The sequence below is a fragment of the Halapricum salinum genome, from assembly GCF_004799665.1.
Taxonomy (GTDB): Archaea; Halobacteriota; Halobacteria; order Halobacteriales; family Haloarculaceae; genus Halapricum; species Halapricum salinum.
Window position 1 is genome coordinate 2,479,177 of record NZ_CP031310.1, and the last position, 115,343, is coordinate 2,594,519.

General features: G+C 63.2%; 101 protein-coding genes, 5 tRNA genes and 2 pseudogenes (2 of these 108 only partly in view). 72 read left to right on the top strand and 36 right to left on the bottom strand.

Features of this window, described 5'->3' with window-relative positions; translation table 11 throughout:
* The 3 genes from DV733_RS12165 to DV733_RS12175 all read right to left on the bottom strand — a co-directional run.
* A protein-coding gene (locus tag DV733_RS12165) for an Lrp/AsnC family transcriptional regulator (protein ID WP_049994446.1) crosses the window boundary here: on the bottom strand, positions 1-414 show its 5' portion. Its footprint begins 57 nt before the window's first position; the window shows 414 of its 471 coding nt (coding positions 1-414); its start codon is at positions 412-414; its stop codon lies beyond the left edge, outside the window.
* Positions 415-498: 84 nt separating this feature from the next.
* Positions 499-972, bottom strand: coding sequence for a GNAT family N-acetyltransferase (locus DV733_RS12170; protein ID WP_049994445.1), 474 nt, complete (start codon positions 970-972; stop codon positions 499-501).
* Positions 969-1,541 (bottom strand): cysteine hydrolase family protein, encoded by a 573-nt coding sequence (locus DV733_RS12175; RefSeq protein WP_049994444.1) that lies wholly within the window; start codon positions 1,539-1,541, stop codon positions 969-971. Before DV733_RS12175 ends, DV733_RS12170 begins: the two co-directional genes overlap by 4 nt.
* 81 nt (positions 1,542-1,622) lie before the next feature.
* Here DV733_RS12175 and DV733_RS12180 point away from each other — a divergent pair, with 81 nt between their 5' ends.
* Together DV733_RS12180 and DV733_RS12185 are read left to right on the top strand one after the other, a co-directional pair.
* Positions 1,623-3,224 carry an Hvo_1808 family surface protein gene (locus DV733_RS12180; protein WP_079979480.1) on the top strand — a complete coding sequence of 534 codons (1,602 nt, stop codon included), beginning with the start codon at positions 1,623-1,625 and terminating at the stop codon, positions 3,222-3,224.
* 43 nt (positions 3,225-3,267) lie between these two features.
* Entirely contained in the window at positions 3,268-4,572 is a 1,305-nt protein-coding gene (locus DV733_RS12185) for an Hvo_1808 family surface protein (RefSeq protein ID WP_049994443.1), read from the top strand.
* A gap of 309 nt (positions 4,573-4,881) precedes the next feature.
* Here the strand turns inward: DV733_RS12185 and DV733_RS12190 are convergent, their stop codons facing one another.
* Positions 4,882-5,085, bottom strand: a complete 204-nt coding sequence (locus DV733_RS12190; protein ID WP_049994442.1) for a helix-turn-helix domain-containing protein — start codon at positions 5,083-5,085, stop codon at positions 4,882-4,884.
* A gap of 197 nt (positions 5,086-5,282) precedes the next feature.
* Here DV733_RS12190 and DV733_RS17885 point away from each other — a divergent pair.
* A pseudogene (locus DV733_RS17885) lies at positions 5,283-5,558 on the top strand (terminase gpP N-terminus-related DNA-binding protein); the annotation flags it as partial.
* Positions 5,559-5,942: 384 nt separating this feature from the next.
* Here the strand turns inward: DV733_RS17885 and DV733_RS17755 are convergent.
* Positions 5,943-6,110: a hypothetical protein gene (locus DV733_RS17755; protein ID WP_237560502.1), complete on the bottom strand. Its 168-nt coding sequence runs from the start codon at positions 6,108-6,110 to the stop codon at positions 5,943-5,945.
* On the opposite strand from DV733_RS17755, the pseudogene DV733_RS17890 reads away from it, so the two are divergent.
* A pseudogene (locus tag DV733_RS17890) lies at positions 6,105-6,296 on the top strand (hypothetical protein); the annotation flags it as partial. The gene DV733_RS17755 and the pseudogene DV733_RS17890 overlap by 6 nt on opposite strands.
* 31 nt (positions 6,297-6,327) lie before the next feature.
* On the opposite strand, the gene DV733_RS12200 reads toward DV733_RS17890, so the two are convergent.
* Positions 6,328-6,402, bottom strand: a tRNA-Val gene (locus DV733_RS12200).
* Positions 6,403-6,584: 182 nt separating this feature from the next.
* On the opposite strand from DV733_RS12200, the gene trpD reads away from it, so the two are divergent.
* The 6 genes from trpD (at position 6,585) to DV733_RS12230 (ending at position 16,978) form a co-directional block, all read left to right on the top strand.
* On the top strand, positions 6,585-7,586 hold the full coding sequence (trpD, locus tag DV733_RS12205; RefSeq protein ID WP_049994440.1) for an anthranilate phosphoribosyltransferase: 1,002 nt from the start codon (positions 6,585-6,587) through the stop codon (positions 7,584-7,586).
* Entirely contained in the window at positions 7,583-8,218 is a 636-nt protein-coding gene (locus tag DV733_RS12210; RefSeq protein ID WP_049994439.1) for a phosphoribosylanthranilate isomerase, read from the top strand. The genes trpD and DV733_RS12210 overlap by 4 nt, the downstream gene beginning before the upstream one ends.
* Positions 8,215-9,837, top strand: a complete 1,623-nt coding sequence (trpE, locus tag DV733_RS12215; protein WP_049994438.1) for an anthranilate synthase component I — start codon at positions 8,215-8,217, stop codon at positions 9,835-9,837. The genes DV733_RS12210 and trpE overlap by 4 nt, the downstream gene beginning before the upstream one ends.
* Positions 9,834-10,523 carry an anthranilate synthase component II gene (gene trpG, locus DV733_RS12220; protein WP_049994437.1) on the top strand — a complete coding sequence of 230 codons (690 nt, stop codon included), beginning with the start codon at positions 9,834-9,836 and terminating at the stop codon, positions 10,521-10,523. The genes trpE and trpG overlap by 4 nt, the downstream gene beginning before the upstream one ends.
* A 56-nt stretch (positions 10,524-10,579) precedes the next feature.
* Positions 10,580-12,322, top strand: coding sequence for an endo-1,3-alpha-glucanase family glycosylhydrolase (locus tag DV733_RS12225; RefSeq protein ID WP_049994436.1), 1,743 nt, complete (start codon positions 10,580-10,582; stop codon positions 12,320-12,322).
* Positions 12,323-12,739: 417 nt separating this feature from the next.
* On the top strand, positions 12,740-16,978 hold the full coding sequence (locus DV733_RS12230) for an intein-containing adenosylcobalamin-dependent ribonucleoside-diphosphate reductase (RefSeq protein WP_049994435.1): 4,239 nt from the start codon (positions 12,740-12,742) through the stop codon (positions 16,976-16,978).
* A gap of 25 nt (positions 16,979-17,003) precedes the next feature.
* Here DV733_RS12230 and DV733_RS12235 read toward each other — a convergent pair whose 3' ends face one another.
* The 3 genes from DV733_RS12235 to DV733_RS12245 form a co-directional block, all read right to left on the bottom strand.
* On the bottom strand, positions 17,004-17,306 hold the full coding sequence (locus DV733_RS12235; RefSeq protein ID WP_049994434.1) for a hypothetical protein: 303 nt from the start codon (positions 17,304-17,306) through the stop codon (positions 17,004-17,006).
* 6 nt (positions 17,307-17,312) lie between these two features.
* On the bottom strand, positions 17,313-17,588 hold the full coding sequence (locus tag DV733_RS12240) for a winged helix-turn-helix domain-containing protein (protein ID WP_049994433.1): 276 nt from the start codon (positions 17,586-17,588) through the stop codon (positions 17,313-17,315).
* Positions 17,589-17,652: 64 nt separating this feature from the next.
* Positions 17,653-19,173, bottom strand: coding sequence for a molybdopterin-dependent oxidoreductase (locus DV733_RS12245; RefSeq protein WP_049994432.1), 1,521 nt, complete (start codon positions 19,171-19,173; stop codon positions 17,653-17,655).
* Positions 19,174-19,292: 119 nt separating this feature from the next.
* Here DV733_RS12245 and DV733_RS17820 point away from each other — a divergent pair, with 119 nt between their 5' ends.
* Together DV733_RS17820 and DV733_RS12250 are read left to right on the top strand one after the other, a co-directional pair.
* Complete coding sequence (locus DV733_RS17820) at positions 19,293-19,412, top strand: HVO_2523 family zinc finger protein (RefSeq protein ID WP_336884736.1); 120 nt, start codon at positions 19,293-19,295, stop codon at positions 19,410-19,412.
* A gap of 57 nt (positions 19,413-19,469) precedes the next feature.
* Positions 19,470-21,968, top strand: coding sequence for a PAS domain S-box protein (locus DV733_RS12250; protein WP_049994431.1), 2,499 nt, complete (start codon positions 19,470-19,472; stop codon positions 21,966-21,968).
* Here DV733_RS12250 and DV733_RS12255 read toward each other — a convergent pair.
* Positions 21,958-22,632 carry a TVP38/TMEM64 family protein gene (locus DV733_RS12255; protein ID WP_049994430.1) on the bottom strand — a complete coding sequence of 225 codons (675 nt, stop codon included), beginning with the start codon at positions 22,630-22,632 and terminating at the stop codon, positions 21,958-21,960. The two genes, DV733_RS12250 and DV733_RS12255, sit on opposite strands and share 11 nt — an antisense overlap.
* 56 nt (positions 22,633-22,688) lie before the next feature.
* Here DV733_RS12255 and DV733_RS12260 point away from each other — a divergent pair, with 56 nt between their 5' ends.
* Positions 22,689-23,078 (top strand): DUF5830 family protein, encoded by a 390-nt coding sequence (locus DV733_RS12260; protein WP_079979478.1) that lies wholly within the window; start codon positions 22,689-22,691, stop codon positions 23,076-23,078.
* 6 nt (positions 23,079-23,084) lie between these two features.
* Here DV733_RS12260 and DV733_RS12265 read toward each other — a convergent pair whose 3' ends face one another.
* Positions 23,085-24,119, bottom strand: coding sequence for a DUF7115 domain-containing protein (locus DV733_RS12265; RefSeq protein WP_049994428.1), 1,035 nt, complete (start codon positions 24,117-24,119; stop codon positions 23,085-23,087).
* A gap of 123 nt (positions 24,120-24,242) precedes the next feature.
* Here DV733_RS12265 and DV733_RS12270 point away from each other — a divergent pair.
* Positions 24,243-24,387, top strand: a tRNA-Met gene (locus DV733_RS12270).
* A gap of 220 nt (positions 24,388-24,607) precedes the next feature.
* Here the strand turns inward: DV733_RS12270 and DV733_RS12275 are convergent.
* The 6 genes from DV733_RS12275 to DV733_RS12300 all read right to left on the bottom strand — a co-directional run bounded on the left by DV733_RS12275 (position 24,608) and on the right by DV733_RS12300 (position 32,136).
* On the bottom strand, positions 24,608-26,110 hold the full coding sequence (locus DV733_RS12275; RefSeq protein WP_136342344.1) for a hypothetical protein: 1,503 nt from the start codon (positions 26,108-26,110) through the stop codon (positions 24,608-24,610).
* Positions 26,111-26,277: 167 nt separating this feature from the next.
* Entirely contained in the window at positions 26,278-26,841 is a 564-nt protein-coding gene (locus tag DV733_RS12280; protein ID WP_161569355.1) for a thermonuclease family protein, read from the bottom strand.
* A gap of 268 nt (positions 26,842-27,109) precedes the next feature.
* Entirely contained in the window at positions 27,110-28,786 is a 1,677-nt protein-coding gene (locus DV733_RS12285; protein WP_170178704.1) for a transposase, read from the bottom strand.
* A 79-nt stretch (positions 28,787-28,865) separates the two neighbouring features.
* The gene (locus DV733_RS12290) at positions 28,866-30,506 is read right to left on the bottom strand and encodes a YegP family protein (RefSeq protein ID WP_202594299.1); all 1,641 of its coding nucleotides are present in this window, start codon (positions 30,504-30,506) and stop codon (positions 28,866-28,868) included.
* Positions 30,503-31,669, bottom strand: a complete 1,167-nt coding sequence (locus DV733_RS12295; RefSeq protein ID WP_049994424.1) for a poly-gamma-glutamate biosynthesis protein PgsC/CapC — start codon at positions 31,667-31,669, stop codon at positions 30,503-30,505. Before DV733_RS12295 ends, DV733_RS12290 begins: the two co-directional genes overlap by 4 nt.
* Positions 31,670-31,722: 53 nt before the next feature.
* Positions 31,723-32,136: a response regulator transcription factor gene (locus tag DV733_RS12300; protein WP_049994423.1), complete on the bottom strand. Its 414-nt coding sequence runs from the start codon at positions 32,134-32,136 to the stop codon at positions 31,723-31,725.
* A gap of 111 nt (positions 32,137-32,247) precedes the next feature.
* On the opposite strand from DV733_RS12300, the gene DV733_RS12305 reads away from it, so the two are divergent.
* From DV733_RS12305 to DV733_RS12320, 4 genes are all read left to right on the top strand, one after another.
* Positions 32,248-36,153, top strand: coding sequence for a PAS domain-containing protein (locus tag DV733_RS12305; protein ID WP_079979477.1), 3,906 nt, complete (start codon positions 32,248-32,250; stop codon positions 36,151-36,153).
* Positions 36,154-36,320: 167 nt separating this feature from the next.
* Positions 36,321-36,863 carry a winged helix-turn-helix transcriptional regulator gene (locus tag DV733_RS12310; RefSeq protein WP_049994422.1) on the top strand — a complete coding sequence of 181 codons (543 nt, stop codon included), beginning with the start codon at positions 36,321-36,323 and terminating at the stop codon, positions 36,861-36,863.
* Positions 36,864-36,963: 100 nt separating this feature from the next.
* Complete coding sequence (locus tag DV733_RS12315) at positions 36,964-37,992, top strand: iron transporter (RefSeq protein ID WP_049994421.1); 1,029 nt, start codon at positions 36,964-36,966, stop codon at positions 37,990-37,992.
* 58 nt (positions 37,993-38,050) lie between these two features.
* Positions 38,051-38,398: a DUF7471 family protein gene (locus DV733_RS12320; RefSeq protein WP_237560500.1), complete on the top strand. Its 348-nt coding sequence runs from the start codon at positions 38,051-38,053 to the stop codon at positions 38,396-38,398.
* Here the strand turns inward: DV733_RS12320 and DV733_RS12325 are convergent.
* The gene (locus tag DV733_RS12325) at positions 38,386-39,639 is read right to left on the bottom strand and encodes an outer membrane protein assembly factor BamB family protein (RefSeq protein ID WP_049994420.1); all 1,254 of its coding nucleotides are present in this window, start codon (positions 39,637-39,639) and stop codon (positions 38,386-38,388) included. The two genes, DV733_RS12320 and DV733_RS12325, sit on opposite strands and share 13 nt — an antisense overlap.
* A 102-nt stretch (positions 39,640-39,741) precedes the next feature.
* On the opposite strand from DV733_RS12325, the gene DV733_RS12330 reads away from it, so the two are divergent.
* Positions 39,742-41,136: a hypothetical protein gene (locus DV733_RS12330; protein WP_049994419.1), complete on the top strand. Its 1,395-nt coding sequence runs from the start codon at positions 39,742-39,744 to the stop codon at positions 41,134-41,136.
* An 80-nt stretch (positions 41,137-41,216) separates the two neighbouring features.
* Positions 41,217-44,114, top strand: a complete 2,898-nt coding sequence (locus DV733_RS12335; RefSeq protein WP_079979476.1) for an ABC transporter substrate-binding protein — start codon at positions 41,217-41,219, stop codon at positions 44,112-44,114.
* Between the two features lie 40 nt (positions 44,115-44,154).
* Here DV733_RS12335 and DV733_RS12340 read toward each other — a convergent pair whose 3' ends face one another.
* Together DV733_RS12340 and DV733_RS12345 are read right to left on the bottom strand one after the other, a co-directional pair.
* Positions 44,155-44,835 carry an SOUL family heme-binding protein gene (locus DV733_RS12340; protein WP_049994418.1) on the bottom strand — a complete coding sequence of 227 codons (681 nt, stop codon included), beginning with the start codon at positions 44,833-44,835 and terminating at the stop codon, positions 44,155-44,157.
* 55 nt (positions 44,836-44,890) lie between these two features.
* Positions 44,891-45,844 (bottom strand): M48 family metallopeptidase, encoded by a 954-nt coding sequence (locus DV733_RS12345; RefSeq protein ID WP_049994417.1) that lies wholly within the window; start codon positions 45,842-45,844, stop codon positions 44,891-44,893.
* Positions 45,845-45,967: 123 nt separating this feature from the next.
* On the opposite strand from DV733_RS12345, the gene DV733_RS12350 reads away from it, so the two are divergent.
* Entirely contained in the window at positions 45,968-46,186 is a 219-nt protein-coding gene (locus tag DV733_RS12350) for a hypothetical protein (RefSeq protein WP_049994416.1), read from the top strand.
* A 15-nt stretch (positions 46,187-46,201) separates the two neighbouring features.
* On the opposite strand, the gene DV733_RS12355 is transcribed toward DV733_RS12350, so the two are convergent.
* Together DV733_RS12355 and DV733_RS12360 are read right to left on the bottom strand one after the other, a co-directional pair.
* Positions 46,202-47,107 carry a DMT family transporter gene (locus tag DV733_RS12355; RefSeq protein WP_049994415.1) on the bottom strand — a complete coding sequence of 302 codons (906 nt, stop codon included), beginning with the start codon at positions 47,105-47,107 and terminating at the stop codon, positions 46,202-46,204.
* A gap of 21 nt (positions 47,108-47,128) precedes the next feature.
* Positions 47,129-47,623, bottom strand: coding sequence for a CBS domain-containing protein (locus DV733_RS12360; protein WP_049994414.1), 495 nt, complete (start codon positions 47,621-47,623; stop codon positions 47,129-47,131).
* Positions 47,624-47,737: 114 nt separating this feature from the next.
* Between DV733_RS12360 and DV733_RS12365 the strand changes: the two genes are divergently transcribed.
* The 3 genes from DV733_RS12365 to DV733_RS12375 all read left to right on the top strand — a co-directional run bounded on the left by DV733_RS12365 (position 47,738) and on the right by DV733_RS12375 (position 49,114).
* The gene (locus tag DV733_RS12365; RefSeq protein ID WP_049994413.1) at positions 47,738-48,370 is read left to right on the top strand and encodes a ribonuclease HI; all 633 of its coding nucleotides are present in this window, start codon (positions 47,738-47,740) and stop codon (positions 48,368-48,370) included.
* Between the two features lie 124 nt (positions 48,371-48,494).
* Positions 48,495-48,713: a DUF7557 family protein gene (locus DV733_RS12370; RefSeq protein WP_049994412.1), complete on the top strand. Its 219-nt coding sequence runs from the start codon at positions 48,495-48,497 to the stop codon at positions 48,711-48,713.
* Positions 48,710-49,114 carry a type II toxin-antitoxin system VapC family toxin gene (locus DV733_RS12375; RefSeq protein ID WP_049994411.1) on the top strand — a complete coding sequence of 135 codons (405 nt, stop codon included), beginning with the start codon at positions 48,710-48,712 and terminating at the stop codon, positions 49,112-49,114. Before DV733_RS12370 ends, DV733_RS12375 begins: the two co-directional genes overlap by 4 nt.
* Before the next feature lie 2 nt (positions 49,115-49,116).
* On the opposite strand, the gene DV733_RS12380 is transcribed toward DV733_RS12375, so the two are convergent.
* A complete protein-coding gene (locus DV733_RS12380) occupies positions 49,117-51,369 on the bottom strand; it encodes an NADP-dependent malic enzyme (protein WP_049994410.1) in 2,253 nt (750 codons plus the stop codon).
* Positions 51,370-51,531: 162 nt separating this feature from the next.
* Between DV733_RS12380 and DV733_RS12385 the strand changes: the two genes are divergently transcribed.
* Together DV733_RS12385 and DV733_RS12390 are read left to right on the top strand one after the other, a co-directional pair.
* Positions 51,532-53,253: a sensor histidine kinase gene (locus DV733_RS12385; protein ID WP_049994409.1), complete on the top strand. Its 1,722-nt coding sequence runs from the start codon at positions 51,532-51,534 to the stop codon at positions 53,251-53,253.
* 21 nt (positions 53,254-53,274) lie between these two features.
* On the top strand, positions 53,275-54,117 hold the full coding sequence (locus DV733_RS12390; RefSeq protein ID WP_049994408.1) for a COX15/CtaA family protein: 843 nt from the start codon (positions 53,275-53,277) through the stop codon (positions 54,115-54,117).
* Between the two features lie 11 nt (positions 54,118-54,128).
* Here the strand turns inward: DV733_RS12390 and DV733_RS12395 are convergent, their stop codons facing one another.
* A complete protein-coding gene (locus DV733_RS12395; RefSeq protein WP_049994407.1) occupies positions 54,129-54,374 on the bottom strand; it encodes a hypothetical protein in 246 nt (81 codons plus the stop codon).
* A 118-nt stretch (positions 54,375-54,492) separates the two neighbouring features.
* Between DV733_RS12395 and DV733_RS12400 the strand changes: the two genes are divergently transcribed.
* The 4 genes from DV733_RS12400 to gcvPB all read left to right on the top strand — a co-directional run bounded on the left by DV733_RS12400 (position 54,493) and on the right by gcvPB (position 59,505).
* Positions 54,493-55,239, top strand: coding sequence for a prephenate dehydrogenase/arogenate dehydrogenase family protein (locus tag DV733_RS12400; protein ID WP_049994406.1), 747 nt, complete (start codon positions 54,493-54,495; stop codon positions 55,237-55,239).
* The gene (locus tag DV733_RS12405; RefSeq protein ID WP_049994405.1) at positions 55,236-56,648 is read left to right on the top strand and encodes a small ribosomal subunit Rsm22 family protein; all 1,413 of its coding nucleotides are present in this window, start codon (positions 55,236-55,238) and stop codon (positions 56,646-56,648) included. The genes DV733_RS12400 and DV733_RS12405 overlap by 4 nt, the downstream gene beginning before the upstream one ends.
* Before the next feature lie 94 nt (positions 56,649-56,742).
* Positions 56,743-58,074: an aminomethyl-transferring glycine dehydrogenase subunit GcvPA gene (gene gcvPA, locus DV733_RS12410; protein ID WP_049994404.1), complete on the top strand. Its 1,332-nt coding sequence runs from the start codon at positions 56,743-56,745 to the stop codon at positions 58,072-58,074.
* Complete coding sequence (gcvPB, locus tag DV733_RS12415) at positions 58,075-59,505, top strand: aminomethyl-transferring glycine dehydrogenase subunit GcvPB (protein ID WP_049994403.1); 1,431 nt, start codon at positions 58,075-58,077, stop codon at positions 59,503-59,505.
* A gap of 9 nt (positions 59,506-59,514) precedes the next feature.
* On the opposite strand, the gene DV733_RS12420 is transcribed toward gcvPB, so the two are convergent.
* Both DV733_RS12420 and DV733_RS12425 read right to left on the bottom strand, forming a co-directional pair.
* A complete protein-coding gene (locus tag DV733_RS12420) occupies positions 59,515-60,753 on the bottom strand; it encodes a glycosyltransferase family 87 protein (protein WP_049994402.1) in 1,239 nt (412 codons plus the stop codon).
* 64 nt (positions 60,754-60,817) lie between these two features.
* On the bottom strand, positions 60,818-61,384 hold the full coding sequence (locus DV733_RS12425; RefSeq protein WP_049994401.1) for a fasciclin domain-containing protein: 567 nt from the start codon (positions 61,382-61,384) through the stop codon (positions 60,818-60,820).
* A gap of 176 nt (positions 61,385-61,560) precedes the next feature.
* On the opposite strand from DV733_RS12425, the gene DV733_RS12430 reads away from it, so the two are divergent.
* The 22 genes from DV733_RS12430 (at position 61,561) to rpsB (ending at position 76,960) form a co-directional block, all read left to right on the top strand.
* Entirely contained in the window at positions 61,561-62,466 is a 906-nt protein-coding gene (locus tag DV733_RS12430; RefSeq protein ID WP_049994400.1) for an MBL fold metallo-hydrolase, read from the top strand.
* A gap of 62 nt (positions 62,467-62,528) precedes the next feature.
* Positions 62,529-63,476, top strand: coding sequence for an MBL fold metallo-hydrolase (locus DV733_RS12435; RefSeq protein WP_049994399.1), 948 nt, complete (start codon positions 62,529-62,531; stop codon positions 63,474-63,476).
* Positions 63,477-63,627: 151 nt separating this feature from the next.
* Positions 63,628-64,281 carry a helix-turn-helix domain-containing protein gene (locus tag DV733_RS12440; protein WP_049994398.1) on the top strand — a complete coding sequence of 218 codons (654 nt, stop codon included), beginning with the start codon at positions 63,628-63,630 and terminating at the stop codon, positions 64,279-64,281.
* A 118-nt stretch (positions 64,282-64,399) separates the two neighbouring features.
* Positions 64,400-64,624, top strand: coding sequence for a 4Fe-4S ferredoxin N-terminal domain-containing protein (locus DV733_RS12445; RefSeq protein WP_049995311.1), 225 nt, complete (start codon positions 64,400-64,402; stop codon positions 64,622-64,624).
* A complete protein-coding gene (locus DV733_RS12450; RefSeq protein ID WP_049994397.1) occupies positions 64,617-67,088 on the top strand; it encodes a molybdopterin-dependent oxidoreductase in 2,472 nt (823 codons plus the stop codon). The genes DV733_RS12445 and DV733_RS12450 overlap by 8 nt, the downstream gene beginning before the upstream one ends.
* Positions 67,085-67,813, top strand: coding sequence for a sulfate reduction electron transfer complex DsrMKJOP subunit DsrO (gene dsrO, locus DV733_RS12455; RefSeq protein WP_049994396.1), 729 nt, complete (start codon positions 67,085-67,087; stop codon positions 67,811-67,813). Before DV733_RS12450 ends, dsrO begins: the two co-directional genes overlap by 4 nt.
* Positions 67,810-69,144, top strand: a complete 1,335-nt coding sequence (gene nrfD, locus DV733_RS12460) for an NrfD/PsrC family molybdoenzyme membrane anchor subunit (protein WP_079979472.1) — start codon at positions 67,810-67,812, stop codon at positions 69,142-69,144. The genes dsrO and nrfD overlap by 4 nt, the downstream gene beginning before the upstream one ends.
* A complete protein-coding gene (locus tag DV733_RS12465; RefSeq protein WP_049994395.1) occupies positions 69,137-69,679 on the top strand; it encodes a TorD/DmsD family molecular chaperone in 543 nt (180 codons plus the stop codon). The genes nrfD and DV733_RS12465 overlap by 8 nt, the downstream gene beginning before the upstream one ends.
* Before the next feature lie 20 nt (positions 69,680-69,699).
* Entirely contained in the window at positions 69,700-70,743 is a 1,044-nt protein-coding gene (locus tag DV733_RS12470; RefSeq protein ID WP_049994394.1) for an SPL family radical SAM protein, read from the top strand.
* Positions 70,744-70,909: 166 nt separating this feature from the next.
* Positions 70,910-70,992, top strand: a tRNA-Ser gene (locus tag DV733_RS12475).
* Between the two features lie 17 nt (positions 70,993-71,009).
* Positions 71,010-71,534: a 30S ribosomal protein S13 gene (locus tag DV733_RS12480; RefSeq protein WP_049994393.1), complete on the top strand. Its 525-nt coding sequence runs from the start codon at positions 71,010-71,012 to the stop codon at positions 71,532-71,534.
* Positions 71,534-72,046 (top strand): 30S ribosomal protein S4, encoded by a 513-nt coding sequence (locus DV733_RS12485; protein ID WP_049994392.1) that lies wholly within the window; start codon positions 71,534-71,536, stop codon positions 72,044-72,046. The genes DV733_RS12480 and DV733_RS12485 overlap by 1 nt, the downstream gene beginning before the upstream one ends.
* Position 72,047: 1 nt before the next feature.
* Positions 72,048-72,434, top strand: coding sequence for a 30S ribosomal protein S11 (locus tag DV733_RS12490; RefSeq protein WP_049994391.1), 387 nt, complete (start codon positions 72,048-72,050; stop codon positions 72,432-72,434).
* Positions 72,435-72,440: 6 nt separating this feature from the next.
* Positions 72,441-73,190: a DNA-directed RNA polymerase subunit D gene (locus tag DV733_RS12495; protein ID WP_049994390.1), complete on the top strand. Its 750-nt coding sequence runs from the start codon at positions 72,441-72,443 to the stop codon at positions 73,188-73,190.
* Positions 73,191-73,307: 117 nt separating this feature from the next.
* Positions 73,308-73,392, top strand: a tRNA-Leu gene (locus tag DV733_RS12500).
* 18 nt (positions 73,393-73,410) lie between these two features.
* Positions 73,411-73,761 carry a 50S ribosomal protein L18e gene (locus DV733_RS12505; RefSeq protein ID WP_049994389.1) on the top strand — a complete coding sequence of 117 codons (351 nt, stop codon included), beginning with the start codon at positions 73,411-73,413 and terminating at the stop codon, positions 73,759-73,761.
* Positions 73,758-74,195, top strand: a complete 438-nt coding sequence (locus DV733_RS12510; RefSeq protein WP_049994388.1) for a 50S ribosomal protein L13 — start codon at positions 73,758-73,760, stop codon at positions 74,193-74,195. Before DV733_RS12505 ends, DV733_RS12510 begins: the two co-directional genes overlap by 4 nt.
* The gene (locus DV733_RS12515) at positions 74,189-74,587 is read left to right on the top strand and encodes a 30S ribosomal protein S9 (RefSeq protein WP_049994387.1); all 399 of its coding nucleotides are present in this window, start codon (positions 74,189-74,191) and stop codon (positions 74,585-74,587) included. The genes DV733_RS12510 and DV733_RS12515 overlap by 7 nt, the downstream gene beginning before the upstream one ends.
* Positions 74,588-74,599: 12 nt before the next feature.
* Positions 74,600-74,794 (top strand): DNA-directed RNA polymerase subunit N, encoded by a 195-nt coding sequence (locus DV733_RS12520; RefSeq protein ID WP_049994386.1) that lies wholly within the window; start codon positions 74,600-74,602, stop codon positions 74,792-74,794.
* The gene (locus DV733_RS12525; RefSeq protein ID WP_049994385.1) at positions 74,791-74,973 is read left to right on the top strand and encodes a DNA-directed RNA polymerase subunit K; all 183 of its coding nucleotides are present in this window, start codon (positions 74,791-74,793) and stop codon (positions 74,971-74,973) included. Before DV733_RS12520 ends, DV733_RS12525 begins: the two co-directional genes overlap by 4 nt.
* Positions 74,970-76,169 (top strand): phosphopyruvate hydratase, encoded by a 1,200-nt coding sequence (eno, locus tag DV733_RS12530; protein WP_049994384.1) that lies wholly within the window; start codon positions 74,970-74,972, stop codon positions 76,167-76,169. Before DV733_RS12525 ends, eno begins: the two co-directional genes overlap by 4 nt.
* Complete coding sequence (rpsB, locus tag DV733_RS12535) at positions 76,166-76,960, top strand: 30S ribosomal protein S2 (RefSeq protein WP_049994383.1); 795 nt, start codon at positions 76,166-76,168, stop codon at positions 76,958-76,960. The genes eno and rpsB overlap by 4 nt, the downstream gene beginning before the upstream one ends.
* A gap of 69 nt (positions 76,961-77,029) precedes the next feature.
* Here rpsB and DV733_RS12540 read toward each other — a convergent pair whose 3' ends face one another.
* The 5 genes from DV733_RS12540 to DV733_RS12560 form a co-directional block, all read right to left on the bottom strand.
* Positions 77,030-77,620, bottom strand: coding sequence for a sulfite oxidase-like oxidoreductase (locus DV733_RS12540; protein ID WP_049994382.1), 591 nt, complete (start codon positions 77,618-77,620; stop codon positions 77,030-77,032).
* An 893-nt stretch (positions 77,621-78,513) separates the two neighbouring features.
* On the bottom strand, positions 78,514-79,851 hold the full coding sequence (locus tag DV733_RS12545) for a glutamate-5-semialdehyde dehydrogenase (RefSeq protein WP_049994381.1): 1,338 nt from the start codon (positions 79,849-79,851) through the stop codon (positions 78,514-78,516).
* Positions 79,844-80,698, bottom strand: a complete 855-nt coding sequence (gene proB, locus DV733_RS12550; protein ID WP_049994380.1) for a glutamate 5-kinase — start codon at positions 80,696-80,698, stop codon at positions 79,844-79,846. The genes DV733_RS12545 and proB overlap by 8 nt, the downstream gene beginning before the upstream one ends.
* Positions 80,691-81,467, bottom strand: coding sequence for a pyrroline-5-carboxylate reductase (proC, locus tag DV733_RS12555; protein WP_079979471.1), 777 nt, complete (start codon positions 81,465-81,467; stop codon positions 80,691-80,693). Before proC ends, proB begins: the two co-directional genes overlap by 8 nt.
* Positions 81,468-82,422: 955 nt before the next feature.
* Positions 82,423-85,056, bottom strand: coding sequence for a PAS domain S-box protein (locus DV733_RS12560; RefSeq protein WP_049994379.1), 2,634 nt, complete (start codon positions 85,054-85,056; stop codon positions 82,423-82,425).
* A 159-nt stretch (positions 85,057-85,215) separates the two neighbouring features.
* Here DV733_RS12560 and DV733_RS12565 point away from each other — a divergent pair, with 159 nt between their 5' ends.
* Together DV733_RS12565 and DV733_RS12570 are read left to right on the top strand one after the other, a co-directional pair.
* Positions 85,216-85,932, top strand: coding sequence for a hypothetical protein (locus tag DV733_RS12565; RefSeq protein WP_049994378.1), 717 nt, complete (start codon positions 85,216-85,218; stop codon positions 85,930-85,932).
* Positions 85,933-85,991: 59 nt separating this feature from the next.
* Positions 85,992-88,076: a DEAD/DEAH box helicase gene (locus tag DV733_RS12570; RefSeq protein ID WP_049994377.1), complete on the top strand. Its 2,085-nt coding sequence runs from the start codon at positions 85,992-85,994 to the stop codon at positions 88,074-88,076.
* Here DV733_RS12570 and DV733_RS12575 read toward each other — a convergent pair whose 3' ends face one another.
* Positions 88,077-88,910, bottom strand: coding sequence for a hypothetical protein (locus DV733_RS12575; RefSeq protein ID WP_049994376.1), 834 nt, complete (start codon positions 88,908-88,910; stop codon positions 88,077-88,079).
* Positions 88,911-89,004: 94 nt separating this feature from the next.
* Between DV733_RS12575 and DV733_RS12580 the strand changes: the two genes are divergently transcribed.
* The 7 genes from DV733_RS12580 (at position 89,005) to DV733_RS12610 (ending at position 99,881) form a co-directional block, all read left to right on the top strand.
* Positions 89,005-90,399 (top strand): ICP22 family protein, encoded by a 1,395-nt coding sequence (locus tag DV733_RS12580; protein WP_049994375.1) that lies wholly within the window; start codon positions 89,005-89,007, stop codon positions 90,397-90,399.
* 150 nt (positions 90,400-90,549) lie between these two features.
* Positions 90,550-95,313, top strand: coding sequence for a hypothetical protein (locus tag DV733_RS12585; protein ID WP_161569356.1), 4,764 nt, complete (start codon positions 90,550-90,552; stop codon positions 95,311-95,313).
* Between the two features lie 242 nt (positions 95,314-95,555).
* A complete protein-coding gene (locus DV733_RS12590) occupies positions 95,556-95,942 on the top strand; it encodes a hypothetical protein (RefSeq protein ID WP_136342346.1) in 387 nt (128 codons plus the stop codon).
* 52 nt (positions 95,943-95,994) lie between these two features.
* On the top strand, positions 95,995-96,480 hold the full coding sequence (locus DV733_RS12595) for a hypothetical protein (RefSeq protein ID WP_049994372.1): 486 nt from the start codon (positions 95,995-95,997) through the stop codon (positions 96,478-96,480).
* Entirely contained in the window at positions 96,425-97,126 is a 702-nt protein-coding gene (locus DV733_RS12600) for a hypothetical protein (RefSeq protein ID WP_161569357.1), read from the top strand. The genes DV733_RS12595 and DV733_RS12600 overlap by 56 nt, the downstream gene beginning before the upstream one ends.
* 255 nt (positions 97,127-97,381) lie before the next feature.
* Positions 97,382-97,861: a hypothetical protein gene (locus DV733_RS12605; protein ID WP_049994370.1), complete on the top strand. Its 480-nt coding sequence runs from the start codon at positions 97,382-97,384 to the stop codon at positions 97,859-97,861.
* A 112-nt stretch (positions 97,862-97,973) separates the two neighbouring features.
* A complete protein-coding gene (locus tag DV733_RS12610) occupies positions 97,974-99,881 on the top strand; it encodes an SLC13 family permease (RefSeq protein WP_049995309.1) in 1,908 nt (635 codons plus the stop codon).
* On the opposite strand, the gene DV733_RS12615 is transcribed toward DV733_RS12610, so the two are convergent.
* Positions 99,878-100,150: a pro-sigmaK processing inhibitor BofA family protein gene (locus DV733_RS12615; protein ID WP_049994369.1), complete on the bottom strand. Its 273-nt coding sequence runs from the start codon at positions 100,148-100,150 to the stop codon at positions 99,878-99,880. The two genes, DV733_RS12610 and DV733_RS12615, sit on opposite strands and share 4 nt — an antisense overlap.
* Positions 100,151-100,233: 83 nt before the next feature.
* Between DV733_RS12615 and DV733_RS12620 the strand changes: the two genes are divergently transcribed.
* The 5 genes from DV733_RS12620 to DV733_RS12640 all read left to right on the top strand — a co-directional run bounded on the left by DV733_RS12620 (position 100,234) and on the right by DV733_RS12640 (position 103,230).
* Positions 100,234-100,306: transfer RNA gene (locus tag DV733_RS12620), tRNA-Pro, on the top strand.
* Positions 100,307-100,527: 221 nt separating this feature from the next.
* Positions 100,528-101,325, top strand: coding sequence for a tRNA pseudouridine(38-40) synthase TruA (truA, locus tag DV733_RS12625; protein WP_049994368.1), 798 nt, complete (start codon positions 100,528-100,530; stop codon positions 101,323-101,325).
* A gap of 36 nt (positions 101,326-101,361) precedes the next feature.
* Positions 101,362-101,580 (top strand): hypothetical protein, encoded by a 219-nt coding sequence (locus tag DV733_RS12630; RefSeq protein ID WP_049994367.1) that lies wholly within the window; start codon positions 101,362-101,364, stop codon positions 101,578-101,580.
* A 29-nt stretch (positions 101,581-101,609) separates the two neighbouring features.
* Positions 101,610-101,894: a hypothetical protein gene (locus DV733_RS12635; RefSeq protein ID WP_049994366.1), complete on the top strand. Its 285-nt coding sequence runs from the start codon at positions 101,610-101,612 to the stop codon at positions 101,892-101,894.
* 61 nt (positions 101,895-101,955) lie between these two features.
* Positions 101,956-103,230 (top strand): DUF7405 family protein, encoded by a 1,275-nt coding sequence (locus DV733_RS12640; RefSeq protein WP_049994365.1) that lies wholly within the window; start codon positions 101,956-101,958, stop codon positions 103,228-103,230.
* Positions 103,231-103,249: 19 nt separating this feature from the next.
* Here the strand turns inward: DV733_RS12640 and DV733_RS12645 are convergent, their stop codons facing one another.
* Positions 103,250-104,035: a YihY/virulence factor BrkB family protein gene (locus tag DV733_RS12645; protein WP_049994364.1), complete on the bottom strand. Its 786-nt coding sequence runs from the start codon at positions 104,033-104,035 to the stop codon at positions 103,250-103,252.
* A gap of 102 nt (positions 104,036-104,137) precedes the next feature.
* On the opposite strand from DV733_RS12645, the gene DV733_RS12650 reads away from it, so the two are divergent.
* The 4 genes from DV733_RS12650 to DV733_RS12665 all read left to right on the top strand — a co-directional run bounded on the left by DV733_RS12650 (position 104,138) and on the right by DV733_RS12665 (position 110,440).
* Complete coding sequence (locus DV733_RS12650) at positions 104,138-105,172, top strand: iron transporter (RefSeq protein ID WP_049994363.1); 1,035 nt, start codon at positions 104,138-104,140, stop codon at positions 105,170-105,172.
* A 97-nt stretch (positions 105,173-105,269) separates the two neighbouring features.
* Positions 105,270-105,551: a DUF7518 family protein gene (locus tag DV733_RS12655; RefSeq protein WP_049994362.1), complete on the top strand. Its 282-nt coding sequence runs from the start codon at positions 105,270-105,272 to the stop codon at positions 105,549-105,551.
* A 44-nt stretch (positions 105,552-105,595) separates the two neighbouring features.
* Positions 105,596-109,168, top strand: a complete 3,573-nt coding sequence (gene smc, locus DV733_RS12660; RefSeq protein WP_049994361.1) for a chromosome segregation protein SMC — start codon at positions 105,596-105,598, stop codon at positions 109,166-109,168.
* A 312-nt stretch (positions 109,169-109,480) separates the two neighbouring features.
* Entirely contained in the window at positions 109,481-110,440 is a 960-nt protein-coding gene (locus tag DV733_RS12665) for a segregation and condensation protein A (RefSeq protein ID WP_049994360.1), read from the top strand.
* A gap of 176 nt (positions 110,441-110,616) precedes the next feature.
* On the opposite strand, the gene DV733_RS12670 is transcribed toward DV733_RS12665, so the two are convergent.
* The gene (locus tag DV733_RS12670) at positions 110,617-111,612 is read right to left on the bottom strand and encodes an AEC family transporter (RefSeq protein WP_237560497.1); all 996 of its coding nucleotides are present in this window, start codon (positions 111,610-111,612) and stop codon (positions 110,617-110,619) included.
* Between the two features lie 78 nt (positions 111,613-111,690).
* Here DV733_RS12670 and DV733_RS12675 point away from each other — a divergent pair, with 78 nt between their 5' ends.
* Positions 111,691-112,416 (top strand): nucleoside phosphorylase, encoded by a 726-nt coding sequence (locus DV733_RS12675; protein WP_049994359.1) that lies wholly within the window; start codon positions 111,691-111,693, stop codon positions 112,414-112,416.
* Positions 112,417-112,492: 76 nt separating this feature from the next.
* A complete protein-coding gene (locus DV733_RS12680; RefSeq protein WP_049995307.1) occupies positions 112,493-114,112 on the top strand; it encodes an HPP family protein in 1,620 nt (539 codons plus the stop codon).
* Here DV733_RS12680 and DV733_RS12685 read toward each other — a convergent pair.
* Positions 114,106-115,343, bottom strand: partial view of an NAD-binding protein gene (locus DV733_RS12685; RefSeq protein WP_079979469.1) — the 3' portion only. The gene runs 31 nt beyond the window's last position; 1,238 of the gene's 1,269 nt are visible here — the last part of the coding sequence; its start codon lies off the right edge, out of view; the stop codon is at positions 114,106-114,108. The genes DV733_RS12680 and DV733_RS12685 overlap by 7 nt on opposite strands.

Consider the following 115,343-nt stretch of genomic DNA (forward strand, 5'->3'; position numbering starts at 1 on the left):
GACCTCGTCGGCGACGGTCAGGTCCATGTCGAGTAGCTTCTGAGCGACAGGAGTGATGTCGCTGTCCGTCTCACCGACCGCGGTCACGAGCAGGTTCTGTTCGCCCGTGACCAGTTCCTGGACCGAGACGACGCCGTCGATTTCCAGAATGTCGGGGACGATCTCCCCGCGTTCGGGAATCGAGGCGGTGCAGAACAGTAACATGCGGAGCGGGTAGCCCGATCGCTGGTAATCGACTTCGGCACTGTACCCCTTGATCATGCCCTCGGACTCCAGGCGCTGGATCCGCTTGCGGACGGTGCTGTCGGAGGTCCCGGTTCGCTCGGCGATGTCTCCCGAGGACATGTTCCGGGCGTCCTCCTGCAAGGCGTACAGGATGGCTTTGTCTACGTCGTCGATGTCTTGCTCGCCCATGCCTGCACGTGCGCGGCACGGCCACTTTATGGTTGCACGTCGCTGCAGATCCACTTCCACCCGGCCAGGTCTGACTCCATGGCACTACAGTCGTTTCTCGAATTCGATCAGTTCGTAGTCCTCGAACGACCGACGGGACTGCTCTTCGAAGCCGTGTGCAGGATAGAATTTCGTCGCCGCTTGCTGTCTGATGGCCGTCTCGGCGACGAGACGTGTGACGCCGCGCTCGCGCGCGACTTCTTCCAGCCGCGCCACCAGCCGCGATCCCAATCCCTCCTGCTGGTGGTCGGGATCGACGCGCATCCGGAGGAGTTCTCCCTGGTCGCCTTCGACCGTCAATCCCCCCATCGCAACGACTTCGCCCTCGGCCACGGCGACGAGAAATTCCCCACCTGAGTCGAGGTACGTCTCCTCGACTCGATGGAGGTCCCCGATGTCTGGGATGTCTGCTGGATCTGTTCCCTCCCCTCGCATCGCCCGTTCGTTGAGCGCCAGCATCGCCTCGGTGTCTCCCGGTTCGAACTGACGGATCGTCGGTCGCGTTCGATCGCGGGTCACGCGAACTCGATCTCGCTCGTCGGTTCGACCTCACCGAACAGGAACGCAGCGTGTTCCAGGGCGTACTCACGGTGGCTCTCCTCGATACAGCCGACGGCGTCTTCGACCAGGACGGGCCGATAGTCACGGACGCCGGCGCTGGAGGCCGTCTCGAGGACACAGACGTTCGCGAGCGTCCCGCAGATCACGAGGTCGTCGATCCCGCGGGCGTTCAGCCACCCCTCCAGCTCGGTCTGGTAGAAGGCGTCGTAGGTGTGTTTCTCCACCACGAGGTCGGCCATCTCGGATTCCAGTGGGTCGGCCAGTTCGGCTTCCCAGGAGCCTTCGATGACGTGTTCGCCCCAGCGGTCGAACTCGTCGTAATAGTGAGCGTCTTCGAACTGTTCCGGTGGGTGGACGTCCCGGGTGAACACGACGGCTGCGCCCGCGTCGGTTGCCTGTTCGACCAGATCGAGACAGGGATCGAGGGCGTCCTCGCTGCCCGGCGCATAGAGGCTACCGTCGGGGTGACAGAAGCCGTTCTGCATGTCGACCACGACGACTGCGGTCGCGTCGGCGTCGAAGTTCATATTCTGGTTTTGGGCTGGCGGCCCGAAGATACTTGTGCCGTATCTGGAGCGTTTTTATATCCCCAGTCCGTCAGCCAAGGTATGCGCACGGCCATAGCCCTCCTCACCGCCCTGGTGATGGTCTGTAGTGTCGCGGTCCCCGCCGGAGTGGCGGCTGCGAACCCGTCGACAGACTCGGTGAATCAGACGACTGAAAACCACCCGCCCGACCCGCCGAGCGACCGCCTCGGCTGGGAAGACGGCTACTGGTACAACGAGAGTCTCTCGGTGACGGCCGAGGACGGTCTCAACGACACCGAACTCGATGCGGTCGTCGCCCGGTCGATGGCCCGCGTCGAGCGCGTCCGCGGGATCGAGTTCAACGGGTCGGTCCCGGTCGAGGTCATCTCTCGCGAGGAGTTCCGCGAGGAACAGGACGGCAGCAGTTCGAATACCTCGACGGCGAACCGTCTCCATCAGAACGTCAAGTGGGAGGCGATGCTTTCGATCGGCGAAGACGAGAACGCTCTCGAAACCTCCGAATCGACACGGTCGGCCACGGTCGGCGGCTACTACAGCCCGAGCGAGGAACGGATCGTGATCGTCTCCGAAAACACGACGACGCCCCAGATGGACGAGATCACTCTCTCCCAGGAACTGTTTCACGCCCTGCAGGATCAGAAACTCAGGGTGTCGTTCAACCGCTCGACACAGGAGGGGATCAACGCCCGCAACGGGATCGTCGAGGGTGACGGCAACCTCGTCGACCGGCTCTACGGCCAGCGCTGTGACGCGGAGTGGGACTGTGTGATCCCCGAATCCGACGGGAGCAACGGCGGTGGCGGCAACACCAGCGACATCAACTACGGGATCTACCTGACGCAGTTCCAGCCCTACAGCGACGGCCCGAAGTTCGTCCAGCAGATCCAGCGCGAAGGCGGCTGGGACGCCGTCGACGACGTCTACGAGAACCCGCCGACAAGTTCCGAACAGATCATCCATCCCGAGAAGTATCCCGACGAAGGACCAGTCAACATCACGTTCGAGGACACGAGCAGCGAAGCGTGGTCCGTTCCGGACATGGGTAACGGCAGCGTCGATTACGCCCGGTTCGGACAGGCGGGCCTGAGCGCGATGTTCATGCGCCCGGTGTTCGCCTCCGGTGGGACGGCTTCGCCCGTCGTCGGTCCGCGGGACTTCTACAACATCTCCAACGGGGGGATCAGCGACTTCGATCCGCTGAACTACAGTCTCGAGGTCACGAACGGCTGGGGCAACGACAAGCTCTACCCCTACGTCACGAACCAGTCTGCCGAGACTAACGAGACGGGCTACGTCTGGCAGACCGAGTGGGACACCGAGGCTGACGCCGAGGAGTTCGCCGACGCCTACGTCGACTTACTGGAGCACTACGGTGCGGAGTCCGTCGCCGGAAACCAGAGCACCTATCGCATCCCGGACAACCGGACGTTCGGTGACGCCTTCTACGTCGACGTCGACGGCTCGACGGTGACGCTGGTCAACGGCCCGAACGTCACCGCGCTCTCGGAGATTCGCGCCGGCGCGGCCCCGGCGGCCGAGCCGGATCCGACGACGACCTCCAGTGACGACACCGGCAGCGGGTTCGGTCCCGGCTTCGGTGCCGTCGCGGCACTGCTGGCGGTGATCGCGGCCGCGCTCGTCTCGATCCACCGCCGCGACTGACTCGTCGGAACCTCTTTTGCCGTCCAGTCCCCGTCTCCGTTCGATGCGACGCCTGCTGGTGATCGCCGTCCTCGGCCTGCTGCTGGCAGTAGCCGGCTGTGTCGCGCCGGCCGACGATCCCGGCGATCTCGGTGCGGAGAACGGCTATCGTTACGACGCCGACCTCTCGATCACGACCGCCGACGGACTCAACGCGAGCGAACGGGAGGCGCTGCTCGGTCGGACGATGGCTCGTGTCGAACGTCTCCGGGGGCTCGAGTTCACCGATTCGGTCGAGATGTCGGTGATCTCGCGGGCGACGTTCCGAAACCGTACGGGGGGCAATTTCGACGGGACGCTCTCGCCGCGCCAGCGCTGGAACGAACAGGTCTGGGAAGCGCTGCATATTATCGACGAGGACGCGACCTATCCCGAGTCCCGCTCGACCAACCGCGGATCCGCCGTCGTCGGCTACTACTCGCCCAGCAACGACTCGATCGTCCTCGTCAGCGACTCGCCGACGCCCCAGGTCGATCGGCGGACGCTGGCCCACGAACTCGTCCACGCCCTGCAGGACCAGCGGCTGAATCTCGGTGAGCGCCGCCAGCGTCAGGACGGCCAGCTTGCAGTGCTCGGCGTCGTCGAAGGCGACGCCAACTACGTCGAGGCACTGTACGAACGCCGCTGCCGCTCGGAGTGGGACTGCATCGACATCCCGCCGAGCGACCGGACGCGCCCGCAGTCGTTCAATCAGGGGCTGTTTCTGGTGAGTTTCCTGCCCTACGCCGAAGGGCCGAACTTCGTGAACGCCCTCCACTCGCGTGGCGGCTGGGACGCCGTCAACGATCGGTACGACAACTTCCCCGAGAGCACCGAACAGCTGATCCACCCCGAGTACTTCCCGACGCAGTCGCCAGTCGACGTCTCGGTTCCCGACCGCGCTCGCGGCGGCTGGGAGCGATTTTCGAACCTCAGCGAGCCCCGGACCGACACGGTCGGCGAGGGCTCGATCTACGCCATGTTCGTCGCCACCGACGTCATCGAGCGCACGGGGGCGGCCCAGTACAATTACGACCACCCGCTCTCGAACGGCTGGGCCGGCGACACGCTCGTCCCCTACCGGAACGACGGCGAGTACGGCTACGTCTGGCGTATCCGCTGGGATTCACGGGCAGACGCCCGGGAGTTCGTCAGGGGCTATCGCGACCTCCTCGATAGTCACGAGGCCGAAGCGGTCGGTGACGGTCGTTACGTCGTCTCTGATGGCGACTTTGCTGACGCCTTCCGACTCTCTCGCGACGGCCGGACGGTCACGATCGTCAACGCGCCGCGCGTGAGCGATCTGGAGCGGATTCACTCGTCGTCGTGAATTGTGGTGGTCTGCTGCGATTTACAGTCTCGCCGATTCGGGAAGGGTCTTGACGTTCACCGCCTCGTTCCGGTTCGTCGGTTCATCGAATGTGACTGTGATCCCGAGATGGCGCATGCGCTACGGAATCCGGTTAGCGTCTGCCGAGCAAATCACTCGGATGCGGGAGGAAAGACTATCACTCCTTCGTGGGTGTCCGAGCTCCGACAGAAAGACGACCCCGAGTACAGCAAACGACTCTGTGCAGGGTCTCTCTGCAAGGTCGGCGTGCTGCCCGGCTTCTACATCGATCGGGATCTGGGGGCCAGATCAGCGCGGGTCGTCTTCGAGTGCGTAGAGTGCGGTCGTATCGTGGATTTTCTTGACGTACTCGGCCGCTTGCAGGATGTTGAGCCGATTGTGGACGTGCTGGCGTGAGTAGTTCGTCTCGTCGGCCAGATACCCCACGGTACAGCGACCCACTGCTAGCATGTCGAGGATCGCGTGATCGGCGTCGGTGAGGTCGACCGTCATCGGTGGCCCCTTCTCTCCGACTCTAGTTTACTCTTCGGTATGTCGATACAAGTGAATATATTTAGTTTACGGACACTATAGTCATATCGTAAATTTCTTTGCCGAGGTTCTTGTACGATATCGACAGAAGCGCGGAATGTGTCACGAGAAAGTGGCCGCCTGCTAAGACAGGCGACCGCGCTTCTCGGGAGAGAAGCATGAGCAACCACGACAGCGACGTTAATACCAGTGGCGAACAGCACGAGAACCAGGATCGGTCGTATCGCGACCCCGAGTACCTGCGGGAGCGATACGTTGAGCAGCGGTGGAGCCAGCAAGATATAGCCGAGGAATGTGGTGTTGTCCAGAGAACGATTCAATATTGGATCGAGAAACACGGAATCGAACGGGAGCTTCTGTATAAGGACGAGGAGTGGTTACACAAGAAGTACGTCGATAACAGGTGGACGAGAGACGAAATTGCTGACGAATGTGGCGTCTCCGAATCGACGATCAGCAGATGGTTGACCATTCACGACATTGAGCGAGAGCCTCTGTATCAGAATGCCGAATGGTTACGGGAACAGTACGTTCACTGTCGGCGTGACCAGTCTGACATCGCTGCCGAGTGCAACGTTGCGAAGACGACCATCTGCCACTGGCTCGCTCGGCACGGCATTACGGAGGGTGAGTCAATGTCAACTTCGGAGTGTCGAGCATGTGGTGACGATCTCCGGTACTATCCGTCGGTGCGTGACGGGAAGTATTGCTCGAACGAATGTTCTAACGAGCAACGGAACAATCGGATTGGAATCGTCTGTGAAGGATGTGGAGAAACCTTCTATCGGCGTGCCTCACTCGGTGTAACGTACTGCTCGCTACCGTGTTGGGGAGAAGATTACCGAGTCGATACTGATTCCTATTACAACATTTACTGGAGGCAGATGCGAAATCAAGCTATCATTCGGGACGACCACCGTTGTGTCGTCTGTGGCATCGAGGACGAGGAGCATCGTCGTCGCTTCGGCCATGGCCTCGATGTTCATCACATCGTCCCCGTACGTCTCTTCGTGCAGTGGGACAAACCACCTGAAGACGCCCATTCTCTTCGGAATTTAGTCACTGTCTGTCGCACACATCATCCCGATTCACCGGGCAAAACCGTCGACTCTGACAAACAGTTCAGCCGATTCAGATGTCGACCACCATACACCGATATGGGTTGTGAGTGACACCCGAAATTTATGTCAGAAATACAAAATATGGGTTTGGGCGGATTTGAACCGCCGGCCTCCTCCATGTCAAGGAGGTGTCATAACCGGTCTAGACCACAAACCCTCGCTGATCGAACGCATTCTGGGATAGTTGGCACGGGTAATTGAAGGTTTCGAAATGGCCGTCGCGTCCGGTGGTTGTGGTCGTATCGCACGATCGGCCCGGCTGGGGCTTCGCACCCGACACGCTTAAATCGATGGACGAATTTGTACACTACAACACGAACTAGTCCACTGGTGTCCACCATGAAGGAATACATCGAACGCGTGACCGACGGCGAGAATCTGACAGTCGAAGAGGCACGGGCGGCGGCGACGGCCGTCTTCGAGGACGCGACGGAGGCCCAGATCGGTGCGTTGCTGGCGGCCCTCAGGTCGAAGGGCGAGACCGAAGCGGAGATCGCGGGCTTCGCACAGGGGATGCGCGAGGCCGCGCGGACGATCGACCCCGATCGCCGCTCGCTCGTGGATACGTGCGGCACGGGCGGGGACGACTACGACACGATCAACGTTTCGACGACCAGCGCTCTCGTCGCTGCCGGCGCGGGCGTCACGATCGCCAAGCACGGTAACTACTCCGTCTCCTCGAACTCGGGGAGTTCTGACGTCCTCGAAGAAACGGGCGTCACGCTCGAAAGCGATCCGGCGGCCGTCGAATCTCACGTCGAACAACTGGGGATCGGCTACATGCACGCGCCGGAGTTCCATCCCGCGATGAAGGCCGTCATCGGCCCGCGAAAGGAACTCGGCGTCGAGACGATATTCAACGTCCTCGGACCACTCACCAACCCCGCAGGTGCGAACGCGCAGGTGCTGGGCGTCTACGATCCCGATCTCGTCTCGACCATCGCGCAGGCACTCGCGCACATGTCCGTCGAACACGCACTGGTCGTCCACGGCGCGGGGATGGACGAGATCACCGTCCACGACGCGACGACCGTCGCCGAGGTCGAAGGCGAATCGATCACCGAGTACACGATCACGCCTGCCGATCTGGGCCTCGAACAGCACGACATCTCCGCGGTCGCTGGCGGGACGCCTGCCGAGAACGCTGCGGATCTGGAGGGGATCGTCGACGGCAGCGTCGACGGTGCGAAACGGGATATCATCCTCGCCAACGCCGGTGCGGCGGCCTACGTGGCTGGCGAGGCGTCCTCGCTCGCAGACGGCGTCGAACTGGCCGATCAGGCCATCGAGTCGGGCGATGCGGCCGCCAAGCTCGAAGACCTCCGCGAGGCCGGTGCATGACGCGGGTGAAGATCTGCGGTCTCACACGCGAGCGCGACCGCGACGTCGCGGTCGCGGCCGACGCGGACGCCATCGGTCTGATTGCCGGCGTCACCGTCGACACGCCCCGCGAGATCGATTTGGAGACGGCCGCTGACCTCGCGGACTCGACCCCACCGCTGGTCACGAGCGTCCTCGTGACGATGCCCGAGAGTGAGAGCGAGGCTCGCGAGCGGATCGCACAGGTGGGACCGGACGCGATTCAGTTGCACGCGGCCGACCCCGCCCTCGTCGCGGCGCTCGACGACGCACCCGCGAAAGTCGTCGTCGCCGTCGATCCGACCGACGAAGACCTCGCCGAATATGCCGAGGCGGCCGACGCGCTGCTCGTGGACTCCGTCGACGCCAAGGGTGGCGGTGGGACCGGCGAAACCCACGACTGGGAGCGTACGCGCCAGCTCGTTGCCGACCTCGACGTTCCCGTGATCCTCGCCGGCGGTCTCACCCCCGAGAACGTCGAGCGAGCGGTCGAGACGGTCGGTCCCTTCGCCGTCGACGTCGCCAGCGGTGTCGAGCGCGAAGGCGGGATCAAGGATCACGACGCTGTTCGAAGCTTCATCGAGCGGGCCACTCGCGCCCGGGTCGCGCCATGACGGGACTGGACACCGCCCGTGAGGCGTTCGTCGACCTCGCCAGCGGTGGCCGGCCCGCGGTCGTCCGGACCGAGGCTGAGCTCGACGTCGACGTCGACCCACTCGATGCGTATGCCGCGTTGACGGGCCGGACGACCGATCTCGCGGACGGCGAGTACACCTTTCTGCTGGAGAGCGCCGAGAAGGTCGCCTCCAGCGATCCCGACGGGGCGTTCGCCCCCGAACCGGACGACCGGCACGCCCGCTACTCGTTCGTCGGCTACGACCCAGTCGGCGTCGTCACCGTCGACGAGGAAGCGACGGTCGAGGTCTTCGACGACCGCTACGCCGACTTTTTCGAACCCAACGGTGGCGACGTTCTGGATTCGCTCCGGGCCTGCCTGCCGGACGCCGATCTGCGAGGCTTCTCGGATCACGACCGCCAGCTGCTGGAGGGCGGGCTCGTCGGCTTTCTCGCCTACGACGCGGTCTACGATCTCTGGCTCGACGAAGTGGGGCTGGACCGCCCCGGTTCGAGATTTCCGGACGCCCAGTTCGTCCTCACGACGAAGACGCTCGTGTTCGACCACGCCGAGGGGACCGTCTCGCTGGTCTGCACACCGCTTCTGGGTCCCGACCACGACGCGGGCGAGCGATACGACGAACTCCAGACGGAGATTGAACGGGTCGCGGATCTGCTCGACTCGGCTGCGGACCCCGCTACTGGCGGCTTCGAGCAGGTCCACGAGACGGCCGGGCCGAAAGCCGACTACGAGGAGGCGGTCCGGTCGGCCAAGGAGTCCGTCCTCGATGGCGACATCTATCAGGGCGTCATCTCCCGGAAGCGCGAACTCTACGGCGAGGTCGACCCGCTCGGGTTCTACGACTCGCTGCGGTCGATCAACCCCTCGCCGTACATGTACCTGCTCGACTACGACGGCCGGACTGTCGTTGGGGCCAGCCCCGAGACGCTCGTCTCCGTGGGCGGCGATCACGTGATGGTCAATCCGATCGCTGGCACGTGCCCGCGCGGAAACAGCCCGGTCGAGGACCGCCGGCTCGCCGGCGAGATGCTCGCCGACGGCAAGGAACGTGCCGAGCACACGATGCTGGTCGACCTCGGGCGGAACGACGTTCGCCGGGTCGCAAAGCCGGGGAGTGTCCGGGTACAGGAGTTCATGAACGTCCTCAAGTACAGCCACGTCCAGCACATCGAGTCGACGGTGACGGGGACGATGGCTCCTGACTGTGACGCCTTCGACGCGGCGCGGGCGACGTTCCCGGCCGGGACGCTCTCGGGTGCGCCGAAGATTCGCGCGATGGAGATCATCGACGACCTCGAACTCTCGCCGCGCGGACTCTACGGCGGTGGCGTCGGCTACTTCTCCTGGGACGGCGACGCCGACTTCGCGATCGTGATCCGCTCGGCGATGATCGAACACGACGCACCGCTGCCCGAGGCGGCTGGCACGGCGGGGTCCAGCACGGCCGATCGGATCACCGTCCAGGCCGGTGCCGGGATCGTCGCCGACTCCGTGCCCGAGAGCGAGTACGAGGAGACCGAGAACAAGATGCGCGGGGTGCTGGACGCGCTCGACGCGATCCGCGACGACATCGAGCGCGAGGAGGTGTCCCCATGAGCGCGAGCGAGACCGACCCCGAAAGTCGGCCCGACGCCGCGGACCTGCAGGTGCTGTTCGTGGACAACTTCGACTCGTTCACCTACAACCTCGTCGAGTACGTCAGCGAGCACGCCGAGACCGAGGTGCTGCGGAACACCGCGTCCCTGGCGGACGTCCGTGCAGTCGACCCCGACGCCATCGTCGTCTCGCCAGGGCCGGGCCATCCCAAGAACGACCGGGACGTCGGCGTGACGATGGACGTTCTCCGGGAGATCAGTCCCGAGGTGCCGACGCTGGGCGTCTGTCTCGGACTGGAGGCCGCCGTCTACGAGTACGGCGGCAGCGTGGGGCGAGCACCCGAACCGATCCACGGTAAAGCGTTCCCGATCGACCACGACGGGCAGGGCGTCTTCGCCGGCCTCGAACAGGGATTCCAGGGCGGGCGCTACCACTCGCTCGTGGCGACCGAGGTACCCGACTGTTTCGAGGTCACGGCGACCACCGACGCCGAGACCGACGGCGTTCCCGCGAGCGAAGCGAGCGGGGGCTCGTCGGACTCCGGAGAGTCCAACGGTGAAACCGTCGAACTCGTGATGGGGATTCGCCACCGCGAGTACCCCATCGAGGCGGTCCAGTTTCACCCCGAATCCGTGCTGACTGCAGTCGGCCACGACGTGATCCGGAACTTCCTCGCGACCGTCTGACTGTTTCGATCGCGGGGATCCACAGAGGTTTGGAGGACCGGTGTGACAGTCCGATAATGGCAGACGATAGCTCCGACCCTCAGCGATTCAGCCGGCGCGCGTATCTCACCGCAGCCGCGCTCGGTACGGGCGGAGTGGCGGGCTGTTCGGGGATCCTGGACGATCGGCCGACGACGGAGTCGCCTGAAGCCGACCGTTCGACGCTCGCCGAGCCGTTTCTCGACGGGCAGCTGTGTGTCGCTCATTACATGACCGGGATGGCTCCGTTTCGCGACGCCGAGCCGTACTGGACCGACCCACGCTACTACGACCCGAACGGCCCGACCAGCAACGTCGGTGGGGCGATGCTCCACGCGGCTGTTCCGGCTCTGCTCAATCGAAGTGACGATCCCGAGCAGCCGGTCGATCTCTCGATCGAGGCGGCCGTCAGGCAGGAACTTCGGGCAGCGAGCCGCTTCGGCATCGACACCTTCGAGTTCTACTATCCCTGGACCGGCGACACTGCGATTCTGGACCGCTACGACGAGATCGTCGAAGCGTTCTTCGGTGTCGCAGCGACCACAGAGATTCCGTTCGAGTTCACGGTCGCGATCAGTCATCCGATCGCTAGCTCCGCCGACCGGAAAGTCGAGGTCCTGGGTGACCGCGTGGCCGGACTGATCGAGCGCGTCGAAACGGATCGGTGGCTCCAGACCCCTGACGGGCGATACGTCGTTGGGACGTGGTTGCCGGACGCGCTCGCGCTCGGGGACGCTCACGCTCGCACGGCGACCGACCCGACACTACTGGCCGAGGTCGCCGCGACGTACGACGCCCTCGCCGACCGGATCGGTACCGACATCGCGTGGTTGTACGATCTCCACTACGCGAACGACGCCGGTGACTATCAGGCGTACGTCGACGCTGTCCTCGATTACTTCCCGGCGATCCACGGCTGGCACACCGGCTGCGGTGACGGTGCGGCCTGGGACTACGCCGCCACGCAGTGCGCCGAGCGCAATCGTGCGTTCGTTCAGGACACGTACGGCGACCTCGCGACGGGGAAGTTCTATCCCACCGACCCGCCGGGAGAAGGGGTCTTCTCGGCCACCGAAGCCGCGTCGTACTGTCCCGACGAGGTCGAACGCTGGAACGTCGAACTCGGGCTCTCCGAACACTTCCGGAATCAACTCGAGGCCGCCGCCGAGCGCGACGCCGACGGCGTCTATCTCTCGACCTGGAACGACTACGGGGAAGGCCACCACGTCGCGCCCGAAATCAATCACAATTTCGCGTTCGCACAGCTCCTCCGGTACGGGCTCGCCAAGTGGCGTGGTGAGTCGGCTGCTGGTCCCGGTGAGGTCGCGCTCGTCTTCTTCGAAAAGTACCCCTCCGACGTGACGCCCTCGCCGTTCGATCTCGGTGCCCGAACAGAGACTTGTCTCGACGCTTCGGACCGTATCGAAGTGGTGACGATCCTCGACGAACCGGCGACGCTTCGGGTCAACGGCGGCGATCCCGAATCGGTCGCCGCGGGGCTGACTGCGACGCGTGTCCCGATGGTCCCGGGCCACGTCACCGTGACCGTGACGCGGAACGAGGAGGAGATCGCGACGCTCAGGACGCCGGAGGCGATCACCGAAGAACCGTTCCGCCACGACCGGCTTACCTTCGCGTACTCCAGCGAGCACGCTCGCATCTACAGCGACCTCTACGGGGACGACGCTCCCGTCTACGTGGCAAACCAGTACGCCAGTGAGAACCTCGTAGACGGGCCGAACTACGGGCCGCCCCGAGGAGGCGACAGCGGCAACTGCTGATCTGGTGCCGCCCGTTCACACGTTCTCGACGCCATCCGGAACTTCCTGTCAGTGGCGCGATAACACTGGATCGTCTCTCCACGACCTCCACCCGAAAACCCCCTCTCGTTTCTCCTGGGAAACCACACGCTAGCGTCGTGATAATGACCCCCGAGTTTCACTTTCACTCCGGTCTGGACACCATTATTAGGGTCCGTTACATTCGTTCGTAGCGTACGCGAGGAGCCTGCGAGGCGTCACTGCGCCCGAGAAAGTTACGGATAGTGACACGTTTCTTGCGGGCGAGAAATTCACGAGCCGACGGGTTCATTAGGGACCCACGAGTAAGCCACTTCCGCTACAAATGATACAAACGAGGACCCACATCACGGCACGTATCGAGGGACGGCGGGCCGACACACTCAGGGGGGCAGACGCGTGAGCCAGCACGACCTCTCTGCGGACGAACTACGCCTGCCGATCAAGCGCACGACCGGCGACACCCTGGAGGACCGACTCACCGCCAACGCCTATCATAATATTCTCCCGGCGCGGTACCTCCGAAAGGACGCAGACGGCGAACTCGTCGAACAGCAGGAGGACCTCTTCGACCGAGTCGCGAAGAACATCGCGCTGGCCGAGGCCGTCTTCGAGTCCGAGAAAGTTGGCGAGGAGATCACCGTCACGCCGGACCAGCTCAAGCCCGACCACCCGCGGCGTGACGAACTCGCCGCCGAAGTCTTCGGGAAAGGGACCACTGCCGACGACGACGTCGAGACGACACTTTCCGTTTACAACGTCAACAAGTTCGCCTACGAGACGGTCGTCCCGGAGCTTCCCGTGGAGATCCGCGAGCACGTCGAGGAGACCGCCGCGGAGTTTCAGGACTCGATGGAGAAACTGGACTTCATGCCGAACTCGCCGACGCTGATGAACGCCGGCGACGAACTCCAGCAGCTCTCGGCGTGTTTCGTCGACTCCCCGGAGGACGACATCGACGACATCCACCAGACAGCGAAGGAAGCCGCACAGGTCTTCCAGAGCGGTGGCGGCATGGGGTATGCCTTCTGGCGGCTCCGACCCTACGGCGACCCCGTTGGATCGACCGGTGGGATCGCCTCCGGGCCGATCACGTTCATGCGGACCTACGACCAGATGTGCGAGACGATCGCGCAGGGCGGGGCCCGTCGCGGGGCCCAGATGGGCGTCATGCGCGTCAGCCACCCGGACGTCATCCAGTTCATCCACGCCAAGAACAAGGACGTCTCCCTGGCGGAGACCCTCCGACTGAACGATCCGGACGACTTCACGCACAACTCCTTCGCCGACGCCCTCGAAGAGGCTCGGGAACTCATCGACGACGACGGCAAAGTACCCAAGCACCTCCGTAACGCCGTCGAGGGCCACCTCTCGAACTTCAACATCTCCGTCGGGATCACCGACGACTTCATGGACGCGGTGAAGAACGGCGAGGAGTTCACGTTCACCAATCCGCGGACGGACGAACCCCACGTCGCCACGCAGGAGACCAAGGAACTGTACGACATGTTCGACCTCGGCGAGCACGTCGAGGTCGGCGAGATCCTCTCTATCCCGGCCGAGAAGATCTTCGAGCGGATCGTCCAGGGCGCTCACGAGAACGGCGAACCCGGCGTCATCTACCTCGAACGCGTCAACAAGGAGCACTCCTTCGACGTCGAGGAGCACCCGGATCACCAGATCCTCGCGACCAATCCGTGTGTCACTGGCGACACGCTCATCAGCACCGAGAACGGACTCGTCGAGGCCGAAGAACTGTACGAGCAGGGCGTCGCTCGTGACGTCGTAGTCGACGGCCGCCTCAGTGAGGAGACGGTCAAAGAAGCCAGTAGCGTCTACAAGACGGGCGAGAAAGACATCTACAAGCTCGAAACCGAGGAAGGCTACGAGCTTCGACTGACGGCCGACCACCGCGTGATGACCGACGAGCGCTGGGTCGAGGCTCAGAACCTCGATGCTGGCGATTCGGTACACATCCAGAATCGGAAAGGAGAGTTCGGCCAGCACGGCTCAGCCGAAGAAGGGCGCGTCCTCGGCTGGATGGTCGGCGACGGCCACCTCAAGGACGGCGAGGAACGTGCTGTTCTGAACTTCTACGACGAGGATGCGGAGGTTTCGGAGCAGTTCGCAGACGACGTCAACGACGTTGTCCGCGAGCCGACTGGAAACGCTGACTACGAGATTGGGGTCAACGAAGTCGCTCGGAGCGACGACTATCGCGGTGCGCAGGCCATAGAACAGCGCATCCGCTCGGCACGTCTCTACGAGTACGCCGACGAAGCCGGGCTCGTCGACGAGAAACTGCAGGTTCCCGACGCAGTCATGCGCGGGAGCGAGGAGATGGCCCGCGGGTTCCTGCAGGCACTGTTCAGTGCCGACGGGAGCGTCCAGGGGAACGTCGAGAAGGGCATCTCGGTTCGTCTCGCTAGCGTCGACACTGACTTCCTGCAGGAAGTCCAGCAACTTCTCCTCAACTTCGGTATCGGTAGCAACATCTACGAGGACCGGAAAGAATCGGGCGTCACCGAACTCCCTGACAGCAACGGCGGAACCGAGGAGTACGAAACACAGGGATTCCACGAACTCGTCGTCTCTAGCTCCCACACTGTCGCGTTCGAGGAAGAGATTGGGTTCCTACTCGATTACAAGAACGAAGCGCTTGCGGAGCGACTCGACGAGTACAGCCGTGGTCCATATTCGCCGAAGTTCGAAGCGACGGTCGAGTCCGTCGAACGCGACGGTCACGAAGCGGTCTACGACTTGACCGAGCCGGATACACACTCGTTTGTCGCCAATGGCCTCGTCGTCCACAACTGCGGAGAGCAGCCGCTCGAAGAGTACGAGGCCTGCAACCTCGGCCACATCAACCTCTCGACGCTCGCCGCCCAGGACGCCCCCGACTGGCGGGTCTGGAGCGAGCAGCATGCAGGAGAGTACGACACTACGGAGGCGGCCGTCGAGGCGTTCCTCGAAGAGGCCGTCGACTGGGCGGAGTTCGACCGACGTATCGAGATGGGGACGCGCTTCCTCGAGAACGTCGTCACGATGTCGGACTTCCCGGTCGAGCAGATCGAGCAGAAGGTCCGGGAGATGCGCAAGATCGGCCTGGGCGTGATGGGGCTGGCCCAGCTGTATATCCAGCTCGGCATGAAGTACGGCGACGACGTCTCCAACGAGGTCGCCGGCCAGCTCATGCAGCACATCAACCACCACTCGAAGTGGACCAGCCACGAACTCGCCGAGGAACGCGGCACCTTCGAGGAGTGGGACAACTCCAAGTACGCCGACCCCACCGAGTACCGCGAGTGGTTCGAACACCAGACCGGCCTCAACGCCGACGACTTCGAGGACGGCTTTACGATCCGCAACCACAACACGACGACGATCGCGCCCACGGGCACCACGTCGATGGTCGGCAACACCACCGGCGGCTGTGAGCCCATCTACAACGTCGCCTACTACAAGAACGTCTCCGACGACGTCCAAGGCGACGAGATGCTCGTCGAGTTCGACGACTACTTCCTGCGCGTGCTGGAAGAGAACGACCTCGACGTCGACGCCGTGAAAGAAGAGGCCCAGGAGCAGATGGCCGGAAACGAGTTCGACGGCGTCGACGGTCTCTCGACCGTGCCGGACGCCGTCGGCGAACTGTTCGTCACGACCGGCGATCTCTCCGCGAAAGAGCACGCCGGCGTGCAGGTCGCCTGCCAGCAGGGCGTCGACTCGGCCATCTCGAAGACGGTCAACGCCCCGAACGACTCGACGATCGAGGACGCCGCGGAAGTGTTCGAGTACATCTACGAGCACGGCGGCAAGGGCGTCACCTACTACCGCGACGGCACCCGCTCCAAGCAGGTGCTGACCACGCGTGCACAGAACACCGAGTTCGCCGACATGGACGAGGGCGAGATCGTCGCCCAGATCGAGGAGGTCTTCGACGGCATCGAGGGCTTCCTCGAGAGTGAGGAAGTCCAGGCCGCGCTCGACGACTCCATCGCGGAGATCCTGGACATCGCTGACGGGCAAGAGCCGGAATACGCCAGCAAGCGCCCGCGTCCGGACGTCCTCCACGGCGTGACCCAGCGGATCGACACCGGCTACGGGAAGCTCTACGTCAACATCAACGAGGACGACAAGGGCCGGCCGTTCGAGCTGTTCGCCAATATCGGCAACAGCGGTGGCTTCACCGCTTCCTTCACCGAGGCGCTCGCGAAGACCATCTCGACGGCGCTCCGTTCGGGTGTCGATCCCGACGAGATCGCCGACGAACTGCAGGGAATCCGGTCGCCGAAGGTCGCCTGGGACAAGGGCGAGCAGATCCAGTCCATCCCGGACGCCATCGGCACCGCGATGCGCCGGTATCTGGACGACGACATCGAGCGCGCCTACCCCCAGCAGCAGAACCTCACCGAACTCGAGAAAGAGGAGGCTGACGAAGAGGAAGCCGAAGCGGCTCCACACTCACCTGACGGTGGGGCCGTGGCAGCCGACGCCAGTGCGCAGGAGACCGAAACGGGAGCCCAGCAGGAACTCATCGACAAGGGCGAGAGCCCCGAGTGTCCCGAGTGTGGCTCGATGACGCTGTACTACTCCGAAGGCTGCAAAACGTGCGAAAGTTGTGGCTGGAGCGAATGTTGAGCTGACGCGATAGGATTTTCTCTTTCTATTTCAACGTGACGTAGGTCAGGAACGCGAACGCGACTGTTTCGAGGGCCCGCATCGCCAGCACGACCTGCTGGGCCAGCGTGTCCCCGGCGTAGAGCATCCGCATACTGCTCTGGAAGAAGTAGAGCGCGACCAGATTCTCCAGCAGCATGACGAGGCTGAACGCGAGCAGGCCGGCGATCAGCGGGGTCTTGAACGTGCGGTAGTTGCGCGCCCAGACGACCGTCAGCGTCCCCAGCAGGAGGACGTTGACGACCGAGAGGGCGCTCGCGATCTGTAGCCACGGTCCGGATAGTCCCATCAGTACTCACTCCATGTTGTCGGTGATTTGGTCGTAGGTGTCGCGGTGGTGCTCGAACTTGTCGGTGAGGAAGTACATCGTCCCGTAGTCCGCACCACTTTTTTCGAGGACGTTGTGCTCGACGAGCATCTCGAGGTGGTGGCGGATCGTGTTGTAGTCGACTTCGAGGTGCTCGGCGAGCTGGTTGGCGTTACGCGGGCGTTCGTCGAGACTCTCGATGATTCGCGCCCGGTTTTCGCCACCTCGCGTCCCCGCGAGCAGGTACCACAGCGCCTTCTCCATCGACGATCCTTGCTGGTGCTCCGAAGGGGTGGGTTGTATGTGTGGTGGTTCGATCGCTGGCATATCATGGACGCACCGTCTGGCGAACCCAGCCCGTCGCGCCGTTGGGATAGGCACCGGCTTCCTGTTCGGTCTGGAGCGTCCCCTCGCCGTCGGTCGCGCGGACGACGACTTCGTGCTCGCTATCGGGCGGATCGTACGTGTGACTCCACTGCCGCCAGACGTCGTTGCCGGGCAGCGGCTCGGTCAACTCGGCGTCCGTCCAGGTGTCGCCGCCGTCTGTCGAGACTTCGACGCGATCGATCCCGCGGGTCCCGGCGTAGGCGTGGCCGGCCAGCTGAATCGTCCCGTCGTCGCGATGGACGATGCCGTCTAGGTCGTCGCCGTCCCACAGTTTCGCGACGGTGTGGACCGGGCCCGTCCCGTGCCAGCCGCGTTTCTCCCAGTAGCCCTCGGCTTCGCGTTCGAGCACCTCGATCTCGGTGACCCACTTGACGTTGACCTCTCCCCAGTGGCCCGGAACGAGCACCCGAACCGGATAGCCGTGGCCCCGCGGGATCGTCTGGCCGTTCATCCCGAACGCCAACAGTCCGCCTTCGAGCGCAGACAACGGAAACTCCTGGTAGAAATCGTCTGCCGCCCGCAGCATGACACAATCGCAGTCGCTGTCCGGACTGGCCTGTTCGAGGACTTCCGAGACGGGAACGCCGGTCCAGATGGCCGTGTCCATCTTCCTGCCGTTGAGGGAATCACCAACACAGCGAAGCGTGGAAAAGCGGTTTTCGGCGGGGATATTTCGGAGATCCTCGTAGTCGAGTTCGACCTCTTCGTCGACCGCACCGGTGACAGACAGCGTCCAGCTGTCCCGGTCGACCGTCGGATCGATCGTGTTGATGTCGACCGTGTAGTGATTCTCCGAGAGCAGCGGTTCGATCGAACCGACGCCGAGCGAGCGCTCGGTCGCGAGTTCCCTGAGCTGTGGAACGGACATCCCCGCTCCCTCCCCGGTTTGCCCGCCGGGATTGGAGGCGGCGTCGACAGGTTCGGTTTCGATCTGCGGTCGGGGACCGATCCCTAACCCGAGTGCGCCGAGACCGAGCGCCGACAGCGAACCGGCGACGACTCGCCGACGATCTGGCGAGATGTCGACGTTGGTGACGTCTCGGCCCGCGGCTTCGGCCAGGCCGACGACCATTCCGCTCGCGAGGCCAGCGCTGGCCGACGCGAGGACGCTTCCGGTGAGTGCCGTCCCGACGGCCCAGGTGCTCGCGACCGTGATCGGAACGGCCAGCGCCGAAACGCCGACGCTGCGGCCGAGAGCGATTGCAAGCGCTGCCAACCCGGCAAATACGATCGTCGCGAGCGTCGTCGCCAGCAGCAGATTCATATCCTGACCCGAGACGCCGAACTGCGCGACGTACTTGCCGATGGCTCGCGCCGGGAGGACGTCCGTCGAGGCCCGGGCGATCGGCTGGGCGACGAACTGCCGGGTGAGGCCGACCGCGGCGTACGACCCTGCGACGCCGCCGAATCCGGCAGCTACCGCGACGACGGCGGTCGAGACTGTCTCTCGGGACGGTTTCATCGTACCTGTACGTGGGCGTAAGCCCCTAAAGAGATTGTTCGAACTCTCACACAATTCGTTCTAGAATTGCCCGTCGGTGGGGCACAAGAGCCAAGGATTCGCGGCTATCAGACAGCACTATGCCCGAGACTGGTGGCCGGCCGTGTCCGCGATGCGAGCGGCCGATGTACCGACGTCACTGCAAGTACGTCTGCCCCGAACACGGTGTCGTCTTCGACTGCGCCGACACGTTTTATTGAGGTCGATCGACTCGAAACCGCTTGCGGATTTATTAGTGTGGAGGAAAACACGGTGGTATGAGCAGTGCCGACGGGCAGCCGATCAGGGTGTTGCACGTCGACGACGAACCCGACTTCGCCGACCTCGTGGCGACCTATCTCCAGCGCAGCCACGACGACATCAGAGTCGAGACGGCGACCGACGCAGCCGAAGGGTTGGACGCGCTCGCGGAGACGCCCGTCGACTGTATCGTCAGTGATCACGACATGCCCGGGATGGACGGGCTTGACTTTCTCCGTGCCGTCCGCGACGAGAATCCTGACCTCCCGTTCATCCTGTTCACCGGCAAGGGAAACGAGGAGATTGCGAGTGATGCGATCTCCGCAGGCGTCACCGAGTACCTCCAGAAAGGGACCGGGACCGACCAGTACGCCGTTCTGGCGAACCGGATCGAGCGGGCGGTCGGTGAATATCGTGCGAAGAACGCCCTCGAGGAGAGCGAGCGAATGCTCTCGACGCTGATCAGCAACCTCCCGGGGATGGCCTATCGCTGTCTGAACGAACCCGGGTGGCCGATGGAGTTCGTCAGCGACGGCTGTCGAGAACTCACCGGCTACGATTCGGCGGCGTTGGTCGACGGATCGATCGTCTGGGGTGAAGACGTCTTGATCGATGACGACCGAGACGAGCTCTGGGAGACCGTCCAGGCGGCACTCGACGCTGGCGATCCGTTCGAGGTCACCTACCGTATCGAGACTGCGGACGGTGAGCGCAAGTGGGTCTGGGAACAGGGTCGCGGCGTCTACGACGACGGGGAACTGACGGCGCTCGAGGGAATCATCCTCGACGTCGATACGAGATTGATCGATCCCGCCGACCGCCAGATAGGACGGACGCTCGCCGAGAACGTGACTGGTCGCGAGCGGATCCTCGAACGGGTCGGCGATGGGTTCCTCGCACTCGACGACGCGTGGACGATCACCTACGCGAACGACCGGGCGGCAGCGCTGGTCGGGCGGGATACCGAGTCGTTGGTCGGACAGCAGATGTGGGACGTCTTTCCCGAAGGGGTCGGCTCGGACTTCGAGGAGCAGTACGTACAAGCGATGGAGACACAGCGACCAGCCGAGTTCGAGGCGTACTACGACCCGCTGGATAGCTGGTTCGAAGTACGCGCGTTCCCGGGCGAACACGGGCTGTCGATCTACTTTCGTGACGTCACCGAGCGACGCGAACGGGAGGACCGTCTCGAACGCTACCGGACGCTCGTCGAGAACGTCGGCGATCCAATGTACGTGCTCGACTACGACGGCACGATCACGATGGCAAACCAGGCGATGGCCGATCATCTCGGCTACGATCGCGACGAGATCGTCGGCACACACGCGACGCGGTTCATGTCCGAAGCCGATATCGAGCGTGGGACCGACCTCCTCCTCGATCTGATGGACAGCGACCGGACCTGGGCGACGTTCGAGATGGAGACCATCCACGCCGACGGTACGCGAACGATCAACGAGGACAAGATCGCCGCGCTCACAGACCAGGGAGAGTTCGTCGGTTCGGTCGGCGTCATCCGTGACATCACCGAGCGCAAGGCCCGCGAGCGCGAACTCGAACGCTACGAGACGATCATCCAGACCGTCGAAGATCCAGTGTACGCACTCGACGCCGAAGGTCGGTTCGCGTTCGTCAACGAGGCCGTCGAGCCGATGACGGGATACACTCCGGCGGAACTCGTCGGCGAGAGCGTCACGACACTGGTCGCGGAGGACGACTACCGCGCCGGCGTCGAGATGGTCCAGACGCTTCTGGAGGAGCCCGAACGGACCTACGTGACCTACGAGATCGACCTGCACACCAAAGACGGTGACACGGTCGCTGCCGAGAACCACATCGCGTTGCTCCCGCCCGACGAAGACGAGTTTACTGGGACTGCCGGCGTCATCCGGGACATCACCGAGCGCAAACAGCGCGAGCGCCGCCTCGAAGAGTTCGCGAGCGTCGTCAGCCACGACCTGCAATCCCCGCTGAACGTCATCACCGGTCGTGCGGAACTGGCGCTCGACACTGGCGACTTGGGACACGTCGAGAACATCCTCGACGCCGCCGACCGCATGGAGGCGCTCATCGAGGGACTACTGACGCTGGCTCGGCAGGGCGAGGTCGTCGGCGACGTCGAGGAGACATCACTGTCGACTCTCACAGAGCAGGCGTGGAAACAGGTCCAGACGGCTGCTGCGTCGATTGACCTCCGTGACGATCGCTCACTGGAAGCCGATCCCGACCGGTTGCGGGAACTCCTCGAAAACCTCTTTTCGAACGCCGTCACCCACGCCGGCGAGGACGTCACCGTCTCGGTCGGGACGACCGACTCGGGATTCTACGTCGCCGACGACGGCGAGGGAATCCCTGCCGACCGACGGTCGAAAGTCTTCGAACACGGCCACTCGACCAGCGAAGAAGGGACGGGACTCGGACTGACGATCGTCGCACGGATCGCCGACGCCCACGGTTGGGACGTGACTGTCACCGACAGCAGTTCGGGCGGCGCTCGCTTCGAGTTCAGCGTCTGAGCCGGGGCCCGTCGACGACGCCACGGTGACGGAGCTGACGATAGAGTGGCCCACTCAGGAGGACGATACCCAGGCAACTCGCGGCGATTACCAGCGGGAGCGCCTGTCCCGCTTCTTCGAGGGCGAACGCCCGCATCGAGGCTCCGGCCACGACGGTCGCGACCACCCACGGCGTCTCGCCCAGGACCGTCCCCAGCACGTAGCGCCCTGGCGGCACGTCAGAGAGTCCGGCCGCGTACGAGACGCCGTCGGCTGGCAGCGGGATCAACCGCGCGGCGACCAGCCCGCGGAAGTCACCGGTCACGTCGACGACTGAACTCCCGACCGCGTGCAAGCGAGCGGTCGGCCCGCGTTCCCGTGGCGCGTATCGGGCCAGCAGATACGGCGGCAAACACGTGTAGACGGCTCCGGCCAGTCCGATCGGTATTCCCAGCACCGGGCCGTAGACGAACCCGACGAGCAGCGAGAGCGCCGAGATTGGCCACAGCACCAGCGATCGCCCGCCGTACAGGACGATCAGGAGCGCACCGAACAGCACGGGCCGATCGGCCAGCGCCGTCAGCGACGCGAGGACCCGCTCGGGCGTGAGCACGAGGACGCCGAGCAGGCCAGTCACGCCGAGGGCAAGCCCGCCTGCAAGCTGAAAGCGCACCTGCCGATCCATCGATCCAACGGTGTGGGTCGAGTGGAATACGCCTTGTGGTCGCCCGGGCAATATTCATGACGGCCCCGTCCTATCGTTCGCCCGTGGACGAGGACACCGACCCCGTCGAACTCGGCGTGACGCTACTGGCGCACCTCGAACACGAGCAACTGTCGCTTGCAGACGCCGTCGACCGCCTGGAGACGATCACGACCGATCCCAACGTCACCAGAGAGATCCTCGACACCGCCGAAGTCCGGGGGATCATCGACCGCGAGGACGGGATCATCAGTCCACAGAGCGGATCGTTCGTCCGCTTCGAGAGTCAGGTCGTCTCCAGGGAGGGTGAGTTCGACTGCCGGCGCTGTGGCTCGTCGCTCTCGACAGGCTACTTTATCCAGTTCGATTTGGGGGAGGTCGGCCCGTTCGGCTCTTCGTGTATTCGGAAAGTCACTGGCCGGGAGTGATCGTCACTATCGACCCTGCCGCAGTTCTTCGACCAACTGCTTGATCGCGCCGTGTTGCTTGCGCAGGAGCTCGTTCTGCTTGTTGACGGCCGTCGTCAGCTCCGAGAGCTGGTCGCTGACCTCCTGTAGATCTTCCTGGGTGAGCGCGTCGGGGTCGGGTCCGTCGGTGGTCTCGATCGACGCCGACTCCGTCTCGCTCAATCCGCTCGCGATCGCCGGCTCTCCGTCTTCCGTCTCTCCCTTGGTCGGCTCGTCTTCGGCGTCGACGATCGAGCGATTGGTATCGTCTTCTGTGCTCGCGTTGGTCGTCTCGCTATCACCGCCGAGCGGCGTGATCTCGCTGCCGAAGCTGAACTCGTCGCCCGTGCTTGCCGGCTCCTCGTCGACGCTTTCCTCGTCGGCTTCGGTTTGGAAGTGGCTCTGCAACTCCGACATCGAGGTGACGTCGAAGAACTCGAAGACGGCCTTCTGGAGGGTCTTCTCGACGAGTCGAGCTTTGTCGTTCGGAGTCTTGATCCGCTGGGGCCGACCATCGACCTGCAGGACGATCTCGGTGGCGACGCTGGCTTTCTCGAACTCTAATCCTGTGAGATCCTCGTAGGCGAAGGTCTCGAAGTCGCTCTCCCAGACCGAACCGCCGACGTGTTTGACCAGTCGCTGTTCGGCGACGATCAGGGTAAGTTCGCTGAAGCGGAAGGCACCGACGACGCCTTCGTCCTCTTCGAGAACGCGCTCGGTCGAGAGGATTCCCTCGAGGACGAGTTCGAGGACGTCGCCCGCGACGCCGTTGGGGACGGTCAGCGAGCGCGTGTCTTCGACGTACTCGAAGACGAACTTGGTCTTTCGTCGGCCCTCGTTGAGACCGAGTCGTTCGACCTCGTGGGGGTATTCGGTGACGCTCTCGTCGCTGAGCAGCCCCTCGGCGCGATAGCAGAGCAGTCGGGTCGGCGTGAGACAGAGGACGTCCTCGTCGCCGAGCATGATGCCTGTCTGCAGTTCCTCGCCCCCGAGGTGTTCCTGGACGAGCTCCGGAATCTCCATGCTCGGGCTGTGTCCGCCCGACAGCATAAATCCGCGGGGTGGTCACGGGGGGTACGACATCGCCCGACACAGAGGGGGGCAGATGAGAAGCTTAAAGAGTACCACCACGCTATCACCGGGTGCGCCCGGGTGGCTTAGCTGGACATAGCGCCGCACTCATAGGGTTTCACTGTGAACGCGGCACCCATCCCGGCATGCCCGTCGAGGCGCTGTCGAGCCTCGGACCTGGGTCATGCGGAGATCGAGGGTTCGGAGCCCTCCCCGGGCACTTCTATTTCGGCACTCGCTCCGTCGAGTGCCAACTCTCGAAGTGCCGGCGGTGGGCGGAGAACCTGGTTGGATTCACGCGAACGCCAGTGAGCGTGAATGAGGAGAGCGCTTGCGATCTCCGTCGTTCGCGAGCCCTCCCCGGGCCTTTTAATACATGCTTTAATTCTGCAGAGCGTCTGTAAATGGTCTTCAGGGTAGATAGTTGCGATATGACTGTTCTATCGCAACCAATCGCGGCGCTCTTGATAGTCGGCATCTCGGAATGGATCAGGAACCTCGGTTATGTCCGAGGCACTGCCAACCGTGAAAGCCATCCAGTATCCAGCGTGCCATCCGAGTGCATCTGTGTCGATTCCTTGGATCGTGATATTCTGAAGAGTATAATATTCGAAGGCATGGTCCGAGTCTTCGTTCATACCGTAGGCGGTACCGCACGACCCTGGACCGTTCGTGTCCTCACAGAGCTGTATCTGGCCGCCATTGATAATGATCTCTGCTGCCGATCGGTTTCGAGTCATCGTAACGTTGAGCTCTTCGGCTACATGTGGTGACGAACCGGTATCGTAGTAGTCGACGGCTTTCTCGAACTGGAAGCGGACATCTTCCCGTGGTGCGTCGAATGAATTGTAGTCGACGAATACTTCGATCGGATTTTCCCGGAATGGGTTCGTACGCTCCGTCGCGTTGAGTTTGGGTATGCGCGTCGCGTTGACGATTGAGGCGTTCATAATCGGCATTGGTTCCTGGCCGTGTTGACGGCCGTAGACGTGTCCGAACTCGTGTTTGAGAATGTCGACCGTTGTCTCGTTCGTGTACCCGACTTCTATTTGAACGTCTGTCACTGGATCTGCTAGAACACCCCGGCCGTAGAGGTCCGCACATCCGATGAAGTCCCCAGTCTCGAATCCACATGTGTCGATGTCATCGATCATCGAAACCGTGACATCTGCATGTTCGGCGTCGGGGCGAAAGACGAAGTTTTCGGTGTAGTTGCCGTACTCATGCTCCGCGGCGTCCCAGTAGTCGAGTGACTGACGAACCAGTGGTGCCCACTCTCTCGTCCCGTCGACCTCGACTGAGAGATTTACCACTACTGTCGACTTGGTTGGCCAGGGATCGAGATATTGCGGTGATCGATCACTGAGGGTATCGATTTCGAGTTCCTCGGCTGGTGCCTCGTATCCGATGTACTGCCCTGTTGCGATTTGTACGATACGTTTTATATCCGTCTGCCTGTAGATACCCGAGACGATGACGTTCGTGTCTCTATCTGTACTATTGTCCAGTGTGCAGTAGTACCACTCCGTCTCGATCTGGTCTCCGTTACAATCCTGCACTCGTCCACCGAGGATTATGTGGAAGTCTGCAGCATCTGCGTCGGTCGTATATGTGAACTCGAGTTCGGTTCCGTCGGGCTTTCTGTTCCACGACTCAACGGCTTCTCGTATGATGGTGGTGTAGTTGGGCTGTACTATCGCTCTCGCTGTCACTGTATAGCGGACCGTTTCTGGGGTTTCGGCCGTTGGTCTTGCTGCCTCTTCTGGACTATCGTCACTCGTCTGCTGTTCGGCCGTCGATGGTGCTGACGTCGTCTCGTCGGAAATTGTCACTGTCGGCTCTGACTGGTCCTGTAATCCTGTACAGCCGGCCAGAACGAGGAGGAGACAACAGCCAAGAACTACTGCGACTCGCAGCCAGGCGTTCCCACCTCGAAATACCATACGCTCTCTTGTGTTTTTTCAGTGAATAATCTACGGGTGCTTGATGGCACGTTCTCCGTAGACAGGGGCCTCACTACACCTCTTTACAGATTCTATATATCAATATATGGTATATCCGTCGAGAAAGCCTGTCGTTCCTCGGCGGTGTACAGCTACGTTTCGTTCGATTAACTCGCAGAACGACACTGCCACAACCCACGACCGGCAGCCATCGCCTCGCGTTCGGCCTCGGCGTAGCGGTCGCGTTCGGAGAAGTCGGTGTCGTACAGGCGGGCGTGGCCGTCCTCGATCAGGTCGTAGTTCACCGAGTGGTTCTCGTGAACTACGATCCCCAGGAGTCGGCCGTAGCCACCCCGGGTATCGCCGCCGTGGTCGAGGCGGATCGTGACCCGCTCGCCGTCGAGTTGCTGTTCGACCACTGAACTGGCGTTCTTGCCGGCGTCCCGGAGGCACGCTCGACCCGACTTGGTGTCGGGCACGCCTTCGAACTCGTCTGGTTGGGTCTCGACGTGGACTTCGGGAGTGTCGATCCCGAGCAACCGGACGGTCTCGGTCGACCCGTTGGCAAACCGAACGTCGATAGTGTCGCCGTCGACGACGTCTGTGACTGTGGCTTCGAGCGTCTCACCCTGCTGTGGAGATCCGCCGAGCTCCACAGAGACACTGCAACCGGCCAGCCCGACCAGCGTGAGCGTACAGACCGCGAGCACCGCCGTGCGCGTCTGAAACACGGGTCGTGATGGGGCCGCGCTACTCTTGGGCGTTCTGGCCGATAAACGAGTATGCGCGATATCGAACCTTCTGGGCGGTGAAGTTGAGACTATACCTGGTTTAGCGGGGCTGTGATGCGTGAACTTGGCCGGTTCTGTCAACGCAGACCACCTCAAATCACTCCCCAAGCGGTCATTCCTATCACACTTCCAATTGTATGGGCGAATTTTCGCGACTTCCAACAGTGTAGCCACTCAGACGGCGCGCTAACCTAGACTGAGTGTCTCTCTATCCGATTCCAGTCTCCTTCTTCAGCAGCGTCAGCGTGTTGTCGGCTGTTACGATCGGTGAATGTTCGTACTCACCAGTCAACTCAACCTGCACGAGCAGATCGACAGCCCGCCAGATCGAGTACAACAGGCAGGCGAATGCGAAGTAGAAGAACCGTAGCCCGAAATCCTTCGACGTCGTCGCCGCCATGAACCGCTTTATAGATCTATAGCCGCTCTCGATCTCCCACCGATACCCGTACTCCGTGAGGTGACCACTCCCGCAATTCGTCATGAACACCGAATATTGTCGATGGTCGTCGTGCTCTGAGTCTTCTTTTCGACGATAGATGAGCGTCGTCTCGTGCCACTCGTTCTTCCCGAGGTGGAGCTTCCGGTCGGTCTCGTATCGGTCCCGGTCACGCTGGAGCAATCGCTTGGCCTGGGCTTTCTCGCTAGTCTGCATCCGCTTCGGAACGACGTAGGAGAGCCCTCGCTGGCTGATCATCTCCAAGACGTGCTGGCTATCGAACTCCCGGTCCATCAGCACGTTATCGACGTGAACGAGGTCCTCAGCCGAATCGAGCAAGTCTTCGACGATTTCCAGTCGTGTCTCCCCCTTTCGGACGGGGCGCGCGTCCAGCACGATTGGGACGGCATTGCCGACCAGCTGTACTGTCGCCCACTGGTAGGCGTATTGGTCACTCTTCTCTTTCGTTCCGATGATTTCGTCTTCGTAGCCCGTCCTGTCACCGGTGAAAGGGTCGGCTTCGGTAATGTCGATGGCGACGACTCCGGCTCGAAAGAACTGCTCTGTCTCCGCAACTTCGTTTAGGAGCCGAGTGGTGGCCTGCTGGTACATCCCTCGAATCTGTTCAATCGAGAGGTCTCGAATCTGCTCCCGATGAGCGTGCCCCAGCGGTGTCCGATCCCGAGTCGACTCGTAGAGGAAACTACGAGCACCTTCGTTTGCAGCCAGCCGCTCGCGAAGTCCGAGATATGTCTGCAGGCCCCAATAGGCGTTCTCGTGGATCTCACAGCCCTCCCCACGGTCCAGAGAGAACGCGGGAAAGACGACACGGCTGACGTGCTTGGTGACTCTATCGGCGTTGTCCAGAATGGCTCGATCGTCTGGAACCGATTTGTCCACGTCATCGCCACGAGCCGGGAGGACCTGCTCCGGTTCGCGGGGGACGGTGACGTCGGCGTTCTGCGCTTTGATGAGGATCGTTCGAGCCGCTTTCTGGACCGTCTCGCGAAACTCATCAGTGAAGCGTGTGTGCCAACTGCGCCAGAGTGTCGATTGGTCAGGCACTGTCTCCAGCCCAAGCCGCTCGCAAAGTTCCGGATGACTTTCGAGGTACTCGTAGAGTGCTGTTTCGTGCTCCCATCCGTGAAGTTCTTTCAGAACGAACACGCGAAACAGGGTGTCCATCTCGTAGTGTGTCGGACCCTCGTAGCAGTCGTGGGCCTCGAATTGGAAGTAGGCCAGCGGAAGTTCGGAGACGAACTGCTCAACAGAGATGTGCTTATGATGCGTGAACCAAGCTCCTGAGACGATCCGGACATCCGACTCTAATCCGGTAAGTGAGGTGCGGTCGTACAACGGTGTCGAATCGTACGCTGGCCACTCAACGTACGACAGTCGTGCAATTTGTCGAAAGACGGTTCTCCGAGATTCAGTAGTAATGGGCACTACCGGACAATCGTTCTGGCCCCCTCAAGAACACGTCTACATCTAACGAAAAGGCCCGCTTCTTACAGAAGCTGACGTTTTATTCGTGATCTTTTGGTTTAGTCGCTTCCGCGCTCCCCTGTTCAGAAATGTCAACAGCTTCGCTTGCCGAGGCAGCCTGTCTTTTCTCTTTCACTCGTTGTTCAATCGACGCCTGCATCTCACGCATAAACTCGTCCACCGTGTTACCCATGAGGATGACCGGTCGTCCATCGGTGAACAGTTCAGTTAGAACCTGCTCTGGGTCCGCATTTTGACTGTGGCACTTGGTTGGAACATCGACGTTTTCGGCGAATGCGCGTGTGTTAGCCCCACCGATGTGAGCTTCATCGATTAACTCTCGCTCGAATAGCAACTCGATATATTGAGCAAATGACGCTGTACGCCCCCGCCGGTCTCTTCGGAGGTACACGAACGGGGTGATACATTCGTCATCGACGAGCACCCGTCGAACCATCTCAGTACTTTCGACGTCGTTCACCTCGGCAGCGTTGAAGATGAGTCCGTCTTCAAGTTCTATCCACGTTGGTTGGATCGCACTGAGGAACGATTCGATCTCCTCGGCTGGAAGTGGCGGTTCGCCAACAACATCTAACACCGCATTGACTGCGTGGATCGTTTCAGAACCGATTAGCCCTTCGTGTTCGTCGGGAATATCAACCTGCTCGATAGTCCCTCCGCGGCGTTCGATCTCTTTTTGCATATATTCGTGCAACACCGGGTGTTGCTCGCCGCTCACAACGTGTGTTCCCGCTGGGACCGACCGCGCAAACGAACGTGCAAGGTCTGTCCTGGTCTTTCCAAGGGTATCTGTGTGGTCCTGACGGACGTTTGTTAACACGATGATGTCCGGATCGGTCAGACGCTGGTTGAACAGCCGGGTCGTGTATTCTGTGATACCTTGATTCTCGAAGATAGCGACGTCGTCCGGCTCGTACGCATCGAGTTCGGGGACGAACTCAGCGATGAGACTGATATTCTCGTAGAGCGTCGTTCGAGGCCCCCGTCGTTCGATAGGATGGACCTCGCCGTTGTGGATCAGTAGTGGATGGTTGCCGGTGATCTTCGTGAGCGTGTCGTACCCTCGGCGGTTGAAGACGTCGTCGAGCCGTTGGGTGGTTGAGGATTTACCGCGAGTCCCCGAGACGACAATCTGGGTATCGATCTGATCGAGGACCTTACGATGTCGGATACCTCTCGTTGCTTCACTCAATAGCCCTGTCAAACTCGACGAGCCAACTTCGATCGGTTTCGGACCGGTCTTCCATTCGTACTCGGCTCCAACCAAGAACATCGGGAGCGCCCCCGCCGCATAGTCGAGGAACTGGTCCGCCGCGGACTCTGCCGACACTTCTGTCGGGAAGCGATCGGAACTGTGTCCCAGTACTCCGTTTGCACTTTGGAGCCGCCAGACCCAGTTGTTTCGTTCTTCCGGGAGTTCTCCCGACGGTGTGGGTTCTTGTTCGACGATGATGTCGGGCGCGTCGACGTCGGTGTCTGGGAAGGACTTTTCATTCCCCGAGAGTTCTGCAACAGCGGCGCGAACGAGATCAATTGCTTCGCGAGCTGCTCGGGACGTGTCGTAGTGGCGACTGCCGGTTGCTAGTACCCCCGCTGGACCTCTAAGACGCCAGGACCAGCCGAATCCACGGCCGTAGATCTCGAAGGCGGTCCGACTCATGTTTCACCTCCTTCAGAGAGAATCGACGCCGAGAGGACCTCCTCTTCGCTTGGAGGTGACACGGTATACCAGTACGCGATACCCAAGGCAGCCACCCAGAGAACCGCTGCAATCCCCAGGACAGGCAACGTCAGCTCTTGTGGAAACCCACGAGGTTGGGGAGCACTGAACAGTCGAGCGACGATCAAAGCGGGGACGAAGACCACGATCTGAAGCGGGAGGACAAGGCGGCGCTCGAAGGGGGCCGACGCATGCGCGTTGTACGCCCCGACACCTGCCAAAATCGCAGTAAAGAACGCCGACAGTCCTCGCTCAATCGGTAAGACAAACGTCAGCGATACCGTAGCGAAGATCGCGACTGCGACAGTCACTCCGAGAAGGACTCGTCCGTACCGGAGTGTGAGGTAGTTCGACAACTGGATAAAGCCGAACGATAGCGCAAGCAAAAGGACGTACAGGATTACGAGCCAATAGCTCGCTAGCGCATAAATCGCGAGGAGGACCGCACCGATGATCCCGACACGAACACCGAACCGATCCCGGAGCCGTTCAGAGAGAACGAGCCCACCAGCGAACAGCCCGGCCACGATTTCTCGAGGGAGTATGACAGATTCGGGATCGAGTGACACTGCAACACCTTTGAAAATAGCGACGTCTGCCGTCGAAGAGAAGAGGATCGGGGGTGTCAGCGTGCCAAATTGACGCGCAAATCCATTGGAAACCAGTACCCAACCGAGCGTAGTGAGGGCAATGAATAACCCGACGCTTGCCAGAATGTCGTTTCGACGATATTCCGGCTTGATTCGATGGTAATTGTACGCTGCTAGTCCTGGGAGAATACTGCCCAGAAACGCGATTACCCCCACGTCGATGCCTAGCTGGAGAACAAAAAAGAGCGTGATCACTGGTACAATCGTTCCGATAACCATTGCTGCGACGAGTTCGTCACGACCGAAAAGTAACGTTCGGCGACGCAAGATCCACAGGCCGACGAAAGCGGCTGCAGCGCTCGACAGAAAGACCGGGAGCATCACGAAGTTCTTCAGCGTATATACAGCAAGAACGGGAACAGTAATCGATCCACCCATACGATACCCAGTAAGTTGGGTAATAATTCCAACGCTAAGAAGACCGATAACAGCGACTAGGGTGGCTACCCACATTGTGAGTATCTATCGGCTTGTGCATCTTTACTGTTTCAATTCAGGACGGTTGCTTACTCGAGAGTTTGCTGTACCCGTCCGTAAAGCTCGGATTTATTGAATGGCTTGGCAAGGAAGTCGTCCGCGCCCGCCTCGAGTGCTCGAACGATGTCCTCTTCCCGGCTCCGAGACGTCAGCATAATAACCGGCATATCCTGCATCCCGTCGTTCTCTCGGATATGGTCCAGAACCGAAAACCCGTCCATATCTGGCATCATGACGTCGAGAATGACCGCTTTCGGTAGTGAACCTGGGGACTCTTCTAAGCACTCCCATGCCTCCCGACCATCTTTTACAGTCTCGACGTCGAAATCCCCACTGAGACTAACGTCGATCATTTCTCTGATGTCTTCGTCGTCGTCAGCAGCCAGAATTTCCGCAGGCATACTAGTAGCGTATGCGTCCCTTTTGCTTATATTGACCGCCATACGAAAATCTCCCCGATTAGTGCGATTTTTTAGTCGTCAGCGACCTCGATAGCCCACTATGATGTCTCGCAAGACACACTTAAACAGTTAGACAGTCAAATCTCAGTAACTGTGCTCGGTACTACTGACGAACTCGACGATCCTATCCGCGTCCTCTACGTGAACTCCGATCCCGCGTTCGCGGAGTTGGTTCAAACCAAGCTCCAACAAACGAGTACCGAGATCGATTGTATACCTGCCGACGGTCTCGACGAAGCACTGCACAATCTTGCTGCGGACCGGATCGACTGTATCGTAACGGCGTACTCGCTCGACGATTCGGACGGTATCGGGCTTACGGAGTCGATTCGCCAACAGAACGATGATATCCCGATAATCCTCTTTACTGGACAGGGGAGTGAGGAGATCGCGAGCGAAGCGACTCGTGCCGGCGTATCGGACTACATCCCAGTCCGGTCGGAGCGTGACAACTTCACACTGCTCGCGGCCCGCATTCGAACACTCACGAGGGCTGCTCGCAAGCGCACGGAGGCTGAGCAGACGAAACGGCGCTTCCGACGAACGCTCGAACGCGCGACTGACGCGATTTACGCCGTCGACAGCGACTGGCGCATCGAGTATATAAACGAGAAGATGGCCGAGCGAGTCGAACGTGACCCGGACGCGATCGTCGGACAAACCATCTGGGAGGAGTTCCCGTCGATCGTTGGGACGGAACTCGAAGACAAGTATCGAACGGCGATGGAGACTGGTGAACCGGTATCGTTCGAACAGTGGCTGGGAGAGCCGTTCGGCTACTGGGTCGAAGTGCGAGCGTTTCCAGATGACGACGGGCTGACCGTCTTTTCACGCGAAATTACTGCCGAGCGAGAACGGGAACTGGAGCTAGAGCGCAGTGACGCGATTCTGGAGAACATCCACGACGTCGTGTTCGTCCTCGGCGAGCAGGGTGATATCGAGTTCGCGAATACGGCTGCGAAGCGGTTGCTCGCAGGGGATCAGTCGGCCCAGATTATCGGTCAACAGATCGAAACGGTCGTCGGTGACCGCGTTAGCGATTCCGATGCTACCCGTTTCTCCCAGGCAGTCGAGTCGACACTTGACGAGGTCGAGAGCGATGGTGGGTCGACAGGGTTGTACGATACAGACCTACAGCTCGACGTTGTGGCCGGGGCCAGTGAACGAACGCTCGACGTCCGGGTAACGCCGTTCCAGAGTCGAAAGCGGAAGCAGATACTCGTTGTCGCTCGAGACGTTACCGAACAAAGCGAGGTGAACCGGCAACTGGAACGGGAGCGTGACGGACTCCAGGACCTCCAAGCCGTCATGGCAGAAAGCGATGTCTCGGCCGAGTCACGCCTCCAGAATCTACTGGAAGTCGGTTGCCAGACGCTCGGACTGGAAATCGGCATCGTCTCGCGGATTCAGGAGAGCGACTACACGGTCGAAGCAGTTCACGCACCAGAGGCTGATATCGAAGCTGGCGATCAGTTCGATCTCGCATCGACGTACTGTGCTGAAGTCGTCGGCACGGATTCGGTCTGTTCGTTTGCAGACGCCGTTAGCGACGGGAAAGAGACGCATCCTGCCTACCGTGAGTTCGAGTTAGAATCGTACATCGGCGTGCCACTCGTCGTCGACGACACGCGTTACGGAACCGTCAATTTCTCGAGTCCGACAACGCGAGTCGCGCCGTTCGGAGCGCTCGAACGAACGTTCGTCGAGCTGGTCACACAACTCGTGAGTACCGAAATCTCGCGTCGTCGTGACCGTGCCGAACTCGAACGTCAGGAGTTCCTCTTCGACCGCGTTCAGGACATCGCAGATATCGGTATATGGGAATTCATCCCATCGAGCGGCGAACTCGCCTGGTCTGACGGGGTCCGCCAGATCCACGGTGTCGACGAGGACTACGAGCCCCCCCTCGACGACGCGATCGAGTTCTACCACCCCGACGACAGAGAGACGATTACCGCAGCAGTCGACCGAGCAATCGAAGACGGGGAACCGTACGACCTTAACCTCCGAATCGTTCGACCCGACGGAGCGGTGCGTGACGTCCGGGCGTGGGGAGAATACGTCGACGACACACAGCGCGGCGACGCAGTACTTCGGGGTGTTTTTCAGGACATCACGGAGCGAGAAGCGGAACGCCGTGAGCATCGAGAGCTCGCGGAGGAATACGAGGCGTTGCTCGAAACGTCCGGGGACGCGATATTCTTGCTTGATGTCGATACCGCTGGTGAGGACCCATCATTCGAGTTCGCCAGACTCAGTCCCGGATACGAGTCACAGACCGGAATTACGACCGAGGAAGTTCGCGGCAAGACCCCACGAGACGTGTTTGGCGACCAGGAGGGTGCTGAACTCGAGGCCAATTACACTCGCTGCGTCGATCAGGGGGCCCCAATCTCGTATCGCGAAGAACTCGACATCGGTGACGGTGCGCAGTTCTGGGAGACCAGCCTCGCACCGGTCGTCGTCGATGGCGAGACTGTTCGAATTGTGGGTATCGCTCGAAACGTTACCGAGCAAGTCGAACGAGAGCGTGAACTCGAAGCGACGAACCAGCGACTGGAATCGCTCATCGAGGCCACGCCACTCACCGTCATGGAGATCGACACGGATGGGACCGTCATCCGCTGGAACGACGAGGCTGAAACCATGTTCGGCTGGTCGCAGGACGAAGTGCTTGGCGAGTTCAATCCGATGGTCCCGGACGAGCAGCAGGAAGAGTTTGCCTCACACCGGCAGCGCGTCCTGAGCGGCGAGCGAATCCGAGCAAAGGAGATACGGCGAGAGACGAAAGACGGAGACGAACTGGACCTGCTCTTGTCGGTCGCGCCGGTTACAAGCCCCGACGGAGAGACTACGAGCATCCTCGCTGTCTTGGAGGACATAACCGAACAGAAACGGTTGGAAGCTCGCCTCCGCTCGCTTCAGGACACCGCACAATCGCTCAGCGGCGCTGAATCAAGCGAGGAAATCGGAGCGATCGCCGTCGATGCCGCGGCCGAGATACTGGACCTCGATATCACCGGAATTTGGGAGTACGACGACCGAGAGAACGTGCTCGCCCCAATTACGGAAACGTCCGAAGCACGAGACCTGTTTGGCGAGTCTCCCCGGTTCACTCCTGGAGACAGTCTCGCTTGGGACGTGTTTGAGTCCGGAGAAACCCAGGTATATGATGATATCCAAGCTGAGGGGCAACCCCACAACCCGAACACAGAGATACGGAGTGAGATTCTCGTCCCACTAGGTGAGTATGGGCTCATGTCGACGGGGTCAGTTTCCACGCAGGTCTTTTCTGAGACGGACGTCGACCTGTTCCGGATTCTCGGTGCGACTGTCGAGGCAGCACTCGCACGAGCGAGCAGGGAGGAAGAACTACACCGACAGAACGAACGACTCGACCAGTTCGCGAGCGTCGTTGCCCACGACCTTCGAAACCCGCTCTCTGTCGCAATGGGGTTCCTCGAAATCGCGGAGGAGACCGGGAAGGCGGAGCACTTTGAAAAAGTAGAATCCGCACACGACCGAATTGAACGACTCATCGAGGACCTCCTGACGCTGGCACGTGGGGAGACGACGATCGAGGATGCAGAAGAGATCGACCTCGAGAGTATTACGACAGAAGCGTGGGGATACGTCGACACGGAGGAGGCAACGCTTACAGTCGCAGATGGAATTCCGACAGTCACCGGGGATGCAGGGCGGCTGACCCAACTCTTCGAGAATCTCTTCCGAAATGCAATCGAGCACGGTGGTGCCGACGTCACGGTGACCGTGGGTGGACTAGACGGAGACGATGGATTCTACGTTGAGGATACCGGCAGCGGGATTCCCCAGGAGAAGCAAGACGACGTGTTCAAACACGGCGTCACGTCCAGCGAGGGGGGAACCGGGTTCGGGCTCTCGATTGTGGCCGACATCGCGAAGGCGCACGGTTGGACAGTTTCGGTGACAGACGGAAGCAATGGCGGGGCACGGTTCGAGTTCAAGCGGTCGAAATAGTACCCGTTGTCAGTGAGCAAACCGTGCCTGCGGCCTATGCATTGAGAGAGCCAGTCTCAACTTCCATTCTGGGCGAGTCTGCTATCGACGGACCGTGACATATAGAAACGCACTCGCCCTAGCTTCGACAGCGTCGTGCTCGCAACCACGTCCTCGACTGTTTCACGATGACCGACACCAGGGACAAAGTAATCTCGCAGATCCGCCAACGGCCGGGTATTCACTTCAACGAACTCGTCCGGACGCTCGACCTCGCGCCGGGGCAAGTCCAGTACCATCTGAAGAAGCTGCGCCGCGCTGCGGTCGTCGTCGAAGAACCGCTGTACGGGAAGACACACTACTACACCACGGAGTACGGCGCGTGGGAGCGACGGGCGCTGGCCGTCTTGCACCGGGAGACTGCGCGCGAGATTCTCGTGCACCTCCTGACCAACGGCCGGAGTCGTCCGGGAGCGGTCGCGGAGCGACTGGACGTGGCTCGGAGTACGCTCGAATGGCACCTCGACCACCTCGTCGAGCAGGATCTCGTCGAAAAGGAGCGGGGTCAGCGTAACCACGTCACGCTCTCGGTTTCACACCCCGAAGAGACCGCTCGCATGCTTCGGCTGGTGAACCCGTCACTGGCCGACCGACTGCTGGATCGATTTACCCGGCTGGTCGACGGATTGCTCGACGGCGAGTCCGGGTCGACCGACGCAGACCAGTCGTGATCGATGGGCAGATCATCCGAACCGGCGGGAGAGGACTGCTGGCTGCTGTTTCGACGGTCGGACCAGACGCCTCTTGTTGATCCGGCGCTCAGACCCGTCCATGAGACGACGCGCATTTCTCGGTGGCTGTGCCGGAGCACTGTCGAGTGGGCTTGCAGGCTGTGGTGGCTTGTTAGAAGAGCGGTCGACCGGCGGTCAGCCGCCTGTTCTGGATGACAGGCCGGACGCGGTCTACGTGCCGACACATATCGAAGGGATGGAGATGCAGGGGATGCAGACTGTCGGCGACCGCAAAGTCGGGCTGTTCTACTCCTACGCTCACCGGTTCTGGACTGTCACTGGCACGCGGACCAACCTGGCCGAGATTCAGGACGGCCAGGACGTCCACCTGATGGCCTCGACCTGGGATCCCGAGAGCGGGACCGTCATCCCCGTGCTGAGCCAGCCGACGTTCACGATCAGCCAAGACGGCGAGGAGGTCGACAGCAAGCGCGCGTGGCCGATGCTCAGCCAGAACATGGGCTTTCACTTCGGCGAGAACATGGCACTCGATGGCGACGGGACGTATACTGTCGAGGTCGAGGTCGGTGCGGTCGACAGCCAGCGCGTCGGCGACTTCGACGGGACGTTCGGCGAGTCGATTACCGCCGAGTTCGAGATGGAGTACAGCGAGAGCACCAAGAACGAGATCAGATACGAACGCCTTTCAGACGAGGAGGGTACTCGGGGAGCCGTCTCACCGATGTCGATGGAGATGCTGCCACTGGCGTACGCCCCCTCGAAATCCGCGATGCCGGGCTCACCCGTGGAAGTCGGCAGCGTCGGCGACGCCGAGATGGTCGCGACCGTCGACGGGTCGACGCTGCTCGTCTCGCCGCGGACGCCCTACAACCGCTTTGCAGTGCCCGGGTTTGCTCTGTCGGCGACCCTCGACGCCGTCGGATTCGACGATACATTGACCCCGGCGATCGGACCGGAGATTGGATCGCACTATCGCGCGGAGCTATCGAGCGAACCGTCGAGTGGCGACGAACTGACGATCACGGTCGATGGTCCGCCGTCGATCGCCCGCCACGAGGGCTACGAGACTGCCTTCCTCGAACGTGGTTCTGTGACGACGACGCTATGATCGTGACTGCTGGGTGTTTCCGAACGTTGTTTCATATCTCGTTGCCTACAGTGAGACGATGACGGGAGTAATCGTCTCGATGGCGGCAGACTGGATCCCGAGCGGTTACGCACCCCACCTGTTCGTGGGCTTGCTTCTCGCCGGACTCAGTACGGTGGCGCTGTTCGGACTGGGGCTGGCTGCCTATCTGCAGCGCCGCTCGACGGAGTATCTGCTCGTTACGCTGGCGCTGGGTGGACTTGTCGTCCGAACACTCGTCGGCTGGGGGACCGCGATGGGTGTCGTGCCGATGGTCGTCCATCACGTCGCTGCACACCTGCTCGATTTCACGATCGCGGCGCTCGTCCTCTATACGGTCTATCGTCGCGGCCCGTCGCAGTCGACCGACGCCTCTCAGGACGCGTAGTCGAGCGCGACGACGCGGCCGTCACCGTAGCGGACGAGGATCTCTTCTCGCCCGTCGTCGTCGATATCTGCCGTCGTCGCGAACGTCAGTATCGGAACGTTGCGTTCGTATCTGGCCAGTACCGAGCCACCGTCGGCGTCGAGGACGGCGACCCGTCCGTCTTCGCTGACGGCGATCACCTCCGAGGTGTCGTCCCCGTCGACGTCCCCGAGGACAGGCGGTGAGACGATGGTACTGTCGCCGCTCGCTATCGATGTCGACCACTCGGTATCGCCGGTCGCGGCGTCGAGTGCGAGCACGTCGCCGCCGACTTTCCCGACGAAGAGTTCGACCGTTCCGTCGCCATCGGCGTCGGCGGCCTCGCGGATCCGGCCGTTCGTGATCGATCGATTCCACTCCCCTGCCCCCGACTCTCCGTCGTAGGACGTGATCGACAGGGTTCCGGACGTGAACACTTCGAGCGCGTCGTCGCCGTCGGCGTCGGCTGCAGTGAGATACGTCGCCGTGCCGTTGCGGAACCACTCGATGTCGCCCGTGGCCGAGAGTACCACCGGGCCGCTGTCGCTCCCGAGGAGAACCTCCTGCTGGCTATCGCCGTCGACGTCGTCGACGATCGGCGCTTCGCGGATTGTACGCTCTGTCCATCCCGTCCGGTTCAACTCGAATCGCCAGAGTACCGATCCGTTCGCGCGCGTCGCCACGACGTTCCCGGCGACGTCGCTTGCCAGGATCTCCGGCCCGGGAGCGGACGTCAGATTCTCGATCGTCGGTCGGCCGAAGCCGTAGGTTTCGAGTGGGACTCGCCAGCGTTCGCTGCCGTCTTCGGCGTCGTAGGTGACGAGCGCATTCTCGATCGAAGAGATACCGACGACCTCCGGCGTTCCGTCGCCATCGAGATCCGCGATCGCCGGTTCGGTGAGCGCGTGGACGAAACAGTCGTCGGGTGGGATTCCATTTCGCCACAGTACAGCGCCGTCTGTCGGCCGGAGACGCGCGAAGACACACGACGTGTTCGTAATCTGGTCGGTGCTACCCCGGGCCTCCGCGACAGGCGCGACGATCACGTCGCCGTCGGGACCGACACCGACCGCGTGATGGTTGATGTCGGTGTCGCGCGGCGTGTCGCTCACCCACGTCTCGTCGAGCGTCCCGCCGGACGACCAGACAGTGAGACCGAAGACGACGAGTCCGCCGAGGATGGCGACGAACCCGACGACGGCGATAACGGTACGTGGTCGCATAGCGATACGTTCGGCCCGGCTCGCAAAAGCCTGCCCGTGCGCGGTCGGGATTCGAGACGTGAACCACAGGGGATTTTCGACCGTCGTGGATACAGTGAGTCGATGGGCAATCGCTCTCGGTCGAAGAGACTCCTTCGGGCCGGGCTGGTGTTCGGTCTCGTCGCGCTGTTCCCGGGCGTCGCGAGTGCGCACGAGGTCTCCGGATCGCGCTTGCAGACGCCGCTCCCGCTGTCGGTGCTACTCGCAGGTGCGGGCGTGACTGTCGCCTCGACGGCGCTCTGGTTGGCCGTGACCGACCGAACGCCAGCAGCCACCGACGGACGAGCCCGGAGCCTGACCGTTCCAGCGTCGGTCGCTCGGCCGCTCAGCGTCGCGGTCACCGCGCTCTTTCTCGCCGGTGTCGCGTCGGTGCTGGTGTTCGGGTTCGTCGGTCGGCAGGTCGCCGCCGAGAACGTCGCGACGGTCTTCACCTGGCCGCTGTGGTTTCGCGGGCTGGCGTTGCTCGCGCTCGTCTTCGGCACGGCCTGGCAGCTGCTGTCGCCGTGGCGAGCAATCTACCGCGGCCTCGCCTGGCTCGAAGGGGGGCAGTTCGCGGTGCTCGGTACGTACCCGGCCGCGCTCGGAGCGTGGCCAGCAGTCGTCGGTTTCGTCGCGCTCGTCGGGATCACCGAGAACCTGACCGTGATCCCGCGGTCCCCACGTCTCACCGGCGTGGTCGTCGCGGCGTACGGGCTCGCGATGGTCGCCGGGGCGACGCTGTTCGGCACTGCCTGGCTTCGTCACGCCGACCCGCTGGGTGTCTTCTATCGTCTGTTCGGTCGCGTCGCGCCGCTCGCGTTCGACCGAGGCGAGCGCGGAGGGTACACCGTCTCGCTGCGATCTCCCTGGACGGGGTGTCTCGATCCGTTCGCGAGCGTCTCGCTCGTCGTCTTCGCGATCGCCACGGTGTACACGGTGAGCTTCGACGGCTTCACCGAGACGCGGGCCTACCAGACGGTGTTGTTCGATCTCAGGGGGCTGCTCGGGACTGGCCCGGAGACGAGTATCCTCCTGTACGTCTTCGGGCTGGCCGGGTTCGTCCTCACGTTCGCGGCAGCGAGCTGGGCCGTCGAGCGACTGGGTGGCTCGCCAGATCGTAACTGGGTCACAGCCGCGCGCTGGTTCGCGCCAACTGTCCTTCCGATCGCCGGCGCCTACGAGGTCGCTCACAACTACCCCTACGTGATCCGAAACCTCGGGACACTGGTCTCGATGTCCGTACCCGGAGTCGAATCAGTCGACGTGCTCGGCTGGCTCTCCGTCTCGCTGTTCTGGGGTTCGCAGGTCGTCCTCGTCGTTGCGGGCCACGTCGTCGCAGTCGTCGCTGCCCACGCCGTCGCGCGCTCTCGATACGACTCGCCCGCCGCCGCCCGGCGCGGTCACCTGCCGCTGGTCGTCCTGATGATCGGGTATACCGTTCTCTCGCTGTGGATCATCTCACAGCCGGTCGTCGGGTGACCGAGCACAGGCGGGCAGTTTCTCTGTGATTGAACAGACATGGCGAATGATATATACCCCCGTGCAAATACAACTCGTCCATGTCCGATTCTGGTGACGATTTTGTGAACTCCGCCCGGGGTATTCGCTCCGGGAGCTGTGTCCTCGACGGTGAGTATCTCTCTCAGTACCGCGGTGACCTCACGGACGGGCAGGAGAACGTCCGCATCTTTACGACCGCACCGTCGATCACGACGCAGTCGGTCCAAGACGCGTTCTGGCAGGCCACTTCGGGATGGTTCAACCCCAGTTCACACGAGAACGTCGTCACGGTGTACGATCGAGGCAGGAGTCCGCGGCCCTGGGTCGCCGTCGAGACTGTCGACGGGGCGCGTCTCGGCGACGTTCAGTCCGAGTTGTCGATCGCGGACGCACACGCAGTCGCCTCGGATACGGCCGAGGCGCTTCGGGTCGCCGGGCTGTACAACGCGACTCACGGGTCACTGTCGCCGACTGACATCTGGGTGACTGGTCTCTCCGGAAGCGCAGATGCGACTGCCGTCGTCGACGAATGGGGGCTCGAACGAGCCTGTCGCGTCGCCGCCGGCGAACGTCCAGTTTCCCTGTTTACTGCACCCGAGCTGGTCGACGAGCCGACTGCAGTCACGGATCAGACCGACGTGTACGGGCTGGGAGCGATCACCTACTACGCGTTGACGGGTGAACCCCCGTTCACGATTGCCGAGGTCGAAGCCGGTCCGGGTCCCGAGCAGGTGACACCACCGAGCACGCTCGTCCCCGAGCTCCCGTCGGCAGTCGACGATGTGATCCTTACGGCGTTGGCACCGACGCCCGGCGCCCGCCAGTCGTCACCTTCGCAGTTCGGGACCGACTTCTCGTTGGCGTTCCCGGACGGGTTTTTCGACTCCCGGCCCGACTCGAATCAGACTCAGACAGCGTCAACTGGACAGCCTGCTGGCGATGACCGGTCGGCTGCGAACGGCCAGCCAGTGGGCAATTCGAGTACTCACAAGCCGAGTTCTGGGCCCCAGTCCGGCGGTGACAGTACTGATCGGACGGACCCCGGCAGTGATAGTTCGTTCCCGCTCTCGCGCCGCTCCGTCCTGGGATTTCTCGGCCTCGCCGGTGGCGGTTCCGTCGTCGCCACCCAGTTACTCGGCGATTCGGACTCCAGTGGGGAGCCGACCGACGGGTCCGGTGACGAGTCGGGCAACGGTGGTTTCGCCACATCACCCGATCCGGAGACGACAGCGCCACCCCGGGAGACGCCCACCCCCGACGAACCGTCGGCCGAACTAGATCCTTCGATCTACGCGGACAAGGCACAGGAGGCCTGGGAGGTGATCACGGAATACTCCGACTCGGATGCCTCGCTCGTTCGACAGGCTCACGTTGATATCGAAGAGGCAGTTCGGGACAGCGCGATCGTCCTGAACTTCATGCACGACGTGCGCGAGCGGTTCTGGTACGATCACGTCGACGTCCCGAAGTACGGCACGCTGGGCCCGTCTCACCAGCGACACACCGATACGCAGCTGACCGATGGAAGCACGGAACTGAACCTGTTCCTCGACTACCTCGATTCTATCGATCCCATCGAGTCAGACGACGAGGCGTCGTCGACGGTGATCACGCAGCTCTACGAACCGCTGGTGAACTACCCCGACGGCGTTCCGGAGTTGAACAACCTACTGATCGAGGGATTCGAGTTGTCCGAGGACCAGACGACGTATACGTTCACTCTGAAAGAGGGGGTGACGTTCCACGACGGGACGGAGTTGACGGCCCAGGACGTAAAGTACTCCTGGCGGCGGGTCGCCGAGTCCGAGAACAGCATCCGATCGGACTTCCTGCTGGACGAAACCACCGGTGTGGGAGCGGTCCACGAGACAGCCAGCGACGGAAACGTGGTTCCCGACTCGCTGGGCGTGAGGGCCGTCGACGACTACACGCTCAAACTGGAACTCGAGACTCCCAACCCAGATGCGCTGGACATCCTCACATATCCCGTCTTTTCCGTCGTTCCTGAGGGAATCGTTGGCGATATCGATGGCTACACTGGCGACGTGTCTCACGAGGAGTTCCGACAGAACGTGGCGAACGGGACCGGCCCCTTCACGTACGGCGCCTTCACGGTCAACGAAGAGTTCCGTGTGACTCGATTCGAGGAGTACCATGCTGAGGCAGCTGATATCGAATCGATCCACTGGAACATCGTGGGCGGTCAGGAAGAGAGGTACGCACTCGCTATCGAGAAAGAAGCCGACATCTTCCAACTGCCGACACAGTACTACGACCCGGGGAACGTAGACGCGACGGAGGACGACCGTGGGCGTGAGGTCGGGACCTACGGACCGCTCGACAACGGCGAGACGGTGAACTACCTCGCCGTTCCGGAACTTGTCACGCGATACTTCGGGTTCAACGCGCGGAACGTGCCGATCGAGGTCCGGCGAGCGGTCGCGTACGTGCTCGATCAACAGGCGATTGTCGACGAGCTGTTCGCCAGCCGTGGTGTCCCCGCGTACAGTTTCACGCCGCCGGGGATCTGGCCGACCGGTCGGGGCGGGTACGAGCAGTTCGTCGACGAGTATCCGTACAGCCCTGACGAAGTGGACGTCGAGAGTGCCCGAGAAGTACTCGACGAAGGCGGGTTCACTCCGGACGATCCGTTCGACTTGACCGTCACGACGTTCGACATCGAGACGTACGTACAGGCGGCCGAGGATCTCCGTGACCACCTCGCTGGAAACGGCGTCGAGATCGATATTGACTCGGCAGGGTTCGGCATCCTCCAGGAACGCGGATACAACGGCAATCTGGAGATGTACTCGCTGGGCTGGGGCTGGAGTTGGGACAGCCTCCGCTTCGGGCACTACGGGTTCGAGCCGAAGAACACCGACACGTCTCGGATGCCCGAGGAAACCGACGGCTACTACCTCGACTGGCAGACCGAACTGTCCGAAGAGTATCGCTGAGTGGCTGCCCGAATCGGGCGCGCCGACTCCCGCTGGTAGTTCAGGGAGTACTCACGCGCCGGACCTCGACGGCGACTTCGTTGGTTCGAAGAAACGGCGGGACGAGCGGCCCTTCGTAGCGCATGAGAAACGGCTCGCCGACGATCTCGAAGGTCTCGTCTGCCCCAGCCAGCGTCGAGCGCAACTGGTCTGTCTTGCGAGCGACGCGGCCGTCGCTCGTCCACCACGAGAAGCCGAGGACGGCCAGCGTTCGACCGGGCTGTTCGACCAGCCGAACCGACTCGTCGGTCGGCAGCGGAGCGGTGTCGTAGTCGTACTCGGCGGGGAGGTAGAACGCCATCCGAACGCCGTCCTCGTCGCGGTCGCTCTCGACGGGCGCTGTCATCGCGACCGATTCCGACTCGACGGGCGCTGTCATCGTCACTGACTGTCCGGTCGTCCTCCCGCCGCCCTCGACCGGGGCGGTCATGGACACGTCTGTCGCGCTGCGGTTCTCGCCCGAGATGTATCGGAAGAGCCGACGAAACGCGGCGTTTTCCGAGGGGGCGACCGTCTCGACGAGGACTGTCGGTGGATAGTGCCTGATCTCCACGTCGTCGACGTGCCCGACCGTCTCGTAGTCGACCTGCGGTGTGGATCGGTCCTGGAGATAGCGCCGTCCGGCGACGCCGACTGCGAGTACGCCGATCGCTCCCGCCAGGAGTGTCGTTCGTTTGACCATACTGGGACGTACGACGCGAGCGAACGTGAACTATCCGGCGGCCTCGGCAGGTCGGTCACTCGATCGGAACGCGTCGGCCCCGAAGCGAGTCGGCCTCGGCACGGTCGAGCAGTCGCTCGATTCGATCGTCCATCGGCGGATGCGTCGATAGCAGACGCGTCAGCACCCCTTCGTCGTCACCCTGGACGTACAGTGTCGAGAGCAGGCCGCGCTGGCGTTCGGTCGCGCGATCGATCTTCCGGAGCGCGCGGGCCAGTGCGAGTGGCCGACCCGTGATTTCGACGGCGCGGTCGTCTGCGGCGTATTCACGGCGCCGGGAGTGAGCGCGGATCAGCACGGTGAGTCCGATCGCCAGCAGCGTCACGCTGAGGGTCGCCCAGTAGTAGACGACCATGACGGGGTTGCGCGTCCACTCACCTGGCCGACCGCGGATCCAGGCCAGGCCGCGAGCGATCCCGGTGACCAGAAACAGTAGGGGGAGCAGGGGGAGCAACAGCAGCCCGACGATCGTCCGGAGGACGCTGTAGGAGAGCGTCTGGACGAAGGCGTCGTAGCTTTCGAGATGAGCCAGTTCGTGGGCGAGGATCGCCTCGCGCTCGTCAGGCGAGAGGACGCGCAAGAGTGAGCGGTCGAAGACGAGCACGCCCGAGCGGACGCCGCCGAGCGCGAACGCGTTGGGGACGCCCAGGTCCGCGACGACGACGCGCGGTCGTTCGACGGTCATCCGCTGTTCGAGTCTGTCGAGTTGGTCGAACAGCGCCGGGGCGTTTCGAGGGCGGATCTCGATCCCGCCCAGTCCCGCGAGTAGCTGGCGGGTCCCGAAGCGGTAGCTCAGGTAGCTCGCGACGAGCACGACGAGACCGATCGTGAGCAGGGCGGTCAGCGGGTCCGGCGGGCGTTCCAGCAGGTAGACGAAGAGCTCGTAGGTCAGGAGCGCTGCCAGCAGGTAGACGACGAGTAGCGCAGTCCCGACCAGCCACATGAGCGCCCGTCGAGAGAGCCGCGACATGTATCTCCTGTAAGTGTTGCTGTCGGTTTAGCTCCCCCGCTTCTCAGTCGACCATAATTATATTATGCGAGCGGCGTAACGTACCGAAGTGTATCTGGCGGGGGTCAGGTACGTGGGGGTTCCATGCGCAGGCTCTTCGACACACCAGTGGCTGACACCGGTATCGACAGCGATCACATCGTCTCCGGCGTCGCGTTCTGGTCGGCGGTCTGTCTGCCGTTCGTCCAGCTCTCGCTGCTCGCTGGCGGACTCGACTCCAGGCGAGGTCTCACCGTGCTCGCACTCTTGTTCGTCCTCAACGTGTTGGCGCTCGTCGCCGGCCACCAGTATCGGCGTGAGTAGGCCGACGTTCCCGACTCACGCGAACCGCGAGAGTTCGCTGGCGAGTGCCCGACGCTTCAGGAGCGCGAACCCGCTCGCGATACAGACGAATCCGATAGCCGTCGAGATGTCGATCACTTCGCCCAGTAGCGCGACGCCGACGACGGCGGCGACGACCGGCGCGAGATAGGAGACGAGGTTGATCTCGATCGGCCCGAGTCGCTCCAGCAGGTCGAAGTAGATGAGAAAGCCGATCGCACTGGCGACTACGGAGAGATAGCCCAGCGCAAACAGAGCTTGAGGCGACCACGTGATTGCAGCCAGTCGCTCTCCGGGGAGGGTGAGCGCGAGTCCGTGCATGAGTATCGCACCGCCGACCATCGACCAGGCCTCCATCGTCTCGATCGGGAGATCGGCGTCGAGCCACCGCGTGAGGACGCTCCCGAGCGCAAAGGAGACGGCAGCGCCGAACACGAGCAGGCTGGAGACGACGTCCTCGGTCAGGAGATTCGATGGATCGGGACTGACAAGCACGCCCACGCCGACCACTCCGAGGATCATCCCGGCGATTCCAGCGACGGTGAGGCGCTCTTCGGGGAGGAACAGGCGGGCGAACCCCGTGGTGAGCACAGGAGAGAGACTCACGATGACGGCCGCTGCGGCGCTGGTCGTCCCCTGTTCGCCGACGAACAGGAAGACGTGATAGCCGGCGATGAGAAAGATCGCGCCGACCGCGATCGCGGCCCAGTCCCGTCGATTGCGGGGCCGCCACTGATCGACAGCGACGGCCGCGTAGGCGAACATGAGCACGCCCGCGATGTCGTAGCGGATCGCCGCGAACAGCACTGGTGGGATGTCGGCCAGTCCGGCCTTGATGGCGACGAAGGCGCTGCCCCAGACCACCGAGAGGACGAGAAACAACAGGAGGTTGCGATAGCGCACCGTTTCGGCTCCCCGTCAGGGTCAGATGGACTGCTCGCGTTCGCTGAGCGTCCGCAGGACGTCCTCACGGGTGATGATCCCGACGAGGTCGCCGCCCTCGACTACTGGTAGGCGGTTGATGTCCCGCTCTGAATCGGCCAGGAAGTCGATCACGGTGTCGACGCTGTCCTCGGGCGAGACGGTGACGACGTCGGTGATCATGACGTCGCTGATCGGCTTGCCGGAGTTTTTCACGAGATCGATCCCGACGTCGAGGTCGTTCCAGGAGAGATCGACGCCGTAGGTCAGCGTCTCGATAAAGGGCGGGAAGCCGATGGGGATCCACAGCGTCCGATCCGAGGGCTGGAAGAGATCCACGAGATCCGTCTCGGTGACGACACCGACTACGGCCCCGCCCTCGACGACGGGGAAGCCGCTGAAGTCGGCTTTCGCCAGGCGGGTCAGCACCTCGCTGACGTCGTCGTCGGGCGTGATCGTCTCGACCGGACTCGTCATGATGTCGCGAGCAGTGACCATGTGCGGGCCAACGACCGGCCCGGCCGTAGGCGTTCCGGTCGCCGGCAACTGGGCCGGGGCTGTCGTTTCTGCCCGTGCCCACACTTTTAAATCAGTGGATCACGAATCGAGGGTATGGCCGCATATGGCCGGCCGTCGTTGCGGGATCTGTTCGACGAATCGCCAACCCCCCACATCGCGCATCCGCCGCGCACACATCACCGAGACTTCTACGTCGCTACCGACGGCTCGTTCAGAGAGTCGGGTGGCGGTCTCGGCGTCGTCATCGAGACGCGAGACGGCGAGCGCGTCGGACGGCTCTCGGTCGGGGATCGATCGCCGGACAACAACGTCGCCGAGTACCGGGCGCTGCACCTCGGGCTGGACCTGCTCGCCGCACGAGCGCCGTCGAGTGCGCGCGTCGGCGTCCTGCTCGACCACGACGATCTGGCGGCGAACGTCAACGCCGCCGTCCTGGCGTCACGAGCACCCACAGCCGAGCCACCGCACCAGCTGGCGGTTCCCGCGGAGACGCGGTACCACTGGCGAGGCGTGATGGCTCGGATCAACGGCTTCGAGGAGATCCGCGCCGCACGGATCTCCAGCGACCGTAATCCCGCTCATCCGCTGGCGAACGCGCCCGACCAGTACGGGCACGTCAACAACGAGCCCGATCGGTGCGTCCTGCCCGAACCGATCGAGCCCACCGACGAACGGGTCCCACCGCCGTCGCGATCCAATCGCGGCAGCGCCAACGCGAGCGACTAGACGGCCACCAGCCCCCGGCTCTCTCCGGGTCCAGACTCCTCCCTCGCGTTCTCGTTGCGTTGCCTGACACCGATTTCCGTGGGCGGACGAAACGATTACATCGACACGCATACAACGCATACATATGAGTACCTCAATTCGCGTTTCGGACGATACCAAGTCTATGCTCGCCGTTCTGAAAGAGGACGACGAGAGCTGGGACGAATTTTTAGCCCGGCTTGCCCGGCGAGAACGCGATGTCGACGAACTCGGCGGGTTTGCTGCCGAGGGCATCGAGAAGAGTATGGAACAGACACACGAGGACCTGAACGAATCGCTCGCCGATAACGTCGAAACAGAATGATCTGTCTCGATAATAGCGTCCTTCGGCGCTTCGCCAGTCCAAATCCGTCCCCCGGTGTCGATGAATATCTCAAAGAGAACGCCTCGGTCCCGTGGGTAATTCCTGCAACAGTCGCCTTCGAGTACTACGTCTTCTACGATACGCAAGCAGAGATACGTACGCAGCAACGACTGCTCAACTCACGGCTGGACGGGATTTTACCGCTCACTGACGAGGTGGCTTCCGAGGCAGCCCAACTACAGACGCTCCTCGCTGAACACGATATCGCTCTCGATCTCGTTGATCTTCTTCACGTCGCGACTGCACGAGATTCCGGCGCGACGTTCGTCACGCGGGACGCCGGTGACTTCGACAAACAACCCCTCAAAGATCTACTTTCGATCGATATTATCGACAGCTAGTTTCACTCCTCCTGTGCGTCCACCACCGCGACCCCTGCAAGGTTTACGATATCCTTCACTTCGTCACCGCGCTGGATGACGTGGACGGGTTTGTCCATGCCGACGAGCATCGGGCCGATGGCTTCGGCGCCACCGAGTCGCTGCAGGAGTTTGTAGCCGATGTTGCCGGCTTCGAGATTCGGGAAGACGAGCACGTTCGCGGGGTCGTCGAGGTCGGAGAACTCGTAGGTATCGGTGAGGATCTCCTCGACGACGGCGGTGTCGGCCTGCATCTCGCCGTCGACCGGGAAGTCCACAGCCGGATCGTCCCGGAGCATCTCGGCTGCGCGCCGGGGCTTTTCGGTCCCCTCGGTGTCGACACTGCCGAAGTTCGAGTAGGAGAGGATCGCCGCCCGCGGGTCGACGTTGAACTCGCGTGCGAGGTCGGCGGTGTGGCGCGTGACTTCGGCCATCACTTCGGCGCTGGGATCGGTATTGACGGTCGTATCGGCACAGAAGATCACCTGATTCTTGAACGTCAACATGTAGACGCCGGCGACGTAGTCGGCGTCCGGCGCGGTCCCGACGACCCGCAACGGTGGTCTGAGCGCGGAGGGATAGTGATGAGTCAGCCCCGTGAGCATGGCGTCGGCTTCGTCCATCTCGACGAGGACGCTGCCGAGGTAGTTGCCGTCCCGGATCAACTCGCCGGCTTCCCGGCGCGTGACTCCCTTGCGCTGGCGGAGTTCGTACAGCCGGTCGGCGTATCGTTCGAGGTCGGATTCGTCGGGGTCGAGGATGTCAGGATCGAAACTGAGACCGAGCGTCTCGACGATGGCGGTGATCCGGTCGCGATCGCCCAGCAGGAGCGGGCGAGCGATCCCCTGGTCGACCAGCTGGTATGCCGCCCGGATCATCTTCTCGTCGTCGCCCTCCGCGAGCACGACGCGTTTGGGGTCGCTCTTTGCCTTGTTCAACACCACGCGCATCATCTCCCGACTCTTGCCGAGGCGGGCTTCGAGCTTCTCGACGTAGTCGTCGAGGTCGAGACTCGCCCGGGCCGAGCCCGACTCCATGGCTGCCTCGGCGACGGCGGGCGTCACCTCGAAGAGGACACGCGGGTCCAGTGGTTTGGGGATGATGTACTCGGGGCCGAACTGTAGCGGCTCGTCACCGTAGGCCTTGACGACGGCGTCGGGGACGTCTTGTCTCGCGAGCGAGGCCAACGCCCTGGCGGCCGCGACTTTCATCTCCTCGTTGATCTCGGTCGCCCGGACGTCCAGTGCTCCGCGGAAGATGAAGGGGAACCCGAGCACGTTGTTGACCTGGTTCGGGTAATCAGAGCGCCCGGTGGCCATGATGACCGTGTCGTCGCGGGCGTGCTTGGCGTCCTCGTAGGCGATCTCCGGATCGGGATTGGCCATCGCGAAGATGATCGGATTTTCCGCCATCGAGCGGACCATCTCCTGGTCGACGATCCCGCCGACCGAGAGACCGACGAAGACGTCCGCGCCCGCTATCGCGTCGGCGAGATCACCCTCGGGGCGGTCGCTGGCGAACTCCCGTTTGAACTCGTTGACCTCGTCAGCTTCCGCCCGAGCGTCGGTGATGATCCCCGAGGAGTCACACATCGTGACGTTCTCACGATCGACGCCGAGCGAGACGTAGAAGCGGGCGGTTGCGATGGCGCTGGCACCCGCACCGGAGAAGACGATGTCGAGCTCTGCGAGATCCTTGCCGGCGATTTCGGCCGCGTTGAGCAGTGCAGCGCCCGAGATGATCGCGGTCCCGTGCTGGTCGTCGTGGAAGACCGGGACGTCCATCTGCTCGCGCAGGCGACGCTCGACCTCGAAACACTCCGGCGCTTTGATGTCTTCGAGGTTGATCCCCCCGAAGGTCGGCTCCATCGCCGAGACGGCCCCGACCATCGCGTCGGGGTCGTCTGCGTCGAGTTCCAGGTCGAAGACGTCGATGTCGGCGAAGCGCTTGAACAGGACGCCCTTGCCCTCCATGACCGGCTTGCAGGCTTCGGGGCCGATGTCGCCCAGGCCGAGAGTGGCACTGCCGTCCGAGACGACGGCCACGAGGTTGCCCTTGGCCGTGTATTTGAAGACGTCGCTCGGGTTGTCACGGATGTTCCGGCAGGGTGCGGCGACGCCCGGGGAGTACGCCAGCGAGAGGTCACGTTGCGTGTTGGTCGGTTTGGTGGTCGCGATCTCGATCTTGCCAGGTGGATCCTGACTGTGGTAGTCGAGTGCGTCCTCGTCGAGTCCCATGGCCAATGGCGGTCGGGCGCGGACAAAAAGCTAGGCCGGCGTGCCAATATTGACCGATGATACTCGGGCCCACAGGTATTTATTGTCACGACCGTGGGTACTACCCGAGTAACGCGTGAGTGTGGGTCCCGTTCAGTCGCCCGACCGAGGAGGTGAGTACCGATGGTAGTCGACGTGAGCGGCTTGCCGTGGCTGACGGTGCTGTGTCTCGTGACCGGTATCGCCCCGTTCGTGCTGGTGGGCGTCCTCGCACGCTATCGCGGCAAGCCTGGAGTGGACTGGTTCATCGTGTCGCTGCTGTTCTACGGCGGCTGGTGTCTCACCTACGGTCTCAGCCTGTTCGTCGCCGACTACGAGTTGCGAGTCGCCTTCGAGACTGTTTCGTGGATGGCGTTTCTCTGTATCGGCTACCCGTTTCTCGGGTTCGCGCTGGATTACACTGGCCGGAGCGACCTCCGCAAGTCGTGGCTGTTCGCTGCCCTCGGGGTCGGACCGGCCGTCGGGGTGGCGCTGGTCGCGACCAACGCCTGGCACGGCCTCGTCTGGCAGGACCCGACGATCGTCCGGGCCTACGATGCGGTCCTCCTCGACTACGCGATCCAGCCGCTGGGGTTCGCGGCCGCGTCGGTCGGGTTGACGTACTCCGGTATCGCGGTCTTGCTCCTGCTCGATACGGTCCTCAACTACGGTCCGTTGTATCGTCGGGAAGCGATCGCCGTCGCGCTCAGCCCGCTTCCGCCGTCGGTCGGGCTGATCGTCTGGTGGTTCGGGCTCGGGCCGGTCGACGCCGTCAACTGGGGCGTCGTCGCGTCGCTGCCGCACGCGGCACTGGACGCCTACGCATTCGTCGGCAAGAACATGTTCGCGACCAGCCCCGCGACCCGTCGCGTCGCCGACGAGACGGCCCTCGATACGCTCCCCGATCCCGTCGTCGTCCTCGACGAGTCCGACCGCGTGGTCGAGTTCAACGACGCGGCGGCCCGCGTCTTCGATGGCCTCTCGACCGACCGAATCGGCACGCCAGTTTCGGCGGCCCTCCCGATCGAGTTCCCCGGGAGCGACGACTACGTTAGCGTCTCCGGTGAGTCTGGACGCTACGAGTTCGCCGTCGACGAGACGTCGCTGTCGGACCCACGTGGGGCCGTCGTCGGGTCGACGGTTCTCTTTCGGGACATCACCGACGAGCGCGAACGCGAGCAGCGGCTGGAAGTCCTGAATCGCGTCCTCCGGCACAACCTCCGGAACAAGCTGACGGCGATCGGCGGCTACGCGGCTCAGATCGAGGCGGACGCCGGCGACCCCGAACTGTCACGATGGGCGCGCAAGATCGGGGACAGCGGCGACGAACTGGTCGCGATCGGCGAGAAAGCCCGCACCTTCGACAGTCTCAGACAGACCGACGTCACTCCCGTCCGACTCGACGTCGAGACGTTTCTGGCCGACGTTGTCTCGGACCTGACGGCCGACTACCCCGAAGCCAGGATCGACACCCGCGTCGACGTCGCGGGGACGGTCCGCACCGATCCGGACCTGCTGGGGCTGGCGCTGCGAAACGTCGTCGAGAACGCCATCGTCCACGACGATTCGGACGCGCCGCAGATTCACGTCAGCGCTCGCGAGAGCGAGGAGAGCCTGGTCATCGAGATCCAAGACGAGGGGCCGGGGATCCCAGAGCAGGAACTGGCGGTCGTCGCGGACGGCGTCGAGAGCGACCTCGAACACGGTAGCGGGATCGGGCTGTGGATCGTCGAGTGGTCGATGCGACGACTCGAGGGCGACGTTCGATTCGAATCTACAGACGAGGGGACGAGGGTCACGCTCGTCGTGTCGGCCGAGACGACCGTCGAGCTCCCGCCGAAAGCGGAAACGAACGGCCATAAGTAGATGCGGTCCCGAACCCCGGGTATGCAACTCCGGCGACTGCTCGCGGGCACGACAGGGCTGACGTTCGTCCTCATGCTCCTGGGCGTCTACACAGCGGGCTCGGGCGCGGGCCTCACCTGCGGCGCGCGGTGGCCGTTCTGTGACGGGGCCGTCTTCGGCCTCTTTCCCGCGAACTGGATGAGCTTCGTCGAGTGGTTCCACCGCCTCGTGGCGATGGTCACGGGCTTCGTCATCCTCGGGGCGGCGGCGCTGGCCTGGCGACGCGGCGCGGATCGACGCGTCCGCTTCGCACTGCTGGGTTCGATCGCGCTCCTCCCGGTACAGATCGGACTGGGCGCGCTAACGGTGACTGTCGGTGGGCTCTTCCCGTGGGGGTACTCCCCGCCGGTGCAGGCCGCCCACTACCTCGCGGCGCTGTCGATCTTCACGCTGATCGTCTACGCGACCGCCATCACGTACGCGCCGGTCGACCGCTCGCGACTCCGGCTGGCGGCTGTCGCGGCCGTCGCGCTCGTCCCGCTCGGCCACCTGTTCAGCTTCGGGACTGTCTTCGCGTACACGCCAGAGACACAGATCGTCTACTACGGGCTGGCGCTGGTGCTGTTCGCGCTGCTGGTCGCCGTCGGAACCTGGGGACGCCGTGACGCGAGTCGCGAGACGACCTGGCAAGCCTCCCTGAGCATCGTCGCCGGACTTCTGCTCGCCGTACAGATGCTGCTGGGTCGGCACGCGCTGGACCCGCAAGGGTTGATCCTGGCCGACTCCGTCGCTGGACTCGTGTTCGTCTGCCTGCTCGGGGCGGCCTGGTTTGCCTATCGCGCCGACGACGCCGAGATTCCGCTGGTTGGATCGCTGGCGCGGTGAGTGCGGTCCGGTCAGTGCTGACCGAACCGTGAGTCTGTCTTCCCGACTGCGTCCTCGGGGTTGACCCCGCTATTCTCGCCGCCGTCAGCCATCACCGTTATCACGCCGCGACCGAGGACGAACAATCCCACTATCGCGAGTCCGCCCCAGAGGAGGACGTTGCTCGCGCCGCCGAGATCCTGCAGTAGTCGTACTGTGCCTCCGAACGTGGCGAGCGCGCCGACCGCGATGAGTACCGTTCCGATGAGCTTTCGCATCTCCTTTCCCTCCACTGATGACGTCGAAACGTTCGGCTGCCAGCCCTGAAAAAGCACTGCTGCTCGCCGGGAGAGATGACCGAACCGCTTTTGGCCGGCGGCCGGGAAGCAATCGCCGATGAACGTCCTCGTGGTCGGGGCCGGCGAGATGGGCCGGTGGTTCGCGAGCGCCTTGCGCGACGGCAGCGACGCTACCGTCGAAATCGCGTTCTGTGACGCCGACCCAGCAGTCGCAGAGGCCGCCGCCGATCTACTGGACGCTCGCGTCGTCGCCCTAGATACCGCAGCGACCTTCGACGTGGTCTGCGTGGCTGTGCCGATCCCGGCCGCCGAGGAAGTGATCGCCCGATTCGCCGACCGAACAGACGCAGCGATGGTCGACCTCGCGGGGTACATGGCCGGCCCGCTGGCTGCCATGCGCGAGCACGCGAGCGAGCGCCAACGAGTCAGTCTCCACCCCCTGTTCGCCGCCGAGAACGCGCCCGGCAACGTCGCCGCCGTGGTCGACTCGGACGGGCCGACAGTCGAGGCCATCCGCGGGGCACTCGCCGCACGCGGAAACACCTGGGTCGCAACCGACGCCGAGACCCACGACGAGGCCATGGAGACGGTCCAGGCGGCCGCCCACACCGCCGTGCTCGCGTTCGGACTGGCCGCCCGAGATATTCCAGACGAGTTCCAGACCCCCATCTCGGCGGGACTGTTCGACCTCCTCGAACAGGTGACTGGCAACGATCCGCGGGTGTACGCCGACATTCAGGCCACCTTCGATGGTGCAGGAGCGGTCGCCGACGCCGCTCGGAAGATCGCCGACGCAGACCGCGAGACCTTCGAGGCGCTCTATCGGGAGGCCGATCTACGATGAGTGACCGTCGCCAGGCCATCCGCGAGAACGCCCAGTACCTCCGGAACGTCCGGCCGATCGATCCCGGGGAGATCTACGAGTACGTCGACGGCCAGCCCCATCCCGCCGTCGTTCGTGAGACTCTGCGCGAACTCGCTCTGGAACTCGACTTGATCGAGCGCGAGGACGGCACGTTCGTCCCCGCGCCCGAGGGACCTGTCTCGACGGACTTCCACGGCGTCGAGGCGTTTCCCGAGGCCCACGCCCGCGAACTCGAAGACCTGCTGGTCGACGAGTTCGGTCCCGGCTGGCCCGAGGGGACCAGCGGCGAACGCCTCCGCCAGCGCCTCGCCACGCTCAAGGAGGCCTACTTCGAGCAACGCGAAGTCGGGTACGACGACCTCACCGCGCTGGCCTACGCGATCTACCATCTTCCCGACAACTACGCCGTCACCCAGTACGTCCTGGCTCCGCTGATCCGGGAGGGACAGGTTCCGTCCAGCTTGCGGGTGCTCGACGTCGGGGCCGGTACGGGCGGGCCGGCGCTCGGGCTCGCTGACCTCCTTCCTGACGAGGCGCTCGTGGAGTACCACGCCGTCGAGCCGAGTGCCAACGCCGACGTTCTCGAGACGATGCTCGAAGAGACGGGTCGCAACGTCCACACGACGATCCACCGCGAACGCGCCCAGGAGTTCGAGCCCGCGGGCGAGTTCGACCTGATCCTGATCGCGAACGTGCTCAACGAACTCGACGATCCCGCGGGAGTCGTCGAGGAGTACGGCGAGTGGCTCGCCGAGCACGGAAATCTCGTCGCCATCGAACCCGCAGACCGGAATACGGCGACGGGGCTGCGCCGGGTCGAGCGCGCGGTCGAGGACGAGTTCACGATCTATGCGCCGACCTGCCGGCTCTGGCCCGACCGCTCGCCCGACGTCGACTGCTGGTCGTTCGACCGCAAGCCCAATCTCGAAGTTCCGGCGTTCCAGCGCAGACTCGACGACGCTGCGGGCGGGGCCTTCGAGGACGGCACGTTCGTCAACGTGGACGTCCAGTTCGCCTACTCGATCCTCCGCACAGATGAGGCCGAGCGGATCGCCTACACGCCCGATCGCTCGCGGGTCGCCTCGCTTTCCGAAGCCGGTGAGCTGGTGACCGAGCGGGTCGATCTGGTGGTGATCAAACTGAGCCACGACCTCAGCGACGGCGGCAATCCGCTGTTCGTCGTCGGCGACGGCAGCGAGCGCGAGCGCGTCTTCGCCGTGCTCACCAACGAGTCACTGCTGACTCAGGACTTGCTCGACGCACCGTACGGTGGCCTGCTCGACATCGAGAACGCACTGATTCTCTGGAACGACGACGAGGGGGCGTTCAACCTCGTCATCGACGACCAGGCGGTCGTCGACGACGCCTCGCCGGCGTCGCTTCGGTGAGTGGTCGGGTACAGCGAGAGACGTAGTCTCGGTACAGTCTTATACGCGGGGTCGTTAGCCCCGCCAAGTCAATGACCGTTCGGAGGGTGTTCCTATGACGGATACCGGACGGGGCAGCCCCTACGCCCCGCACACGGCGGCCGAGACGCGATCGATGCTCGACGCGGTGGGCGTCGACGACGAAGAAGCGCTGTTCGACGTGCCCAACTCGATCAGGTTCGACGGACAGTTCGGGATCGACGCCAGGAGCGAGTCTGCGACCCGCCGGGAGGCCCGGCGGACGCTCGCGCGCAACGACGATCTCGTCTCGTTTCTCGGGCGGGGTCACTACGCCCACGAGATTCCCTCGGTGGTCGCGGATCTCGCCTCGCGCTCTGAGTTTCTGACCTCCTACACGCAGTACCAGCCCGAAGTCGCCCAGGGATTCCTGCAGGCACTGTTCGAGTACCAGTCGATGCTGGTCGAACTCACGGGATTGGAGATCGCCAACTGCTCGATGCACGACCGGGCGACGGCGCTGGGCGAAGCTGCGACCCTCGCCACACGCGTTCGCGAGACCGCTGGATCGACCGTGCTGGTCCCCGATCTCGTCCGCGAGGAACAACGAGCCGTCCTCGAAAACTACGCTCGCGGCGGCGACCTCTCGATCGCGACCGTCCCGACCGACGACGGCACCGTCGATATCGATGCCCTCGAAGGTATCATCGACGAGGAGGTCGTGATGGTCTACGCCGAGAATCCCACTGTTCGAGGAACCATCGAGGAGGGCCTCGAAACGATCGGTGACCTCGCTGCCGCTCACGACGCGCTGTTCTGTCTGGGCTCCGACCCCGTTGCGCTCGCACTGCTCGAAGAGCCAGCCAGCGTCGGCGCGGACGTGGTCGTCGGCGACGCCGGGACACTCGGACTGGGGCAGGCCTACGGGATGGGCCACGGGCTCTTTGCCACCCGCGAGGACTTCCTCCGGCAGGTCCCGGGACGGCTCGTCGGGGCGAGCACGGACCAGAGCGGTCGGCGGGCCTACACGCTGACGCTACAGACCCGCGAGCAGCACATCCGCCGTGAGCGTGCGACTTCGAACATCTGCACGAATCAGGCCTGGGTCGCCCTCCGGACGGCGATGCACGTCGCCTGGCTCGGCCCCGACGGCCTGCTGGAACTCGCCGAAGACTGCGTCCGCAACGCCCGTGAGCTGGCCGCCCGTGTCGACGAAATCGACGGCCTACACGCGCCCGTCCACGACCGCCACCACTTCCGGGAGTTCGTCGTCGCGACCGATCAGCCCGCCGACGCGATCCGTGACCGACTCGCCAAGGAAGGCTTCGCCGTCCACGCCGTCGACGAACACCGCCTGCAACTGTGTGTGACCGACGCCAACGAGCACGCGACGGACCGACTCGTCGCCGCGCTTCGGGAGGTGGCCTGAATGCGCTACGATCAGGCTCGCTGGGCCGACGACGACGCCTACGAACCCCTGCTGGTCGAGAAACGCGAGGCCGCGGTTTCGCCCGGCGACAGCGAGGACGCACCGCTGCCCGACGATCTCACCCGCGATTCGCTCTCGCTGCCCGCGCTCGCCGAACCCGAACTGGCGCGTCACTACACCCGCCTCTCCCAGGAGACCTACGGCGTCACCAGCGGCCCGTTCCCGCTGGGCAGTTGCACGATGAAGTACAATCCGCCGCTGCTCGAAGACGTCGCGGCCGATCCGTCGGCGGCGGTCCACCCCGACCGCCCGGTCGAGACGATCCAGGGTACCCTCGAAGTCATGGCGACGCTGCAGGACTGGCTGGGTCGGATCGGCGGGATGGACGCCGTGACCCTCCAGCCGCCCGCGGGGGCGGCGGGCGAGTACACCGGCCTGTTGATCGCGAAAGCCTACCACGAGGATCACGGCAACGATCGCGACGAGGTCATCATCCCCGACAGCGCTCACGGGACCAACTTCGCGAGCGCGGCGATGGCCGGCTTCGACGTGGTCGAACTCCCCAGCGCCGAGGACGGCCGGGTCGACATGGACGCCCTGGAGGCAGCCGTCGGTGACTCGACGGCCGCACTGATGCTCACCAACCCCAACACGCTCGGGCTGTTCGAGCGCGATATCGAGGCGATCGCCGAGATCGTCCACGACGCCGGCGGGCTGCTGTACTACGACGGCGCGAACCTCAACGCCCTGCTCGGACGCGCTCGCCCGGGCGACATGGGCTTCGACGTGATGCACTACAACGTCCACAAGACCTTCGCGACGCCCCACGGCGGTGGCGGCCCCGGTGCTGGCCCGGTCGGCGTCGTCTCCGATCTCGCCCCCTATCTGCCCGAACCACACGTCAGGGAGACAGCGGATAGCGACTACGAACTCTACGAGCCCGAGCGCACAGTCGGCAAGGTCCACGGCTTCCACGGCAACTGGCTCGTCCTGCTGAAGGCCTACGCGTACATCCGGCGACTCGGTGACGCGGGACTTTCCGACGCCAGCGCGAAGGCCGTCCTCAACGCGAACTATCTGGCCGAGCAGATCGACCTGGAAATCCCGTACGGCCCCTTCCATCACGAGTTCGTCGCGAGCGCGGGCGACCGGGACGCGATCGACGTCGCCAAACACATGCTGGATTTCGGCGTCCACCCGCCGACGACGAAGTGGCCGGAACTGGTCTCCGAGGCGCTGATGACCGAGCCCACGGAAGTCGAGTCCAAAGAGACGCTCGACCAGCTGGCCGCGGCGTTCGAAGCGGCCTCGGCCGCCGATGCCGCCGATCTCGACGACGCGCCCCGGCGGACCACTGCCCGGCGGATCGACCAGGTCGAGGCCGCCCGGAATCCCCGGCTGTCCTGGCACGCATTCGACGGCCCGGAGTGACGGGCTCTCCTACTCCTCGAAAAACTGCGGCCCGTATTTCTGCTGTCGATGCAGGAGACAGCCAGCGAGAATCAGAAGCACGCCCACGAGCCCCGGCGTCGCGAACGTGAACGCTGGCTTGAGGACGTCCGCGAGCACGCTACTCGAGAGATCCGCGGCCGCGAGCAGCACCTCCACGTCGTCCCAGCGGATCGCGACCGAGGCGAGCAGCGCGCCCGCGACGAGCAACTGCCGGGGCCGCCCCGATTCGAGCAGATACAGCAGCGGAACCAGCGGGAAGTAGAGGATCACGACGTAGATCGGGAACGAGGGGAAGAAGACGAGGATCGCGACCATCGTGCCCATGATCGAGACGAGCCGATCCTCTCGATCCTCGATCGTCCGGTAGAGGTACGCGATCGGCGGCGCGAGGACGACCAGCGCGAGCAGGCCGTAGAACGTCGGATCGACGCCCGGGAGGAGCACCGAGATTGGCCGGCGGATCGTCAGATAGGTCGCCTCGGGATCGAGCCCGCCGGCGAACTCGCCCGGTGAGAACCGCGGCAAGATTGCGTGTTCGACGTAGGCGATCGAGAGATCGACGCCGAAGACCAGAAAGCCGAGTGCGAACCCGACGATTGCGGTCCCGACGGCGGCGGCGATAGCGCGCCAGGCCCGCCGTCGAAGTAGCCAGACGCCGACTGCGGCGGGAAAGACCTTGACGAACGCCGCGAGTCCGAAGGCGCTCCCGGCCAGGATCTCGCGGTCGCGGTCGAGCGCGACGAATCCCAGGGCAAGTGCCGCGACCATGTGGTGGTTGACCTGTCCGAACACGAGCGAGGGCATCGAGTGGACCGAGATGACGACGAATCCGGCGATCAGGCCGCGATCGAGCCACGGCAGACGCGTCTCGCCGATGCGCTCGACGTACCTGACGATGAGCCACGCACCCGCCAGTCCCGCGACGACAGTGAGGAGGGTGTGAATCGCGAAGCCGACTTTCCAGCCGACCAGCGCCAGCGGCACGAACCCCAGGACCGTGATCGGCGGGTAGACGTAGTGGAAGTAGTCTGCCAGCCCCTCGGGGACGGCCGTATAGAAGTTCCCGCCTTCGAGGGCAACTTCTCCCGCGAGGTCGTAGACGACGTAGTCGATGGCGAGGTGGCCGCGGCTGGCGAGCAGGATGTACAGGAGGTTCCCGATCCCGAGTGCGACCCCCACGAGGAGGACGGCACGGGTGCTCAGTCTCGTCTCGGTGATGCGTCGCACGTCCGGGTGGGACGCTCAGGTCCGTAAAAAACGGTGTGATTCGATAGAACTGTCGTCGCGGGTGTTAGCTCTCCAGCAGGACGCCGTCGATCGCGTGGAGCACACCGTTGGACGCCTCGAAGTCCGTCGCGACGATGGTGGCCTGTCCGTCGTTCAGGACGCCACCGTCCTGGGTGACGAAGCCCTTGTTCAGCATGCGCAGGCGGGGCGCGCCCAGCACGGACTTGGCGTAGCGGCGGCCCCGGGTGAGGTGGTAGGCCAGGACGTCGGCCGGGATATCGTCCGCGTTGGCCTCGTCGAAGCCAATCGCCGCGAAGGCGTCGTCGACGGGGGCGAACACCGTGTACTGGCCGCGCGCGGTGTTCAGCGTCTTCAGGAGCGCGGGCTTGGCCACGAGGCCGGCGATCAGCGTGTCGAATTGACCTGCGTAGGGGCCACTCGTGTTGGCCGCGATGGCGAACTCGACGAGCGTGGGGTCGGCGCTCGCCCCTTGTCGCTGCCGGGCGGCGTCACGGCCGCGCGGCCCCCGTCCGCGTCGTGCGCTCGCGGTGCCGACGCCCCCGACTGCCAGTGCCGCACCGGCCGCGCCAATCGTCTTCAATACTGTCCGTCGGCCGATGGGTCTCTGCATAGTAGATTCCTCAACTCCTGTTCGCTCGCGGGGATATTAACCTCGATACCCATTCCTTTCGGTAGTAGAGCGCCCCGAGAGCATAAAATCGATCACCGAGAGTCCCACGGCCGGTTCGAGACGTAGCACCACCGAAAGGACCAGTGTTTTTGTCGCTTGCCCACCCCACTCGCCGTATGGCAATCGGCGACGTCTTCGAAGTCACGACTGGCTCCTGTTCGGATCTCTACTACGTCGATACCGGGATGTACGACGTCGAGGAGTACGGCTCGGTCTACCTGCTCGACGACGAGCGGCCCGCGCTGGTCGACACTGGAATCGGGACCAACTACGAGCGGATCCTCGACCTACTCGATCACGCGGGCGTCGCGCCCGAGGACCTGGCCGTGATCGCAGTGACGCACGTCCACCTCGATCACGCCGGCGGCGCGGGCTTGCTCGCCGAGGTCTGCCCGAACGCCGAGGTGTACGTCCACGAGCGAGGCGCGCCGCACCTCCTCGACCCCACACGGCTCTGGGAGGGAACGAAAGCGGCCGTCGGCGAACAGATCGACTTCTACACCGAGCCCGAGCCCGTCTCCGAGGACCGACTGACGACGCTGACCGACGGCGACGAGATCGATCTCGGGACCCACTCGCTGCTCGCTCACCACGCGCCCGGCCACGCCCCCCACCAGATGGCCTTCGAAGATCCCGCAAACGACGCGGTGTTCACGGCCGACGCCGCCGGGATCTACACGCCTTCGACCGACGAGGTCCACGTCACCAGTCCGCCGCCGCAGTTCGATCTCGAACAGGCACTCACGGACGTCGAAATGCTTGCAGATCTCGACCCGGAGACGTTGCTGTACGCACACTTCGGGCCGGCCCCGACCGCAGATCGCCTGGAAACGTACGCCGAGCGACTCGACTCCTGGGTCGCGGACGTCGCGGCCGTCCGCGAAGACGCCGAGAGTGACGAGGCAGTGATCGAGCATTTCCAGACCACCCTGGAGACGCCGGCCGTCTGGAGCGACGTGAAAGCGCGCGCAGAGATCGGGATGAACGTCCGGGGCGTGTTGCGGTATCTCGACGCCGAGTGATCGGCTCGCGGGTGCGCGTCTTGGCCGGTACGTTTTTATTGGCTCTCGGAGACGCTGCAGGTATGGCCGTGGGGGATTTCAACGCAGTTTCGATCGGGGAGTGTCGCGATATCTACGCCGTCGACGTCGGGATGTACGATCTGGCGAATCACGCGTCGGTGTACGTTCTGGACGCGCCCAAACCGACCATCGTCGAGGCCGGGACGGGTGCGAACGCCGAGCGGGTCGTCCACGCACTGACCGAACTCGGGATCGCCGCCGAGGACGTCGCAAACATCGTTTTGACGCACGTTCACCTGGATCACGCCGGCGGTGCGGCTTTTCTCTCACGCGTCTGCTCGAACGCGGACGTGTACGTCCACGAGCACGGCGTGCCGCACCTGCAAGATCCCGACTTTCTGGTCGAGAGAACGAAGCGGCTCGTCGGTGAGGAGGGGTGGAATCGCTACTACGTCCAGCCCGGATCGATCGACGCCCACCGTATCCGGCCGCTCGCCGACGGCGACGTGATCGATCTCGGCGATCGAGCGCTCAGAGTTCGTCACGCGCCGGGCCACGCCGGCCACCAGGTGCTGTTGCACTCGCCCAGCGACGACGCCGTCTTCACCGGCGACGCGCTCGGGATCTACGTGCCCGAGACGGACTCGATTCGGCCGATATCACCGCCGCCAGCGTTCGACGCCGAGCAGGCGCTGGCAGATATCGAGACGATCCGCGACCTCGAGCCGTCGACGCTGCTGTTCAGTCACTTCGGCGCGGCTCCGACTGGTGACCGTCTCGACCGGGCCGCCGAAGCTATCGTCGAGTGGGTCAGCACAGTACAGGACGCCCGGGAGACGGCCGAGGCCGACGGTGCGGTCGTCGCGACGTTCGTCGACGCGGTCGAAGGGCCCGATCGGTGGTCGAATATCGTCGCCGAGACCGACACCGCGATGAACGTCCGCGGCGTCCTGCAGTATCTCGACCGCCAGGGCGGCGAGTTGCCGGTTGGGATCGCCCGCCGCGAGTGAGACTGTTCGACACAGTGTTGTCGATGGAGCAGACGAGTCTGCTGCTGGGGCACCGACTGCGATGGGCCAACTGCCGGTGGACGGCTGTGTCCATTCTCGAATAGTGAAAACTAGCACCATCTTCAGGGTCGTCGGGAACAAAACTGGACGTATGTGCCCTGCCACGGACGCTGGCGCTGATCTCTCGGACCGTCGAGACCGGCTGGTCCGGGACTCGAAGCGGAGACTGACGGCCGAACTGGTCGTCACGTTCGATCCGTCCGAGTGCGCCTGCCCGGTCGTCCTCGACTGCGAGACGGCGTCGCCGATCGATCATCACGTGATCGACGACACCTGTCACGTCACGTGCCGCGGCGCGGAAGACGAGACTGCTGTCCACCACCGACAGACGCAGATCGATGGTGAGTGCATCTGTCGGATCATCGCGCGAAACGGTTGTAATCCCTCGCTGCAGTCGATCTCTGACTACGAACTGCTCGTCCGGACGAACCCACCCGACAGAGAGACGTTGCGGGCGCTGGTCTCCGATCTCGGCACTGTCGCCGAGACGGTCCGGCTCCAGCAGCTGGTCGTCGACACCGACGAGGACGAGTCGCGGTCGGAACTGGTCAACCTCGACGGGCTGACCGACACCGAACGCGAGACGATCGACCGTGCGATCGTCGCCGGCTACTACGATCGACCGCGGAGCATCTCCTTCGACGACCTCGCTGCGGAACTCGACGTCTCGAAGTCTGCCCTCTCGAAACGACTTAGCTCGGTCGAGTCCAAGATCATGCGCGACCTGTTCCACGACATCGAGTGAGCAGCGCTACCCCTATTTAAAACACTCAACAGTGTCCGGATAGTCGGTAGCGTGAGCGCTGTGTATATACAGTCGTGGTGACCTCCACGTGACCGACAGCAACGAGTCAGACGAGCAGATGGCGGCCGTTCTCGACGATCCCGAGTGGCAAGATCACGTCGAAGAGGTCCTCGAGGACGGCCCGAACAGTACAGCACTGGGAAAAGAGATGGGCCGGGACGCCGTCCGGGTAAGCATCGGCGAGATGTCCGAGGCGGCGTTCCACGAGAAGTATCACGACGCCGTCCTCGAGGAGTTCGGCGTCGACGACCGGCCGACGAAACCGGAGGGATACGATGAGTGAACAGGAGGGCGTCAGCCGACGAACTGTCTTGCTCAGTGCGGGGACGGCGGCCGGCGTCCTCGGCCTCGGCGGGTCGAGCCTGCTGCAGTCGCTCGACACCGGTGGACAGACCCACGCCGTCGAGCAGTTCCTCGACGAGAACGGCGTGTTCCACGGCTACTGTTCGCCGAACTGTCGCGGCAAGTGCCAGATGGACGTCCACGTCCGCGACGGACAGATCAAGAAGGTCGAACCGAAAGTCCCGGACAACGAGGACTACCAGCGCTCGTGTACCCTCGGACTCAACCACGCCCAGCGGACCTACAACCCGACGCGGTTGAAATATCCGATGAAACGGACCGACTGGTCGCCCGGCGACCCGAATCCGTCGGGACGTGGCCCGGACGCCGAGTTCGAGCGCATCGAGTGGGACGAGGCCCTCGACTACGTCGCAGACGAGATGCTCCGCGTGCGCGAGGAGTACTCGCCTGAGAGCGTCTACTTCGAACTCGGTTCGGGGACCGACGGCATCGGGGGGACCATCTACAGTCGCCTGGCCGGCGCGTTCGGCGGGACGATGAAGTCCTGGTCGATCGACATCAACGTCGGCCTGGGCTTCCGTCGGATCACCGGTGGCGGCTACTTCAACACCCCGACCAACCAGGCGACAGACATCGAGAACGCCAACACGATCGTCATCTGGGGCGGCAACATCTTCGAGAGTCGCTTCCAGATGGACGCCTCGAAAGTGTTGAACGCAAAACAAAACGGTGCGAAGATCGTCGTCGTCGACCCCGTCTACAACACGACGACCGCCAAGGCCGACATGTGGCTCCCGGTCAAGCCCGGGAAGGACGGCCACCTCACGATGGCGATGATCCACACGGCCTTCGAGGAGGACTACCTCGACGAGGAGTTCCTCCGAGAACGCACGCTCGGGCCGGCCCTGGTCCGAGACGACGGCTCGTTGCTGCGGACGGCCGACGTCTTCGCGGACGGTGACGAGGAGACGCCGGTCGCCCTCGACGAAGAATCGGGCGAACCAGTCGCCCTCGAACCAGAGACCTACGGCGAGTACGCCCTCTTTGGTGAGTACGAGGTCGACGGCGAGACGGTGACGACCGGCCTCACGGAGATCCGCGAGGCCGCTGCCGAGTACACGCCCGAGGAGATGGCCGACTACGTCGGCGTCGACGCCGAGAACATCCGCCAGACGGTTCGGTGGCTCGGCACGCGTGGCCCGGGCGGGATCCTGACCGGCCTCGGTGTCGACCGCTACGTCTACGGCCACATCTTCGGACAGGCCTACGCCATCCTGCTCGCACTGCTCGGCCAGTACGGGATGAGCGGCTGTGTGACCGGTGGCATCACCCAGGGCGGCGGGTTCGCGAGCGACTACGGCGCCGTCGAGGACGCGCCCGGCGCACGCTATCTCCAGCAGAAGGGGATCCTCTCGGCGCTGGCAGGCGACGATGAGAAGCCGATCAAGGCCATGTACGCCATGGCGTCGAACTTCACTGCCAACCAGATGCCCGACCGCCAGCGCTGGCTGGATGCGCTCGAAAACGTCGACATGGTCGCCGTGGCCGACATGCAACACACGCCGAACGTCCAGCACGCCGACATCGTCCTGCCGGCGTCGCACTGGTTCGAACGCGAGGACGTCACCGGCTCGTGGACCCAGCCACACGTTCGCTACCGCGAACCGGCACACGAGCCGCTCTGGGAGTCCAAAAGCGACCACTGGATGCTCACCCGCCTGGCCGAGCGGCTGGGATACGGCGAGCACTTCGACCGCGACCGCGAGACGACGCTGCGCAAGATCCTGGACGCCGAGGATCGGTTCACGCTCGAAGACCTTCGCGAGAAGGGGACCTTCTTCGACGACAGCGCTCCCGAGATCATCTGGCAGGGCGAGTTCAACACCCCGAGCGGTCGGCTGGAAATCTACGACGAGGACGCCCCCAGCGAGGACGGCACCTCGCTGGAAGTCCCGGTCCCGATGGAGAGCCGAACCGACGAGGATCACGAACTCGCCGACGAGTATCCGCTGACCTTCTTGCAGAAACACAGTCGGTGGCGGATCCACTCGCAGTTCGGCCGGATGCCCCGGATGCGACAGATCGAACCCGAGCCTGTCGTGGACATCAACCCCAGCGACGCCGAGGCTCGCGGCATCGACGACGGCGAGTACGTCCGCATCTACAACGACCGCGGCGAGGTCGTGGTGAAGGCGCGCTACAACGAGGGGTACCGACCCGGGATGGTCAACGTCAACCAGGGCTGGTGGGGCGACGACTACGTCCGCGGCCACCACAACGACCTGACGCACACGGACGTCAGCGACGCCATCGAGAACTTCGCGTTCTACGACACTCGCGTCGAAGTCGAGTCGGCACCGGACGACATCGATACCAGCCAGTACACGGACCCCGAACGGGCCGCGTGGCTCGACGGGTACCCGGACGGAGGTGAGAACGCATGACCAACTACGGAATGGTGATCGACCAGGAGCGATGTATCGGCTGTCAAGCCTGTGCGACGAGTTGCATGGAAGAGAACAACGTGGGTCTGGGCCAGGCCTGGAACCGCGTGCTCACTGAAGGCGGTGACAACATCGAGACCCCGGCCGGAAGCTACCCCGAAGACGGTGGCGACGGGACCGGGACGATGTCGATGGACTTCCAGCCGACGGCCTGTCAGCACTGTGAGAACGCACCCTGCGTGAAAGTCTGTCCGGTCAACGCGACCTACACGCGCGACGACGGGATCGTCGAGATCGACTACGACAAGTGTATGGGTTGCCGCTACTGCATGGCGGCCTGCCCGTACAACGCACGGGTGTTCAACTACGACGAACCCGACCACGTCCCCGACGAGGGGACCGGGAACGTCCCGAAACGGCCGCAGGGCGTCGTCGAGAAGTGTACGTTCTGCAGCCACCGCGTCGAGCAAGACCTCGATCCGGCCTGTGTGGACGCCTGCCCCGCCGACGCGCGGATCTTCGGCGACCTCGACGACGAGGAAAGTACCGTCTCGAAGTACGTCAACAAGTACGAGACCCACCGGCTCCTCGAAGATCTGGAGACGAAACCGAGCACGTACTACGTGCGCGGGGAGATGACCCCCGGTCGACAGCGTTCCGGCAAGGAACTGGAGGGGACGGAGAAAAAACGTCAGGCCGTGCCCGACGGAGGTGACGACCAATGAGCGAGACCACCAGTACGGACGGGTTCGGCACGCCCGGGAAGGTCTGGCTCGGCACGCTCGTCGTGCTCGTCGTGGCCGGGCTGTTCGCCTGGTTCTACCAGCTCAGCGAAGGACTCGCAGTGACCGGGATGAACAACGTGTTCTCCTGGGGGCTGTACATCATGCTGTTCGTGTTCTTCGTCGGCCTCTCGGCCGGCGGACTGATCATCTCCAGCGTGCCCAAGTTCTTCCATTCGGATCGCTACGACTCGATCGCGGCGCTGGGCGTGCTGGTCAGCTTCGCCTGCATCGTCGTCGCAGGGCTGCTGATCATCCCCGACCTCGGGCGACCGCTGAAAGCGATCGGCTTCCTGCTGTCGCCGGACTTCCGGTCGCCGATGGTCTGGGACTTCGCAATCGTCATCGTCTACGGCCTGTTCACGGCCGGGTACTTCTGGCTGCTGACCCGGCGCGATCTCGCCGCACGCGGCTCGCGACTGGCCTTCGGTGTGAAAGACACCGCGGCCGGCCGCAAGCGGGACAAGAAGCTGAGCTTCTGGGCGGCCGCGATCGCCATCCCGCTGGCGGTCGCGCTGCACTCGATAACCGGCTGGATCTTCGCGCTACAGATCGGCCGTGGTGACTGGTTCAGCCCGCTGGTCGCGCCGATGTTCATCATGAAGGCGCTGGTCTCCGGGCTGGCGCTGATGCTGGTCGTCGCGGTCCTGGCCGACCGATTCACGCGGTTCGAGCTGTCCCGCGAGCTGGTTCCGGAACTCGGCAAAGTACTGGGAATCTTCGTCGCGGTCCACATCGTCTACCTGCTGGCGGCCGAGCGCCTCCCGCACGCGTGGGCAGACAGCTTCGGGTTCTGGTCGATCACCAGCGGCTTCCTCGTCGGCGACACGCTGTCGTTCTGGCTGTGGACGCTCGTCGGCGGGGTGATCCCGCTGGCTTTGCTGGTCCTCCCGTCGCTGCGGCGGCAGGTCTGGGCGGTGTTCACCGCGAGCGTGTTCGCCATCGTCGGCATCCTCTTCGAGGGCGTGAACCTCATCTTCACCGGCTACGACCAGCTCAACATCGACGCCGCACCCGGCGTCACCACCGGGACTGACTACCTGAACTACGGGTCGAACGTCTGGGCGACCTCGGGCTCGTACACCCCGACGATCGTCGAGCTGTTGATCTCGCTCGGGTTAGTCGCGCTCGGCGCGCTGATCGTGACGCTCGGACTCCGGTTCTTCCCGGTGTTCCCGGACGAGACGGTCGAGACCCACACCCGCCGCGAGCGCCCCGACGCTGCCGCGGCCGACGGCGGACAGGCACGGACTGACGGTGGTACTGATGAGTGACGCCGCCGACGTGAGGGGCGAGTCGGCCCAGATCGCCCAGGGCTACGCCGTGCTGGCGCGGTGCTGGCGACAGCCCGACGAGGCGCTGGTCGACGCGATCGAGTCGGGCGCGCTCGACGCCATCGTCCCGGGGATCGAGACGGTCGATCTTCAGCGGATGCGGACCGAGCACGCCCGGCTGTTCGTCGGCCCGAAAGACCCGCCGTGTCCGCCCTACGAGAGCGTCTACCGCGACGCCGACGAGGAAGGGTTCGGTGACGTCCTCGGGTCGTCGACCAGGGCGGTCGTCCGGTGGTACCGGGAGTACGGCCTTGGCCTCGATCCCGACTGGCCTGATTTGCCGGACCACGTCGCGACCGAACTGGAGTTCGCGGGCCATCTGGTGGCTACCGAGTCGCCGGCCACTCTCGAACAGTTCCTCGACGAGCATCCGCGGCAGTGGTTCGGGAGGTTCCTCGAGAGCGTCAGAGTGGCGACCGACGAGCCGTTCTACCGGGAACTCGCCGACGCGACCGAACGGGCCGCGTTCGAATAGTTTCTCTCTCCCGTCTCACGATGGTCGAACGCGTCACCACTGCCTCGGACCCGACCGATGCCGTGCTCTCGGAGTCGGCGCTGTCGGTTCACGGCGTCTGTGATTACGTCGTCAACGTCGCGACCGGGTGTCGCCACGGGTGTGCGTTCTGTTACGTCCCGTCGACACCGCCCGTTCGTGCACGCAAAGACATGATCTGTGCGGAGAGCGGCGTCGAAAGCCCACGTTCGGACTGGGGTAGTTACGTCCTCTATCGTGACGACCTCCCCGAACGACTCGACGCACACCTCGACCGGAAGCGAACGTGGCACGAGACCGAACGCGGCAGGGGGATCGTCGGCGTCTCCTTCAGTACCGACCCGTACATGGACGACCGTGCGGCCGGTATCGCGACCGACGTAATCCGTGTGCTGGCCGACCACGAGAAGTACGTGCGAGTGCTGACCCGGAATCCGACCCGGGCGCTACGGGACCTCGAGACGTTTGTCGACGCTGGCGAGTACGTCACTGTCGGTACCTCGATCCCCTCGCTGAACGCCGAGGCGGTTCGGGCGCTGGAACCGCACGCTCCGGCCCCCGCGAGTCGTCTCGACGCGCTCCGGTCGTTCGCCGAGGCTGGCGTCCAGGTGTATGCCCTCGCCTCGCCCACCTACCCCGATCAGGATCGGGCCGCCCTCCGGCGGCTCCTCGAACGGATCGCGACCGTCGATCCCGCCGTGGTGTTCCACGAGCCGTTCAACGTCCGGAGCGCGCGGATGTCGGCGACACGCTCGCACGCCCGTGACTGTGGCGACCGGGACCTCGCGGACGCGTTCGACCGCCTGTCCGGCACTGACGCGTGGATCGAGTACGCCCTCGAGCACTCCCGGCAGGTATTGGAGCTCGGAGCCGACCTCAGTCTCCCGATTCACCTCTGTCCTCACTGGCAGCTCACGCGGGCGGCAGACGGTGCCGTTCGGAAGTGGTTCGAGGCCTGGCGGGAGCGCCAACCGCCCGAGTCGTTCGCGGGACGACCGCTGTCGGACGACGCGCCGCTATCGACTCCGGATTTCGAGCGTCGGTGAACGCGGGTCGCGAGACACCGACGCATGCGGGCGGCGATCCGTTGCCCTTATATGCGGGCGAGTCGGACCATGCAGACACGAATCGTGCAGGGGGAGCGCCCCCGAGTCCGTTTCCCGTCGGTGACCGACCGACGCCGGTGATGGGCGCGAGTATGCCAGCAAGCGTGTTGTGGTAGCCAAGCGGCCCAAGGCGCATGGTTGCTAACCATGTGGCGTCAAGCCTCCGGGGTTCGAATCCCCGCCACAACGCTCACTACAATCCACACATGAGTGCAGAAGACCCAGACGCGGACGAAGCGCCGGAGGACGATGAGGACCTTCGGTACTTCGTCCGTATCGGCCAGACGGACCTCGACGGCACGAAGTCTGTCGAGCGTTCGCTGACAGAACTGAACGGTATCGGCCACCGCGCCGCTCGGATCATCGCCCAGAAGGCGGGCGTCGATCGACGGGACACTTTCGGTCGCCTCGACGACGAGACGATCGACGAGGTCGTCGAACTCGTCGAAGGCTTCGCCGACGAAGTCCCCGAGTGGCTCGCGAACCATCGCAACGACTTCTTCAGCGGTGAGACGTCCCACGAGATCGGCAACGATCTCGACCTCACCAAGCGACAGGACATCAACCGCATGAAGATGATCGACTCCTACAAGGGCGTCCGCCACAAGCGCGGGCAGAAAGTCCGTGGTCAGCGCACCAAGTCCACGGGCCGTACCGAGGGGACGATCGGTGTCAACGTCGAAGCGATCAAAGAAGAACAGGCTGAGGAAGCCGCAGCTGAGGAAGAATAATGGCACTCGGATCCAACACCAAGTTCTACGAGACGCCGAACCACCCCTATCAGGGCGAGCGGATCGGCGAGGAGTCCGGCCTGCTCAGTCAGTACGGGCTGAAGAACAAAGAGGAGCTCTGGCGCGCCCAGTCCGAGCTGCGTGGCTACCGCCGCGAGGCTCGTGAACTGCTCGGCCAGGCCGACACCGGTGTCTACGAGGCCGACGAGTTCCTCACTCGACTGAAGCGACTGGGCATCCTCGACGACCAGGACGGGCTGGACGACATCCTGAGCCTGGACGTCACCGACGTGCTCGAGCGCCGCCTGCAGACGGTGGCCTACCGCAAGGGCCTGGGCAACACGCCCAAGCAGGCGCGACAGTTCATCGTCCACGGCCACGTCACCGTCGACGGTGCTCGCGTCCAGACGCCGTCGATGAAGGTGGCCATCGACGAGGAGAGCACCATCGCGTTCGACGAGACAAGTCCGCTGGCGGACGAACTCCACCCCGAACGAGCGGAGGACCAATAACATGGCAGAAGACGACGACAGCAAGTGGGGCATCGCCCACGTGCACGCATCGTTCAACAACACCATCATCACGATCACCGACCTGACGGGCGCGGAGACGCTGACCAAGTCCAGCGGCGGGACGGTCGTCAAGCAGAACCGCGACGAGGCCTCGCCCTACGCCGCGATGCAGATGGCCGAGGTCGTCGCCGAAGACGTCCAGGCCCAGGGCATCGAGGGTGTCCACGTTCGGGTTCGCGGTCCCGGTGGCAATCTCCAGACCAACCCCGGTCCGGGCGCCCAGGCGACGATTCGAGCGCTGGCCCGAGCCGGTCTCGAAATCGGTCGCATCGAGGACGTCACGCCGATTCCACACGACGGCACACGCAGTCCGAAATCCAGCGGGTAATATACAATGGCAGACTACGACGTAGCGTTCATCGAGCGGGACGATCGACGGGCACGGTTCCTCGTGCGAGGAGTCACGCCGGCGTTCGCAAACGGCATCCGCCGGGCGATGATCGCCGACGTGCCCACCTTCAGCATCGATACCGTCCGGTTCGTCGAGAACTCCTCGGTCATGTTCGACGAGCAGATCGCGCTCCGGCTCGGGCTGATCCCGCTGACCACGCCGCTGGGCGACGAGTTCGAGGAGGACGACGTCGTCACGCTCGCACTCGACGTCGAGGGGCCAGAGACGGCCTACTCCGGGGACATCGTCTCCAGCGACGATCTGGTCCAGCCGGCCGACGCGGACGTGCCGATCATGGACCTCAAGGACGGTCAGCGCCTGGAGTTCGAGGCCGACGCGACTCTCGGCTACGGGAAAGACCACGCCAAACACCAGGGCGGCGTGGCCGTCGGCTATCGACACCTCCAGCGCGTCGAGGTCGTCGGAGAGCGAGACGAGTTCGACGACGGCGAGGCCGAGATCGTCCGCGGGGTCATCGAGACCGAAGACGGCGACCTCGTCCCGACCGAGGACTTCGACAACGACCTCACCGAGCGCTACCCTGACAGTGAGGTCGAAGTTCACGACGTCGAGAAGGCATTCGTCTTCGACGTGGAGTCTGACGGCTCCTTCGACGTGGACACGCTGGTCCAGGCAGGTATCGACTCGATCCGCGGTCGCGCGGAAGCACTGAAAGACGCGGTACAACTGTAAGGATGAACACGACCCTCGACCTCTCACGGCGCCTGCCCGCTGCCCCCAGTGGTGCGAGCGGCGCGGATCGCCGGACCGAAAGGGGTTTGAAGGGTCACGTGAAACAGACTATTGCGAGCAGGGATAGCCAAGTCTGGCCAACGGCGCAGCGTTCAGGGCGCTGTCCCGTAGGGGTCCGCAGGTTCAAATCCTGCTCCCTGCACTTTTCAGGAGGGACGTTATGAGTAAGAGTAATCCGAGACTCAGTAGTCTCATCGCCGATCTGAAGTCGGCCGCCCGGCAGTCGGGCGGAGACGTCTGGGGCGACATCGCCGACCGGCTGGAGAAGCCGCGGCGTACCCACGCGGAAGTCAACCTGGGGCGTATCGAACGATACGCTCAGGAAGACGAGACCGTCGTCGTTCCAGGCAAGGTCCTCGGCAGTGGTGTCCTGCAGAAGGACGTCACCGTCGCGGCCGTCGACTTCTCAGGCTCGGCAGAGACAAAGATCGAACAGGCCGGCGAGGTCGTCTCGCTCGAACAAGCAGTCGCTGACAACCCCGACGGATCGAACGTACGGGTGATCAAATGAAAGCAGACACCACCGACGCCGACGTGATCGTCGACGCGCGTGACTGCATCATGGGTCGCGTGGCCTCTCAGGTCGCCGAACGCGCGATGGACGGCGAGTCGGTCGCCGTCGTCAACGTCGAACGCGCGGTCATCACCGGTAGCGAGGACGACGTCACGTCGAAGTTCCAGAAGCGGCGTGAACTCGGCTCCGACCGTGGACCAGCCTACCCCAAGCGACCCGACGGTATCTTCAAGCGGGCCATCCGCGGGATGGTGCCCTACAAGGAGCAGAAGGGTCGGGCGGCCTTCGAGAACGTCCGCGTGTACGTGGGCAACCCCTACGACGACGAGGGCGAGATTCTCGAGGGAACCTCGCTGGATCGACTGTCGAACATCAAGTTCGTCCAGCTGGACGAGCTATCCGAAAGCCTCGGAGCCAAGGTAACATGGTAACGAACACGTCAGGAAAGAAGAAGACAGCCATCGCTCGCGCGACTGTGAGCGACGGTAACGGTCGGGTTCGGATCAACTCCCGGCCTGTCGAACTGGTGGAACCGGAGCTGGCACGGCTGAAGATGCTCGAGCCGTTCCGCATCGCCGACGCCGACCTCCGCGAGTCGGTCGATGTCGACATCACGGTCGAAGGCGGCGGGACGACCGGGCAGGCAGACGCCACCCGGACGGCGATCGCCCGCGGCCTGGTCCAGCACACGAACGACGCGGAACTGCGCGACGCGTTCATGGAGTTCGACCGGTCGCTACTGGTCAACGACGTGCGCCAGTCCGAACCCAAGAAGTGGGGCGGACCGGGTGCCCGTGCGCGCTATCAGAAGTCCTACCGCTAAGGTGATAAAACTATGATGGTACCGGTCAGGTGTTTCACCTGTGGAAACGTCATCGGCGGGCACTGGGAAGAGTTCAAAGCGCGGACGCGTGAAGACGACGAAGACCCCGAGAAGGTACTCGACGAACTCGGTGTCGAACGGCATTGCTGTCGCCGGATGCTCGTCTCCCACAAGGACCTCGTCGACATCGTCTCACCCTACCAATGATGGGACAGCAGTACAACCGCTACGAGAAAGCCCGCATCATCGGTGCCCGAGCGCTGCAGATCGCACACGGCGCGCCGGTGCTGGTCGAGACCGACCAGACCCAGCCGATCCTCATCGCGGCCGAGGAGTTCGACGCTGGGGTCCTGCCCTTCACAGTTAACAGAGGTAAACACACATGACGCTGATCACCGACATCCGACTCCGACGCGTACTGGACTCCCGAGGCAACCCGACTGTCGAAGCCGACGTCACCACCGAGAGTGGCGGCTTCGGCCGTGCGGCCGCACCGAGCGGCGCGAGCACGGGCGAACACGAAGCCATCGAACTGCCGGCCAACGAGGCCATCGCACAGGCACGCGAACACGCCGTGCCGCGGCTCGTCGGCGAGGTCTACGCCGGCGACCAGCGCGAGGTCGACGGAGTGCTCCGAGCGGCTGACGGCACGGACAACTTCTCGGAGATCGGCGCGAACGCCGCAGTCGCCATCTCGATGGCCGCGGCCAAGGCCGGTGCCGACGTGCTCGGTGCGCCGCTGTACCAGCACCTCGGTGGCACCTTCCGCGGCGATCAGTTCCCGACCCCCCTTGGGAACGTCGTCGGCGGTGGCGAACACGCCGCCGAGGCGACGAACATCCAGGAGTTCCTCTCCGCACCGGTCGGTGCACCGAGCGTGACCGAGGCGGTCTTCGCGAACGCGAAGGTCCACGCCCGGATCAAGGAACTGCTCGAAGACGAGGGCGTGCCGACGAACAAGGGCGACGAGGGTGCCTGGGCGCCGCCGATCGGCGACGACAAAGCGTTCGAGATCGTCGACCAGGCGACCTCCGAAATTGCGGACGAACTCGGCTTCGAGATCGGCTTCGGCCTGGACATGGCCGCCGCCGAGATGTACGAGGACGGCGAATACGTCTACGACGGCGAGGACAACCGTTCGACCGACGAACAGATCGAGTACGTCGCAGAGATGACCCGCGAGTACGACCTCGCGTACGTGGAAGATCCTCTCGACGAGAACGACTTCGAGGCCTTCGCCGACCTCACCGACGAGGTCGGCGACGAGACGCTCATCTGTGGTGACGACCTGTACGTGACGAACGTCGAGCGCCTCCAGACCGGGATCGAACAGGGGTCGTCGAACTCGATCCTCATCAAGCCAAACCAGATCGGCACTCTCTCCGACGCCGTCGACGCCATCGAACTCGGCGCGAAGAACGGTATCCAGTCCGTGGTCTCGCATCGATCCGGCGAGACCGAGGACACGACCATCGCTCACCTCGCCGTCGGCGCCGCGGCCCCGTACATCAAGACGGGGACCGTCGCCGGCGAGCGGACGGCGAAACTGAACGAACTGATCAGGATCGAAGAACAAGCATGAGTCAGGACGAAGACGACGCAGACATCGACGACGCTTCGGAGACAGCCGGCGAGGCCGGCGCCGTCGCCGAGGCTGAGGAAGCGCCCGCGTCCGAGGCCGAGGAGTCGGCCACGGACGTCGAGACACCGGCCGAGGAGGCCGACGCTGCGGAAGAGCAGGCCGCCGAGGAGGAGCCGACGCTCGACGAGGACGTCATGCCGGAGGGCGAGGAGGCAGACCTCCTCATCCCGGTCGACGACTACCTCGGTGCCGGGGTCCACATCGGGACCCAGCAGAAGACCAAGGACATGGAGCGGTTCATCCACCGCGTCCGCACGGACGGGCTGTACGTGCTGGACGTCTCGATGACCGACAAGCGGATCCGCACGGCAGCGGACTTCCTGGCGAACTACGATCCCGAGCAGATCCTCGTGGCATCGAGTCGGCAGTACGGTCGGTTCCCGGCCGAGAAGTTCGCCCAGGCCGTCGGTGCACGCGCCCGGACTGGTCGATTTATCCCCGGGACACTGACTAACCCCGACTACGAGGGCTACATCGAGCCCGACGTCGTGGTCGTCACGGACCCGATCGGTGACGCCCAGGCCGTCAAGGAGGCCATCACCGTCGGGATCCCGGTCATCGCGATGTGTGACTCCAACAACACCACCAGCAACGTCGACCTCGTCGTCCCGACGAACAACAAGGGTCGAAAAGCACTGTCGGTCGTCTACTGGCTGCTGGCCAACGAGACGCTCGACCGCCGCGGTGCCGAGCCGTCCTACGCCCTCGAAGACTTCGAGAGCGAGATCTAAGGTCCCTCGATTTCGACTGTTCTGCCGGCGATTCGCGGTTTTGTCGTTGTCGTACGTCGTCGCTTCTGATTAGCTATAGCGGTCCTGTTCCCAGGGATTGGCGGTGTCGGAGTAGCCGCGTTGTTCCCAGTAGCCACGTTCTTCCTCGGTGAGGAAGGTGACGCTGTCGACCCACTTGGCGCCTTTCCAGGCGTACTTGTGTGGCGTGACGACCCGCAGGGGGCCACCGTGATCTGCGGGGAGGGGTTCGCCGTCGAGTTCGTAGGCAAACAGGACCTCCTGGCGGTTGCAGGCGTCGAAGGCGAGGTCGGTGGTGTAGTCGTCGGCCGCGCCGAACATGACGTGGACGGCGTCCTCGGAGACGCCCGCGCGCTCGACGATTTCGGGGAAGGGGACGCCCGTGAACTCGTTGTCGAGACGGCTCCAGCCCGTGACACAGTGGAAGTCCTGGAGTTGGGTCTCACTCGGGAGGTCGAGAAATTCCTCCCACGTGAAGGTGAGTTCGTTCTCGACGGCACCCGAGACGGTGAATTCCCAGACGTCGGTATCGACCCGGGGTGTGCCGCCTTTCGAGAGGACGGGGAAATCCTCGCGCTCGCTCTGGCCCGGCGGAAGTCGCTCGTCGCCGAATTCCTGGTAGAGATCCGTAACGTCGCGCATTGCTGGGTTCTAGTCGTCTGAGACGGAAATGGGATTCGGGTTCACTCGCTAGGCAATAGCGATACTGCTGGAGAGGCCTCCTCGAAAGCCCTCACCACGCTCGGAGTTCCGGGGCTCGCTGCGCGCTTCACTCGCTTCGCTCGTTGTAGTGCTTGAGTCGCCCGGGAACCGCCGACCGTGGTTCGCCCTTTCATTCCACCAGGTATCGTAGGTGTGAGCGCGACAAAACGCGCTCGCGAATGACTCCACCACTCCCCCCGGTTCCGCGCCGTCCGGCGCGCTCGCGGTTTCACCGTCTTCTCGCGGGCTCCGCCCGCTCGAACGGTCCGTGGAACTCCGTTCCACGCGACTCGCTCATTCCGAGATCTTCGCTTCGCTCCACGGCTCGCTGCACTCGCCGTTCCGCATCGAGGGCTCCCGCTGGTCGCCCTCGCACCGCTCAGATCTCGCGCGGAACACGCTTCCTGACCGCCCCGCGGTGGCCGGGAGCGCGTGCGAGACGCGACCGCAGGGAGCGTCTCGATTGCGAACGGGGAACGCAGTGACCCGTGAGCGCGCGACCCGGGGAAGGGCAGGCTTGCTGTGTTGTCAGTACAAGCACACGGCGAGCAAAGTGAGCCGTTTCACCGGACGCAAAGCCGAAGGCTGAGCGTCCGGGTCGTTTTTCCCCATGTTTTTCTGACCGAGTGGTTCCCGCAGTGAGCGAAGCGAACGAGGAAACCCGAGGGAGGAAAAAGTGGTTGTGGCAGGCTTGTTGTGCGGGGCGGTTGCCTGGAGGATTGAAAGGGCGAGACTCGGTCGGGCTGAAAGGGAGTCGAGGGCTTTCCCTGCTTGTTGGCGTCATAGTCTCCGGCTCCTAGCCAGCGAGCCGGGAGAACACGAGAGAAAGAGAATCAGTTGCCAGAGAGCTGTCCAGGCCGCCAGTCACCCTCGAAATCGCGGTGCGTGAACGGCTTCGCATCGTCACCAGCGTAGGTCGCGACGAGCTGCCCGTCACCCTCCAGATAGTACTTGTACGTCGTCAAACCCGCAAGACCCACGGGGCCACGCGCGTGGATCTTCCCGGTCGAGATCCCGACTTCGGCACCCAGACCGTAGCGATACCCGTCGGCGAACCGCGTCGAGGCGTTGTGGAAGACGCTCGCGGCGTCGATCCCAGTCATGAAGGCTTCTGCGTGCTGGCTATTCTCGGTGACGATCGACTCGGTGTGTTTCGAGCCGAAGGTGTTGGCGTGATCGATCGCGTCGTAGACGTCCTCGACGACCTTGATCGAGAGTTCCAGATCGCCGTACTCCGTCGCCCAGTCCTCGTCGGTCGCGGGATCGATATCCACGAACTCCTGGGTCGTGGGACAGCCACGCAGAGTCACGCCCGCGTCTTCGTAACGAGCGACCATCCCGGGCAGGAAGTCCGCGGCCACGTCCTCGCTGACGAGCAGCGTCTCCACGGCGTTACAGACCGCAGGATACTGGGTCTTGGCGTCGAAGGCGATGTCTGCGGCCATCTCCAGATCGGCCTCGCTGTCGACGTAGACGTGACAGACCCCCTCGGTGTGGCCCAGCACGGGAATCTGGGTGTTGTCCTGAATGTAGGAGACGAACTCCGAGGAGCCACGCGGCATGATGAGATCGACCTTGTCGTCCATCTCCAGCAGGGCGTCGACCTCCTCGTGGGCCTCGATGAGCTGGGCCCAGCCCTCGGGCATTTCACCTGTGGCCTCGACGATGGTCTCGTAGAGGACCCGGTTCGACTCGCTGGCCTCGCTGCCACCTTTCAAGATCACTGCGTTCCCGGATTTGAGCGACAGCGCGGCGATCTGGACCAGCGCGTCGGGCCGGGATTCGAAGATGGTCCCGACGACGCCGATAGGGACCGCGACCTTGTACAGCTCCAGATCGTCGTCCAGTTCGCGGGCCTCCAGCGTCTCGCCGAGGGGATCGTCCTGTGCGGCGACGGACTCGACCATCTCGGCGATCGATTCGAGCTTTCCGTCGTCGAGTTTCAGCCGATCGACGAGTGCCTGGGTGTACTCGCCCTCTTCGAGCAGTTGCTCGGCTTCCGCGACGTCTTGCTCGTTGGCCTCCAGAATCGCCTCGCTGTGCTCGCGGATGGCGTCGGCGATCGACTGGAGGGCGTCGTCACGATCGTCCTCGCTGACGTTCGCGAGTCGCAGCGCCGCCTGCTGTGCTTCCGTGACTTGCCCGTCGGTGTCGTAGACAGTCTCACTCATCGGACTCACCGTTGATAGGGACGAATAGCGTTCCCACGGGTTTGGCAGTAGCGATTTTCTCCAGGACGTCCCGTTCCGTGGATTTGGCGATGATGGCGGGGATACCGTGCTCGCTCGCGTCGCGAGCCCCCTCGACTTTGGTCTGGATGCCGCCGAACGCCGCGTCCGTCGAGGCGTCGATGATCTCCTGGACTGCGCTGTAGTTCGTGCCGACGGCCTCGATCAACTCGGCGTCTGGGTCGTCCTTGGGATTGCCCGTGAAGACGCCGCCGACGTCGGTCAGCGTCACCAGCAGATCGACGTCGATTCCGATGGCCACGGAGGCGGAGATCATGTCGTTGTCGCCGATCTGGATCTCTTCTGTGGCGACGGCGTCGTTCTCGTTGATGATCGGGACGACGCCCCATTCGAACAGCTGCTCGACAGTGTTGGCGAAGTTGGTGAAGCGCTCGGGGTTCGACAGGTCGTGTTCGGTGAGCAGGACCTGGGCCACTTGCTGGTCGTAGCGGTCGAAACTCTGGGTGTAGTGGTGCATCAGTTGACTCTGACCGATGGTCGAGAGGGCCTGGGAGCCTTCGACGGTCTCGACGTCTTCGTCGAGCAGTCCCTTGCCGGCGCCGATGGCGCCCGACGACACGAGGAGGACGTCCTTGCCCCGTTTTCGGAGGTCCATGATGTCGCTGACGAGCTTGTCCAGTTTCACGCGATCCAGCCGTGACTCCTCGTCGGTCAGGGAGTTCGTCCCGGCCTTGACGACGACGCGCTGGGCGTCGGCCGCGAGTTGACGCGCCCGTTCGACTTCCTCGGCGTCGACGGTTTCGACGCGCTCGGTCTCCTGTTCAGTCATCGTGGAACTCCTCAGCGATCTCTTCGGAGCGCTGTTCGGCCGCCAGCACGGCCTCGATCACCTTCGCTTCGACGTCGCTGCCACGCAGTACCTTCATCCCCTCGATAGTCGTCCCGCCGGGCGAGCAGACGGCGTCGATCAGTTCGTCGACGCTGCGGTCGTCCCGGAGGACGGTCTCGGCCGCACCCTTGAACGTCTGGGCGGCGAGGGTTTCGGCCTGTTCGGGGTCGAGCCCGCCCTCGATGCCGGCTTCTTTCATGGCTCCGATGAGATAGAAGACGAAGGCGGGGCCGGAGCCGTTGACGGCCGTCGAGATGTCCATCAGGTCCTCGTCGATCTCGACGAACTCGCCCACGTCGTCGAGCAACTCGCGGATGTCGTCGGTGAGTTCGCCCTGCGTGACCGCGGCGGCCATGTCGCCGGTCTCGGCGGCGAGGTTGGGCATGATCCGAACTACTGTGGCGTCGGTGCGCGCACTCACGAAGTCGGTCGAGACGCCCGCCGCGATGGTCACGAGCGTCTGGTCCCCGGAGAGATCGAGTTCTTCGAGGACCACGGCGACGGTGTCGGGCTTGACCGCGAGGACGACGACGGGACTGTCCTGGGCGGCTGTCAGATCCGTGCTCGTCGCTTCGCTGTGTTCGTCGATCGCGTCGAGGGCGTCGGGGTCGGCGTCGATCGCCGTCACCCGGTGGTCGCCCCCGCGGGCGAGGCCTTTCACCAGGGCCCCGCCCATGTTTCCGGTGCCGATAATGCTGACGTGTACCATCTTACCCGTGCAGAGTAGATTGACGGACATACCAACTACGGTTTCTGGCTAGACGGGATTTCTGGGGAGTCGACTACACACCAGCGACCAACGACTGTAGAAATCCCTCTCCACGCTAGGAACTGTGACTGCCGGAGACAGCACCTTCTCGAAAGCCCTCACCACGCTCGACGTTTCGGGGCTCTCACGGCTCCCTCCGGTCGCCGTTCGAACAATTCGAGGCCTCACTCCGTTCGGCCTCGTGCTCGCTCATTTCGAGACTCTCATTTCGTTCGAGTCTCGCGGGCGACACGCTTCCTGACCGCTCCGCGGTGGCCGGGAGCGGCTTTCCTGCCGCGTAGCGAGAGAGCTCCGCTCTCTCGGACCTCGCGGTGTAACCGCGAGAATCCGGGGAAGGGCAGGCTTGCTGTGCTGTCACTACAAGCATACGGCGACCGGAGGGAGCCGTTTCACCGGACGCGAAGCCGGAGGCTGAGCGTCCGGGTCATTTTTCCCCACGTTTTTCTGACCGAGAGGTGCCCACAGCGAACGAAGTGAGCGAGGACACCCGAGGGAGGAAAAAGTGGTTGTGGCAGGCCTGCTGTGCTGTCACTACAAGCATACGGCGACCGGAGGGAGCCGTTTCACCGGACGCGAAGCCGGAGGCTGAGCGTCCGGGTCATTTTTCCCCACGTTTTTCTGACCGAGAGGTGCCCACAGCGAACGAAGTGAGCGAGGACACCCGAGGGAGGAAAAAGTGGTTGTGGCAGGCCTGCTGTGCGGATGCCTGGCGGATCGAAAGGGCGAGACTCGCTGGCGCTGGACAGGGAGTCGCTGAGCAGGCCCTATTCGAGCGAAGCGAGAATATCCTGCTCAGCGGCCGCCAGCGAGTAGAGGGCTTTCCTTGCTTGTTGCCTTCAGTAACACCACAGTCTCATAGCCAGCGAGTCGAGAGCATTCCAGCGGCGAAAACAAGTCACGCTTCGGGCCAGGAGACGGCGTTGTCGGGAAAACTCAGCCGGACGATCGATCCCCGGGGCTCGTTGTCCGCGTACTCGACGTCGCCACCCAGAGACGTCACCAACCAGGTCACGAGCCAGAGACCGACGCCCTGACCGTGTTCGAGCGGGGTCTCCTCCTGGCGTTCGAGGATGGTGCGTTCCTCGGTCGGCAGCCCGGGGCCGTCGTCACGGACCTCGATGGCGATCCGGTGGTCCGGACGTTCGACGGCGATTTCGACGGTCGTCGGTTCGCGGTCGCCGTGCTCGATAGCGTTCTCGATGAGCGCTTCGAGGACAATGCCGATCCGCTCGTCGATCGACGGGAGCGACCCGCCCACAGTCGTCCGGACGACGGTGTCCTCGCGCTGACGATAGGGCTCGACAGTCTGGTCGATGATCGTTGCTAGCGGTCGGCTGGGAGCGTCCTCGCGGTCCAGGGCTTGCTCGGCGGTCCGGATCCCTTCCGCGAGATCGACGACGTCTTCGGCCATCCGTCGGATCGCTTCGGCGTGGGTGTCGAGGTCGTCGGGGTCGTCGGTCTCCTCGAGGTAGTTCGCCCGGCCGAGGACGACGCTCATGTCGTTGCGGATGTTGTGACGGAGGACGCGATTGAGCACCCCCAAGCGGCGCTGGCGCAGGCGCTGGTCGGTGATGTCGGTGTAGACCCCGAAGGCGGGCGTGCCCTCACCGTCATCGGAAGTGACGGGGATGCCCCGAAAGAGGAAATACCGGATCCCGCCGGCCGTCTCGCGCCTGACTTCGGCGCTGACTAGCTCGCCCGCTGCGGCCTTGCGGTCGAGGTCGACGCCGGCGTCGCCTTCCTCGGGCGGGAGGACGAACTCGTTGAGGGAGTTGCCGACGACGCGCTCTGCGTCGTAGCCGAACGTCTCTTCGAAAGCGTCGTTGACGCTCTCGACGATCGGTTTCCCGTCGGTGATCGTGGCTTCGACGACCGGGTCGGGGACGTTCTCGAACAGCTCGACGAAACGGTCGCGCTGGTGCTGAAGTTCGGACTCGACCTCTCGGCGCTCGCTGATGTCGTGGACAACGGCGACGACGCCGTTCAGTTGCGCCGCTTCGGGCAGGGGTGCGAAGACGACTTCACATGGGACCGACGACCGGTCGGCGGTCGTGAGTGTCACTTCGACGGTCGTCGACTCGCCGGATTCGAGCGATCCCAACCGTGTGCGAATCCGCTTTGCGTCGGCTTCGGAGACAAAGTCCGCGGCCGAGGACCCGAGCACGCCATCCTCGCTGCGCCCGAGAAACGAACAGAGCGCCTGATTGGCCATCCTGACGTGGCCGCTGGCGTCGAGGACGGCCACCCGGGCGTCGATGGTCTCGAAGATGGTCTCGTAGCGCCGCAGTTCGGCTTCCCGCTGGGCGCTCTCGAAGGCCGCAGCGGCGGTCGTCGACAACAGTTCGGCGAAGTCGATCTGGTAGTCGTCGAACTGCCGATCCTCGCGTGAGCCCGAAACCAGCAGCCAGCGGTCGCCGACCGGAACCTGTAACTCCGTCCGGATGTCGGTTTCGGGATCGTGGACGGGCCCTTGCTCGGCCACGTCGCGAATGACTCGCGTCTCGCCGTTCTCGAAAGTCTCCCAGGCCAGTGACTCACCCGCTGCCAGCGTGGGTTCGCCGAACAGTGCCCGGGCCTGCTCGGTCGTCGCTACCGGAACCAGCGCTTCCAGCCCTGGCTCGTGTCGGTACACCCCAGTTATCGGGAGATCGAGCGCCTTACTTGCCGTCTCGGCGGTGATCTCGGCGATCTCCTCGGGCGTCGAGGCCAACAGGAGTCGATCGGACGCCTCGTAGAGATCCGAGAGTGCTGTCTCGCGTTCGACCAGCGGACTCACGTCTCGCAACAGGCCAGTGAAGTGGCGTTCGCCGGCCACTGTAAACTCGCCGAAGGAGATCTCGAGGTCGATCTCGTGGCCGTCGGCGTGCTCGCCCGGGAGTTCGATCGACGACCAGTCGAGCGCCCGATCCCCGGTATCGAGATAACGGGCGACCCCCTCGTGGTGGGGGCCGTGGAATCGATCGGGCATCAGCATGGTCAGCGACGACCCGACCACCTCGGCGGGGTCGTAGCCGAACACCTCCCGGACGGCGTCGTTGACGTACTGCACGGTGCTGTCCTCGTCGATCGTCACCAGCACTTCCGAGAGACTGCCGGCGACCGATTCCAGCGGCACGGGCGTCCCCTCGCTGGTGACGGCCGTCTCGACGGTGCGCGGCTCTCCAGACTGATTTTCGAGAGCGTCCCAGATCCGTTCGGCGAGTCGATCCTCGTCCGACAGCGGGAGGTAGTCGGTCGCACCCGCGCCGAGGACGTCCGTGGCCAGGCGCTCGCTGCCGTCGCGGGCCGTGACGACGACTGGAATCTCCGGCCAGCCGTCGGCGATGGCTCCGACGACGGCGACGGGGTCCGGGCGGTCGAAGCCGTCGGTACAGACGACGCAGTGGACGTGATCGCCGCCGAGTGCCGCCATCGCGTCTTCGAGTCTCTCGACCGCGACTGTCACGAACGCGTCGTCGAGACGCCCGATCCGTTCGGCGAACGCGCCGTCGACGGGATCGACGACGAGCAGCCGAACTGGATCTGTCATGGACGATGGGTTGCGGAGAAGAGAGATAAATCCTCGGACGAACCGCTCCATCCCTACGGAGCGCCCCGGTCGCCGCTGGCCAGTCGACGGACCACGCACAATACAGCAGTCGTGGACCGAAATACATTTTCGCTCGTACTCTGTCGAACAATTTGAACGATGGCCGTTCTCGAACGAATACAGGCTACGATCGCCGAGAACAGGGGGACGATACTCCTCCTCGTTGGGCTCTTTCTCCTCTTGAACCCACAGCTTACGGCGGGACTCGCCGAAACGGATGCCGACCAATATGGCTACGAGTCGTTTCAGATCACGGTGACCGAAGACGGGACGCTCGAAACGTCCGAGAAGATCTTTTCTATCGATTCAGACGCTGCGTGTCTAGATATTCCGATCACCCGGGCATGTATCCTCGAACAGGCAGTCTACGACGATGGTGGGATCGTCTACGCCGGCCCGTCGTCGTTCATCGAGCGCTCGTACTCGTACGTCTACGTTCACGACGAGGGGTTCTTCGAGCCTGTCGAACGAGAGCGCAGCGACGGACGTGTCCACTACGGGCACGACCCCGTCGACGCGAGCACCGCGATGGATCGAATCTCCACGCCGATCGATCGCGCTTCTGTGGATGCACGTGAGGCGATCGAGCAGGGGACTTTCGGCACGACCGACGAGATTCGGGACGCCAACGAACTGATCCAAGTCGACGGCGAGTACTACGTCGTCGACCGCACGAGCTACGACTCGGCAGGTGACGATGGCACGTGGGTGACGCTCCTCATCCGGTGGCTTCCCGGTCTTCTCGGATTCGGTCTCCTCCTCGTCGGACACTTCCTCCAGGTCGCGACCGATGTCAAGCGCGTCCGACAACAGTGAAACGCTCCGCCTCATCCGACTCCGAACCCCTGAAATAGCCCTGTCTCGTACACCGATTCGTGTCACAGCAGGTCGCCCAGGTGGACACGCTGTTCCTCCACGAGCAGGGTGCGAACTTCCAGGTCGCCGTCCTCCGAGACGGCCAGCGCGTGCTCCACGCGATCCTCGAACTCAAAGAGACCAGCGCCGGGCCTCGCCCCGCCCGCCTCCGCGTGAAACAGGGGTCCAGCGAGGAGCCGCGCAGCCCCGACCAGTTCGTGGACATCGCCCGCCGAGCGACCCGCATTCGAATCTCAGAGCAGACCACCCAGCGCGGCCGCGACCGCGTCCGGGAGATGCTCGACGGCTACCAACTCGACGCCAAGGTCGTCCGAACCTGCCGGTACTGTGCCTCTGCCGGCGAGTACTCTCCGATCACTTCCGAGACGGCGATACAGGCCGACGACGAGCAGATCTGTCCGGACTGTGCGATCACCGAACTCGAACGCGAACTCGCCTATCACGGCGACGTGACAGGGAGCGCCCGGGACCGGCTGGAAGAACTCCTGCTCGACGTGCAGGACCTCGACCGGATCACGAACCTCCTCTCCGGTGAACTCGATCCCGATCTCACCAAATTCGACGAAATCTCCGCGACGGTGGACGAGGTCGACCTCGTCCCCACGGACTCGCTGAATCTTCACCCCGGGATCCAGAGCAAGCTCGAAGGTCGCTTCGACACCCTCCTTCCGGTGCAGAGTCTGGCCGTCGAGAACGGCGCGACGGAGGGCCGGGACCAGCTCGTCGTCTCCGCCACGGCAACAGGCAAAACGCTCGTCGGCGAGATGGCTGGGATCGACCGCGTCCTCAACAACAAGGGCAAGATGCTGTTTCTGGTTCCCCTGGTCGCGCTGGCGAATCAGAAGTACAACGATTTCCGCGAGGAGTACGGCGACATCTGCGACGTCTCGCTGCGCGTGGGGTCGAGTCGGATCAGTGGCGACGACAACCGCTTCGACCCGAGTGCGGACATCATCGTCGGGACCTACGAGGGGATCGATCACGCCCTCCGAACGGGCAAGGACCTGGGGACGATCGGCACGGTCGTCATCGACGAAGTCCACACCCTCGGCGAGGGCGAGCGCGGCCACCGCCTCGATGGTCTGATCTCGCGACTCAAGTACTACTGCGAGGTCGATAGAACTGTGGCCCAGAAACACGACGGCCGAGCCGGCCCCCACGACCACGGCGACACCCAGTGGATCTACCTCTCGGCCACAGTCGGCAACACATCCGAACTGGCCGAGACTCTCGGGGCGCAGCTCATCGAGTTCGAGGAGCGGCCCGTGCCGATCGAACGCCACGTCACGTTCGCCGACGGTTACGAGAAACTCGATCTGGAGGACAAACTCACGAAACGTGCCTTCGACACCAAGTCCTCGAAGGGCTACCGGGGACAGACGATCATCTTCACCAACTCCCGGCGGCGCTGTCACGAGATCTCACGGAAACTCCAGTATTCCTCTGCACCCTATCACGCCGGCCTGGACAACAGGCGACGCCAGCGCGTCGAGAAGCAGTTCGCCGAGCAGGAGCTGGCGGCCGTGGTCACGACTGCGGCGCTCGCGGCAGGGGTCGACTTCCCGGCGTCGCAGGTGATCTTCGATTCGCTGGCGATGGGCATCGAGTGGCTGACGGTGCAGGAATTTCACCAGATGCTCGGCCGAGCGGGCCGGCCGGACTACCACGACAAGGGGACGGTCTATCTACTGGTCGAGCCCGACTGTGCCTATCACAACAGCCAGGAGATGACCGAAGACGAGGTGGCGTTCAAGCTCCTCAAAGGTGAGATGGAGTCGGTGATGACTCGCTACGACGAGAACGCCGCCGTCGAGGAGACGCTGGCGAATCTCGTCGTCGCCGGCCCGCAGGCAAAGCGGTTGAACGCCCGGATGCTCGGCGAGATCCCGACCAAACACGCCATCGGCAAACTGCTGGAGTACGACTACATCGACGGGCTCGACCCGACGGATCTGGGTCGGGCGGTCTGTCGGCACTTCCTCTCGCCGACTGACGCCTTCCTGATTCTCGATCAGATCCGAAAAGCGGCCGACCCCTACGAGGTCGTCGCGGAACTGGAACTCCGCGAGAACGAAGCGGCCTGATCAGGCCGAGACGAAGTTGTCGATCGAGAAGGTCGTCGCAGCGGCGGCCGCGGCGGTCACGGCCCCGACGACGACGCTGTCGATGAGCAGGTTCAGGAACTGGACGGACCCGAGTGCCGTCGAGACGTCCATCTGCGCGGTGGCCAACTCACCGAGGCCGTCGGGGAGGAAGGCAGTCGCGTCGGGTATCGACAGCGACGCGATGAACGTCGCGAGGATCATAAAGAGGATCGCACCCACGAACGTACCCGCCGCTACAGTTTGAACTTTCGACCCGTCGTCCATCTGGAATGCGACGGCGATGCCGAATATCGGCGCCATCAGGAACGCGATGAACGGTGCGATGAGGCTCACGAGATAGCCGTTGAGCGTCTTGTAGGTGCTCGACTCGACTTTGTCGATGTAGTCGGCACTCACCTGTGAACTGCCCGGGACACCCGTGTCGGACGCCTGCTGTTCGATCTCCTGTCTGGCGTCGTCGTAGGCACCGGGGAGGACGGCGAATCCACCGATTGCGCCGAGCAGAAAGACCAGCACACCCAGCAAGATGCCGACCGTGGCCATCGTCGAGATGATCCCTTTGAGATACTTGTTCGGCTCGCCATCGCCGAGCGCGTCGAGCGCGTTCCCGCCACCGCCCGGCGGCTGTCGCCGTTGCTGGCCCCGGGGTGCTTGCTGTGCGGCCCCTCGCCCCTGGCTCTGGCCTGTACTCTGCCGGGATTGTCCACTCTGATTCGGCTGTTGTCCGCCGTGATTTGCGCCCGTATTCTGTCGGGACGGGCCACCACGATTCGGCTGCTGTCCACCCTGATTCGGATCGTTCGACCCTGACATCGGTGGAAGTGACAGAGTCCATACTTATAAAAATACCTGATGTGTTCGACGGCGTGACGAAACCCCTATCTGACACGCCTGCGACCGCTCAAATATGGGGCTGCTCGATGCAATTCGGTCGGCGCTCGGCGGTGGCGACGCCGAAGAGTCAGCCGGCGAGGAAGACGAGGCGGTCGCGACCGATTCAGTGTCGACCGGAACCTCGACAGCCACGCAGCCGAGTGAGAAACCGACAGCCGAAACCGAACAGCCAACCGAGACGAGCGGAGGCGAGGCGACCGATTCGGACTCCGAGCCAGCGAGCGAGACTGAGACGACCGACGACGAGACGGGAACCGAGCCGACGACAGCGGCCGAGTCGACACCGGCTGACGGACCGGACGCCGAGGCGACTACGGCCGAGAGCGCCGCTGGGACGTCCCCAGGCGACGAATCGGACGCGTCCAGGCCGTTGACGGCCGACGACGAGTCGGGCTTCGATCACCTCACCACCGAGACGGTCAGCGACGGCCCGGACATGGCAGAAGAGGCCGCGGCGTTCATCACCGAGGCCGAAGACACGGCCGAGGAACACGAGGACGACGCCACCCGAATCGAGGAGATTCCCGAGGACGACCCGCGGGCGGAGTTCGTCGCCCAGGCCGAGGACCTCGTGGAATTCTGGGGTGAGTACGAACTCGACTACACCCTCGAATCGCTGACGAACCTCGACGATCTCGTCGACGAGCAGTGGGACCCCGAGCGCTTCGAGGACGTCGAATTCGGCGGCGAGGACTACGACTCGCAGGTCTTTACTGATACTGTGACACAGCTGGGGAGCTACTTCGGGGAGGTACTGGTCCGCCAGCAGGACGGCACCTGGCAGCAGGAGACCGGCGTCGGCTGGACCATTACTGTTCCGTCGGGTCCCGAGAGCGAGGCCGCCGGCGCGACGGTGACGGTCTTCCAGGTCGCCGAGGACTGTCTCACCGGGGCGTCGACCTTTACTGGCATGCACGACGCGCTGGCCGACCGCCTGAATCTCTCGGGGCGGGCCGGCGACGGCGAGACGCCGGTCGATCTGGACCGTGCGGACATCGAGACCGTCGCCAGCGACGAGGAGATCGACGACGCCGCTGAGCGCCTCCGCGAAGGGGCCGAAGACCTCGCAGAGCGCTGGCCGAGCTACGACCTCGATTTCTCGATCGACTCGCTGGAGCGCCTTGAGGAGCTACTCGATGCGGAGGTCGATCGCGAGCGCTTCGAGGGCGTGGAGCTGGGCGACGAGACCGACCAGGAGTCGATGCTGCTGACGGCCCACGTCGTCGGCGTCGCGGGCTATCTCGCGGAGGTCCTGCGACGCCAATCCGGCGCTGAATGGGCCGAGCAGGGTCGGATGGTGCTGGTCGTCGAGCACGGCGACTCCCGGACCCGAATCGACCCCATCGAGGTTGCCATCGCCAGTGTTCGTGGCACCGGGTCGTTGACGACGGCCGTGCCTGATTTGTAACGCCGTCGTGGGAATAATATGGTGGCTATGTGAAAATTTCACACCAAAAGTTTTTTTATCATGTGTTGAGGGCGAGATTCTATTGATTCGGGTGGGTTGGGTGCGGCCGTATTCGCCGTACTACTGACAGTATCGATGTTCGCGCCTGCAGTGAGCGCGCAGACGAACACCAGCGACGACACCAGTCTTCAGTCGAATACTGGATCGCAGATTGCACAGCAGTCACTCGTGAATACGAGCGACGATCCAGCGATCGTTCTGAAGATTCGGGCTATCGAACGGGTACGAACGCTTGAAGCGAGCGACCCGATCAACGACACCCTGGTGTCGACGCTGTATCACTACAGGGGACCGACTCGCGTCAATTCGAGTAGCGTCTTCAGGAGCGATGCGCAAGCACTACGCGACCTCCGACGGTATGTTTCTGATCCTGACTCCGCTGCGAATGCAACCAGAGCAGGCGTTCTACTGGCTGGTGCTGATAATAAGACTGCCTACCGTGCAGTCCGAGATGCAGAGCAGGCGCTTGCGTTTGCGCGCGACCGAATCGATCACCGGGGAACACTCAGGAGTTCCCAGGCGCATCTGGACAATGCCCGACGCGCGTACCAACGTGGCCTCTCGGAACTCGACCGTGCGGGGACGGCCGACGCCGAGCGCGCACTCGATCATCGCGCACAGGCTGTGATTCACTTCCGACAGGCGTGGACGCAGTCCCAGCAGGTTCTGGACCGACTCGACGGCTCTCTCTCGCCGGAGGTTACGATCACGAATCGCGCTGATCCTGTTCGAAACGGCTCTGCCAACCGGACTGTCAGTGCGCTCGTTCGATCAGTTCGTCCGGAGACGATCGAAACTGCGACTGTGTTCGTCGACGGGCAGGAACGGACGACGACCAACGTCTCGACACTCGGGGTCGGCCCCGCCGGGAACGCGACCCTGAGTACGACCGTTCGACTTTCCGACCGAACGGCCAACGTGACCGTCGTCGTCCAGTCGGGGGCTGCTACGAGTAGTAACGAACCGCATAGTGACGACAGACGCGGCGGTCCGCCGTCGCATGCTAGGTCCGGCGGGAACGGAAACGGCGGCCCGCCTGCACACGCTGGTCAAAGCGACGAGAAGGTCGGTGAAACCGGGCACGCGACGCTGCTCCTCGATGGCGATGGTCTCAACGACACGTACGAACGGGAGATACTCGGGACTGATCCGCTCGCCCCTGACAGCGATGCCTCAGTCACCGACGCCGACGAGAGTGACGACGGCGTGATCGACGGCGCAGAAGACTTCGACGGTGACGCTCTCCAGACGGTTCGAGAACTCGAACTCGGGACAGACCCGCTGGAGGCAGACACCGACGGAGATGGCCTTAACGACGGATTCGAACTGCACCTCACGGAGACGGACCCGCTCGATCCTGATACAGATGGGGACGGCCTCGACGATGGCAGCGAAGACCTCGACGACGACGGATTGACCAATGCTGAAGAAAGCGACGCCGGAACCGTACCCCAGCTGGCCGACGCCGACCAGGACGGACTGACCGACGCGCAGGAACTCGACAACGAGACGGATCCGTTCGAGTCTGATACCGACGGCGACGGGCTTGACGACGGCGTGGAGATAGCGGCGCCGTACAATACTGAGCCGACCGATCCCGACACCGACGACGATGGCGTCCTCGACGGAAACGAAACCTACACGTCGAGTGTCGAAAACGAGTCGCTGGGCGTCAGCGTCGAAGTGACCGGTCAGGGTGATGCTGTCGCGACTACCACTATCGAGAAGCCGACACACGCCCGATTTGCCGAGGAGAGCCCGTTGGCTCGGAACGTCTCCGTCGCGGAAGGAACCTTCGCAAACTTCGAGACGGAGGGTGAGATCGACAGCGCGACACTCACGTTCGAGTACAACGAGAGTCAGATCTCGACCAACGAGTCAGCACTTTCGGTGTATCGCTTCAACGAGACGCTCCAGCGCTACGAGAAACTCCCGTCGGCGGTCGATCCCGACGCCGACACGATCAGCGCGAACACGAGCCACTTCTCGACCTATACCGTGCTGGACGAAGGGGCGTACCAGGCGTTTCTCACCCGAATGCGGGAGGCCGTCGTCACGGGTGAGACGTCCGTTATCTACCAGGAAGACTTCGAGGGAATGTCGCTGGACGATTCGGCGTGGACCTGTCGGAACGATCCGCGCGGTGGCCCGTACGGAGACACCCCGGCGAAGGGATTCTGTGACGTAGAGGACGGGTGGGCTACCGTGCAGGAAGAGACCAACCGAATGCGCTATCTCAATCGGACCGTGACGCTGGACGTCCCCGAGGACTCGAACGTGCTGGTCACGACGCACGTCAAAGCCCAGATCAACGCCGAGTGGTCCGGGGCGGCGATGAAGCTGGTCGTCGAAAACGGCAGCGAGTCGCGGACGGTCGCAGCACTCAAGAATGACTGGTCGGGCCAGACCCGTACGATCGACACCGTGACGACCGCCGACGTGAGCGATTTCGCTGGCGAGACGGTCAACATCTCGTTGCAGGCCGACGGCCGCTGGACCTACCAGCGTCAGAACACGACCTCGTGGATCTCGGTCAACAATATTACGATCACTGGTGGGCAGTTGGAAGACGCCGACGGTGACGGGATTCCCGATCTGCAGGAGCAGCACCTGCCGTTGCGGAACTATGGTGTGGTGTCTACGAGTACCGCGACCGAGTCCGATGGATCAAACCCAGGATTCGACACAGATGGAGACGGTCTTCCTGATGGTGTCGAAGTTATCAATACGACGAAGGTGATTGCGCCAGATGCTACTCAGAGAACTGTTATTGACGCCGGAGTGGTTCGGACATCTGAGTACGAGTGGGTAGATCCATCGACGTATGTCAATGAGGGCGTCTTGGTCGACTCAAGCGATGGATTTTACGGATATCCATGGCTCTCAGACCCGACGGAAGCAGACACCGATGGAGATGGTCTCGAAGACGATACTGAACTATACGGCTGGGGAGTGTCTGTGACGACAACGACGAATTCAGAGGGTGAGACGGTCCCGTATCGATGGGCCTCACCAGATGAGACTCCTGATGAGACAGTCCGGTTCACGTCTGATCCGAAGGAATATAACAGCGACGACGATGGCGTCGATGATGCTGAGGAAAAGCGACTGAAGACTGATCCGGCGAGTGAGCAGACGTATTACGTGACTGCTGAACACGAGGAGCTGTTGCGGAACTCGTTCTCGGCGAATCTCTCGTTCGAAGACCCGTTCAGAACTCTTAGCTCCGCATATACGATGGATCAAATGGGTCTCCTCCGGGACGATCTCGAATTCCAGCCCTGGGACCCGGCTCTCGATGACGGCACGGACGACTTCGATCTCAAGATCGACCAGTCACATGATGGACTTGGCCAGTACTACGTTCTGAAAATAGCTGGTCGTGACCGAACGGACTACTGGCTCTCGAACGAGCAGGAATTACAGAGTTGCCAGGGGTGCTCTCCGTACGCTCGATATTACGAGGAAGTCAGCACTGGTCCGTGGCTGGCCGATAGTGACGGTGATGGTCTGACTGACGGCCAGGAGATGAGTGGTGTCGACATTATAGTGGATGGTTCGAGCCGGGTGTATTCTACGAATCCGAATTTGAGAGACACAGATCAAGATAGACTGGGAGATTTAGCGGAATATCGGTTTGGTGGTAATCCTGTGGATCGGAATCCCGATGGCGATCAGTTCGGAGACTTTGCAGATCCGCAGCCTCGAACTGAGAATACTTTCCCGTCAATAAATGTAACTTTCAACCCAACATTATTCGGGGGAAGTAGGGGTGTTACTGCTACCGATGAGTCGGGGATCCACCGTCTAATACTCACATATGAAGTGAAATCAAAACAGGGTGAATGGGGAGAAGTCCAATACTCTGGACGAGAAGTGTCTGAGAATAAACGGAGCATAACTGGAGTCTCTATACCCTCCGACGCTAGAAATATTACAGCTACAGCTGTAGATGAAAATGGTAACTCCCTCTCGATAGGACTCAAATTCGAAGACTCCAGTGGCGAAGTGACGGGGATCGGAATGAATGCTGCTGGACTCACACCGTTCGTGCCTGTTGCTTCAGCGGAACCAACCCCCGCAGGGGAGGTAATCTTGGGTATCCTCATCACGGGTGCAGTCACTATCGATATCGGTCAACGAGTATACTCTGTCATAACTTCTGACGGGACGACGCGGACCTACGAAGCTCCACGATACGCAACTCCAGTACAGGAGAGCTACAATTCCGGTGAGATTCTGCTCACGGAAGGCCACCTTGAGACGAACGGCGGATTCACGCGGGGCTACGGCTGGGAATATATCTCAGCGACGACGGAACTCACTCAGAGTGAGGTCAGTACGATCGTCAACAACGGCCGGACGATCGATCGGCAGGGACCGGTGGATTACATCATCGGCAATATCGGTGACAAGACGGTCGTGCTGACGGTGATCGGCAGCACGCTGATGGCGGCGTCAACGGATGGATTCACTAACGATCCGTGTAATCAAGCTGAGACAGTTGATCTTGAATACGAAGAAGATCACTACACACGTAATCCCGAAAACACTCCTGAGAAACCATATGATGACCGGTCAACTGTGAAAAAGTTACTTGACGATGGGAGTGAAGCGGCTCTTGAAACGGCTAATGGGAAACGGTATTATATCAAGAAAGTTGGTCCAAACCAGTGGACAGTAATCGTTCTTCTGCCAGTCGTAGAAGAGATATCAGGAAAGATGGTAAATAATTTTGCGAAGCGATTTGTTAAAACGTTCCTCACTGATGTTGATGATGGGGAACAATTCTTTGACTCTAAAGACGAAGCTAAAGACGCAATTGATGAACACGTAACAGAAATTAATTGTTGACAATGACTCGAAAATCTGGCAAACACAAGGAAAACAGAGCCAAGGAATATCATAAAAACGGGCAGTTCGAAAATGCTGCAACGTCATATACCCAAGCTGCATATGAGTTCCTTGGTGAAAATGGCCTTACGCATTCGGTGTCAGCAGCTAGCGGTCTCAGGAATCTCCTTGTCGGAGCTGCCTGTTTTCGATTCCAAAAGTCAACCGAACAGTGTACTAATCATTGCTGGCAAGGAGTTTATATGACCGAGGCGATCGCTAAGGAGGCTATGGATCTCCCGCAGGAAGAACATAGCTACGATCAGTCGGTCCGCGGCATCTGGTTTGAGTTTGAAGGTGATTTTCGCACAGTTGGGGGTTTACCTGGTGCTGGGTCTGCTTATGATCAAGCAAGGTCTGTATATTGCGATGCTGGCAATCCTGACACAGCGTCATTTGAGCAGTATCATCTGGCAGTGTCTGCTTTCACAAAAATTGTTTTTCGAGAGACTGATACTGCTGCTGACGAATTGAATACTGTTCTCAGACCCGGCCACAAACTGACTGACTGGATAGATTTCAAGGAACGGTATCTCTCAGATGCCCTCTCTGAACTATATAGTCAAGAAAACTGGAACTATAAATTCTAGAGCAACGACAAATTCCGTCAACAACGGCCGGACGATCGATCGGCAGGGGCCCGTGGATTACATCATCGGCAATATCGGTGACAAGACGGTCGTGCTGACGGTGATCGGCAGCACGCTGATGGCGGCAGAAGAATTTTCCCGCCCAGTCGAACATGATGCGTCTGAATCAAATTGTAACGGCGAGGATTTCGTTGTAGAGACTGAGAACAAGCGAAATTCTGGCCCTGACAATCCGGAGCATACGCTCCGAGATGAGAAACCGATTAACAGCTACGAGAAACTCAAAGAGATCATTAAAAACCCAGATCGAATACTCGACTTCGGAAACCGTAGATATCTACTAAAACGATTCGAAGGCGGAAAGACTGCGGTTATTAAACTCCATAAGAATCTTGATCCGACGCTTTCGGATGTCGTCTTTGAGCTCATCACCCAGTTAACTGACAGCAACAGACTATACGATTCAATGGATGATGCTGTAGATGATATGGAAGAGGATATTGAAGATGACGATCCAACAAGGGATATCGACTGCTAAAATGAAAGAAAAAGCAAGAAACCTCTCAAAGAAAGCAGAGGAATTACGTCAATCCGATCGGCTCCAGGCTGCTGGAAACTACTACACAGCTTCAGCTCATGAATATGCCGGAGTCGTGACTGAGCATACATTCCCTGGTGCTGATAAAACGGTGTCCGCTCTTGGAGAGTTACTCAACGCCGCCACCTGTTATCGTCTCGTTGGCGACACGTACCGAGTGAATAACAGGTGTGAACTAGGTACTCTACTGGCTGAAGATTACCTCAATTACATTGATTCCGGAGAGTGGGACGAAAACTCATTTGTTCCGTTCCGTCGAGGTGCATGGCACGAATTTATCGGCGATCTTCGAACCGTTGCAGAGAAGGAAGAAGCAAGCAACGCATACGAGAAGGCGATTGACATCTATATTTCTGCTGGTGACTGGGAAGTCGTTTACGGAGAGAAAGAACACCTTCGGATAGCGTCGTATCTTAGAAGTGTCCGGAGGGGGCTCGGACACGATATCTCTGAGGATGCACCCGAGATGCAGGGTTCCGGGACAACCTTCTCAGAATGGGTTTGGTACAAACAAGAGAACTTGCCAAAATACCTATCCCAGCTAGAAGCTCAGGGATCCTGGCCGACACAAATCGATCAGTCATAAATAGAGATGCACGAACTGGGCCACTCGTTCCATATCGGGGAGGCCGACGACGACGGGCCGTTGCCGTTCGGGGAAGTGTATCGTGGCAGTAGAGATGATGACACTGTGGAAAGAGTGATAGTTCGCGGTGATCCGACGGAAACGTGGAGTATAATGCGCAAAGGCTGGAGGCCTCAGTCGCTCATATACTATAATTCAGCTGCTTACCACGTGTTCAGCCTGCAGGAACTATCTACAATTCAGCTTCCGTAAACGATGAAACAGCAACTCTACCTCGGCCTGGTCGCTATCGTGATCGTTACTTCGGGGTGTCAGTGGTACACCTCAACTTCGACACAGGGAACGTCGATTGAATTTGAAGGGTCGTTCAACGTATCCGAGGGGGATTTCACGATAGAAGGTCAGATCGTCAATTATGCACGAGAAGGGGAACAGCACTCTTTTGAGGACCTCAGGGTGTATCTCTATAGCGAGAATGAGACTGTCCTCAATTCAACTCGTTTTGACCGACTCGAAACGAGATCCCCTCGGTTTTCGCTTTCAGCCAGTAAACTACCCGAACATATAATCATCTATTCTGATGGGTTCTGGCAGATTGATGAATTCAAAGTCGAATATTATTCCCATACTGAAATGGAGAGCAGCATACCATACGACCCGGATTTTGCCACCTCGAAAGATGAGTTACCCGTGATCCCCGACGCTGAAATAAACACGACAACAGGAAGTCCATAGCATGACACTGGCCGCAACCGAGATGCACGAACTGGGCCACTCGTCACACCACATCGCAGTCCTGCCCTCGCTACCTATTTGAACCCGGCGCCACTCCACCCCGTCAGTGGCACTGTTCGGACTCTCGGCAGGCGTCCTCGTCGTCTTCGCGATCATCCTCGCAGCGCTGGCGCTGTTCGTCACCGAGGTCGTCCCGGTCGACGTCACCGCGCTGGGAATTCTGGTCACGCTGTTGCTCGTCCAGCCGGTCACCGAGCAACTGACGACGTGGGGGCTGCTCGCCGAGCCGATCTACGTCCTCACCCAGCCCGGTAGCGACGTCAGCGCGACTTCCCAGGGACTCTCTGGGTTCGCGAGCACGGCGACGATCACCGTGCTGGCGATGTTCATCCTCAGCGCGGGCGTCCGGCGCACGGGTGTGATCCAGATCCTCGGCTCGAAGATCGCCGCGTATACGCGCGACGACGAGACGAAACAACTGGGCGCGACGATCGGCCTCGTCAGTCCCATCTCGGGGTTCATCAACAACACCGCCGCCGTCGCAATCTTGCTGCCGATGGTGACCGACCTCGCCCAGAAGGGTAAGACCTCGCCATCGAAACTGCTGATGCCGCTGTCCTTTGCGTCGATGTTCGGCGGGACGCTGACGTTGATCGGGACGTCGACGAACATCCTCGCCAGCGAGATCACGGGCCGGCTCGGCCGCGAACTGGGGATCGCCTCCCTCGACGAGTTTTCGATGTTCGAGTTCACCAGCCTCGGGATCGTCGTCATGCTCGTCGGGATGGCCTATCTGATGACCGTCGGGCGCTGGCTCACGCCCGCGCGGATCAAGCCCGCCGAGGACCTCACCGAGGAGTTCGAGATGGCCGACTACCTGACGGAGGTCGTCGTGCGAGAGGATTCACCGATCGTCGGCCAGACCGTCCAGACCGCGTTGCAGGACACCGACTTCGACGTCGACCTCGTGCAGTTGATCCGCGACGAGGCGGTCTTCCTCGAACCACTCGGGCCGAAAGTCATCCAGCCGGGCGACGTCTTCGCCGTCCGGACCGACCGCGATACGCTCGTCGAACTGATGGACGTCGACGGCCTCGACTTGTTGCCGGAAGTCGAGGTCACAGAGGAGGAGTTAGAGGCCGCCGAGAACGAGGCCCAGAACCTCGTCGAAGTCGTCGTCGCGCCGGGATCGACACTTGTCGGGGAGACGCTGGCGAGCATGAACTTCCGCCAGCGCTACGACGCGACGGTGCTGGCCTTCCGGCGTGGCGGGGAGATCATCCACGAGCGGATGGAAGACACGCGGCTCCGGGTGGGGGACACGCTGTTGATCCAGGGGACCGCCGACAGTATCGACCGTCTGAACAACAACCGCAACTTCATCGTGGCACAGGAGGTCCAGCGGCCAGACTACCGCCAGTCGAAGATCCCCGTCGCGGTCGGGCTCGTCGCTGCCGTGGTCGGGCTGGCCGCGCTGACGCCGATCGACATCGCGACGGCCGCGCTCGGCGGTGCACTCGGGATGATCCTGACGGGTTGTCTCAAGCCGACGGAGATCTACGATTCGGTCCAGTGGGACGTCATCATCCTGCTGGCTGGTGTGATCCCGCTCGGGATCGCCCTGGAGGTCACGGGTGGCGCGGCGCTGATCGCCGACGGGATCGTCGCGCTCGCGCCGTCGTTGCCGCCGATCCTCGTCCTCGGGTTGATGTACGTCGTCACCGCCGTCCTGACGAACGTCATCTCGAACAACGCCTCGGTGGTGTTGATGATCCCCGTCGCCGTCGAGGCGGCCACCCAACTGGGAGCAAATCCCTTCGCGTTCGTGCTCGCGGTAACGTTCGCGGCCTCGACGGCGTTCATGACGCCCGTGGGGTACCAGACGAACCTCTTCGTCTACGGCCCGGGTGGGTATCGATTCACGGACTACGTTCGCGTGGGCGCGCCGCTGCAGGCGCTTCTGGCCGTGGTGACGACGATCGGGATCGCGGTCATCTGGGGATTGCAGCCGCCGGCCTAGGCGAGAACGAGCGCGGCGACGAACGCGACGTCGAGATACGACAGCAGGATCACCAGTAGCGCGCCTGGGACGCCGGCGATTGCGACGACAAGTAGCGAGATTGGTGTGATCGCGATCGATAGTCCCAGTAGGAGATCAGCGAGGACGAACACGACCAGTCCGAGGACGGCGTTCCAGACGAACGGTTTGATCGTCTTGACGACCTTGTACGCGCCGAAGACGATCGCGAGTACGAGGAGGACCAGCCCGATTTCGAGGAACGTGACCATGCCTGAATGGTCGCCTCGCGAGGGTATGTGTTTTCGGGCCGCAACGAAACGCTTTACCACCCCTCACTGTTAGGAGAGGATGCGGGGTCGTGGGGTAGCTTGGTAACCTTCGGGCCTTGGGTGCCCGTACCCCCGGTTCAAATCCGGGCGACCCCATTTGCTGTCGTGAGCAAATAGGCGAGCGACAGCACTGCAAGAGCGCGGATTTGAACTAGACGAGTCGCAGCGCCGAGCGTAGCGAGGCGACCGTCTTGGCGTAGTTCACAATCCGGGCGACCCTATCGTTTTTCCAGACTGAATCGTGAGGGGTATCGCCACGTTCGGGCGACGATAGAGCGGTCGAATCCCTCAAGTGGCCATCCGACGAATCGACTCCAATGCGCGCGTTCAGGGTCGCCTACGACGGCCGCCCCTTCCACGGCTTCCAGCGCCAGCCCGACGTGTCGACGGTCGCCGACGCGCTTCTGGACGCCCTTCGGGATCTCGGAGTCGCCTTCGATGGCGACGTACCACCGGGATACGCCGCAGCCGGACGCACTGACGCCGGCGTCTCGGCGCTCGCCCAGACCGTCGCCTTCGAGGCTCCAGCGTGGCTTTCCCCGGCGGCGTTCAACAGCGAACTCCCGGCCAGCGTTCGTGCCTGGGCGGCCGCGGACGCCCCAGAGGGGTTTCATGCGACCCACGACGCCGTCGAGCGCGGCTACACCTACTATCTCTACGCGCCCGAGGCTGCCCTGGCCCAGTCTCGCGAGGCTGCGGCCGCGCTCTCGGGCGAGCACGACTTCCACAATCTCACGCCCGACGAGACGGGGACGGTTCGGGACCTCTCTATTTCGGTCGAACGCGAGGATGAGTTTCTCGTGTGTGAGTTCCGTGCGGACGGGTTCGCCCGCCAGCTCGTCAGACGGCTCGTGACGGTTCTCGAAGCCGTGGCGACCGGGGCGGCGACGCTCGACCGAATCGACCGCGTGCTCGCTTCCGACCCGCTGGACGGTCCCGAGGGTGTCGCTCCGGCCCCGGCCCACCCACTGGTGCTGACTGACGTCGTCTATCCGAGCCTGTCGTTCGAGGTCGACGCGGAAGCGGCCGCCAGCGCCCGCGAGATATTCGACCAGCGCCATCGCGAGTGGACTGCGAGAGCCCAGGTCGCGGCGTCGATTCGCGACGGGATCTGAACAGGTACAAGTCGATCCAGCCCCGAGAGACGGGTAATGGATCGATCCCAGATGCTCACGGGCGGGCTGATCCTGGCGGCGATGGTGCTCGTCCCCGGGGTCACGAAGTACGTGCTCACCGAACTCGGCTATGCGACCCTCGGGTCGATGATCTGGTACGGCGGCTACGCTACCGGCGTCCTCCTGGTCTGGGCGATGTGGATTCGTCCACTCGATCTCACTGGCCCGACCGAACCGGATCATCCCGGGGAGTGACTTTTGCCCGCGGGGCTTCTCTGTCCGGTATGGCCTCCGAAGACGACGACACGGTCCGGGTCTGGCTCGTCGAACGCACCTACTCCGACGACGAACAAAATCTGATCATCCTCGTCTACGCGACGCCCGACGGCGAGCACTACTTCCGAAAAGAGCGGGCGCTGACCAGTTTCTCGGGCGATCGTCGGGAGACGACGGCTGCTCTCGACGTCGAACCTCAGCAACTCGGGACCGTCGATCCTGACGACCGCGAGCAGTACGCCAGCGAAGCCCGGCGGATGGCCCGTATTCACGACCCGGACGACCCGATCTGAGCTCTGGATGACCTGCCTGGTGACCGCAACGACCTTTTTCGCCCAGCCCTGAGGACCGGGTATGCAACAGCGTGGGATCTCTCGGCGGGAGTTCGCCAAGGCCGCGGTCGCGATCGGTGGGGCCAGTGCGCTGGCGGCCTGCATGGAGCGAGAGGGTGAGGGGACGCCGACCGTCGACGTTCCAGAGGGGCCAGACGATCTCTCGTCGCTGCCGGCCCGCCAGCACGCCTGGAACGACGCACTGGCGACCGACGACCACGGTAACACGCTCAACGCCCGCCACCACGTCCTCCTGTATCTGGAGTACGGTGGTGAGGGAACACCGACCGACGACGACCGCAGTACCGTCGAAGACGCTCTTCAGAGTCTCGAACACGCCTACGAACGCTCCAACGAGGGACTGCTCTTGACGATCGGCTACTCGCGAGCGTACTTCGAGCGTTACGACGCGGCCCTGTCCGAGGGCGTCGACCTCCCCCGACCCCGAGCACTCGCGGACTTCGAGGATCCAGATCCCGACGAACCAGACGCGATTGTCCACCTCGCCAGCGATCACGCCCGGGTCGTCCTCGAAGCAGAGGAGGCACTCCGTGGCAACCGCGAACAAGCCAACGGGCGGGCGATGGACGCCGACTTCTCGGGCATTTTCGAGGTGGCGGATCGACGCACGGGGTTCATCGGCGACGGCCTCCCGGCCGAGCACGACGACGTCGATGGCGTCCCCGAGGACGAAGTCGACGAGGACGCCCCGCTCTACATGGGATTCAAGTCCGGCTTCGAGAAGAACCAGGCCACGGAGGATCGCGTGACGATCCAGTCGGGGCCGTTCGAAGGCGGGACGACCCAGCACATCTCGAAGATCCGCCTCCATCTCGACCAGTGGTACGAACAGGACAGTCGCTACCAGCGCGTCGGCAAGATGTTCTGCCCGGCACACGCCGAGAACGGCACGGTCGAAGGCGTGGGCGAGAATCTCGGGACTGACAGTGGGATGGATCAGTGTCCGGCCCACGTCGAGGACGACGCCCGCGACATGGGCTTTGTCGGCCACTCCCAGAAGAACGCCCAGGCCCGCGAGGACGACGCGCCCGTGATCCTCCGGCGGGACTTCGACTCGACCGACGACGGCCACGCCGGCGTCCACTTTCTGGCACTCCAGCGGCAGATCGGTGATTTCGTCGCCACACGGGAGGCGATGAACGGGACCGACGCCGCCGAGGCCGGCGGGGTCGGCACGCGACACAACAACGGGATCTTGCAGTACATGACCGTCCTCCGGCGCGGGAACTACCTGGTGCCGCCACGGGAGCGGCGGTCGCTTCCGCGGCCGGCCTGAGGTGTGTCCGCCGGTCAGGCTATCGACGGCCCAGTGGCGACTCGTTCGTGTGGTACTGGAAGTTGACGATGAAGCCGGTAAACAGCGTCGCGGCGGCGAGATAGAGGCTCGTGAGGATGAGGAGGACGCCGCTGAGGACGCCGTAGACGGAGAACTGACCGGCGTTGATTGCGTAGAACTGGATCCCGGTGTGGATGACGGTCCAGCAGAACGCCGTCGTCGTCGCGCCGGGGAGGGCGTCCCGAGACTTCGTGATGGCCGTCGACGGGAGGACGTACAGCGGGAGAAACATGATTGTCAGCAGGAGCCAGAGACTCCCGAACGCGGCCACGAAATCGAGTGGGCCGCGCCCAGTGTAGGCAAAAATGACCGTCGTCGTCGTGATGGTGAGGATGGCCGCGCCGATGCTGCCGAGGATCCCGATCGCGTCGCGAATCCAGGCGTGAACGCCGGCTCTACTCTCGCCTTCGATCCGCTCGACGACAGCCCGCACGTCGCCGACGAAGTTCACACCACTCCAGACCAACACGAAAACGGCCAGCAACCCGGCGCTGATCCGGTGGGTGGCCGTCTGTAACGACTGGTCGATCAGATCGCTGACTTCCGGTGTGAGAAACGTCGGCGCGATCCGGGCCAGCTGGGTCGTGAGCTGGTCACCGAGGACGGCGACGACCAGGAGCAACAGCGGGACGAACGAGACGAACCCGTAGTACGCTAGCGCGGCCGCGGGGTATCGAATCTCTTCTCGATAGGCGGTCAGGGCGACGGCTTTGAGGAAAGAGGCGGCGTCGCCGACCAGTCCCATGGCCACCCTTGGACGTTACAGATGAAAAAGCTCGGTGGCCAGTGACAGCCGATCGCCACGAAACCACATCGCTATTGTCCGTCTAGCCCCGAGGGCCGACAAATGAGACGGCGAACCTTCCTCGGTGGGTGCGCGACCGGCGTCGCGGCCGGACTGGCGGGCTGTGGCGGACTGCTCGAAGAGCGCTCGACTGACGGGAGCGGAAACCCGTCCGTCCTCGAAGATCGGCCGGACGCGGTCTATCACCCGACCCATATCGAGGGTATGGAGATGATCGGCACCCAGACTGTCGGCGACCGCAAGGTGGGCCTGTTCTACTCCTACGCCCACCGATTCTGGACCGTCACCGGAACCCGGACCAATCTGGCCGAGATCCAGGACGGCCAGGACGTCCACCTGATGGCTTCGACCTGGGATCCCGAGACGCAAACCGTGATTCCCGTGCTCGACCAGCCCACCTTCACCATCACCCAGGACGGCAGCGAGGTCGACGAAAAGCGCGCGTGGCCCATGCTCAGCCAGAACATGGGCTTTCACTTCGGCGAGAACATGGCACTGTCCGGCGACGGGACCTACACCGTCGAAGTCGACGTTCCGGCCGTCGGTGCGACTACCGTCGACGACTTCCAGGGGCAGTTCGGTGAGTCGATTACTGCCGAATTCAGCTTCGAGTACGCTCAGAGTGAGCGCGACGACATTCGCTTCGAGCAGTTCCCCGACCAGAAGGGCTCGAGCGCGGCTGTCTCGCCCATGGAGATGGGGATGTTGCCGCTGTCGTACGCGCCCCGGATGGGGCAACTCCCGGGCTCGCCCGTCGAAGTGGGGAGCGTCGGTGACGCGACGATGGTGGCCACAGTCGACGGGTCGACGCTGCTCGTCTCGCCGCGGACGCCCTACAATCACTTCTCGATTCCCGGATTCTCGCTGTCGGCCACAATCGAGAGCGTCGGCTTCGATGGCCAGCTAGACGACGCGATCGGCCCCGTGCTGGGTGCCCACTACCGAGCGGAACTACCGGAAGCACCGTCGAGTGGTGACGAACTCACAGTCACTGTCGACGGGCCGTGTTCGCTCTCCCGACACGAGGGTTACGAGACGGCGTTCCTCGAACGCGGGTCGGTCTCGAGGACGCTGTAGGGCCGTCGTGTCCGAGTCGTCGTTTCGTCAGACTAGTGTCAGCAGCTATGTGAATGTCTGACGTAGGTTTATGCAGGCAGAGGCTGGGGTAGTGAATATGTGCGGCAACCGCGTCGAGGAACTGGAAGAGCAGGTCAATCAGCTACAGGCGACCGTCGACGGACTGACCGACGAACTCGTCGAGTGCAAGGTCAGGATTCGGGAACTGGAGAACGCGGTCGACGACGGCAACGGGTTCAGCCCGGACGGCGAGCCCGATCCCGAGACCGACATCGAGGACGCCGGACCGGAGCCGGCCGAAGAAGCTAACAATGAGGAACCCGACGCAACTGACGACGAAGAACAGACCGAAAGCGGATCGGACATCATCATCGCGTGACGCCACCGGGTGCCCACCTGGCGTCAGCGAGTAGTTGACCCCCCATGCACATCACAGAGCTCGTACTCGACAACTTCAAGAGCTTCGGTCGGAAGACGCGAATCCCCTTCTACGAAGACTTTACGACTATTAGCGGCCCGAACGGCTCGGGCAAGTCCAACATTATCGACGCCGTGCTGTTCGCGCTCGGACTCGCTCGAACCTCGGGTATCCGCGCGGAGAAGCTGACGGATCTCATCTACAACCCCGGCCACGCCGACGAGGAAGTCGAACACGCGGGCGAGCGCGAGGCCAGCGTCGAGGTCGTCCTCGACAACTCCGACGGAACCCTCGATCGTTCGCAGGTCGTCAACGCCGCCGGCACGGAGAAGGTCGGCGACATCGAGGAGATCACGATCAAGCGCCGCGTCAAGGAGACCGACGACAACTACTACTCCTACTATTATATCAACGGTCGCTCCGTGAATCTCTCGGACATCCAGGACCTGCTCGCGCAGGCCGGCGTCACGCCCGAGGGGTACAACGTCGTCATGCAGGGCGACGTGACCGAGATCATCAACATGACGCCCTACGCCCGCCGGCAGATCATCGACGAGATCGCGGGCGTCGCGGAGTTCGACGCCAAGAAAGAGGACGCCTTCGAGGAACTCGAAGTAGTCGAGGACCGCATCGAGGAGGCCGACCTCCGCATCGAAGAGAAACAGGATCGCCTCGACCAGCTCGAAGACGAACGCGAGACCGCCCTGGAATATCAGGAGCTACGCGAGCAGAAAGAAGAGTACGAGGGCTATCGCAAGGCCGCGGAGTTAGAGGACAAGCGCGAGGATCTCGGCGAGGTTCGCGAGAAGATCGACACCAAGGAAGACGAACTCGCAGCGCTGCAGGCCGAACTCGACGAGCGCCAGGGCAAAGTCGTGCGGCTGGAAGACGAACTCGCGGAGTTGAACCGCGAGATCGAACGCAAAGGAGAGGACGAGCAACTCCAGCTCAAACGCGAGATCGAGGAGGTCAAAGGCGAGATTTCGCGGCTCGAAGACAAGATCGCCAATGCGGAAGAGAAACTCGAAGACGCCGAGAACGAACGCCGTCAGTCGTTTGTCGAGATCGACCGCAAGCAGGAGACGATCGACGATCTGGACGGCGAGATCCGCGAGATCAAAGTGAAGAAGTCCTCGCTGATGGCCGAGATCCAGGAGAAAGAAGCGGAGTTAGAGCGGGTCGAAGCCGAGATCGAGGAGTTAGGCGAGGAGTTCGAGGACGTCCGGGAGGAACTGCAGGCCCGCAAAGAGGATCTCGCGCAAGCGAAATCCGAACGCAACGACCTCCAGCACGAGCAGGATCGACTGCTCGACGAGGCCCGGCGGCGCTCGAACGCCCAGCAGGAGAAAGAGGAGGCCATCGAAGAGGCCCAACAGCGGATCCCGGAGATCGAGGCCGAACTCGAAGACCTACAGGCCGAACTGGAGAAGGCCCAGAAGAACCGCGAGACGATCACCGAGGTCGTCGAGGACCTCACCCAGGAAAAGCGCGAACTCCAGTCGGATCTCGACTCGATCGAAGACGAGATCAGCGCGAAACAGCAGCAGTACGCACAGTTAGAAGCCAAAGCTGACGATTCGGGCGACAGCTCTTACGGCCGCGCGGTGACGACGATCCTCAACGCTGGCAAAGACGGCGTCCACGGCACGGTCGCTCAGTTGGGCAGTGTCAGCGGGAAGTACTCTGTCGCCTGTGAAACCGCCGCTGGCGGGCGGATGGCCCACGTCGTGGTCGACGACGACGGCGTCGGCCAGCGCTGTATCGAGTACCTCAAGTCCCGAAACGCCGGCCGAGCGACGTTCCTGCCAATCACGAAGATGCAGCATCGGTCGCTACCGAGCAAACCCGACCATCCGGGCGTCGTGGACTTCGCGTACAATCTCGTGGACTTCGACAGCGAGTACGCGGCCGTCTTCTCGTATGTCCTCGGCGACACGCTCGTGGTCGAGGACATGCAGACCGCCCGCGACTTGATGGGCGACGCTCGACTCGTCACGCTCGATGGCGACCTCGTCGAGAAGAGCGGCGCGATGACCGGCGGTTCTCAGAGCGGCTCGCGCTATTCGTTCGCGGGGAGCGAGGGCAAACTCGAACGCGTGGCTCAGCAGATCAACGACCTCGAAGATCAGCGCCAGGACATCCGGAGCGACATCCGGGACGTCGAAGACCGGCTGGAAGACGCCCGCGACCGCAAGTCCGACGCCGCCGAACAGGTCCGAGATATCGAAAACGAGATCGAGAAACGCGAGAGCGAGCGCGAGGCCGTCCGCGAGGAGATCAGTGATCTCGAAGCCGACCTGGAATCGATCGAAGACGAACGCGAGGAAGTCTCCGATCGGATGGACGAGATCGAAGCCGAGATCGAGGCCAAAGCGGACGAGATCGCTGAGATCGAGAGCGAGATCGACGACCTCGAGACCGAGATCGAGGATTCGGAGCTGCCGGACCTCACGGACGAGGCCGAAGAGATCCAGGAAGCGATCGACGATCTCCAGAGCAAGGTCGACGATCTCGACGCCGAGTTGAACGAGAAACAGCTCGAGAAGGAGTACGCCGAGGACGCGATCGACGATCTCCACGAGACGATCGAGACCGCGCAGAACCGAAAGGCAGACTGCCAGAAGGAGATCGCCGAACTCGAATCGAAGATCGAGGAGCAGGAAGAGATACTCGACGAGAAAGAGGCCGCAGTCGCAGACCTCGAAGACGAACTGGCCGACCTCAAAGGCGAGCGCGAGGACCTCCGCGAGGATCTGAAAGCGGCCAAGAACGAGCGCGACGAGCAGAGAGACGCGGTCGAGCGCGTCCAGAGCAAACTCGACTCCTTGGAGGAGACCGCAGAGCGACTGGACTGGGAGATCGACGAACTCGAGAGCGAGGTCGGCGACTACGACCCCGAGGAGATCCCCGACCACCACACGGTCGAGTCCCAGATCGGGCGCCTGGAGAGCGAGATGGAGAAGCTCGAACCCGTGAACATGCTCGCGATCGAGGAGTACGACGACGTGCAGGCGGATCTCGACGACCTGGAGGACAAGCGCGCGACCCTGCAGGAGGAGGCCGACGGGATCCGCGAGCGGATCGAGTCCTACGAAGCGAAGAAAAAGGAGACGTTCATGGAGGCGTTCGACGCGATCAACGGCTACTTCCAGGACATCTTCGAGCGCCTCTCGAACGGGACGGGCCACCTCCATCTCGAAGACGAAGACGACCCCTTCGAGGGGGGTCTGACGATGAAGGCCCAGCCGGGCGACAAGCCGATCCAGCGGCTCAACGCGATGAGCGGAGGCGAGAAGTCCCTGACGGCGCTCGCGTTCATCTTCGCGATCCAGCGCCACAACCCCGCACCCTTCTACGCGCTGGACGAGGTCGACGCGTTTCTGGACGCCCACAACGCCGACCTCGTTGGCGAGATGGTCGACGAACTCGCCGGCGACGCCCAGTTCGTCGTCGTCAGCCATCGCTCGGCGCTGCTCGAACGATCCGAGCGCGCCATCGGCGTGACGATGCAACAGGACAACGTCTCCGCGGTGACTGGGATCGACCTGAGTACAGGAGGTGTTCCGGCAGATGACTAGCGCGGTTCTGAGCGTCGCGAAGAACCGCGGAAAATGCGAACGGGGAGCGGAGCGACCCGTGAGCAGAGCTGCCCGCAGCGCAGCAAGGGCAGCGGAAACGCGAGCGGGGGAAGCCGCGAGCAGGGAGACGCGAACGGTAGTGAGCGTCTCCGAAAGTCGAGCGGGGGAAGCCGCGAGCAGGGAGACGCGAACGGTAGTGAGCGTCTCCGAAAGTCGAGCGGGGGAAGCCGCGAGCAGGGAGACGCGAACGGTAGTGAGCGTCTCCGAAAGTCGAGCGGGGGAAGCCGCGAGCAGTAGGACCGGAGGTGAGCCATGACTGAGGAGGATATTCCGCTGAATATCGCAGGCCACGAGGATCGTGACGCACCGGACGAAGGGGACACCGCCAGCGAGGACACCCGTAGCCTCCCGGACGGCGGAACGAGCGTCGTCACCGGCAGCGATCAGGGCGGCCCCGGTGGGCCACCCGGGCCCGAAGGGCCGGGAGAAGACGAGGTCGAACCGGTCGAGGTGCTCGTCCAGCTGGCCGAAGACGGCGAGATCGACCCGTGGGACATCGACGTCGTCCGGGTGACCGACAAGTTCCTCGACGCCCTGGAGGAGGCCGACCTGCGGACCTCGGGGCGGGCGCTGTTCTACGCGAGCGTCCTCGTCCGAATGAAGAGCGACGCGATGCTCGAAGACGACGAGCCAGAGGAGGACGCCTTCGACGAGGCTGACCCGTGGCAGGAGCCGCTGGGCGACGAGGAGTTGGAGGTCGATCCGTTCGATCAACTCGACGCCGAGATGGATCGGCGACTCGAACGCAAGCGCGCCCGGGGGATGCCCCAGACGCTGGACGAACTCGTCCACGAACTCAGAGACGCCGAGCGGGGCAACTGGTGGAAAGAGTCACGAGAGTACGACACCAGCGACTCGCCACACGGCTACTCCCGGGGGACCCAGGAACTCGACTATCGAAGCGGCGACGACCTGCGGATGGACGACGAACCCACCGCAGCGGACGTGACGGGGACGGCCCACGCCGAGAACATCGACGAGATCATCGACGACGTCTACGGCGCGGTGTCCGAACACTACGACGCCGGTCGTGCCGAGGTGCTCTACCGGGAAGTGTCCGACTCGGGAGGGACCCGCGTCGAGACGTTCCTCGGGCTGCTGTTCCTGGCGCACCGCGGCGACGTCCGACTCCGGCAGGACGACCTGTTCGGCGACCTCTGGATTCAGGATCCCGACGCCGAAACTGCCAGCGAGGAAGCTGCCGCAGACTGATTCTCTGCCCACTGTTCGTCGTCGATGGGCGACGGGGAAGAACTATCACTATCTATCACGTATTTTCTGGTATGACACCGGATCGTGTCCGCGAGCGTCTCAAGCAACTCGAAGGCCGGGTCGATCGGGACGAGTACTATCGAGCCCTGGAGTACGTTCACGACGACGGGCGATAATCACAGGAGTGCGCCACTCTCCAGGAGCGCGATCAGGACCGTCAGCGTCGGGATCGACAGCAGCGTCGAGGTGAACACGACCGTCGAGACGTAGGACTCGGGTTCGATTCCGTCGATGTCCCCAGTCGAGAACTCGCCGACGAGGATCAGCGACGTCACCGCCGCGGGAGTCGCACATTCGAGGACGAACACCCGTGCCACAGTCTGATTCGGAGCGGCCGCACCGAGTCCCTGGAAGGCAGCCGTCGCGGCGAGCGCGACACCAACGGCGACGGCGGGCGCGGCGACCATCTTGAGCGCGTTCGCGCGGACGACGCTGCCGAGCGCGGCCCCGAAGTTCGTGCCCGCGAGCTGGATGCCGAGCAGGAGCAACATCACCGGAATCGAGGCGTTGCCGACCGTCTGGATCGTCGACATCGCGGCCGAGTCCGCCGGCGGGAGGACGCCGAGCCACTGGGCGGCCAGCCCGGCGACGACGGCGTAGACCAGCGGGATCGTGAACACGCGTTTGACGCCCGCAAGCGGGCTCTTTCCGGGCCCTCTGGCCGCGACGTAGACACCGATCGTGTACATGAGCACGCTCTGGACGACGATGTAGAGGACGGCCGTCTGCCGGCCGACGGTTCCGAACGCGAAGTCCGAGAGCGGGATCCCGTAGTTGCCAGCGTTGCTGAACGTGCTCGTGAGGACGAACGCGCCGAGCAGTGGTTCGGTGTCGCCGGCCAGCCGGCCGACGCCCTCAGCGAGGGCGACCATCGCGATCGTGAACCCGACGACAGAGATGGCGAGCCACGCGACGGTCGCCCCGCTCAGCGAGGCTGTCGCGACGCTGTGAAAGACCAGTGCCGGCACGAGCACGTACACCGTGATCGTGTTCAGCGGCCCCGGATCGACGTCCTCGAATCGGCCGAGAACGTAGCCTGCGGCAGCGACGGCCACGATCGGCAGGATCGCTGTCGCGAAGATCGAGAGCAGCCGTGAATCCAGAAGCGCCACGTCTGTGGGTGACGCTGCCGGGCGCTTGTGGGTTGCGGATCGACTCGCTTTTTGCCCCCGGCACTCCCACCAACGGATATGGCAAAACAGCCGCACTTACTCGTCGAAGAGGGTGACGTCCACGACCTGGCGCTCGTCCCGGGTGACCCGGGCCGGGTCGATCGGATCGCTAGCCACTGCGAAGACGCCGAGACCGTCGCGGAAAACCGCGAGTACAAGCTGGTCAATGCGACCTACGAGGGCCGCGATCTGACAATCTGCTCGACCGGGATCGGCAGCCCCTCGGCGGCGATTGCGGTCGAGGAACTCGCGGCGGTCGGCGTCGAGACGTTCGTCCGCGTCGGGACGACCGGTGCACTCCAGTCGGGAATCGAGATCGGCGATATGATCGTCGCGACCGGCGCGGCCAAAGACGAGGGGACGACCGCTCGCTACGAATCCGATACTGTCCCAGCGGTCCCGGATTACGAGGTGCTCTCGGAGCTGGTCGACGCCGCCGAGGCGCGCGGCGAGGACGTCCACGTCGGGCCGATCGCGACAGACGACGCGTTCTACGCCGAGACCGAGGAGTACGTCGACAACTGGGAGGCGGCGGGCCTGCTGGCCGTCGAGATGGAGGCGGCCGCCCTGTTCACGCTCGCTCGCCGGAAGGGACTCCGGGCGGGCGCGATCTGTACCGTCGACGGTAATCTCGTCGAAGGCACGCAGAAGGGCGCGACCGACGACGAGGAGTTGCCCGAGAAGGCCAAGAACAACGTCGAGCGAGCGATCTCGATCACCCTCGACGCCGCGACGTCGCTCTGAACCCCTCGCCCGCCGTTGTGACACTCTCCCCACGAGGGCTTTTTGTATGCGTGGCGGGATGGGCTGGATAGCGACGATGTTCGAGCGAGCCCGCGAGTGCGTTCGAGGTGTGCGACTGCGACTGCGTCGATTCGAACGCCGCGAGATTCGAGCGTTCCGGCGCTGGATCGAGACCACGCACAACCTCGTTCATCTGTCGATTCTGGTCGCGCTGCCGATCCTGCTCGGGATCGTCACCGCCCTCTCGAACGCGATCGATCTCCTTCCGTTCCTCCTCTTTCCGCCCCTGGCGTCGGGTTCGTACACGCTCTTTGCCAACCCCGAGAGCCGGGCGTCCTCGCCGCGACGGTTCGTCGGCGGACTCACTGCCGGCGCGCTGTGTGGCTGGATCGCCCTCGCCGTCTCGGCTCGTTACTGGTACGGGACGCCGCCGACGGCCTTCGAAGTCAATCCTGGGGCCGTCGCGCTCGGATTGCTCCTGACCGGTGCAGTCACGTGGGCGCTCGACATCCAGGAGGCGTCGGCGTTCTCGACGGCCTTGCTCGTCCACGTGACGGGGACGACACAACTCGCCTACGTGGGCAGCGTCGCCGTCTCCAGTACGCTCGTGGCCGGGGCGTTCGTGCTCTGGCGAGACACCGTCTACGAGCAGCGCGCGAAGTTCCTCTACGAGTCGACCAAGGGCGACGACCACGTGCTGGTCCCGATGCGCGGCCAGCGCGACGACGCGACGGCCATGCTCGGCGCGCGACTCGCCGCCGCCCACGACGCCGGAAAGGTCGTCCTGCTCGACGTCGTCGAGGACGAGGACCTCGCGGCCGCCGAGGAGACCGTGCTCGAAGACGAACACCTGGCGACCGACAGCGCGGCTGACCGGTCTCGCCCGCGGCTGGAGGTACCGCACGCCGACTCCGACGGCGTCCATCCGGCCGACGTTCACGAAAACTGGGCGGCCTTCGAGGAATCACCGCCTGAGCACGGTCCGGGGGCCGTCGAGGCCGGCGACGTCAGCCAGGACTGGGTGCCCTATGACGAGGAGCAACTCCACGAACTCGCTCGCGAGCGTGCTGTCGAGACTGCGGCGGAGACGCTCGAAGAGCGGGCCGAGCGAATCGAAACCGTCGTCGGTGTCCCCTGTCAGGTCGTCGTCGCCGTCGGCGGGGGGTCGCTCGCCCGGACGATCGTCCAGACCGCCCGGGAGGCAAACTGCGATCTCATCACTGTCCCCTACGAAACCGACGACGAGCGACTCGCACCGTACATCCGGGATCTCTTTCGCGGCCCCATCGACGTCCTCGTCCATCGCTCCTACGACGGTCGCACCCGCTGGTCGCGCGTGCTCGCCCCGGTCAGACGGGCCGGCGATCTCGCTCACAGCATGCTCGACTTCGCGACGCGACTCGCCGGCACTGCCGGGACGGTCAGCGTCTGTCACTGTATCGATAGCGAGAGCGACCGCCGCCGCGCCGAGGAGATGCTGGCTAACTTGACCGAGACCGCAAACGGCTCGCTGGAGACGCGCGTCCCGCGTGCCCGGATCGAGGCGTTCATCGACGAAAACGCTGACCAGTACGACCTCGTCGTTCTGGGGTCGAGCCAGGACCGCAGTACAGCCTCGCGATTTATCTCCCGGCCGACGTTCGAACGCCTCGGCGATGTCGAGACCGACGTGGTGATCGTCGATCGAAACTACTGACCGTCGTCGCTCTTGGCCGCCTCGTCGCCGTCCGTCTCCTCGCCGAGATCCTCGACTTCTTCGGCCATCTCTTCGACTTCCTCACCTCTCGTTCCGACGATCTGGTCGGCGACCGATTCGACGCCCTGCTGGCCCAGTGCGGACTGGACGAGCAGGTGGCCGCCGATGACGGCTGGACTGATCACCGTATCCGCGCCGGCACGGCGAAGTTTCGCGCTGTTCTGGCGATCGGTCGCCGCGGCGACGATCCGGACGTCGGGATTGAGTTCCCGTGCGGTGAGGATCGCCAGTGCGTCTTCGGCGTCGTTGTTCGTCGCCGCGACGACACCGATGGCGCGTTCGATCCCGGCGTCGTGTAACGGCGTCTCGTCGCTGGGGTCGGCAGTCAGGACGTTGATATCCCGATTGCGCAACGCGCTCGCCTTTTCGCTGTTCGGCGTGATGACGATGAACGGGATCTTGCTGTCTTCGAGTTCGTCGAGAATCGGTTCGGTCAGTTCGCCATAGCCCATGACGATGATGTGGTTTTCGAGCATGCTGAGTTGTGCCTCCGTCATCTGGCCGAGTGCGGCCGCAAAGCGGGCCTCGATCGCCGGTCCGAGCAGCGTCCCGGCGGCCACACCGAAGCTCGCGACGCCGATGACGAGGACCGAGAGGCTGAACAGCCGACCGATCTGTGTGGCCGCACTGATGTCGCCGTAGCCGACCGTCGAGGCCGTCACGAGCGTGAAGTAAAACGCGTCTAGAAGAGTGTTCACCGCCGGGAACTCCTCGCGGAGGGCGTAGGTCCCGACCGTGCCGTAGATCTGTGCGCCGATCAGTGCCGACAGCGCAGCCAGCTGGGTCGTCGAGATGGCCCACTGATCGTCGAACCGCTTCCGATTGATGGCGACCAGCGGCATCGACACCAGTGACAGTGCGACCAACGGCAGCGACACCGGCACCGAGACGCCGACCATCGGCAGCGTGATCGCGCCCGACTGGACGACGCCCTGAACGGCCGTCACCGGCAGCAGCAACATCGTCGAGTACCAGGCCGCCCGTAGACCCTTGCGGAGGCCGAGCGCGCTCATCAACATCAAAAACCCGGTCATCGCGCCCGTGAACCCCGCGAGGCGCTGGGCCGACTCCGGAATGTACTCGCCGAAGAAGATCACGTCCTGGGAGGCGATGTTGATGACTCCGACTGCAAACGAGAGGACAGACACGACGGTGACCAGCCAGATCGTCG

What these genes read in the sequence shown, in the direction of transcription:
- DV733_RS12510 (WP_049994388.1), top strand. Translation starts at nt 73,758, where the DNA reads ATGAAAGCAGACACCACCGACGCCGACGTGATCGTCGACGCGCGTGAC.
- DV733_RS12540 (WP_049994382.1), bottom strand. Translation starts at nt 77,620, where the DNA reads ATGCGCGACGTTACGGATCTCTACCAGGAATTCGGCGACGAGCGACTT.
- DV733_RS12275 (WP_136342344.1), bottom strand. Translation starts at nt 26,110, where the DNA reads ATGGTATTTCGAGGTGGGAACGCCTGGCTGCGAGTCGCAGTAGTTCTT.
- nrfD (WP_079979472.1), top strand. Translation starts at nt 67,810, where the DNA reads ATGAGCGAGACCACCAGTACGGACGGGTTCGGCACGCCCGGGAAGGTC.
- DV733_RS12675 (WP_049994359.1), top strand. Translation starts at nt 111,691, where the DNA reads ATGGCAAAACAGCCGCACTTACTCGTCGAAGAGGGTGACGTCCACGAC.
- DV733_RS12240 (WP_049994433.1), bottom strand. Translation starts at nt 17,588, where the DNA reads ATGGAGAAGGCGCTGTGGTACCTGCTCGCGGGGACGCGAGGTGGCGAA.
- DV733_RS12265 (WP_049994428.1), bottom strand. Translation starts at nt 24,119, where the DNA reads ATGGAGATTCCGGAGCTCGTCCAGGAACACCTCGGGGGCGAGGAACTG.
- DV733_RS12400 (WP_049994406.1), top strand. Translation starts at nt 54,493, where the DNA reads ATGAACGTCCTCGTGGTCGGGGCCGGCGAGATGGGCCGGTGGTTCGCG.
- DV733_RS12345 (WP_049994417.1), bottom strand. Translation starts at nt 45,844, where the DNA reads ATGTCGCGGCTCTCTCGACGGGCGCTCATGTGGCTGGTCGGGACTGCG.
- DV733_RS12445 (WP_049995311.1), top strand. Translation starts at nt 64,400, where the DNA reads ATGGCGGCCGTTCTCGACGATCCCGAGTGGCAAGATCACGTCGAAGAG.
- DV733_RS12640 (WP_049994365.1), top strand. Translation starts at nt 101,956, where the DNA reads ATGCAACAGCGTGGGATCTCTCGGCGGGAGTTCGCCAAGGCCGCGGTC.
- gcvPB (WP_049994403.1), top strand. Translation starts at nt 58,075, where the DNA reads ATGCGCTACGATCAGGCTCGCTGGGCCGACGACGACGCCTACGAACCC.
- DV733_RS12580 (WP_049994375.1), top strand. Translation starts at nt 89,005, where the DNA reads ATGGGGCTGCTCGATGCAATTCGGTCGGCGCTCGGCGGTGGCGACGCC.
- DV733_RS12335 (WP_079979476.1), top strand. Translation starts at nt 41,217, where the DNA reads ATGTCCGATTCTGGTGACGATTTTGTGAACTCCGCCCGGGGTATTCGC.
- DV733_RS12360 (WP_049994414.1), bottom strand. Translation starts at nt 47,623, where the DNA reads ATGGTCACTGCTCGCGACATCATGACGAGTCCGGTCGAGACGATCACG.
- DV733_RS12255 (WP_049994430.1), bottom strand. Translation starts at nt 22,632, where the DNA reads ATGGATCGGCAGGTGCGCTTTCAGCTTGCAGGCGGGCTTGCCCTCGGC.
- DV733_RS12635 (WP_049994366.1), top strand. Translation starts at nt 101,610, where the DNA reads ATGGCCTCCGAAGACGACGACACGGTCCGGGTCTGGCTCGTCGAACGC.
- DV733_RS12680 (WP_049995307.1), top strand. Translation starts at nt 112,493, where the DNA reads ATGTTCGAGCGAGCCCGCGAGTGCGTTCGAGGTGTGCGACTGCGACTG.
- eno (WP_049994384.1), top strand. Translation starts at nt 74,970, where the DNA reads ATGACGCTGATCACCGACATCCGACTCCGACGCGTACTGGACTCCCGA.
- DV733_RS12430 (WP_049994400.1), top strand. Translation starts at nt 61,561, where the DNA reads ATGGCAATCGGCGACGTCTTCGAAGTCACGACTGGCTCCTGTTCGGAT.
- DV733_RS12565 (WP_049994378.1), top strand. Translation starts at nt 85,216, where the DNA reads ATGGCCGTTCTCGAACGAATACAGGCTACGATCGCCGAGAACAGGGGG.
- DV733_RS12395 (WP_049994407.1), bottom strand. Translation starts at nt 54,374, where the DNA reads ATGCGAAAGCTCATCGGAACGGTACTCATCGCGGTCGGCGCGCTCGCC.
- DV733_RS12300 (WP_049994423.1), bottom strand. Translation starts at nt 32,136, where the DNA reads ATGGCGGTCAATATAAGCAAAAGGGACGCATACGCTACTAGTATGCCT.
- DV733_RS12425 (WP_049994401.1), bottom strand. Translation starts at nt 61,384, where the DNA reads ATGCAGAGACCCATCGGCCGACGGACAGTATTGAAGACGATTGGCGCG.
- DV733_RS12465 (WP_049994395.1), top strand. Translation starts at nt 69,137, where the DNA reads ATGAGTGACGCCGCCGACGTGAGGGGCGAGTCGGCCCAGATCGCCCAG.
- DV733_RS12370 (WP_049994412.1), top strand. Translation starts at nt 48,495, where the DNA reads ATGAGTACCTCAATTCGCGTTTCGGACGATACCAAGTCTATGCTCGCC.
- DV733_RS12310 (WP_049994422.1), top strand. Translation starts at nt 36,321, where the DNA reads ATGACCGACACCAGGGACAAAGTAATCTCGCAGATCCGCCAACGGCCG.
- DV733_RS12350 (WP_049994416.1), top strand. Translation starts at nt 45,968, where the DNA reads ATGCGCAGGCTCTTCGACACACCAGTGGCTGACACCGGTATCGACAGC.
- dsrO (WP_049994396.1), top strand. Translation starts at nt 67,085, where the DNA reads ATGACCAACTACGGAATGGTGATCGACCAGGAGCGATGTATCGGCTGT.
- DV733_RS12440 (WP_049994398.1), top strand. Translation starts at nt 63,628, where the DNA reads ATGTGCCCTGCCACGGACGCTGGCGCTGATCTCTCGGACCGTCGAGAC.
- DV733_RS12180 (WP_079979480.1), top strand. Translation starts at nt 1,623, where the DNA reads ATGCGCACGGCCATAGCCCTCCTCACCGCCCTGGTGATGGTCTGTAGT.
- gcvPA (WP_049994404.1), top strand. Translation starts at nt 56,743, where the DNA reads ATGACGGATACCGGACGGGGCAGCCCCTACGCCCCGCACACGGCGGCC.
- DV733_RS12545 (WP_049994381.1), bottom strand. Translation starts at nt 79,851, where the DNA reads ATGAGTGAGACTGTCTACGACACCGACGGGCAAGTCACGGAAGCACAG.
- DV733_RS12480 (WP_049994393.1), top strand. Translation starts at nt 71,010, where the DNA reads ATGAGTGCAGAAGACCCAGACGCGGACGAAGCGCCGGAGGACGATGAG.
- DV733_RS17820 (WP_336884736.1), top strand. Translation starts at nt 19,293, where the DNA reads ATGCCCGAGACTGGTGGCCGGCCGTGTCCGCGATGCGAGCGGCCGATG.
- DV733_RS12600 (WP_161569357.1), top strand. Translation starts at nt 96,425, where the DNA reads ATGATATGGAAGAGGATATTGAAGATGACGATCCAACAAGGGATATCG.
- DV733_RS12320 (WP_237560500.1), top strand. Translation starts at nt 38,051, where the DNA reads ATGACGGGAGTAATCGTCTCGATGGCGGCAGACTGGATCCCGAGCGGT.
- DV733_RS12450 (WP_049994397.1), top strand. Translation starts at nt 64,617, where the DNA reads ATGAGTGAACAGGAGGGCGTCAGCCGACGAACTGTCTTGCTCAGTGCG.
- DV733_RS17755 (WP_237560502.1), bottom strand. Translation starts at nt 6,110, where the DNA reads ATGAACATCGAGGCCATGGCCGAAGCGACGACGATGCTCCTCGTCCTC.
- DV733_RS12655 (WP_049994362.1), top strand. Translation starts at nt 105,270, where the DNA reads ATGTGCGGCAACCGCGTCGAGGAACTGGAAGAGCAGGTCAATCAGCTA.
- DV733_RS12260 (WP_079979478.1), top strand. Translation starts at nt 22,689, where the DNA reads ATGACGGCCCCGTCCTATCGTTCGCCCGTGGACGAGGACACCGACCCC.
- DV733_RS12645 (WP_049994364.1), bottom strand. Translation starts at nt 104,035, where the DNA reads ATGGGACTGGTCGGCGACGCCGCCTCTTTCCTCAAAGCCGTCGCCCTG.
- DV733_RS12225 (WP_049994436.1), top strand. Translation starts at nt 10,580, where the DNA reads ATGGCAGACGATAGCTCCGACCCTCAGCGATTCAGCCGGCGCGCGTAT.
- DV733_RS12470 (WP_049994394.1), top strand. Translation starts at nt 69,700, where the DNA reads ATGGTCGAACGCGTCACCACTGCCTCGGACCCGACCGATGCCGTGCTC.
- DV733_RS12340 (WP_049994418.1), bottom strand. Translation starts at nt 44,835, where the DNA reads ATGGTCAAACGAACGACACTCCTGGCGGGAGCGATCGGCGTACTCGCA.
- DV733_RS12615 (WP_049994369.1), bottom strand. Translation starts at nt 100,150, where the DNA reads ATGGTCACGTTCCTCGAAATCGGGCTGGTCCTCCTCGTACTCGCGATC.
- DV733_RS12495 (WP_049994390.1), top strand. Translation starts at nt 72,441, where the DNA reads ATGGCAGACTACGACGTAGCGTTCATCGAGCGGGACGATCGACGGGCA.
- DV733_RS12590 (WP_136342346.1), top strand. Translation starts at nt 95,556, where the DNA reads ATGACCGAGGCGATCGCTAAGGAGGCTATGGATCTCCCGCAGGAAGAA.
- DV733_RS12485 (WP_049994392.1), top strand. Translation starts at nt 71,534, where the DNA reads ATGGCACTCGGATCCAACACCAAGTTCTACGAGACGCCGAACCACCCC.
- DV733_RS12185 (WP_049994443.1), top strand. Translation starts at nt 3,268, where the DNA reads ATGCGACGCCTGCTGGTGATCGCCGTCCTCGGCCTGCTGCTGGCAGTA.
- DV733_RS12650 (WP_049994363.1), top strand. Translation starts at nt 104,138, where the DNA reads ATGAGACGGCGAACCTTCCTCGGTGGGTGCGCGACCGGCGTCGCGGCC.
- smc (WP_049994361.1), top strand. Translation starts at nt 105,596, where the DNA reads ATGCACATCACAGAGCTCGTACTCGACAACTTCAAGAGCTTCGGTCGG.
- DV733_RS12575 (WP_049994376.1), bottom strand. Translation starts at nt 88,910, where the DNA reads ATGTCAGGGTCGAACGATCCGAATCAGGGTGGACAGCAGCCGAATCGT.
- DV733_RS12295 (WP_049994424.1), bottom strand. Translation starts at nt 31,669, where the DNA reads ATGTGGGTAGCCACCCTAGTCGCTGTTATCGGTCTTCTTAGCGTTGGA.
- trpG (WP_049994437.1), top strand. Translation starts at nt 9,834, where the DNA reads ATGAGCGCGAGCGAGACCGACCCCGAAAGTCGGCCCGACGCCGCGGAC.
- DV733_RS12515 (WP_049994387.1), top strand. Translation starts at nt 74,189, where the DNA reads ATGGTAACGAACACGTCAGGAAAGAAGAAGACAGCCATCGCTCGCGCG.
- DV733_RS12235 (WP_049994434.1), bottom strand. Translation starts at nt 17,306, where the DNA reads ATGGGACTATCCGGACCGTGGCTACAGATCGCGAGCGCCCTCTCGGTC.
- rpsB (WP_049994383.1), top strand. Translation starts at nt 76,166, where the DNA reads ATGAGTCAGGACGAAGACGACGCAGACATCGACGACGCTTCGGAGACA.
- DV733_RS12315 (WP_049994421.1), top strand. Translation starts at nt 36,964, where the DNA reads ATGAGACGACGCGCATTTCTCGGTGGCTGTGCCGGAGCACTGTCGAGT.
- DV733_RS12385 (WP_049994409.1), top strand. Translation starts at nt 51,532, where the DNA reads ATGGTAGTCGACGTGAGCGGCTTGCCGTGGCTGACGGTGCTGTGTCTC.
- DV733_RS12290 (WP_202594299.1), bottom strand. Translation starts at nt 30,506, where the DNA reads ATGAGTCGGACCGCCTTCGAGATCTACGGCCGTGGATTCGGCTGGTCC.
- DV733_RS12560 (WP_049994379.1), bottom strand. Translation starts at nt 85,056, where the DNA reads ATGACAGATCCAGTTCGGCTGCTCGTCGTCGATCCCGTCGACGGCGCG.
- DV733_RS12665 (WP_049994360.1), top strand. Translation starts at nt 109,481, where the DNA reads ATGACTGAGGAGGATATTCCGCTGAATATCGCAGGCCACGAGGATCGT.
- DV733_RS12520 (WP_049994386.1), top strand. Translation starts at nt 74,600, where the DNA reads ATGATGGTACCGGTCAGGTGTTTCACCTGTGGAAACGTCATCGGCGGG.
- DV733_RS12190 (WP_049994442.1), bottom strand. Translation starts at nt 5,085, where the DNA reads ATGACGGTCGACCTCACCGACGCCGATCACGCGATCCTCGACATGCTA.
- DV733_RS12630 (WP_049994367.1), top strand. Translation starts at nt 101,362, where the DNA reads ATGGATCGATCCCAGATGCTCACGGGCGGGCTGATCCTGGCGGCGATG.
- DV733_RS12210 (WP_049994439.1), top strand. Translation starts at nt 7,583, where the DNA reads ATGACGCGGGTGAAGATCTGCGGTCTCACACGCGAGCGCGACCGCGAC.
- DV733_RS12490 (WP_049994391.1), top strand. Translation starts at nt 72,048, where the DNA reads ATGGCAGAAGACGACGACAGCAAGTGGGGCATCGCCCACGTGCACGCA.
- DV733_RS12245 (WP_049994432.1), bottom strand. Translation starts at nt 19,173, where the DNA reads ATGAAACCGTCCCGAGAGACAGTCTCGACCGCCGTCGTCGCGGTAGCT.
- DV733_RS12250 (WP_049994431.1), top strand. Translation starts at nt 19,470, where the DNA reads ATGAGCAGTGCCGACGGGCAGCCGATCAGGGTGTTGCACGTCGACGAC.
- DV733_RS12380 (WP_049994410.1), bottom strand. Translation starts at nt 51,369, where the DNA reads ATGGGACTCGACGAGGACGCACTCGACTACCACAGTCAGGATCCACCT.
- DV733_RS12365 (WP_049994413.1), top strand. Translation starts at nt 47,738, where the DNA reads ATGGCCGCATATGGCCGGCCGTCGTTGCGGGATCTGTTCGACGAATCG.
- trpD (WP_049994440.1), top strand. Translation starts at nt 6,585, where the DNA reads ATGAAGGAATACATCGAACGCGTGACCGACGGCGAGAATCTGACAGTC.
- DV733_RS12405 (WP_049994405.1), top strand. Translation starts at nt 55,236, where the DNA reads ATGAGTGACCGTCGCCAGGCCATCCGCGAGAACGCCCAGTACCTCCGG.
- DV733_RS12390 (WP_049994408.1), top strand. Translation starts at nt 53,275, where the DNA reads ATGCAACTCCGGCGACTGCTCGCGGGCACGACAGGGCTGACGTTCGTC.
- DV733_RS12505 (WP_049994389.1), top strand. Translation starts at nt 73,411, where the DNA reads ATGAGTAAGAGTAATCCGAGACTCAGTAGTCTCATCGCCGATCTGAAG.
- DV733_RS12330 (WP_049994419.1), top strand. Translation starts at nt 39,742, where the DNA reads ATGGGCAATCGCTCTCGGTCGAAGAGACTCCTTCGGGCCGGGCTGGTG.
- trpE (WP_049994438.1), top strand. Translation starts at nt 8,215, where the DNA reads ATGACGGGACTGGACACCGCCCGTGAGGCGTTCGTCGACCTCGCCAGC.
- proB (WP_049994380.1), bottom strand. Translation starts at nt 80,698, where the DNA reads ATGACTGAACAGGAGACCGAGCGCGTCGAAACCGTCGACGCCGAGGAA.
- DV733_RS12375 (WP_049994411.1), top strand. Translation starts at nt 48,710, where the DNA reads ATGATCTGTCTCGATAATAGCGTCCTTCGGCGCTTCGCCAGTCCAAAT.
- DV733_RS12435 (WP_049994399.1), top strand. Translation starts at nt 62,529, where the DNA reads ATGGCCGTGGGGGATTTCAACGCAGTTTCGATCGGGGAGTGTCGCGAT.
- DV733_RS12605 (WP_049994370.1), top strand. Translation starts at nt 97,382, where the DNA reads ATGAAACAGCAACTCTACCTCGGCCTGGTCGCTATCGTGATCGTTACT.
- proC (WP_079979471.1), bottom strand. Translation starts at nt 81,467, where the DNA reads ATGGTACACGTCAGCATTATCGGCACCGGAAACATGGGCGGGGCCCTG.
- DV733_RS12525 (WP_049994385.1), top strand. Translation starts at nt 74,791, where the DNA reads ATGATGGGACAGCAGTACAACCGCTACGAGAAAGCCCGCATCATCGGT.
- DV733_RS12325 (WP_049994420.1), bottom strand. Translation starts at nt 39,639, where the DNA reads ATGCGACCACGTACCGTTATCGCCGTCGTCGGGTTCGTCGCCATCCTC.
- truA (WP_049994368.1), top strand. Translation starts at nt 100,528, where the DNA reads ATGCGCGCGTTCAGGGTCGCCTACGACGGCCGCCCCTTCCACGGCTTC.
- DV733_RS12175 (WP_049994444.1), bottom strand. Translation starts at nt 1,541, where the DNA reads ATGAACTTCGACGCCGACGCGACCGCAGTCGTCGTGGTCGACATGCAG.